Annotated in this window: 91 protein-coding genes and 5 pseudogenes; 41 read left to right on the top strand and 55 right to left on the bottom strand. The window is 69.5% G+C overall.

Annotation, left to right across the window (positions count from 1 at the left end; all coding sequences use genetic code 11):
- Nucleotides 1-61 precede the first annotated feature (61 nt).
- The 3 genes from OV207_RS07500 to OV207_RS07490 all read right to left on the bottom strand — a co-directional run bounded on the left by OV207_RS07500 (nucleotide 62) and on the right by OV207_RS07490 (nucleotide 3,040).
- Entirely contained in the window at nucleotides 62-556 is a 495-nt protein-coding gene (locus OV207_RS07500) for a serine/threonine protein kinase (RefSeq protein ID WP_267553809.1), read from the bottom strand.
- 11 nt (nucleotides 557-567) lie between these two features.
- Complete coding sequence (locus tag OV207_RS07495; protein WP_267553808.1) at nucleotides 568-1,449, bottom strand: DUF2381 family protein; 882 nt, start codon at nucleotides 1,447-1,449, stop codon at nucleotides 568-570.
- Nucleotides 1,450-1,525: 76 nt separating this feature from the next.
- A complete protein-coding gene (locus OV207_RS07490; RefSeq protein ID WP_267553807.1) occupies nucleotides 1,526-3,040 on the bottom strand; it encodes a kelch repeat-containing protein in 1,515 nt (504 codons plus the stop codon).
- Between the two features lie 136 nt (nucleotides 3,041-3,176).
- On the opposite strand from OV207_RS07490, the gene OV207_RS07485 reads away from it, so the two are divergent.
- A complete protein-coding gene (locus OV207_RS07485) occupies nucleotides 3,177-4,718 on the top strand; it encodes a sensor histidine kinase (protein ID WP_193348030.1) in 1,542 nt (513 codons plus the stop codon).
- A complete protein-coding gene (locus OV207_RS07480) occupies nucleotides 4,715-6,025 on the top strand; it encodes a M16 family metallopeptidase (protein ID WP_193348029.1) in 1,311 nt (436 codons plus the stop codon). Before OV207_RS07485 ends, OV207_RS07480 begins: the two co-directional genes overlap by 4 nt.
- Here OV207_RS07480 and OV207_RS07475 read toward each other — a convergent pair.
- Nucleotides 6,003-7,316, bottom strand: a complete 1,314-nt coding sequence (locus tag OV207_RS07475; RefSeq protein ID WP_267553805.1) for a tetratricopeptide repeat protein — start codon at nucleotides 7,314-7,316, stop codon at nucleotides 6,003-6,005. The two genes, OV207_RS07480 and OV207_RS07475, sit on opposite strands and share 23 nt — an antisense overlap.
- Nucleotides 7,317-7,371: 55 nt before the next feature.
- Here OV207_RS07475 and OV207_RS07470 point away from each other — a divergent pair, with 55 nt between their 5' ends.
- Nucleotides 7,372-7,716: a hypothetical protein gene (locus OV207_RS07470; RefSeq protein WP_193348027.1), complete on the top strand. Its 345-nt coding sequence runs from the start codon at nucleotides 7,372-7,374 to the stop codon at nucleotides 7,714-7,716.
- A 19-nt stretch (nucleotides 7,717-7,735) separates the two neighbouring features.
- On the opposite strand, the gene OV207_RS07465 is transcribed toward OV207_RS07470, so the two are convergent.
- Both OV207_RS07465 and OV207_RS07460 read right to left on the bottom strand, forming a co-directional pair.
- A complete protein-coding gene (locus OV207_RS07465; protein ID WP_267553804.1) occupies nucleotides 7,736-8,335 on the bottom strand; it encodes an RNA methyltransferase in 600 nt (199 codons plus the stop codon).
- Nucleotides 8,336-8,432: 97 nt separating this feature from the next.
- Nucleotides 8,433-9,470: an AraC family transcriptional regulator gene (locus OV207_RS07460; RefSeq protein ID WP_267553802.1), complete on the bottom strand. Its 1,038-nt coding sequence runs from the start codon at nucleotides 9,468-9,470 to the stop codon at nucleotides 8,433-8,435.
- Nucleotides 9,471-9,611: 141 nt separating this feature from the next.
- Here OV207_RS07460 and OV207_RS07455 point away from each other — a divergent pair, with 141 nt between their 5' ends.
- Nucleotides 9,612-11,000, top strand: a complete 1,389-nt coding sequence (locus tag OV207_RS07455) for a cytochrome P450 (RefSeq protein WP_267553801.1) — start codon at nucleotides 9,612-9,614, stop codon at nucleotides 10,998-11,000.
- Nucleotides 11,001-11,442: 442 nt separating this feature from the next.
- On the opposite strand, the pseudogene OV207_RS07450 reads toward OV207_RS07455, so the two are convergent.
- Both OV207_RS07450 and tnpC read right to left on the bottom strand, forming a co-directional pair.
- A pseudogene (locus OV207_RS07450) lies at nucleotides 11,443-11,925 on the bottom strand (IS66 family transposase); the annotation flags it as partial.
- Nucleotides 11,912-12,505, bottom strand: a complete 594-nt coding sequence (gene tnpC, locus OV207_RS07445) for an IS66 family transposase (RefSeq protein ID WP_420715192.1) — start codon at nucleotides 12,503-12,505, stop codon at nucleotides 11,912-11,914. The pseudogene OV207_RS07450 and the gene tnpC, both read right to left, overlap by 14 nt.
- A gap of 92 nt (nucleotides 12,506-12,597) precedes the next feature.
- On the opposite strand from tnpC, the pseudogene OV207_RS37760 reads away from it, so the two are divergent.
- Nucleotides 12,598-13,118: pseudogene (locus OV207_RS37760) on the top strand (transposase); the annotation flags it as partial.
- A 7-nt stretch (nucleotides 13,119-13,125) separates the two neighbouring features.
- Here the strand turns inward: OV207_RS37760 and OV207_RS07435 are convergent.
- Nucleotides 13,126-14,698: pseudogene (locus OV207_RS07435) on the bottom strand (IS3 family transposase).
- Between the two features lie 79 nt (nucleotides 14,699-14,777).
- Here OV207_RS07435 and OV207_RS07430 point away from each other — a divergent pair.
- Nucleotides 14,778-15,479: pseudogene (locus OV207_RS07430) on the top strand (IS3 family transposase); the annotation flags it as partial.
- Here OV207_RS07430 and OV207_RS07425 read toward each other — a convergent pair.
- The 4 genes from OV207_RS07425 to OV207_RS07410 are packed head-to-tail and all read right to left on the bottom strand — an operon-like array spanning nucleotide 15,480 to nucleotide 17,444.
- Nucleotides 15,480-15,923: a hypothetical protein gene (locus OV207_RS07425; RefSeq protein ID WP_267553795.1), complete on the bottom strand. Its 444-nt coding sequence runs from the start codon at nucleotides 15,921-15,923 to the stop codon at nucleotides 15,480-15,482.
- Between the two features lie 55 nt (nucleotides 15,924-15,978).
- Nucleotides 15,979-16,344 carry an IS66 family insertion sequence element accessory protein TnpB gene (gene tnpB / locus OV207_RS07420; RefSeq protein WP_267553793.1) on the bottom strand — a complete coding sequence of 122 codons (366 nt, stop codon included), beginning with the start codon at nucleotides 16,342-16,344 and terminating at the stop codon, nucleotides 15,979-15,981.
- A gap of 4 nt (nucleotides 16,345-16,348) precedes the next feature.
- Nucleotides 16,349-16,663, bottom strand: coding sequence for an IS66 family insertion sequence element accessory protein TnpA (gene tnpA / locus OV207_RS07415; protein WP_267553792.1), 315 nt, complete (start codon nucleotides 16,661-16,663; stop codon nucleotides 16,349-16,351).
- A 40-nt stretch (nucleotides 16,664-16,703) separates the two neighbouring features.
- Nucleotides 16,704-17,444 carry a TauD/TfdA family dioxygenase gene (locus OV207_RS07410; protein ID WP_267553790.1) on the bottom strand — a complete coding sequence of 247 codons (741 nt, stop codon included), beginning with the start codon at nucleotides 17,442-17,444 and terminating at the stop codon, nucleotides 16,704-16,706.
- 208 nt (nucleotides 17,445-17,652) lie between these two features.
- Between OV207_RS07410 and OV207_RS07405 the strand changes: the two genes are divergently transcribed.
- The 4 genes and pseudogenes from OV207_RS07405 to OV207_RS07385 all read left to right on the top strand — a co-directional run bounded on the left by OV207_RS07405 (nucleotide 17,653) and on the right by OV207_RS07385 (nucleotide 23,525).
- Nucleotides 17,653-19,419 (top strand): hypothetical protein, encoded by a 1,767-nt coding sequence (locus tag OV207_RS07405; protein WP_267553789.1) that lies wholly within the window; start codon nucleotides 17,653-17,655, stop codon nucleotides 19,417-19,419.
- Nucleotides 19,420-19,431: 12 nt separating this feature from the next.
- Nucleotides 19,432-20,177 (top strand): annotated as a pseudogene (locus tag OV207_RS37755) (IS5 family transposase).
- A 76-nt stretch (nucleotides 20,178-20,253) separates the two neighbouring features.
- A complete protein-coding gene (locus OV207_RS07390; protein ID WP_267553785.1) occupies nucleotides 20,254-20,832 on the top strand; it encodes a hypothetical protein in 579 nt (192 codons plus the stop codon).
- Nucleotides 20,829-23,525, top strand: coding sequence for a hypothetical protein (locus OV207_RS07385; protein ID WP_267553784.1), 2,697 nt, complete (start codon nucleotides 20,829-20,831; stop codon nucleotides 23,523-23,525). The genes OV207_RS07390 and OV207_RS07385 overlap by 4 nt, the downstream gene beginning before the upstream one ends.
- A 23-nt stretch (nucleotides 23,526-23,548) precedes the next feature.
- Here OV207_RS07385 and OV207_RS07380 read toward each other — a convergent pair whose 3' ends face one another.
- From OV207_RS07380 to OV207_RS07335, 10 genes are all read right to left on the bottom strand, one after another.
- Entirely contained in the window at nucleotides 23,549-24,412 is an 864-nt protein-coding gene (locus OV207_RS07380) for a CmcI family methyltransferase (RefSeq protein ID WP_267553783.1), read from the bottom strand.
- Between the two features lie 8 nt (nucleotides 24,413-24,420).
- A complete protein-coding gene (locus OV207_RS07375) occupies nucleotides 24,421-25,170 on the bottom strand; it encodes a class I SAM-dependent DNA methyltransferase (RefSeq protein ID WP_267553781.1) in 750 nt (249 codons plus the stop codon).
- Nucleotides 25,167-29,501, bottom strand: a complete 4,335-nt coding sequence (locus OV207_RS07370; RefSeq protein WP_267553779.1) for a hypothetical protein — start codon at nucleotides 29,499-29,501, stop codon at nucleotides 25,167-25,169. Before OV207_RS07370 ends, OV207_RS07375 begins: the two co-directional genes overlap by 4 nt.
- Nucleotides 29,498-30,379 carry a TauD/TfdA family dioxygenase gene (locus tag OV207_RS07365; protein ID WP_267553777.1) on the bottom strand — a complete coding sequence of 294 codons (882 nt, stop codon included), beginning with the start codon at nucleotides 30,377-30,379 and terminating at the stop codon, nucleotides 29,498-29,500. Before OV207_RS07365 ends, OV207_RS07370 begins: the two co-directional genes overlap by 4 nt.
- Nucleotides 30,376-31,059, bottom strand: coding sequence for a class I SAM-dependent methyltransferase (locus OV207_RS07360; protein ID WP_267553775.1), 684 nt, complete (start codon nucleotides 31,057-31,059; stop codon nucleotides 30,376-30,378). Before OV207_RS07360 ends, OV207_RS07365 begins: the two co-directional genes overlap by 4 nt.
- 48 nt (nucleotides 31,060-31,107) lie before the next feature.
- Complete coding sequence (locus OV207_RS07355) at nucleotides 31,108-31,593, bottom strand: glycine-rich domain-containing protein (protein WP_267553773.1); 486 nt, start codon at nucleotides 31,591-31,593, stop codon at nucleotides 31,108-31,110.
- A 307-nt stretch (nucleotides 31,594-31,900) separates the two neighbouring features.
- Nucleotides 31,901-33,400, bottom strand: a complete 1,500-nt coding sequence (locus OV207_RS07350; RefSeq protein WP_267553771.1) for a DUF4388 domain-containing protein — start codon at nucleotides 33,398-33,400, stop codon at nucleotides 31,901-31,903.
- Between the two features lie 18 nt (nucleotides 33,401-33,418).
- A complete protein-coding gene (locus OV207_RS07345; protein WP_267553770.1) occupies nucleotides 33,419-35,269 on the bottom strand; it encodes a response regulator in 1,851 nt (616 codons plus the stop codon).
- A 33-nt stretch (nucleotides 35,270-35,302) separates the two neighbouring features.
- Nucleotides 35,303-36,154 (bottom strand): diaminopimelate epimerase, encoded by an 852-nt coding sequence (gene dapF, locus OV207_RS07340; RefSeq protein WP_267553768.1) that lies wholly within the window; start codon nucleotides 36,152-36,154, stop codon nucleotides 35,303-35,305.
- Nucleotides 36,155-36,178: 24 nt separating this feature from the next.
- Nucleotides 36,179-42,622, bottom strand: coding sequence for a methyltransferase domain-containing protein (locus tag OV207_RS07335; protein ID WP_267553766.1), 6,444 nt, complete (start codon nucleotides 42,620-42,622; stop codon nucleotides 36,179-36,181).
- Nucleotides 42,623-42,730: 108 nt separating this feature from the next.
- Between OV207_RS07335 and OV207_RS07330 the strand changes: the two genes are divergently transcribed.
- The 3 genes from OV207_RS07330 (at nucleotide 42,731) to OV207_RS07320 (ending at nucleotide 47,534) form a co-directional block, all read left to right on the top strand.
- A complete protein-coding gene (locus OV207_RS07330) occupies nucleotides 42,731-43,519 on the top strand; it encodes an IF-2 protein (protein ID WP_267553764.1) in 789 nt (262 codons plus the stop codon).
- Between the two features lie 452 nt (nucleotides 43,520-43,971).
- Nucleotides 43,972-46,452: a ribonucleoside-diphosphate reductase subunit alpha gene (locus OV207_RS07325; protein WP_420715187.1), complete on the top strand. Its 2,481-nt coding sequence runs from the start codon at nucleotides 43,972-43,974 to the stop codon at nucleotides 46,450-46,452.
- Nucleotides 46,453-46,523: 71 nt separating this feature from the next.
- Nucleotides 46,524-47,534, top strand: coding sequence for a ribonucleotide-diphosphate reductase subunit beta (locus tag OV207_RS07320; protein ID WP_120532122.1), 1,011 nt, complete (start codon nucleotides 46,524-46,526; stop codon nucleotides 47,532-47,534).
- Between the two features lie 95 nt (nucleotides 47,535-47,629).
- On the opposite strand, the gene aqpZ is transcribed toward OV207_RS07320, so the two are convergent.
- The 4 genes from aqpZ to OV207_RS07300 form a co-directional block, all read right to left on the bottom strand.
- Nucleotides 47,630-48,451 (bottom strand): aquaporin Z, encoded by an 822-nt coding sequence (gene aqpZ, locus OV207_RS07315; RefSeq protein WP_267553760.1) that lies wholly within the window; start codon nucleotides 48,449-48,451, stop codon nucleotides 47,630-47,632.
- A 214-nt stretch (nucleotides 48,452-48,665) separates the two neighbouring features.
- A complete protein-coding gene (gene hpt / locus OV207_RS07310) occupies nucleotides 48,666-49,199 on the bottom strand; it encodes a hypoxanthine phosphoribosyltransferase (protein ID WP_193348016.1) in 534 nt (177 codons plus the stop codon).
- A 16-nt stretch (nucleotides 49,200-49,215) separates the two neighbouring features.
- A complete protein-coding gene (locus OV207_RS07305) occupies nucleotides 49,216-50,031 on the bottom strand; it encodes a uracil phosphoribosyltransferase (RefSeq protein WP_193348015.1) in 816 nt (271 codons plus the stop codon).
- A gap of 65 nt (nucleotides 50,032-50,096) precedes the next feature.
- Nucleotides 50,097-50,696 carry a thymidine kinase gene (locus OV207_RS07300; RefSeq protein ID WP_193348014.1) on the bottom strand — a complete coding sequence of 200 codons (600 nt, stop codon included), beginning with the start codon at nucleotides 50,694-50,696 and terminating at the stop codon, nucleotides 50,097-50,099.
- Between the two features lie 216 nt (nucleotides 50,697-50,912).
- Here OV207_RS07300 and OV207_RS07295 point away from each other — a divergent pair, with 216 nt between their 5' ends.
- From OV207_RS07295 to dnaB, 9 genes are all read left to right on the top strand, one after another.
- The gene (locus tag OV207_RS07295) at nucleotides 50,913-51,263 is read left to right on the top strand and encodes a DUF5658 family protein (RefSeq protein WP_193348233.1); all 351 of its coding nucleotides are present in this window, start codon (nucleotides 50,913-50,915) and stop codon (nucleotides 51,261-51,263) included.
- A 114-nt stretch (nucleotides 51,264-51,377) separates the two neighbouring features.
- Entirely contained in the window at nucleotides 51,378-51,677 is a 300-nt protein-coding gene (gene spoVG, locus OV207_RS07290; RefSeq protein WP_193348013.1) for a septation regulator SpoVG, read from the top strand.
- A 42-nt stretch (nucleotides 51,678-51,719) separates the two neighbouring features.
- Complete coding sequence (locus OV207_RS07285) at nucleotides 51,720-52,670, top strand: ribose-phosphate pyrophosphokinase (protein ID WP_193348012.1); 951 nt, start codon at nucleotides 51,720-51,722, stop codon at nucleotides 52,668-52,670.
- Nucleotides 52,671-52,964: 294 nt separating this feature from the next.
- Complete coding sequence (locus OV207_RS07280; RefSeq protein ID WP_193348011.1) at nucleotides 52,965-53,645, top strand: 50S ribosomal protein L25/general stress protein Ctc; 681 nt, start codon at nucleotides 52,965-52,967, stop codon at nucleotides 53,643-53,645.
- A 78-nt stretch (nucleotides 53,646-53,723) separates the two neighbouring features.
- On the top strand, nucleotides 53,724-54,299 hold the full coding sequence (gene pth, locus OV207_RS07275) for an aminoacyl-tRNA hydrolase (protein ID WP_193348010.1): 576 nt from the start codon (nucleotides 53,724-53,726) through the stop codon (nucleotides 54,297-54,299).
- 244 nt (nucleotides 54,300-54,543) lie between these two features.
- The gene (gene rpsF / locus OV207_RS07270) at nucleotides 54,544-55,029 is read left to right on the top strand and encodes a 30S ribosomal protein S6 (protein WP_120538060.1); all 486 of its coding nucleotides are present in this window, start codon (nucleotides 54,544-54,546) and stop codon (nucleotides 55,027-55,029) included.
- A 48-nt stretch (nucleotides 55,030-55,077) separates the two neighbouring features.
- The gene (gene rpsR / locus OV207_RS07265) at nucleotides 55,078-55,479 is read left to right on the top strand and encodes a 30S ribosomal protein S18 (protein WP_193348009.1); all 402 of its coding nucleotides are present in this window, start codon (nucleotides 55,078-55,080) and stop codon (nucleotides 55,477-55,479) included.
- A gap of 26 nt (nucleotides 55,480-55,505) precedes the next feature.
- Nucleotides 55,506-55,949: a 50S ribosomal protein L9 gene (rplI, locus tag OV207_RS07260; RefSeq protein WP_193348008.1), complete on the top strand. Its 444-nt coding sequence runs from the start codon at nucleotides 55,506-55,508 to the stop codon at nucleotides 55,947-55,949.
- A gap of 218 nt (nucleotides 55,950-56,167) precedes the next feature.
- The gene (gene dnaB, locus OV207_RS07255; RefSeq protein ID WP_267553751.1) at nucleotides 56,168-57,562 is read left to right on the top strand and encodes a replicative DNA helicase; all 1,395 of its coding nucleotides are present in this window, start codon (nucleotides 56,168-56,170) and stop codon (nucleotides 57,560-57,562) included.
- A 75-nt stretch (nucleotides 57,563-57,637) separates the two neighbouring features.
- On the opposite strand, the gene OV207_RS07250 is transcribed toward dnaB, so the two are convergent.
- Genes OV207_RS07250 through thiE form a run of 3 tightly spaced genes read right to left on the bottom strand, consistent with a single transcriptional unit; the run spans nucleotide 57,638 to nucleotide 59,825 of the window.
- Nucleotides 57,638-58,378 (bottom strand): bifunctional hydroxymethylpyrimidine kinase/phosphomethylpyrimidine kinase, encoded by a 741-nt coding sequence (locus OV207_RS07250; RefSeq protein ID WP_193348006.1) that lies wholly within the window; start codon nucleotides 58,376-58,378, stop codon nucleotides 57,638-57,640.
- The gene (locus OV207_RS07245; RefSeq protein WP_193348005.1) at nucleotides 58,375-59,142 is read right to left on the bottom strand and encodes a gamma-glutamyl-gamma-aminobutyrate hydrolase family protein; all 768 of its coding nucleotides are present in this window, start codon (nucleotides 59,140-59,142) and stop codon (nucleotides 58,375-58,377) included. Before OV207_RS07245 ends, OV207_RS07250 begins: the two co-directional genes overlap by 4 nt.
- Nucleotides 59,143-59,153: 11 nt before the next feature.
- Nucleotides 59,154-59,825, bottom strand: a complete 672-nt coding sequence (gene thiE, locus OV207_RS07240) for a thiamine phosphate synthase (RefSeq protein ID WP_267553748.1) — start codon at nucleotides 59,823-59,825, stop codon at nucleotides 59,154-59,156.
- 93 nt (nucleotides 59,826-59,918) lie between these two features.
- Between thiE and OV207_RS07235 the strand changes: the two genes are divergently transcribed.
- From OV207_RS07235 to OV207_RS07225, 3 genes are read left to right on the top strand one after another with little or no spacing between them, the layout of a single operon-like run.
- Nucleotides 59,919-60,209 (top strand): hypothetical protein, encoded by a 291-nt coding sequence (locus OV207_RS07235; RefSeq protein WP_267553746.1) that lies wholly within the window; start codon nucleotides 59,919-59,921, stop codon nucleotides 60,207-60,209.
- Nucleotides 60,206-60,517, top strand: a complete 312-nt coding sequence (locus tag OV207_RS07230; protein ID WP_193348002.1) for a DUF1844 domain-containing protein — start codon at nucleotides 60,206-60,208, stop codon at nucleotides 60,515-60,517. Before OV207_RS07235 ends, OV207_RS07230 begins: the two co-directional genes overlap by 4 nt.
- Nucleotides 60,514-61,176 (top strand): hypothetical protein, encoded by a 663-nt coding sequence (locus OV207_RS07225; protein ID WP_267553743.1) that lies wholly within the window; start codon nucleotides 60,514-60,516, stop codon nucleotides 61,174-61,176. The genes OV207_RS07230 and OV207_RS07225 overlap by 4 nt, the downstream gene beginning before the upstream one ends.
- Before the next feature lie 70 nt (nucleotides 61,177-61,246).
- On the opposite strand, the gene OV207_RS07220 is transcribed toward OV207_RS07225, so the two are convergent.
- Entirely contained in the window at nucleotides 61,247-61,915 is a 669-nt protein-coding gene (locus OV207_RS07220; RefSeq protein WP_267553742.1) for a hypothetical protein, read from the bottom strand.
- A 106-nt stretch (nucleotides 61,916-62,021) separates the two neighbouring features.
- Between OV207_RS07220 and clpB the strand changes: the two genes are divergently transcribed.
- A complete protein-coding gene (gene clpB, locus OV207_RS07215; protein WP_267553737.1) occupies nucleotides 62,022-64,649 on the top strand; it encodes an ATP-dependent chaperone ClpB in 2,628 nt (875 codons plus the stop codon).
- An 82-nt stretch (nucleotides 64,650-64,731) separates the two neighbouring features.
- On the opposite strand, the gene OV207_RS07210 is transcribed toward clpB, so the two are convergent.
- From OV207_RS07210 to OV207_RS07200, 3 genes are read right to left on the bottom strand one after another with little or no spacing between them, the layout of a single operon-like run.
- Nucleotides 64,732-65,469 carry a glutathione S-transferase N-terminal domain-containing protein gene (locus tag OV207_RS07210; protein WP_267553735.1) on the bottom strand — a complete coding sequence of 246 codons (738 nt, stop codon included), beginning with the start codon at nucleotides 65,467-65,469 and terminating at the stop codon, nucleotides 64,732-64,734.
- A gap of 36 nt (nucleotides 65,470-65,505) precedes the next feature.
- Nucleotides 65,506-68,643, bottom strand: coding sequence for a serine/threonine-protein kinase (locus OV207_RS07205; RefSeq protein WP_267553733.1), 3,138 nt, complete (start codon nucleotides 68,641-68,643; stop codon nucleotides 65,506-65,508).
- Nucleotides 68,644-68,652: 9 nt separating this feature from the next.
- Nucleotides 68,653-69,543: a hypothetical protein gene (locus OV207_RS07200; protein WP_267553732.1), complete on the bottom strand. Its 891-nt coding sequence runs from the start codon at nucleotides 69,541-69,543 to the stop codon at nucleotides 68,653-68,655.
- Between the two features lie 402 nt (nucleotides 69,544-69,945).
- Here OV207_RS07200 and OV207_RS07195 point away from each other — a divergent pair, with 402 nt between their 5' ends.
- On the top strand, nucleotides 69,946-70,650 hold the full coding sequence (locus OV207_RS07195) for an NADPH-dependent F420 reductase (RefSeq protein WP_267553730.1): 705 nt from the start codon (nucleotides 69,946-69,948) through the stop codon (nucleotides 70,648-70,650).
- A gap of 39 nt (nucleotides 70,651-70,689) precedes the next feature.
- A complete protein-coding gene (locus OV207_RS07190; protein WP_267553728.1) occupies nucleotides 70,690-71,214 on the top strand; it encodes a 2'-5' RNA ligase family protein in 525 nt (174 codons plus the stop codon).
- Here the strand turns inward: OV207_RS07190 and OV207_RS07185 are convergent.
- On the bottom strand, nucleotides 71,195-71,614 hold the full coding sequence (locus OV207_RS07185; protein WP_193347994.1) for an arginine repressor: 420 nt from the start codon (nucleotides 71,612-71,614) through the stop codon (nucleotides 71,195-71,197). The two genes, OV207_RS07190 and OV207_RS07185, sit on opposite strands and share 20 nt — an antisense overlap.
- A gap of 179 nt (nucleotides 71,615-71,793) precedes the next feature.
- On the opposite strand from OV207_RS07185, the gene OV207_RS07180 reads away from it, so the two are divergent.
- The 7 genes from OV207_RS07180 to argC are packed head-to-tail and all read left to right on the top strand — an operon-like array spanning nucleotide 71,794 to nucleotide 79,548.
- A complete protein-coding gene (locus OV207_RS07180) occupies nucleotides 71,794-72,798 on the top strand; it encodes an N-acetylornithine carbamoyltransferase (protein WP_193347993.1) in 1,005 nt (334 codons plus the stop codon).
- 58 nt (nucleotides 72,799-72,856) lie between these two features.
- Nucleotides 72,857-73,783, top strand: coding sequence for an acetylglutamate kinase (argB, locus tag OV207_RS07175; protein WP_193347992.1), 927 nt, complete (start codon nucleotides 72,857-72,859; stop codon nucleotides 73,781-73,783).
- Complete coding sequence (locus OV207_RS07170; RefSeq protein WP_267553725.1) at nucleotides 73,780-74,850, top strand: M20/M25/M40 family metallo-hydrolase; 1,071 nt, start codon at nucleotides 73,780-73,782, stop codon at nucleotides 74,848-74,850. The genes argB and OV207_RS07170 overlap by 4 nt, the downstream gene beginning before the upstream one ends.
- Nucleotides 74,843-76,192 carry an argininosuccinate lyase gene (gene argH / locus OV207_RS07165; RefSeq protein WP_267553723.1) on the top strand — a complete coding sequence of 450 codons (1,350 nt, stop codon included), beginning with the start codon at nucleotides 74,843-74,845 and terminating at the stop codon, nucleotides 76,190-76,192. Before OV207_RS07170 ends, argH begins: the two co-directional genes overlap by 8 nt.
- 38 nt (nucleotides 76,193-76,230) lie before the next feature.
- Nucleotides 76,231-77,418 (top strand): argininosuccinate synthase, encoded by a 1,188-nt coding sequence (argG, locus tag OV207_RS07160; RefSeq protein WP_193347989.1) that lies wholly within the window; start codon nucleotides 76,231-76,233, stop codon nucleotides 77,416-77,418.
- 1 nt (nucleotide 77,419) lies between these two features.
- On the top strand, nucleotides 77,420-78,481 hold the full coding sequence (locus tag OV207_RS07155) for a DUF1611 domain-containing protein (protein ID WP_193347988.1): 1,062 nt from the start codon (nucleotides 77,420-77,422) through the stop codon (nucleotides 78,479-78,481).
- Nucleotides 78,478-79,548, top strand: coding sequence for an N-acetyl-gamma-glutamyl-phosphate reductase (gene argC / locus OV207_RS07150; RefSeq protein ID WP_267553720.1), 1,071 nt, complete (start codon nucleotides 78,478-78,480; stop codon nucleotides 79,546-79,548). Before OV207_RS07155 ends, argC begins: the two co-directional genes overlap by 4 nt.
- A gap of 24 nt (nucleotides 79,549-79,572) precedes the next feature.
- Here argC and OV207_RS07145 read toward each other — a convergent pair whose 3' ends face one another.
- Genes OV207_RS07145 through OV207_RS07125 form a run of 5 tightly spaced genes read right to left on the bottom strand, consistent with a single transcriptional unit; the run spans nucleotide 79,573 to nucleotide 84,652 of the window.
- Nucleotides 79,573-80,223: a hypothetical protein gene (locus OV207_RS07145; RefSeq protein WP_267553718.1), complete on the bottom strand. Its 651-nt coding sequence runs from the start codon at nucleotides 80,221-80,223 to the stop codon at nucleotides 79,573-79,575.
- A gap of 22 nt (nucleotides 80,224-80,245) precedes the next feature.
- Complete coding sequence (truA, locus tag OV207_RS07140; protein WP_267553716.1) at nucleotides 80,246-81,043, bottom strand: tRNA pseudouridine(38-40) synthase TruA; 798 nt, start codon at nucleotides 81,041-81,043, stop codon at nucleotides 80,246-80,248.
- Between the two features lie 25 nt (nucleotides 81,044-81,068).
- The gene (locus OV207_RS07135; protein ID WP_193347985.1) at nucleotides 81,069-82,289 is read right to left on the bottom strand and encodes a serine/threonine protein kinase; all 1,221 of its coding nucleotides are present in this window, start codon (nucleotides 82,287-82,289) and stop codon (nucleotides 81,069-81,071) included.
- Nucleotides 82,290-82,322: 33 nt separating this feature from the next.
- Nucleotides 82,323-83,309, bottom strand: coding sequence for a class I SAM-dependent rRNA methyltransferase (locus OV207_RS07130; RefSeq protein WP_267553715.1), 987 nt, complete (start codon nucleotides 83,307-83,309; stop codon nucleotides 82,323-82,325).
- A gap of 14 nt (nucleotides 83,310-83,323) precedes the next feature.
- The gene (locus OV207_RS07125; protein WP_267553713.1) at nucleotides 83,324-84,652 is read right to left on the bottom strand and encodes an amidohydrolase family protein; all 1,329 of its coding nucleotides are present in this window, start codon (nucleotides 84,650-84,652) and stop codon (nucleotides 83,324-83,326) included.
- Between the two features lie 303 nt (nucleotides 84,653-84,955).
- On the opposite strand from OV207_RS07125, the gene OV207_RS07120 reads away from it, so the two are divergent.
- A complete protein-coding gene (locus OV207_RS07120) occupies nucleotides 84,956-86,155 on the top strand; it encodes a hypothetical protein (RefSeq protein WP_193347982.1) in 1,200 nt (399 codons plus the stop codon).
- 126 nt (nucleotides 86,156-86,281) lie between these two features.
- Here the strand turns inward: OV207_RS07120 and OV207_RS07115 are convergent, their stop codons facing one another.
- Both OV207_RS07115 and OV207_RS07110 read right to left on the bottom strand, forming a co-directional pair.
- Nucleotides 86,282-86,548 carry a hypothetical protein gene (locus OV207_RS07115; protein ID WP_193347981.1) on the bottom strand — a complete coding sequence of 89 codons (267 nt, stop codon included), beginning with the start codon at nucleotides 86,546-86,548 and terminating at the stop codon, nucleotides 86,282-86,284.
- Between the two features lie 170 nt (nucleotides 86,549-86,718).
- The gene (locus OV207_RS07110; protein WP_267553710.1) at nucleotides 86,719-89,571 is read right to left on the bottom strand and encodes a fused MFS/spermidine synthase; all 2,853 of its coding nucleotides are present in this window, start codon (nucleotides 89,569-89,571) and stop codon (nucleotides 86,719-86,721) included.
- 76 nt (nucleotides 89,572-89,647) lie between these two features.
- Between OV207_RS07110 and OV207_RS07105 the strand changes: the two genes are divergently transcribed.
- The 3 genes from OV207_RS07105 to mrpC all read left to right on the top strand — a co-directional run bounded on the left by OV207_RS07105 (nucleotide 89,648) and on the right by mrpC (nucleotide 93,098).
- Entirely contained in the window at nucleotides 89,648-90,628 is a 981-nt protein-coding gene (locus tag OV207_RS07105) for a sensor histidine kinase (protein ID WP_267553708.1), read from the top strand.
- A gap of 7 nt (nucleotides 90,629-90,635) precedes the next feature.
- Nucleotides 90,636-92,090 carry a sigma-54-dependent transcriptional regulator gene (locus tag OV207_RS07100; RefSeq protein WP_267553706.1) on the top strand — a complete coding sequence of 485 codons (1,455 nt, stop codon included), beginning with the start codon at nucleotides 90,636-90,638 and terminating at the stop codon, nucleotides 92,088-92,090.
- 261 nt (nucleotides 92,091-92,351) lie between these two features.
- Entirely contained in the window at nucleotides 92,352-93,098 is a 747-nt protein-coding gene (mrpC, locus tag OV207_RS07095; protein ID WP_014395195.1) for a Crp/Fnr family transcriptional regulator MrpC, read from the top strand.
- 96 nt (nucleotides 93,099-93,194) lie between these two features.
- On the opposite strand, the gene OV207_RS07090 is transcribed toward mrpC, so the two are convergent.
- Both OV207_RS07090 and OV207_RS07085 read right to left on the bottom strand, forming a co-directional pair.
- On the bottom strand, nucleotides 93,195-94,091 hold the full coding sequence (locus tag OV207_RS07090) for a hypothetical protein (protein WP_267553697.1): 897 nt from the start codon (nucleotides 94,089-94,091) through the stop codon (nucleotides 93,195-93,197).
- A gap of 217 nt (nucleotides 94,092-94,308) precedes the next feature.
- Nucleotides 94,309-97,209 carry a carbohydrate binding domain-containing protein gene (locus OV207_RS07085; RefSeq protein WP_267553695.1) on the bottom strand — a complete coding sequence of 967 codons (2,901 nt, stop codon included), beginning with the start codon at nucleotides 97,207-97,209 and terminating at the stop codon, nucleotides 94,309-94,311.
- A gap of 224 nt (nucleotides 97,210-97,433) precedes the next feature.
- Between OV207_RS07085 and OV207_RS07080 the strand changes: the two genes are divergently transcribed.
- Complete coding sequence (locus tag OV207_RS07080) at nucleotides 97,434-99,272, top strand: MutS family DNA mismatch repair protein (RefSeq protein WP_267553694.1); 1,839 nt, start codon at nucleotides 97,434-97,436, stop codon at nucleotides 99,270-99,272.
- Between the two features lie 53 nt (nucleotides 99,273-99,325).
- On the opposite strand, the gene OV207_RS07075 is transcribed toward OV207_RS07080, so the two are convergent.
- Both OV207_RS07075 and OV207_RS07070 read right to left on the bottom strand, forming a co-directional pair.
- Nucleotides 99,326-100,498 carry a thiolase family protein gene (locus OV207_RS07075; RefSeq protein WP_267553692.1) on the bottom strand — a complete coding sequence of 391 codons (1,173 nt, stop codon included), beginning with the start codon at nucleotides 100,496-100,498 and terminating at the stop codon, nucleotides 99,326-99,328.
- 80 nt (nucleotides 100,499-100,578) lie between these two features.
- Nucleotides 100,579-102,969, bottom strand: coding sequence for a 3-hydroxyacyl-CoA dehydrogenase/enoyl-CoA hydratase family protein (locus tag OV207_RS07070; protein ID WP_267553690.1), 2,391 nt, complete (start codon nucleotides 102,967-102,969; stop codon nucleotides 100,579-100,581).
- A 125-nt stretch (nucleotides 102,970-103,094) separates the two neighbouring features.
- Here OV207_RS07070 and OV207_RS07065 point away from each other — a divergent pair, with 125 nt between their 5' ends.
- Nucleotides 103,095-104,849 (top strand): M1 family metallopeptidase, encoded by a 1,755-nt coding sequence (locus tag OV207_RS07065; RefSeq protein WP_267553688.1) that lies wholly within the window; start codon nucleotides 103,095-103,097, stop codon nucleotides 104,847-104,849.
- A gap of 9 nt (nucleotides 104,850-104,858) precedes the next feature.
- Here OV207_RS07065 and OV207_RS07060 read toward each other — a convergent pair whose 3' ends face one another.
- The 9 genes from OV207_RS07060 to OV207_RS07020 form a co-directional block, all read right to left on the bottom strand.
- Nucleotides 104,859-105,737 (bottom strand): DNA-methyltransferase, encoded by an 879-nt coding sequence (locus OV207_RS07060; protein WP_193347972.1) that lies wholly within the window; start codon nucleotides 105,735-105,737, stop codon nucleotides 104,859-104,861.
- A gap of 208 nt (nucleotides 105,738-105,945) precedes the next feature.
- Nucleotides 105,946-106,206 carry a 50S ribosomal protein L31 gene (rpmE, locus tag OV207_RS07055; protein WP_193347971.1) on the bottom strand — a complete coding sequence of 87 codons (261 nt, stop codon included), beginning with the start codon at nucleotides 106,204-106,206 and terminating at the stop codon, nucleotides 105,946-105,948.
- Nucleotides 106,207-106,417: 211 nt separating this feature from the next.
- Nucleotides 106,418-107,332 (bottom strand): 5'-nucleotidase, encoded by a 915-nt coding sequence (locus OV207_RS07050; protein WP_324291505.1) that lies wholly within the window; start codon nucleotides 107,330-107,332, stop codon nucleotides 106,418-106,420.
- A 66-nt stretch (nucleotides 107,333-107,398) separates the two neighbouring features.
- On the bottom strand, nucleotides 107,399-107,524 hold the full coding sequence (locus tag OV207_RS07045) for a hypothetical protein (RefSeq protein WP_255424395.1): 126 nt from the start codon (nucleotides 107,522-107,524) through the stop codon (nucleotides 107,399-107,401).
- Nucleotides 107,521-108,384 carry a tetratricopeptide repeat protein gene (locus OV207_RS07040; protein WP_193347970.1) on the bottom strand — a complete coding sequence of 288 codons (864 nt, stop codon included), beginning with the start codon at nucleotides 108,382-108,384 and terminating at the stop codon, nucleotides 107,521-107,523. The genes OV207_RS07045 and OV207_RS07040 overlap by 4 nt, the downstream gene beginning before the upstream one ends.
- 89 nt (nucleotides 108,385-108,473) lie before the next feature.
- Nucleotides 108,474-110,030, bottom strand: coding sequence for a CheR family methyltransferase (locus OV207_RS07035; RefSeq protein WP_420715185.1), 1,557 nt, complete (start codon nucleotides 110,028-110,030; stop codon nucleotides 108,474-108,476).
- A gap of 9 nt (nucleotides 110,031-110,039) precedes the next feature.
- The gene (cheB, locus tag OV207_RS07030; protein WP_193347969.1) at nucleotides 110,040-111,095 is read right to left on the bottom strand and encodes a chemotaxis-specific protein-glutamate methyltransferase CheB; all 1,056 of its coding nucleotides are present in this window, start codon (nucleotides 111,093-111,095) and stop codon (nucleotides 110,040-110,042) included.
- A gap of 72 nt (nucleotides 111,096-111,167) precedes the next feature.
- The gene (locus OV207_RS07025) at nucleotides 111,168-113,807 is read right to left on the bottom strand and encodes a response regulator (RefSeq protein WP_267553680.1); all 2,640 of its coding nucleotides are present in this window, start codon (nucleotides 113,805-113,807) and stop codon (nucleotides 111,168-111,170) included.
- Nucleotides 113,804-115,343 (bottom strand): methyl-accepting chemotaxis protein (locus OV207_RS07020; protein ID WP_267553678.1); only part of this gene is annotated, 1,540 nt, incomplete at its 5' end. The genes OV207_RS07020 and OV207_RS07025, both read right to left, overlap by 4 nt.

Below are 115,343 nucleotides of genomic sequence, written 5' to 3'. Positions count from 1 at the left end.
AAGTAGAGGCTTGAAGCACCGAGGCCCCGCCTCCCTTCATGGGACGCGGGGCCTTCGTGTTTCAGCGGAAGGAATCCACGATTTCGACCGCCGCCTTCGAGAATTCAAGGATGGCCGTTCCCGGCTTGGACTCGGGCTTCTTCCGGAGCTGTCCCTTCGAAAGTCTTGCCACCGCGCAGATGGGAATCTTGTCGCCACCATCCGGCGGCTGCGCCTCGTAGTAACGAACGACCACCTGTGGGCCTCCGGTCCAGACCCGCCCGTAGAGTCGGGTGGAGGCCTCGAGCGGACGCATGTGGTCGATCAGGGTGCTCTCTACGGGTCCGTCGTAGAGCGTGATGGATCTCACGTCGTCCTGATTGATGTCGAGTTCAGCCCAGGAGCCGTCCCCTACGTTCAAGCGAAGGAGCCGCATCGCTTGGAGCGCCTCCTCCGGACAGTCCTCAGGCTTGGGAGTACCATCCGCGCGTAGGCCCACGCCCCCACGGGTCGCGGTGCAGCCCAATGACAGGGCCAGCACAAGGGCAACAGGGGACCACGGGCGCGGTGCGTTCATGTCAGATCGATCTACTCCTTGAAGAGGCGCCACTCCAGGACGAGGTAGGCCTGCGACAGGCCGTCGGACCTGAACAACTCCAGCGCCAGTTGCTCCAGGCCTTGAGGTGATTGGAAGACGCTGTTGTTCGCGATGATGGCGATGCGGCCGGTGGCCCCCGGAGCGATCTCATCATGCTGCATGCGCAAGGCGAACGGTCTCGGCTTGCTGCCCGCAACCGAGGACAGCCGGACCTCCTTCAAGCTCCACGCGGTCTTCCCATGATTGGTCACGGTGAAAAGCACCCCCACCTTTGGCACCGTCCTGCTCGTAAGCACTTGGACCAGGACGTCCGCCCCCTCCTCCTTGAGGAACCACCGCTGCCCCTGGTTGAAGGGCGTGTCCTTCACCTCACCATTGGCCAGGAGCGTCGCAAGCGCGTGATCCGGGGAACGCTCCTCCAGGCGCAGGCGCTCATTCTCCTCCACCAGGACCCGCTGCTTCTTGAGTGAATCCATCAGCGCCGAGTACATCGCCTCGTAGCGCTGTTGGTTCTCGAACACGTTCACCTGTTGATCCAACGCGGCCCGCCTGCCCTGTCCAGGAGCCTTCAGGAGGAGCGGGATCTCCCGCCCGTTCGTGAGCGTCACGAGCAGGGGCACGCCCTCGTCCTCTCCCAGGTCCCGGAGTGGCTCCACGACCACCTTGCGGCCACCGACCAACAGCGGCTCGAACCGGCCCTCCCAGGCCAGCATGCGGGTCTTGGCCGGATCCACGGGGGCCTCGAAGCGCAGGACAGTGGAGACCGCGCCCTTCACGTAGACGCTCGGCGTGAAGTCCTCGGGGTGCTCCGACAGCAGCACCGTGCGGACCGCGGGCTCCCGCGCTTCCACCGCCGCGCTCAGCAGGAGCACGGCCAGGGCAAACCGGGCAGGTAGGCAGGTCACCATAGGACCTGGACGCTAACAGTCCGCCCGGAGCGTGCCCACCTCAGTCGCGCGGAGGCGGCATCACCACCAGCGCCTCCCTGGGCGCCCGGGGCTCGCCGGTGCTGTCATCCACGCCGCCCACCACGAGCACCGAGCCATCCGGGAGCGCCGTGCACGAATGCCACACGAGCGGCTGCGGCAGGAGCGGCAGGCCCAGCACGCTGGGTTGGGCATCCTTCGCCGGGATGATCAGCTCCGCCCACGCCGTCGCGCGCGGAATGCCAGGGTCGGTCCCCCGCCCGCCCAGCACCACCACCCGGCCGTCCGGAAGCGACACCGCGCACGCGTTGCTCCGGGGCAACAACGTCGGACCATCGCTCACCCGGATCACGCTCTCCAACACCTCGGACGCCCTCACGGCCAGCGCCCCATTCAACGGATCCACGCCATCGAAGCCGCCGATCAACAACGGACGGGGGCCATCCTCCGTCCGACCGAGCATCGCCACGGTGGCGCCCACCCTGGGAACCCGGAGCCGGGGTGGCACCGCCTGCAACCACACGAAGGTGTCTCCATCGAACCCGGAGGACAGGACGCTCGCCTCCGGACGCACCCCATCCGAGCCTCCCGCGACCAGGATCGTGCGCCCGTCCCCCAGCACCGCCAGCGTCGCGTCCACGCGATGCATCTCGCCGGGCACGTCGACGAAGCGCCCCGAAGCCGCATCGAAGCCTTCCATCGTGAAGACGCCGCGCCCCTCCGCCGAACGCCCTCCCACCAGCAGCACGTGCCCTTCCACATCCACCGCCGCCGCGTGCTGGTAGCGCGCCACCTTCGGCTCCAACGCGGTCGTCTCCCCCGACGCCACGTCCATGACGCGCGCCGTGCGCTGCAGGGACAGCACGTCCAGCGTCTCCGCGCCCCCCGTCAGCAGCACCTTGCCGCCCGGCAGCAGCGACGCGGTGTGGAAGGCCCGCGCACCCACGTCCGGCCCGGGTGTGAACGTGCCCTCCTTCGGGTCGAACACTTCCGTCGTCCCCGACACCGGCCGCCTGCCGTCCGCCTCGGGCGCATAGCCCCCGGCGAAGAGCACCCGGCCATCCGGCAGGGGCGTCGCCGTGTGCCCCGCCCGGAGCTCACGCGGCAGCGCGCACGCGTCAGGACTCGCCGCCTGGTTCACCGGCGCGAACTCCCCCAATCGCCTCAGGAACACGCGCACCGACGCCGCCTGCCCTTGCGCGACGTCGAAGGGCGCCGTCCGGCCCAGCGACCGCAGCTGGCCGCCCCGGTCCGGAACCCCCGCGTACGCCCGCACCTCCAGCACCCGCCCGCTGCCCGCCGGAATGGCCGGAACATCCTGCGCCGTCCACCGCACCGTGGACACCCGCTCCCGGGGCGTGTCCAGCCCGGGCCCGGTGACGCGGAAGCGCAGGTGCGTCACCCCCGCCAGGGGCGGCGTGCCCGCGCAGGCGGTGGTGACGAGGTCCAGCGAGGGGGCGACCTCCTTCTCCCCACAGCCAGCGGAGAGGACCAGCAGGGCGGCCAGGAGCGTGGAGCAGACGGGGTGCGGGGACATGCGCCGGACGCTACCAGCCCGCTTCCGTCCTGGGCGGGACGAAGTCTGGACGCCCGGGAAGGACGGAAGCAGGCGGGCCGCCGGGGATTGCGCTGTAATGCGCCCGCCCCAGGACGTATGTCCTGTCCCCTCCCGCATGAAGCTCTCGCTCGCCACCCGCATCTTCCTGGGCTACGCGCTGGTGCTGCTGACGTTCGGGACGGTGTCCCTCTTCAGCGTGGCGGAGCTGCACCGCAACCGGCTGGAGATCCGGCTCGTCAGCCAGGGCTACCTCCAGCTCTCCCAGGACGCCGCCGCGCTGGAGACCTTCCAGACGAGCCAGGAGAAGGACACCGAGCGCGTGCTGGAGCAGAACAGCGTGGAGACGCGCCGCGCGCTCATCCGGCTGGCGAGCCTGTACTACTCGCCGCAGATGGCCCAGCGCCTGGAGGCCGCCCGCGCCAAGGCCCGCGAGGTGCTCACCTTCGCCCCCAAGGGCGAGGTGCCCTTCGTCATGGAGCTGGACGCCCGCTTCGGAGAGCTGTCGAAGAACTCCCAGGCCTACGGCCACGCGGTGGAGGCCGTGTTCGCCGCGCTCGCGTCCGAATCCCCGGAGGGCGACGAGGTGGCGCGCGCGACCGCCGAGCTGCGGCAGTTGGAGGCCGCCATCGGCCGGGAGCTGCGCGTGCTGCGCGCCACGCTGGGCAACCGCATCCGCGAGCGCGTGGACGGCGCGGAGGAGCGCGAGCGCCGCACCGGCCTCACCATCATCGCGCTGTCCATCATGGCCATTGGCGTGGGCGTGGGCGTCACCGCCTGGTCCGCCCGCACGCTGCGCCCGGTGCGCACCCTCATCGAGGGCGTGTCGCGCATCGGCAAGGGGGACTACTCCGCCCAGCTGGGCGTGCGCGGCGACGACGAGGTGGCGCTGCTCGCCCGCGAGTTCGACCAGATGGCCCGCTCGCTCCAGGCCCGCGAGGCGCAGCTCAAGTCGCAGGCCGAGGCCCTGATGCGCGCGGAGCAGCTAGCCGCCGTGGGCCGCATCTCCGCGCAGATCGTCCACGAGGTGCGCAACCCGCTGTCCTCCATCGGTCTCAACGTGGAGCTGCTCCAGGACGCGGTGGCCACCGCGCAGTTCGACTCCACCGACACCGCCGTGGAGGCGCGCGAGCTGCTCTGCGCCGTCACCTCCGAGGTGGACCGGCTCACCGACGTCACGGAGCAGTACCTGCGCATGGCCCGCCCCGCCCGGCCGGACCTGGAGCCGGAGGACATCACCGCGGTGCTGGACGGCGTGCTCGACTTCACCCGCGAGGAGCTGGTGCGCGCGGGCGTGGAGGTGGTGCGCGACTTCGCCCCCGGCACCCCCCGAGTGCTCGCGGACCAGGGGCAGCTTCGGCAGGTGTTCCTCAACCTGCTGCGCAACAGCCGCGAGGCCATGCCCTCCGGGGGCCGGCTCACCGTGGCCACCCAGCCCCGCGAGGGCGATGTGGAGGTGTCCGTCCGCGACACCGGCAACGGCATGACGGAGGAGGTCCGCCGGCACCTCTTCGAGCCCTTCTTCACCACCAAGGAGGGCGGCACGGGCCTGGGGCTCGCCGTGAGTCAGCAGATCCTCCAGGCCCACGGGGGCTCGCTCTCCTGCCAGAGTATTCCCGGCCAGGGGACGACCTTCGTGTTAAGGCTTCCCTGCGCATGAGCTTTAAACCGTTCCGGGACGTGCTGCCCTCCGGGCTGCGCGTCGTCACCGTCGAGACGCCGCACCTGCACACCGCCCTCCTGGCCGTCTACGTCCGGACCGGCAGCCGTCATGAGACGGCGCAGAACAACGGCGTCAGCCACTACCTGGAGCACCTCTTCTTCCGCGGCAGCGAAGCCTGGCCGGACACGGTGAAGATGAACGCCGCCGTGGAGGAGGTGGGCGGCAACCTCAACGGGGCCACCACCCGCGACCACGGCTACTACTACACGCCGCTGCACCCGTCGCACCTGCGCGTGGGCATGGACGTCATCGGCGACATGCTCACCCGCCCCCGCCTCACCGACATGGAGGTGGAGCGGCAGATCATCCTGGAGGAGATGCTGGATGAGGTGGACGAGAAGGGTCGCGACATCGACCTGGACAACCTCTCCAAGCGCCTGCTCTTCCCGGACCACCCGCTGTCGCTGAAGATCGCCGGCACCCGCGAGTCCGTGAAGGCCCTCACCCACGCCCAGGTGCGTGAGCACTTCGCGCGCCACTACGTGGCCGGCAACCTGGTCGTCACCGCCGCGGGCCGCGTGCGCCACTCGGAGGTGATGGCGCTGGCGGAGCGCGCCTTCGCCCACCTGCCGCGCGGCGAGGCCTCCACCGAAGCGCCGCCCCCCCTCATCGGGCCCGGGCCGCACTTCCACTTCGTCACGCACGACGAGTCGCAGACGGAGTTCAAGCTCACCTTCCGCGTCGTGCCGGAGCAGCACGAGGACTACCCCGCGCTGCAGATCCTCCGGCGCCTGCTGGACGACGGCCTGTCGTCGCGGCTGCCATTCGAAATCGTGGAGAAGCGCGGCCTGGCGTACTCGGTGAGCGCCGGGCTGGACACGTACCACGACACCGGCCTCTTCGAGATTGAAGCGGCCAGCGCGCCGGAGAAGGCGTCGCAGGTGGTGGCCGAGTCGCTGCGGGTGGTCGCCGCGCTGTGCGACGAGGAGGTGGGCGCGGAGGAGCTGAACCGCGCCAAGCGCCGCCACCGCATGCTGCTGGAGTTCTCCCAGGACTCACCGGGCGAGCTGGCCGGGTGGTTCGGCGGCACGGAGCTGTTCCGCACGCCGGAGACCTTCAGCCACCGCGCGGACCTGGTGGACCGCCAGACGGCGGCGCAGGTGCGCGACACGGCCCGGCGCTACTTCACCCGCGAGAACCTGGTCGTGGTCGCGGTAGGCCAGAAGAAGGGCCAGAAGGCGCTGGAGAAGGTGGTGGCGGAAGCCGCGCTGCCCTCCGCCGTCAGCGCCGTCCCCCGCGGATGATGATGGGGTTGGAGGAGGTCCCCTTCTTCTTCGGGGTGGCCTTCTCGATGGCCTTGCGGATGCGCAGGTACTCGGGGTTCTGCGGCTCGCGCTGCAGGGCCTCTTCAATGAGCTTCTTGCCGCGCGGCAGCTGCGTCTGGAACTGCGCGTAGAGGCCCGCGAGCGCGGCCTTCTCCTCCACCGCGGCCTCGCCCAGCCCCAACAGCCGCTCCAGCGTGAGCTGGGCGTCCGGCTTGCGGCCCGCCTTCATGTGCAGCCGCCACACGCGCGACAGCGCGGGGCCGAAGCCGGGCTCCGCCTTGAGGGCGAAGCGGTAGCTGTCCTCGGCGGCGCGCGTGTCCTCCTGCTCCTCCTGCACCCGGCCGCGCACGTACAGCGCACGCGCCAGCCGCGGACGCAGGTTGAGGGCCCGGTCCACCAGCTGCTGCGCGTCCGAAGCGCGGCCCTGGGCCCGGACGATGTCCGCCAGCCACGCGAGCGCCTCCGCGTTGTCCGGGTCGTCCTCCAGGAGCAGCTTGAGGGCGGCCTCCGCCTCCGCCGGGCGGCCCAGCGCCATCAGCACGCGCGCCTTCATGGTCACGACGTCGGTGGTCGCCGCATCCTCCGGCAGCACGGACTGGAGGTCCGCCTCCGCCAGGTCGGAGAAGCCGCTCATCAGGAAGTAGCGCGCGCGCAGCAGGCGCGCCGGCGTGAAGCTGGGGGAGCTCTGGAGCACGCGGTCCATCAGGTTCGCCGCGAGCAGCTCCTCCCCCTTCATGAGGAGGATCTCCGCCTCCACCGTCTTCGTCGCGGCGTCGTCCGGGTTCTCCCGGAGGATGCGCTCCAGCGTGGTGAAGGCCTCCTCGGCGTTCCCCTGCCGGGCCTGGAGCCGCGCCAGCGACAGGATGTCCCCGTGGGTCAGCTTCCCCTCGTCGCGCAGGGCCACGAGCGTGGAGATGGCCAGGGCCCCCTGCCCCTCCCCCAGGTACAGGTCCGACAGCTTCTTCTGGATGACCGGGTCGCTGCCGGGCAGCAGGGTCTCCGCCTGCTTGAGCGTCAGGATGGAGGCGCCCGCGTTGCCGCTCAGGCGGTGGGCCTCCGCCAGCAGCAGCAGGGGCTCCACGCTCTCCGGAGCGGCGTGGGAGGCCTTCTGGAGCGCGCCAATGGCGCGGCCGTAGTTGCCCTGCTCGAGTGCCTGGCGGCCGTCGGACAGGGCGGACTGGACCTGGGTGGCCTGCTTCTGGGCGGCTGCCGTCTCCGGGTCCTTGCAGGCAAGCGGAAGGAGCAGGACGAGCGTCCAGGTCGAGGGCAAAAATCGCTGAGGCATCACTGAGCGACAGGGTAGCGGATGTTATCCTCCTCCGTCGATGGACCCCTTCGTGCGCCGCCTCGTCGAGAGGCTTCATGACCCCGGCCGCCCGCTGTCGCGCAACCGGCACTTCCACACGTTCGACACCCCCGAGGGGCGGACGGCGCTGAAGGTGTTCCGCCGGCTGCGCAGCCTCCAACAGGACATCCTCGCCTGTCAGCAGGAGGGGCGCCGGGCGCGCATCTTCCGCCACGTCAACGCGGCCGGAGAGCACCGCATCGAAATCTGGATGGAGCGCGTGGCGGGCCGCCGCGTGTCCATGCTCCAGCCCGCGGAGTACGAGCTGCTCGCCCGGCTTCCGGGCATCCGGGACGCCCTGGAAGTGCGCGAGGAAGCCGCCTGAGCCGACGGCCGTCCGGGCCTCAGAACACCCAGGGCCCCAGGCCCGTGGGCGCCCCATCACACGCCGCGCGCAGCCGCGCCTGGGCGTCCTCGTAGGACAGCCGGGCCGCGTCCGCCTTCAGCGCCGGGGAGGCCCAGTCCCGCCACGAGCGCAGCACCGCGACGTGGTGGCCGTCCTCCTCCTGCGCTTCGGAGAAGTGGACCAGCAGGCGCTCCTCCAGCGCTTCACGCGCCTTGGTCCACGGGCCCTCCTTGTCCAGCCGCACGCGCCTGTCCCGCTCCACGGTGGAGAGCAGCGAACGGGCCTCCAGGGACAGGCCCTGGAGCGAGGGCCGGCGGCGCGCGGGCTCCATCGCGACCCGGTAGACGGACGCCCACAGCGTGGGGTCCACGAAGGCCACCTTGCCCTCCACCAGCCGCACCGCGAGCACGTCTGGCGACGCGCGCAGCTGGCGCCCCAGCCGGTACGCGAGCCGCCCCTTCGCATGTTCACGCCAGCTTCCGGCGGGGCGTCCCCCCATCACCTGCTCCACGAGGGACGTGGGCCCGTGGGTGGGCACCTCCGTGATGACGTGGCGCGTGCGCACCAGCTCCTCCGCGTCCCGCAGCGTCCTGACCATCCGTGCTCCCCTCTCCTGGGCGCGACGGGTGCCGCACCCGAGGGAAAAACATTCCGGGCACGGCGCGGATTCCACCGCGCGTCCGCCCGAGCCTCCCTCAGGCGGAGCCGTCCTTCGCGCCCTGCTCCTGCTGCCAGTGTCCCGGCGTCGTGCCGCTCCAGCGGCGGAATGCGCGGGCGAAGGCGCTGGGGTCGCTGAAGCCCAGGAGGAAGGCGATTTCAAAGTGGGGCAGCAGCCCGTCGCGGAGGAACTGGAAGGCGCGGTCACGGCGCACGGCGTCCTCCAGGCCCGCGAACGTGACACCCTCCTCCCGCAGGCGGCGCTGGAGCGTGCGCTCACTTACCGCGAGCCGCGACGCGACGTCCGCGGGCACCAGGTCCCCCGTGCGGGGCTGGGCCGCGAGCACCTCCTGGACCTGTTCGCGCCAGGAGCGGACCTCCTCGCTGCGCCACTGCGCCAGCGCGGCCTCGGCGCGCGCGTGGAGCAGGTTGCCCAGTTCGATGTCCGCGTGACGGATGGGAAGCCGGGCGGCGGCCGCGTTCCCCTCCACCAGGTAGCAACTCGCGTCGTACTCCGCGGTGATGCCCAGGAAGTCCTCCACGGCGGCGGAGGCCGCGTGGCGCGGGTGCGCGAAGCAGATGCGCGTGGGGCTCCAGTCCTCGCCGCTGAGCAGCCGGGCGCTGGACACCAGCGTCACCAGCAGCCCCTCTGGCGGGTGCTGGAGGCGCGGGGCCCAGGCATCCAGCGGATCCAGGTGCAGCTCCACGCGCATGGCGTGCTCCTGTTGGAGGACGCGCCAGCGCGTGCGCGGGTCGAGCAGCGCGTTGATGCGGCAGTAGCGCTCCAGGGACGTGCCCAGGTCGGGGCTGTTGACGAGCACGTAGCCGACGAGCCCCACGTGCGTGGGCTCCACCGCTTGCGCCAGCCGCACGGCCAGGGGCTCCTTGCCGCCCACCTGCACCAGCAGGGTCCACAAGCGCTGCAGCGCCGCGTAGGGCACCCGCACGTCCGGCCGCGCGAGCCGCGACTCCTCTTCACCCACGGTTTCGAGCAGGAGCGCGCGAGGGATCCCCAGTGTCTCACCGACATGGAACAGCGGCCGGAACAGGGAGGACAGGAGCGTCTGGGGACGCATCGGTCGCCAGCATGGCCCAGGCGCCCCGGGCTCGCAATGCGCGGTGGCGCCAGGGGACAACGCGTTGGCGCCCGGGGACCATGCGCGCGGACGGGGTGGCGCGCGATACCTCCCCCCAAGTCCAGCAGGAGGAGTCACCCGATGACGACCACCGCCGCCGCCCCCGTTGCCCGCATTCCCACCGGCCCCCCGGGCCACCTGTTGATGGGCGTGCTGCCCCAGGTGCGCCGCGACATCCTGGGCTTCCTGTCGAGCATCCATCGTGAGTACGGGGACGTGGTGCGCTACCGCCTGGGCCCCATCAGGTCGCACCTCATCGCCCACCCGGACGGGGTGCGTCACGTGCTGCAGGACCACGTGAAGAACTACACGAAGGACCACCTCTCCTACCGCATGGGGAGCTGGATCACCGGCAACGGACTCCTGACCAGCACGGGGGACTTCTGGCTCCGGCAGCGGCGGCTGGCGCAGCCCGCGTTCCACCGGCAGCGCATCGCCGGCATGGCGGCGCAGATGATCCACTCCACGGAGGCGATGCTCCAGCGCTGGGACGCCTCCGCCGCGCAGGGCACGCCCGTGGGCGTCACGGAGGAGATGATGCGGCTGTCGCTGGGCATCGTCGGGGAGGCGCTCTTCGGCACCTCCGTGGAGGACCAGACCGCGCGGGTGGGCACGGCCTTCAGCGAGCTCAGCCGGCAGATCGCCGAGCGCTTCCGGTCCTTCCGCATGCTGCCGCCCGTGCTGCCCACGCGGGACGACCGGGCCTTCCGCGCGGCGCGCACCACGCTGAAGCAGACGGTGCAGGGCATCATCGCCGCGCGCAGGCAGCGCCCGGAGGACACCGGCGACCTGCTCTCCATGTTGATGGCCGCGCGCGACGAGGACACGGGCACGGGCATGACGGACGCGCAGCTGGGGGACGAGGTGATGACGATGCTCCTCGCCGGCCACGAGACGACGGCCACGTCGCTGAGCTGGGTCTTTGGACTGCTGGCGACCCATCCGGAGGTGGAGGCCCGACTGCACGCGGAGGTGGATGCCGTCCTCGCGGGCCGTGCGCCCACGGTGGAGGACGTGCCGAAGCTCGGCTACACGCGGCAGGTGGTGGAGGAGGCGATGCGGCTGTATCCGGCGGCGGTCATCTTCAGCCGCACGGTGATGGAGGACGACGTCATCTGCGGCTTCAGGATTCCGAAGGGCAGCGCGGTGGACGTGAGCCCCTACGTGACGCACCGCCATCCTGACTTCTGGGAGCAGCCGGACGTCTTCCGCCCGGAGCGCTTCGCCCCGGAGGCCGCCGCGAAACGGCACCGCTTCGCGTGGTTCCCGTTCAGCGGCGGGCCGCGCCAGTGCATCGGCAACAGCTTCGCGATGATGGAGTCCCAGCTCGTGCTGGCCACCGTCGCGCAGCGCTACCGCCTGCGGGAGGCGCCCGGCTTCACGTTGCAGCCGGAGTCGCACCTGTCGCTGCGGCCCTTCGGAGGGCTGCCCATGCACCTGGAGCGCCGGAGCCCCGTGGCCCGCTCCTGAGCACCGAGCGGGTCATGGCCGCGCACCTCCGCGTCAGGGAGGTACGACGGCTGCGCGCTGCACCTGGGACACGCCGGGCAGCGTGGGCGCGGGGTTGAGCGCCTGGATGAGCATGGCGCGCAGCGCTTGCGTGAGGTCCGCGCGCATACCTGAAGAAGGCACTCCGCGTCAGGGACGGATACCAACAGTCGCTCGCCGTTGGAATTGCTATTGCGGATGACGCGCAGGGAAGCCTCGAAACCCTAGCAACATCCAACGCCCCCACCCATCAGAGCCCTCAGCGTGTCCTGGACTGAGCAAGGATACCGTTTAGCAGGGAGTTGAAGCGAGCTACGTCACGCACTGGAGGAAATTTCCTCGTGCAGGGTAACCGTCCGGCCAACGACGTGCCGGTTCGCTTGAAGGCGGACGGGAGGCGCGCGGTGTCGAGCGGTGCGATGGATTAAGACGCGAGGCGTTGGGATGCGTTGGCTGCGCGTAGACGCTTCCATTCGTGCGGCAGCAGTTCGCCGATGCGGGCGTTCGGGTGCGTCTGGACGCGCAGCAGCACGTCGGCGAGGTAGTCCTCGGGATTGACGCCGTTGGCCTCGCAGGTGGCAACCAGCGCGTAGAGGCCGGCGAGATTCTCGCCCGCGGCTTCGTGGCCGACGAAGAGAAAGTTCTTCCTGCCCAGGGCCGCCTTTCTCAGCGCCGCCTCGCTGCGGTTGTTGTCCAAAGGCAGGCGCGCGTCGGAGACGAAACGGGTGAGGGCGTCCCACTGTTTTCGGGCGTAGGAGAGGGCCTGGCCCAGCGGCCCCTTGGGTGGGTGGAGCGGCGTCTGTTCCTCCAGCCAGGCGCGCAGCGCGGCGAGGACGGGAGCACTCTTCTGCTGGCGCAGCTCGCGGTGGGCGTCGGTGCGCACGAGGCCCGCGTCACGCGGCCTGCGCCTCCACGCGGTAGAGGGCGAGGATGAAGTCCAACGCCTCGCGGGCTTCCGGCGCGGTGGGCAGCGCGTCGAAGAAGCGTCGGCGCACGTGCGCCCAGCAGCCGACGCGGACGCGCCCCTCGGGAAGCGTCACCGCGTTGTAGCCCGTGTACGCATCCACGACGAGGGCGCCCCGGGTGCCGCCCAGCACGTCCTTCGGCATCGTGCTGGCCCGGCCCAGGCTGAAGCGGTAGCCGATGAGCCACTCGCCCTGCTGCGTCTGGGTGAGGAAGGTCCAGAGGTAGCCTTGGCGCGTCTTCTTCACGTCCAGCACGCGCACGGGCGTCTCGTCGGCCCACACCACCTCGGCGGCGGCGATGACTTGCAAGAGGTGCGAGGAGAGCGGCAGGAGCACCTGCGCGGACTGATGGAAGAGGTCCGTCAGCGTGCTGCGGCTCATGGGCACACCGCCGCGCTCAATTCGCTGGGCCAGGCGGTGCAGGGGCATGGCGTCGGCGCACTTGGACGTCACCACGTGCGCCAGGAAGCCTGGGCCGTACTCGCCCCGGTCCACCACCCGCTGGGGCGCGGGCGCCGTCACCACGCCCTGGCCGCAGGTGCACGCGAGGACTTGCTGCACATGGGAGTAGCCCGGTTCCGTGGACACCCGAGATGTGATGGAAGGAGCACGGGATGTCCGCGACTGACGAGAAGCAGAGGAAGCCCCGCAGGCCGCGCCGGGAGTTCACGGCGGAGTTCAAGGCCGGGGCGGTGAGGCTGGTGCTGGAGGAGGGAAAAACCATCCCCCAGGCCGCCCGAGACTTGGACCTGACGGAGTCAGCGCTGCGGCTATGGGTGGAGCAGACGAAGACGGACCGGGGCGGAGGCAAACCTGGAGCGCTGACGACGGTGGAGCGCGAGGAGCTCTCGCGGCTGCGCAAGGAGAACCGGGAGCTGCGGATGGAGCGGGAGATACTAAAAAACGCGGCGGCCTTCTTCGCGAAGGAGATGAAGTGAAGTTCGCCTTCATCGACACGAAGAAGGCCCTCTACCCCGTCGCTGTCCTCTGCCGTCACCTGGGCGTCTCCCGTAGCGGCTACTACGCCTGGGAGAAGCGGCCCGAGTCCGAGCGCAAGAGGCGCGACCGGGCGCTCCACCTCGAAGTGGCAGCCGTCCACCAGGAGAGCGGTGAGCGTCAAGGTAGTTGTCGCGTGAGAAGGTTCAGCCGAGGCGCATCAGCTCCTGCGCTTCCGGTGAGGGGTTGAGGCGCACGGGGCCCGCGGGCGTCCAGTCGCGCGTGTCGCGGCTCCAGCGCTCGGGGTGACGGGCGCGAGCGCGCTGGTACACCTGGTGGCGCTGGGCGAGCAGCGCCGCTTCGTTGCCGAAGTGCCTGGCTTCCGGCGTGACGAAGCGGATGGCGGAGTGCCGGTGCTCGGTGTTGTACCAGCCGACGAAACGCGCCACCCATGCGTGCGCATCCTGCGTTGAGGTAAAGGGGCGCCGGGGGAAGGAAGGGCGGTACTTCAGCGTGCGGAAGAGGGCCTCGGAGAAGGCGTTGTCATCCGAGACGCGAGGCCGGCTGAAGGACGGGGCCACGCCCAGCCATTGCAGCGTCGCGAGCATCGTGGCGCCCTTCATGGGGCCACCATTGTCCGAGTGCAGCACCAGTCCCTCGGGGCAGCCCGCCTCGCGCCAGCTTTGGCGGATGAGGGCCGCGGCATGCGCGGAGGACTCCTCCTCGTGGACGCGCCAGCCCATGATGCGGCGGCTGAAGACGTCCACCACGAGGTAGAGGTAGAGGAAGCAGCCCTTCACCGGGCCCTTCAGGTAGGTGATGTCCCAGCTCCACACCTGGCAGGGGGCGTTGGCCGTGTGCTCGGCCTTGGGACGCGGCGTGGGCGGCTTCGCGGGGCCCCGGTGGGCCAGCTGGCCCGCTGCGCGCAGCACCCGGTAGAAGCTCGCCTCGCTGGCCACGTACTCTCCCCGGTCCGCGAGTCTCGGCACCAGCTGCTTGGGCGACACGTCGCGGAACTCCTCGCTGTTGGCCACCGCCAGCATGCGGCGCTTCTCGACTTCGGAAAGGCGGTTGGCGGCCGGGTGCGCGGACCACACCGCCCGTCCTGCGCGGTGGCCGGCTTCCTCCAGCGTTGAATGGTGCGAGGGGCCACCCCGAGCCGCTCGCAGACGGCCTCCAGCCGCACGCCCTGCTGGAGGGCCTCCTGCACGTGGGCGAGCGTCATTTCTCGCGCTTCTCGTCCGCTGCGTCGTCCTCGTCGTCCAGCTCCCGCTCGTCCCAGCCCGTCGCCTGAAGTTTTTTTTCGAGCACCAGCAGCGCCGCTGTCTCCGCCAGCGCCTTCTCCTTGCGGCGCAACTCCCGCTCCAACTCCTTCACCCGCTTCTCGGCCGCCGCCAGCCGCCTGCGCTCCTTGGCCGGCAGGGCCTGCGTGGACGCTCCCGACAGGGCCCCCGCGGCCGCCTGCTGCCATTCCGTCAGTTGCTCCTCATGCAACCCCTCGCGGCGCAGCAGTGCCCCCAACGCCTCGCCCGTGAGCCCTTGGGCTGCTACCAGCACACGCAGCTTCTCCTCGGGCGTCCACTTCTTCGGTCCAGGCGGCGCAGCAGGCTTTTCCTCGGGCGGGGGCGTCATCGCCGCCAACTTATTCGCCTCGCGCAGCCACTGCGACAACGTCGGCTGCGAGACGCCCACCTGGCGGGCCAGCGCCGCGGCACTCACCGCGCCCGGGCCCACCATCCGCTTCACCATCTCTGACTTGAATCCATCCGTGTACGGCACTGCGTCCTGCCTGCTCTCGCCCCCAAGGCGTGGTCATCCCGGCCGCTCAGCCGAGGCGACAACTTCCCTGACACAGGGGGAGAGCCGGGGCACGTACGGTGCTCCTCGGGTACATGCGGAACTCAAAGCCCGCGGCCAGCGGGTGGCTCGGAAGCGAGTGGCTCGCCTGATGCGCCAGGCGGGCCTGCGTGGACGAGCCCGGCGTCGCTTCGTGCGGACCACCGACTCGGCCCATGGCCATCCGGTGGCGCCGAACACCCTGGAACGGAACTTCCAACCCGGCCAGCCCCACCGCGCGTGGGTGGGTGACATCACCTACGTCTGGACCGACGAGGGCTGGTTGTACCTGGCGGTGCTGCTGGACCTCTTCAGCCGCAAGGTGGTGGGCTGGGCGATGGGCGAGAGAATTGACCGCGCTTTGGTGCTCAGCGCGCTCGACATGGCGTTGCTCGGCCGGCCTGCTCCGCAACTGCACCACTCCGATCGCGGCAGCCAGTACGCGAGCGAGGACTACCGCCGACTGCTGGAGAAGCGCGGCATCGGATGCAGCATGTCGCGCAAGGGCAACTGCTGGGACAACGCCGTGGCGGAAAGCTTCTTCTCCACCCTGAAGCTGGAACTCGTCTACGTCACCCGCTTCAAGACACGCGAGGCGGCGAAGCAGTCGCTGTTCGAGTACATTGAGGTGTTCTACAACCGCAAGCGGCGCCACTCCGCCCTGGGCTACGTCAGCCCCGTGGAGTACGAGAGGATGACCGCGACCAAGAGGCTGGCAGCGTAGTCAACCTGTCCACCGAACCGGAGCAGGCCCAACATGCACCTGGCGCTCGAAGAAGGCCGGCACGTACTCGTACAGCACCGTCCGGCGCCCCTCACCCAGGGGCTTCAAGTCCCCGCCGCCGCACGCGGGGCAGTGGCGTGCCTCGGGGGGCACCGCATGCTGCACCTCGCGCGTCGGAGCCTCCTGGGCCTTGCGCGCTGAGCGCTCGCGCCGCTTCTCCAGGGCCGCAGCCACCCGCGCCGCTTCGTCCTCGGGGCTCGCGGCTTGCTGCCGCAGTTGGCTGGCCACGGCGGGCATCCGCTCGGCTTTCCTGCCGAAGACGTGGCGTTGCAGCGCCGCCATCTGCCCCTGGAGGGTGGCCAGCTCTCCGCCGATTCGGCCCACCTCGGCTTTGAGTTCCTCGGCTTCTTCCCGCCAGGGGCAGAAGTGGTTCTGGGGCAGCACGCGGGGCACTCTTAAGTAACGCCCCACCCCGGGGCCCTGGTGCGCCCGACCCGTCTCAGCTGCCCGTGCGGCCGGGCGGCGTCCAGGCGGGCTGCCGCTTCACCTCGGCCACGTCGATGCCGTCCAGCAGCATCGCCAACTGCGTGGCGTCCAGCGTCACCGCCTTCGCGTCCTCCTCCACCCGGGGCAGTCGGAAGCGGCCCGTCTCCAATCGCTTGTAGAGAAGCACGAAGCCGCCCCGGCTCCACGTCAGCACCTTGATGCGGTCGCCCCGCCTGGAGACGAAGGCGAAGAGGTGCCCCGAATAGACGTCCTCGCCCCACGCCGTGCGCACCAGCGCCATGAGCCCATCAATCGACTTGCGCATGTCCACGGGCTCCGTGGCCAGCACCACGCGCACCGACGCGGGAAGCGCGAACACCACCTCACCGCCCCAGCGCCGCGACGAGCCGGGCCACGTACGCCACGTCCGTCCCGACGGCGAATCGCACCCGCGCTCCGCTTGCTGCCACCACTTCCAGCACGGATTCGGATGTCTCGGGGGCCGTCGCCACCTGCACGGGCAACAGGCGCACCGGCTCGGCTCGCGCTGTCGCGGCCCGCCGACGCCGGTACACCCAGGACTGCAACGTGCTCAACCTCACGCCCCGCACCAACGCGAACTCCCGCTGCGTCTGGCCGCTGGCCTCGAACGCTTCCGCGATGCGCGCCCACTCCGGCTTCTCCACCTGCTTCGACATGCCCACCAGCGTCCGCCGCTACCGCCACCCCGGCAATCCCTCACGGCACGTCGTTGGCCGGACGGATACCGTGCAGGGACTCAAGAAAGCAGAGCCATGAGCACCTCAGCGGTAGCAAGGAACCCGCGCTCTGCGCTTGTCGGTCGTGGAAGGCATGCCAGTTGTCAACGACCAACAATGATCCGGTCCGAGCATGAAGTGTTTTCCCTACATTGTCGGTTGCGGACTCGACAACAGAAACGGCGTGCTCGATCAACGGGGGGACTTCGCCGTAAGCGAGAAGTGCTCCTTGCCGGATGGCGCGGCCATAGAAACGCAATCCGAGCCGCCCAGAGGGAACTCCTCTCTGCTCAACGACGCGGAAGAATGTGGGCGAATCGTCGCGTGTGAAACTGAAGGGCAGCGGAGTTGCCTCAAGAAAGCGCACCGTCTCCATCCCCTCGGGGGTCCTTCGCAGCTCCGTCAGGACTTGGTCACACGAAGCGACACGCCAAGCGCCCAGGCCCAGCGGGTCCGCCCGAGCGATCCAGGCCAGACTCACGACGGGACGGCGCTTGTGGGTGGAGAAGTCGTTGTGCCAGCCGATAGCTGCGGGTTGATCAAATGGAGCGGAGTCATCCGCATCCACTGTCGGCTGCGTCTTGATGAGGGGGAAGCCAGAAGAACAGCCAGGGGGTACGTAGATTCGGCCCAGTGCCTGCGCCAGTTCAAAAACCATGTGTGCGCTCTGCGCTGTGGAGAAAAAAGGCAGATAGAACCAGCCATGGGTAAGCAGCGACACCCGAACTCTGGAGCAAAGAGAGATTCGCCGGGAACACATCGTGGGGTCATCCAGAGAGGAGCACTCTACAAGGGGGAGAAGCGACTAGCGGCATCAATCCAGCGGGCTGAATCAACTGAGCCTCCGAATTTAGTCTTGCGTCGGCAGGCGGTAAAGTAGGCTCCGAAAAGAATTGATAGACCAGAAGGAGCCACAAATGAGTGGACGCATGCTGCGCCCAGAAGCTCGACCGTTGGACCTAGAAGAACTCTCACTCTCGCAACTCAAAGTACTTGACCGCGTAGTTAGAGCAATGAAGGAAGCTCACGACCAACTTCGCTTTCAGGAACAGCAGGGCAACACCCCAGACCTCGACCGAAAAAGGTCCAGCCGCCTTTTTTTCGTTAGCGGAGAGCCAGGCATCGGAAAAACATCCATCTACACCACTCTCCGAAAACTACTCCCTGGGCAGGACAGACTACCCGGCAAAGAGAAATCCATACCCGAGTCATTCCACTACGCCCAAGCCAAGCGGAGCGAATTCAAGGAGAGAACGAGAAGAAACGCAGGCAAGATAGCAACAAGCATTAGATGGCTAGATCCATTGGACATGGAGCCGCTATCTGGATCCACCAATTTTCTTGCCGCAGTAATGGTTCGCATTGAGCGAGCACTTGAAGGTGGTAGCGATCCGGGCCGCATTGCCTCACGAAATGGATTGCTCGACCGTTCTTCAACAACCGTTGATGCGCTTGAGGAACTCCGTCGATTCCAAAATGACCTCGCAATGTCATGGGATGGAAATCTTCATGCGAGAGCAGCGCATGTCGATCCCGATCAATACGCGACAGAGGTGCTTCGTGCGGAAAGAGCTCGACTGGCCGTCAACAAGCGGCTCCAGGGAATTCTCTCAAAACTTAATACCAGCGGAGAGGGAAAGCAGAGGGAGCCGCAGCTCTTCCTGCTTGTGGTCGACGACCTCTACGTCAGCCCCGCCAGCTCTATTGAGCTGCTGAGACTGCTGCGAACGATTTCCGCGCCGCAACTCTTCGTGCTGCTACTTGGGGACTACGACCTACTTGAGTATCTCTATTGTCAGCAGACACTCGGTGACTACATCAAGCTGGCGGGCGACGCCGCATTCAAAACAGCCAGCGGCGACACAACAGACGAGCTAAGGAGTCGGGCATCTGCAGTTGCGACGGGCTCACTGCGCAAGCTTCTGCCGCCCAATCAAAACGTCGAGCTATGGCCACTCCGAGTCGAAGAGGCGCTAAGCTTCAAAGCACTGGACACACGAAAAAATAAAACGGCCTACTCATTGAGATTTCTCCTCCATCGGCTCCGATTCCGTCAACAGGGATTCCCCTCGACAGTGAAGGAGCTTGTCACTGCGGGCTGGAGAGAGAGGGGGCAGAAGCAGAAGCAGAAGCAGCCATGGGGGCGTCATGTCTACAAAGGAGCCCCCTTGCTTGAAATGCCCCCCCGTCACGCCACGGACTTGTGGATGACCTTAACCGAAACAGGAAAAACTCCATCTACCGAGCTTGTGGTAAAGCTATTGGGTGATGAATTCCAAGCCGCCCTCAACGAGCAAAACCTAATCACCGAAAAACAAAAGAGTCAATTCAATTCCATCCTAACAAGAAGCACAGTTCGAACAACACAAGAAGAGTATTTATTAGACACGAATTCACTATCAATAGCGCAGGAGACTTCCGACATAAGCATCGAAATCGCCCCGGATGCCCGCGACTCAATTCCGGGCACAACAACAATTCGCTCACCAGCACACATCGACTGGCATATCCAACTGGATGGCGAGAAACTCGATTTGCCGCCAAGGCCGCTAGGATGGCTGGTTGCCCTTCATGACGTTCTCGCGCTAGGGGCTGTCCCTGATCTCCGGCCCGAAAATCAACCTGGCGGATCAAACACCCGAGTTGGACCTGGCGTCCGAAGGCATCCGGAGGTTGCCAGCCAGCGTCGGACGTGATCAACGCTGGCTGTGCGCCGACATGAGCTGAGCGATGCCGAGTGGAGCCGCATCGAGCCCCTGCTGGGCTCGCGCAGCGGCCCTCCCTCGAAGCGAGGAGACCGCGACTTCATCAACGCCGTCATCTGGCGTGTGAAGACGGGCGTGCAGTGGCGGGACCTGCCCGAGAGATTCGGCCACTGGAAGACGGTCTACAACCGCTTCCACCGCTGGGCGAAAACCGGGCGCTGGGAAGCCATCTTCAAAGCGCTGCGGCTGGACGTGGATGAGCTCGGCTCCCTCGCTGACGCTTCCGTCGTTCGAGCGCACCAGGACGCCTCGGGCGGAAAAGGGGGGTCCGAAGAAATGCTCTGGGGCGTTCTCGAGGAGGTTTTTCAACGAAAGTTCACGCCGTCACAACGACGGGCGGTAAGCCGCTCCACCTCGTGCTGACGCCCGGCCAGCAACATGAGTCAACGATGGCCGAGGAACTGCTGGTGCACGCCGAGGGCGAGGCCTTCATCGCGGACACGGGCTATGACGCCGAGCGCATTCGCGCCAACGCCCAGAAGGTGGGGATGAAGCCCGTCATCCATCCCCATCCCAGCCGCAAGCAGCCCCCAGCGCTGGACCGAACCCTCTATCGGCTTCGCTACCGGGTGGAGTGCTTCTTCCACGACCTCAAGCGCTTTCGCGCCGCCGCGACCCGGTACGACAAGACGGCGAGCAGCTACCTCGCCGTCCTGCACGTCGCCTCCATGCTTCTCTGGCTGCGTTAATCAGGGACAGCCCCTAGGGCGCCCTGAAAGCATGCGGGGAGGGCCACTGCCAAGCAAAGAATTTGAGCCTCGCTGGGTGAGCATTTCCTGGAAATCAGCCCACCCCAAGACAGCCACCCCAAAAGAAAGCGAAGTATTCTATTGGCCGTCTCCGAAGTTCAGCACGCTCGTAGAGGTCGACTTGCTAAAATCGGCTTGGAATAGCTTGGTCGACGAAAGCAAAGGTCGCCCCCTCAATGTGGATGCACGAGCATACCGCTGGTTCGACGCCATTTGCTCAATTTTGCGCAACGACAAGGACAAGGACATCGTCCGATTCGAAAATCCTTCCGAGCCGCCCTCTGACGCACAATGGCTAGAGCTTGTTGAACGGATTGGCAAATTGACGGTCGATACCGCGAACAACACATCCAGTCCTGCGAGCAAATGGATAGTCGACGTAGGGATTGTTATTGCAATCCGAATTGGCATTTCCGAGCACATTGCCAACGTCTTCGAAAGGAACGTGCTACTAAACAAGTTCTGGCAAGAAAGCGCAGCGATACAAGAAATTCGAAACAGTCGCACAGGGAGTCGCGACTGGCATTCATATGCGTCGGAATACTTTCCTGAACACTGGCCGCCTGTTCTGGCGAGCCAACAGGAGCCAGCATGAGCGGCTCTCGAAACGCTTCCATTCCATGGCATCACACCATTTCTGAACTCGTGGCATTTCCACTTGCCTCGGAAGCTGCTCTGCGTCAGCGCGTCACCTCTCTTGATCCACGGCTCAAACAGGAAGAGACCTGGAGGCTATGGCGGGCTGCGGAGCGTGAACTGATTGCCGCATCCCCCTCGCTTTCAATCGACGAACTGGTTGGGTTGCGTGATGAACTCTGGTTCAAGGGCACCGAGAATACGGAGTCCCCCCCGAGGAACAGCATTGACCTCGCCAACTACCTGCGCGGAGTCTCGAAGACTTTTTTGAGGCATACTGGCGCCCTCGCCATCCCAGACTTTACATTAAGAAAACTGCACGAGCGAGGCCAGTCCCGATCAGCGCATGACCGAAGCATGTGGAGGTGGCTGTCATTTGCACTTCCATCAGATCTTCTCTTGGCCTCGCTAGGGCAGGACGAAGTCGGTCCTGAGCGCATTTATGTATTATCGCCACTCCTTGAGCAACAACTAAGAGATGGTGGCTTTGCTGAGCCTCACCTTCACCTCAGCGCAGCACTCGACTTTCCATTGATGTGGGTCAGCACACTCAATGCTCTAGCAGAACGCAGTCCTCGCATGCTAGTGAAGGACTTAACAAGCCCTGGGGCCATCCTTGACGAAGGAGGCATGCTTGGTGTCTGGCTCATGAGATCTGCTATAGCCAGATACCTCCTTGGCGCCTTTCTCGATCACGGCGAAAAAAAGAACCTCGCTTCGTTTCTTCAGCAAGACGTCGAGGCACGCATTCTCGAAGCAGGCCGCGGTCTAGTGATGTTGACGGGCGTCAGGGAGGCTATCTCTGGATTGATCGAAACCACTCCGCTTGAGACCAAGGATCTGGACATTCATCGAGCCATCTCCAATCTCCAATCCGTCTACATTGACTTAACCGCCATTCGGTCACAGCCTCGCCCCAGAGATCTGAAAAGCATGTGGGCTACAGATCCATTGGCCTCGTTTCTTCCGGGTTGGACTGGGCAAAGAAGTCCAGAGGTCTGGCTTATCGCGCGCGCTCTCGAATATCTAGAGACTGAAGCAGGAAGAAAAGACAGGCTTTTTGCCCTTGTATTCTGGCAAGTGGTGCGAGTGCGGTGCCTTTTTTACAGACACGTCGTGCAACGTCCTATGACTCCAGGCTTACAGTGGTTCATTCGGTTCTTCGCGCGAATGTCACCACTACGAAGCCCGATAAAAAAAGAATTGCTGATTGAGAGTGCACTTAAAAGCTCCGGCCAGGGAGCGGGGCTTCGTTCGCTTGAATTGCGCATCTCCCCAGAAGGAAAGCACACTCTTGATCTTATCAAGAAGGCAGAACAACTACTGCGCACCAACTCCTCCAATATCGAAGGAACTCCTAGGGGGAAATTTGAATTGGGCTTCGTAGTCCATTTCCAGCGGGAGCGCGGAGGTGAAGGATTGAGGGGGAAGCCGGCGGCGTTCGCTCAGGACTGTGATGCCAATCCATCCGAGAGCAAAACGGGATACCGCCACGCGCAATTCTACAGGAAGCGCCGCGAAGAGACCTTGGAACTCAGAAACTTTCTGACGGAGAACGCCTTGAGCCTTGAATGGCTGCGAGGGCTGGATCTTTGTTCGGATGAGGTGGGAGTTCCCGTGTGGGTCATGGCCCCATTGTTGCGACATGCGCGGGAGGCTGGTGCAGTCGCGTCACGCATACTCCAGCGCATGCTAAACCTGCATGTTCCTGGCTGCCGGATTGCGGTTCACGCAGGCGAGGATTTCGTCCATCTGTTAACGGGTCTTCGTCGTCTTGATGAGGCCATTGATGGACTGCGACTCCAGCCTGGTGACCGCCTTGGTCATGCACTCTCACTTGGCCTTGATGTAGAGAACTGGGCGAAGCATGCCGGAAATGTCGTCATGCCCGCAGAAGACCGACTGCTGGATCTGGCATGGGAGTGGAATTGGAGGAGCAGGAACGGTGGACAGCTAACCCGAAACCGCCATCTTCTCATCGAACGGGAGATAGCAGACCTATCCAAACACATCTTTAAAGAAGAACACTCGCCGCTTGATTTCGTCCATCTTGTGGAGGACTTATATAGCGAGTACGCACTAAAGCAGGCTGGCTTCCCCAATGGCCCCGTCCCAATGGACGAGCCCACGCCCCAGGGCAAGAGAGCCAACCTCCTGGTACAGTTTCTAACCAGAGCGGATATCTATTCGCGAGGGCGGCACTTGCGCTGGGTAGAACCCGCCCAAGATGTCGAAGCACTTGAGGAATTGCAGCAGGCACTACGCCAAAAGGTGGCGAAGAGAGAGTTGGTCGTTGAGGTCAATCCTTCTTCAAATCTGCTGATCGGTCACCTTGCGGACATCAGCAAGCATCCACTCTGGCGACTCCGTCCTCCCAAGGGGGCCGACGGTGCTCCCGCTGTGACGTTGATCATTGGTTCGGACGACCCCATCACGTTCGCAACGGAACTCCGCCAAGAATATCAGCTCGTCTATGACACACTCATCCTTGGTGGTTGCTCAACGGAACTAGCAGAAGCCTGGATTGACAGCGTTCGAAGAGCCAGCCTTACATCACGCTTCACCGTGCCCTGGAGCGGACGCAGTATAGAAGAGTTGAGAAGCAGTGACTGGAGCAACGAGCAGAGACGCAACCTTGTGGATCCGCCCTGAACCTTCCGGACGGACATTGTTGCTTACCCTGTCCGCCGGAACACCGCTCCATGTGACTTGAGCAGCGGGAATCGGGCGGCCTCCACCGCCAAGCTGAAATTCCGGCGTTCCAGAAGGAAGCGGTCCAACCCATGAGCGAACAGCTCCGGAGTCTCTCTGCAGGCAGGGCTGTCCACATCTTCTAGCACCAAATAGCCACCTGGCCGGACCAGCGCGGACCAACGTTCCAACAGCATCAGCTTACCCTCGGGTCTCGCATCCGCATCCAGCACCACGAGTCCGAAGCCATCCGGCACCAGCGCGCGAACCATCTCTAGCGTCGCAGTCGCATGAGCATCCCCATGCACGCGATCCACTTGCACGTGCGCGAGTCGTTCAAAGGGTGGCAAGTCTTCGCTGTACGGCTCCCGGTCTACCCCTATCACCCGGCCTCCGCCGCACAGGGCCAACATGGTCGCGAAGAACCATAGCCCGCCCCCCATCCCATATCCCACCTCCAGCACCGCCTTCGTCCCTGAACCCGCCAGGAGTTCCTGGTAGAAGAACAGGTCCATTGGCATCTTCACCGCGACGTGCCCCAGCCAGCGATACTCGCGCTCGGCTTCAACCTCGTGGCGCCAGTACCAGTCCTGGTACGCGCGCCCCAGCCATGCCTCTGTTCCTGGTAGAAGGCCCCCGTGCGCCTCTGGCGTATCGTTGAAGGGAGGAACCAACACTCCTGCCTCCACCCAAGGGTCCAGATGCGACTCAGGTTCAGCGAAGGACCGAAAACGAAGCAGTTCTTCGTAAACCTCACGCGTGACCCGGACCGTTGTGCCACGCACCGTGTGCTGCACCTCCACGTCTGCGCCATAGTCTACGAAGAGCACATGACTGCTCAGGCGCATCCCCCCCCTCATCCCTCCCCTCCTCCCGGCTTGCGTGCGACTAGGAAGGGACTCAGCGCATCTGAAAAGGCATCTCGCCGGAAGGAGTTAAACAACTGGACATCCTCGAAGCCAGCATTCTGCGCACATGAGACCACGGCCCTGGCGTCGGCCACGCGTAAGAGGTGTCTCTCGTGCATCATTTCGCCGAGTGACTTGCACGCATACACGTACTGCGCTTCCAACTCATCCGACCCACTTGGAAGTCGGTGGAAACGATAGAGGAAGAGGATGTCCTCGGGCTTGCCTCCGGGTCCAGGCTCGCGATCCTCCATCACTTCCACCGGAGCATGGCTCGCGTGCGCAATCTGGAGCACGACACCGCCTCCGGGCCGTAGCGCCCGATGGAATCGACGCAGGACCGCCACGAGTTCCGGGTAGCTCTCGCAATAGTTGATTGTCCATGAGAGCGAGACGATGGCGTGGTAGGTCGACTGCGCCTCCAGCTCTTGCATCCGCTGAACCGTCACAACGTCACGCCCAAGCCGTCTCTCCGCTTCCCGCACCATGCCCGGCGAAGCATCGACGCCCTGAACCCTCATTCCGCTCCGAAGAGCCTTTTCAAGGAAGGCGCCCGTCCCGCATCCGACATCCAGGACATAACAGGGCATGGCCCAGGAGCGCAGCATCTCAAGCACAAAGTCATGATCGTGTTGGTAGTGCCCAGGTGGAGTGTGCAAGTCGTATCGATGCGCGAACTCATCAAAAAGTCGCATCATGGCAACACCGCACGCATGTCGGTGAAGGCGCCTACGATTTGTTGTCCTGCGGCTCGTACCGCATCCACATCCGCCAGATGGGACATGTTCCATGCGCGCCCCTTGCCCACCAGAGGAGCGAGGCAGTCGAGAACGCGTCGTAACATACGCTCCTGGCGCGGGGTAGAAGCCCTCAGCCCTCCCAACGCATGGGAGAACTCGACAAGGGAACCGTCCCGAACCCAGTCCTGGAGCGAGCGCCCGTCCAGCATCAGCAGCCGTGCGGAAGAGGAGAGCCCAGTCCCCTCACACATGGGGCATCTGCTTGACGAGCGACTGCCCTCCACGGCCAGTCTCCACTTCGCGTTCGTGCTTCGTGCGTACTGCTGTATCAAGTGGAAGTACAGTCCATCCCAGCGCAGCCAAGCGTTGACTTCTGAAGCGTCCGCCTTGGCATCCTTGAGGAAGGTCCCAGGTCCGGGTCGTGTCCAGCATCCATACAGCACCAGATTGCGCGCGTTGGCGTCCAACCGCTGGTAGGGCACTCCTCTTTCCCACAGTCCCTCCTCGGCCATACGACGGAAGAAGGGCAGCATCTCGGCACGGCGCACGCCTTTCATCACCGCCGCTGCGGCTGGCAGTAGCACCCCTTCGTCCTCCAACGGGGCTTCTCGGTCACCGATAGCGAGTTCCTCCTTCAGCGTCAGAACTCCGCCACTGCCTTTGCAGGTGGGACAGCGGCCTCGAGGGTCATGCCGAGAGAAGTGGAAGGGCGCCGCCTCCATCGGTCCAATCAAGCCCCGATCCAAATCCATCAATCGCGTCTGGAGGACGCCGTGCAACTCGCCACGGGCGCCACGGAGCTCAACATGCCCTGCGCCCAGCGTCAGCGCGTCCGAGACCAGCCTCCGGCGCGCGGCCGGGTCCTTCTGTCGTGGCACGAAGCGCTCCCCGGTCGCGCGCACTCGCCCCCACTCCACGTCAATGCCCTTCTTCAATTCCCTGCCGTCCGGTGCCAGCAGCGTCAACCCCATGGCCTTTGCATGGCTTCGCGCATCCTGCACCGCAGCGCGCGGCAGACGCGGCCCCCACGTTTGAAGCTCCTTCAAGAACGGGTGGATGACAAGGCGTCCATCTCCCTGCATTTCCCACTGAGCCGCCAGCCTGTTGATGTCCTCGGCACGAACACCGTGCGTCTGCACATCCAACAACAGCCGTGCAAGCTCCTGGTCCAGGTCGCCGATCTCCCAAGGGCGGCGCCCCTTCCACATGCGCTCGTCCACGACCACGGCCGGCCGGTCAAGGACGACTTGGTCCGCAGAGAGATCTGGGGGCGCGATGTCGTCACCGATGAGCTGGCGAATCCTCGCGCCCATCCGCACGGCCTGTCCGCGCAGGTCCTCCGCCACCGACAGTTCCTGAGGAGCGAGAGGGGAAGTGCCGCGGTGGCCGGAACTGGCTCGCACGGTTCTTCCCGCGAGCATGCGGCCCGTTGCGGTGTTCGTTCTACGCATTTCCGCAGGCGTCCCCATCGCCATCACCCGCCCACCGTGGGGCCCGCCGCCAGGCCCGAACTCGACGAGCCAGTCCGCTGCGCCGATGATGGCGGCATTGTGCTCCACCAGCACCACCGTGTTGTGGCCCACACTCAGGATCCGGTCCAGCGCGCGCACGAGGTGCGCTACATCTTGGGGATGAAGGCCCGCTGCGGGCTCATCAAGGACAAACAGTAGTCGGCGCGAGCCATGCTCAGACAGCGTGTGAGCAATGCGCAACCGCTGCACTTCTCCTCCACTCAGCGTGTCCACGCGCCGGCCGAGACTGACGTGCCCGAGTCCCAATTCTTCCATCTCCTCCAGAACGCCCGTCTGCGTCGCAAGGAAGGAGGGAAGCTTCTTCCGCAGCGAGGACACAGGCAGAGCCAGTAGGTCCCCGATGCTCATTCCTTCAACCTGCACGGACAGCGCCTCCTGTCCGTACCGCAGTCCGCCGCATACAGGGCAGGCTGTCCACAGTTCGTGCTCCGCGACTTCACCCAGCCCCAGGCAGAACTGGCAACGCCCCTGGCCCGCGTTCAGTCCAAAGTCGCTGGCGCTCAACCCCGCTGTGTGGGCCTGCTCGGAGGATCCGAAGACAGCCCGCAGCCGTTCAGCCAGCTCAAGGAACGTCGCCACGATGCTGCGACGATTCGTGGGGGGTATCCTCTGGTCCAGCGCGACCACCCCTGCAAGATGTTCAGTACCCGTGAGAGCCTTCCAGCGTCCCGGACGAAGGTCGAAGTCAGCCAGTTGCGAGGTCTTGTCCAGCATCCCGAGCACACCGGGCAAGAGTACGCCTCGCACGAAGCTCGATTTGCCAGAGCCGGAGACTCCCGTCAGGCACGTCAGTCGTCCCAATGGAAGCTTGCAGTCAACGCCCTGGAGGTTGTGGATGGTTGCGCCCTGAATGGTAAGCCACAGCGGCAGCTCCTGCTTCAGCGGCACCGATCTCTTGATGGGAGGCAGGTGCGTCCACGCACTCTCCACGACGGGTCCCTCATAATCGATACATCCACCGGCAGCGCCGGCTCCTGGGCCGAGTTGGATGAGGTGGTCAGCGGCATGGGCGAGCGCCTGGCGGTGCTCGTTCATGATCACCGTATGATGCGGCGCAAGGCTCGCGATGGCGTCCGCAAGCCCTACGAGGTCCTCGTCATGAAGCCCTCGGGCAGGCTCATCCAGGAGCAGGCACAAACCCGCGCTGCGTGCATTCAGCACGCCAGCGAGTTGGGTCCGGCGCCCCTCGCCGCCGCTGACTTCCAACATGCCTCGGTCTCCGGACAGATGCCCGAGCCCCACCGAGACAAACGACTGGGCTTGTTGCTGGAGACGTCGTACCAGTCCCTTGGCCTCGCGCGGTATGGAGGCGTTGAATGCGTGATCCTCTTGTGTGTGCGCTGACAAGCCAGTGAAGGGCAGCGCGAGCAGATCATGAACGCCAAGGCTGCCCACCCGCAGCGCACGGGCCTGGAAGGACCAACGCGTGCCACAACAGTCATGGCACGCGCCCTCACGCACGAGAAAAGCCAAGCTCTGGGCAACCTTCGTCCCTCGCGACACACGCTCGATGATGGCCTTTCGGAACCCTTCGAACGGCCTGGGGGCGCTCATCTTCCGCCCCGTCTTGCGCTCTCGATCCGTCACCAATTCGGATCCAGCCCCGTCCAGGACCAGCCGCCGGGCATCCTCGGGTAGGTGCATCCAGGGGGCATCTGGAGAAAAGCCCCTCATGCCGCGCAGCCCCTCGACAGTCTCGTGCTGGATGTTGAGGTATTTGTAGTTCTTCTCAGTCCAGAGAACGAAGGCGCCCGCGTGCATTGAGCGCTCCGGGTGAGGGACAAGCGCCCCCTCATCGACAACGACCGCACGGCCCAGGCCACGGCACGTCGGGCAGGCGCCGCTCAGGGGGTGCTCGGGCGAATTGAAGGAGAGTAGGTGGAAATCGGGAAGGCGGAAACAGGTGGCCAGCTCTGGCTCGACGCAATGGAGAGTGGAATCCAGTCGCGGTCCAAAGGGGCCTTGCAATTCAGGCTGTATCGCGCCTGGCAATTCCACAACTACCGTCCCCCCACCTGCTTCAAAGGCCCTGGTGAGAAGTGACTTCAACTTACCCACATTCGTGCGGGGTTCGATGTCCACCGACCCCATGTTCGCCTCAATGATGTGCCGGACCGTCGACGCCAGGGGCCTGGCGCGCGCCAATCGGACAAGGCGACCTTTCTCCCAGACTGACGGACTGTCTGTCTCACTTCGTATGACGGCTTGCTCAATCCCAAGGCCATGCAACCGCGCGAAGGTACTGACGCCGTCCGTCGCTGCGAAGCGCACGGGGGCGGCCCAGATGACAGCAGGGCCGCGGCGATGCCGCACCAACCACTCGGCATAGCTCTCCGGAGATGGGGCGGGTACGTCCCGCTTCAATTCGTCTGAATAGGGGCACCCGGCGGCCAGGAAGAGCCTGCGCAGGGTTGCGAGCAGTCCGGTGCTGGTTCCAACGGTCGTCCGGGCAGAGCCCCGGAATGTCCTCTGTCCCACATGGATCGCCGCCGGTATGGGGCCAATGAACGCCCGTGGCGGCGGGCCTTCCATGTGAGGAGGATGAATGCCGAGAAACGTGCCCATGCGCCGACCCGCTTCGGCCGCGAGCGTGTCCTCCAGGAGCGAACTCTTTCCAGAGCCAGATACCCCAACGACCATCGTCACCCGATTCAAAGGGAAGTTGACGTTGATGGATCGGAGGTTGTTTGCATCCGCCCCGACAACCTCGATCTGGTCTTTGCTCTTTGTCGCAGTGGATGCCTTGCTTTTCCTCATGATGGTTCGTCCAGCATATGGAGGACGTAGACTTCACGAGACGTGAAGGCTCTAGGAAACGATTGGAAGACGACCGTGCACGCCCCTCTGTAGTGGAGGGCTCGCGTATTCGACACGAGAAGCACATCTCCGGAGCCCAGATGGATGGGCGTGGACACAGAGAGCGCGGCATCATGGATGAGCTGGAGGTGGGCTTCGAGCTCAATCGGGTTCTTGCCGAACCGGCGCTGGCCCGCCCGGAGCGTCTCGGGGTGGAACCGGATGCGCCCTTCGGCGATGCAGCATCCCATCCACCCGCCGGGCGATGTCTCATTGACCATGCTCACATCCGTCTCTTGGAGGAAAGTGAGGGCAGCCGAGGCGTTGCGTCGGTGTAACTCAGCCAGCAAATCGTACAGTCGGGCGACACGCAGCTCGCCCTGGGACGGACTGGCTGGATCAGGAACCTTGCATTGGATGGCCGTTACCACGGGCGGCAATGGAGCCGTATTGATGTCCGTGTGGAAATGCCCTTCCTTCAACGTATGCGACAGGTCCGTCGTCCATGGAGACATTCGGAAGTGCTTGACAACCTTGTCCTTCCGATAGGACTTGAAACGACGAGAGAGAGCAAGGGAGGCGAGTAACAGTGAAGCCCCCTCCCCCGCCTCCGGTACTCCACGGAGCACCACATGGTCATACTTTCGCCACAATTCGCGGACGCGGTCAGTGAAGTCCATCCAGGCTTCTGATTGGAGAAAAGCGTCGTCAAGCTCACCACGAAGCGCAGTCTGCTCCAAGTCCGCCAGCGCCAAGGAATTGGAGTACTTCGAAGAGGCGAACCAATCAGTGACTGCATCACTGACGACAATTTCTGGCAGGAGGGAACCGGGCGTCATGGGCGCATGAACCTGAAGAGCAGTTTATGTTTGAAATGGTGGTTCATCATGTCGCCCACGCTGGGAAAGGAGAAGGTCGACAATCCTGGGTCGTGGGTTATCCAACCTGATGTGCGAAGGGGTCTCACCGAGGGGAGAAGCCCTTGAGCGCCTGCGGCAGCGAGGATGTCCATGGGCCGGTGGCCGTAGACGCGGTGCCCCATGTCTTCCAGAACGGGACGCCAGAGGGGCCAGACCGGGTTTTCGGCATGGCATCCCAACACGACGTACGCCCGGCCTCCTTGCGAGAGCACTCGCTGCAAGCGAGCCATGAACCCGCTGACATCCGGCTCCAGGTAGAGCATTTCATGGCAGGTGACGAGGTCGATGCAGCCCTTTGGGATTCGCTCCCAACCGGCCGCGTCGAGCAATTCAACAGAAGGGACAAGCCCATTGAGGCGGAGGGCAGCGTGCTCACGCGCTTCCGCGATAGGCTCAATCCCGTAGAGACTGCGAAGCTGCCAGCGGCCAAGCAGGCGCAGCAGCAGCCCGCCCCTATGGCAACCTACATCCAGCGCTGAGCAAGGAGGATGCGACCAGTCATCCTCATGCATGTGCTGGAGGAGGCAATTCCAGAAAACTTCGTTGGAAGCCTCAAGGTGCTCCTCATCTTCTTGAGAATGGAAGAAGCGGCTGCGCATGAGGAATCCTTCGGCTCGCACTCCACAAGCAACGAGCGAGGGAACCCCTCACGGGCAGCGCTGTGGGCGACAGCTCCGTGCGCGAGCATCACCCGCAGTTGGATCGACACCGAAGTGGAGAACAAAAAGATCGATGGACTGCAAGAAGGTCTCTTCCAGGTTCTGGCGATCCTCCGGACCACGCATGCCGAAGTACGGGAAGTGGTGCAGCATCCGCCCGAAGAGGCGCTCACAATCATTCGCATAGGCACGGGTATCCAGGATGTGTGCGTGCCAGAACTCGTCAATGGGGCCCGTCGGGCAGATCTTCTTGTCCGGGAACCGAATGTTGAGGGCGAGGAACTTGCGATAGAGCGATTCCACTTCGTCGCAGTACTCAGACGTCCACTCCTGCTCCTCCATGAGCTTGCGCTTGAGCATGTTGAAGTCGAGTTCCGAGACGCGATTGAGGGCATGGGCAAGCTCCGTGTCCACACGAATGAATGCGTGGGCCTGCTCGAAGGTCATCGGCTGATTCAGCACCTGGGCTTCCATGGCTTCTCCTGGTGAGGTACGACTCTGAGAGCTATCCCACCACCTAGGATAGATCAAGGCGCTGCCCGGTCTCTCCCACTCAAGAGGAAGCAACGAGGGAGCAGCTGAGTACCCGGAGCGACGAGTTGCCAAGGAAAGTTGGCTCCGAGACCACCTGGTGGCCAGAAGCTGGCGACCGCGACCTTCGCGAAGGCACTCGGCTCGCAAGTCCGAGAGCACCAGGAACCTCCCGAACGCGCCGTTTCAACCGCATCGCGGTCTGCTTTGAAATGCGTTGAAATACTAGTGAGTTTATCCCACGAGCGCCTTACGTCGACGTCACGGCTGCGCGCTGCACCTGGGACACGCCGGGCAGCGTGGGCGCTGGGTTGAGCGCCTGGATGAGCATGGCGCGCAGCGCCTGCGTGAGGTCCTCGCCCGGGGCAATCGCTCCGGCCGGTGCGCCCAGCAGCGGCGAGGGCACCTCCGTGCCCACCACCACGATGGGGATGCGGACCTCCCACGCCAGGTAGTGCGCCAGCTTCACCGCCGGCTCGGAGTTGTCCATCAACAGCGCGCCAATGGCGCCCGCGCTGAACGGGCGCCACAGCGGACGCGCGGCCTCGGCGGGCGGCAGCACGCAGAAGTCCACGTTCAGCACGTCACTGAGCTCCAGCCGGCCCAGCGTCCCGAAGCCGCTCTTCACCGCGGTGGGATCCGCCGACAGCGCCTCCAGCCCCGGCACCCGCGCCAGGATGCGCCGCGCCGCGGACGAACCGCTGCCGCACACGAACACCTTCGCCGTGGCCACCCGCGCGGGGGCCCGCGTGCGCAACAGGCGGCCTCGCAGCGCGTGCACCTCCGCCGCGCCGATGAGGTCGCCCGCGCCCAGGTTCTGGCCTTCGCTCTCCGTCGGCCGCGCCACGCCCTTCTGGAGCAGCGTGGACAGCACGCCCAGCACCTCCATGTCCGTGGCGGGCGCCAGGTCCAGGACCTCGCCCAGGGCGCGCGGCTGGCGCAGCAGCTCCATCACCTGCGCCGTCACCGGATGCTGCGCTTCGGACAGGTCCACCTCCGGCGCCAGCATCAGCCGCGTGTGGCGCGGCGGCAGGTTCGGCAGCAGCCGGTTCACCTCGTCCGACTGCCGCATGCCCTCCAGCAGCGCGTCGTCCATCGCTCGGTTGATGCGCGGCCGGGCCGCGTTGGTGCCGGGCGTGAACGTGAAGTTGCCCTCCGTCCACGACAGCAGCCGGAACAGCGCCTTCTCCCCCTCCACCCTCCCCAGCCGCGCGTTCACCGTGCGCCCGTCGGAGACGGTGATCTCCCCGCGCTCCGAACCGCGCTCCAGCGACAGCCGGCCGTTGCGCTTGTTCATGCCCAATATCTGCATGAGGTCCGGGATGCTGAGCTGGCTGAGCGAACCTTCGATTTCCTGCTGCTCGCTCTTGAGGTCCTTGGCCGCTTCGTTGCGCCGGAAGATGTGCTCGATGCGGCTGAGCACCTCGTCCAGGTTGAAGGGCTTGCGCAGCATGCCGTCGCGCGGGCCCCGCGCCCGGTCCGTGTCCATGCTGGACGTGGTGAGGACCACCGGGATGTCTTCGGTGCGCGGGTTGGTGCGGAGGATCTGCACGAACGTGCGCGCGTCCAGCAGCCGGCACGCCTCGTCGAAGAGCGTCAGGTCCGGGTGCCGGAGCACCGCGACCTCCAGCGCCCGCGAACCATCCGGCGCGTAGTGCACCTGATAGCCCTTGGTCCGCAGCGCCCGCGACAGCGCGCGCACGGAGTCGAGGTCGGGGTCTGCGATGAGGATCTTCCGAACCTGGGCCACGGTCAGGGCTCCGCTTTCTCAGTAGGGCTGCAGGTCGTATTCGGCCTGCAGCTTGGAGATGAGCCCGTCCACCACCGCGGTGTCCGAGGTGTGGAACCCCCACGTCGCGCCACGCCCGCGCCGCTGGATGAGCGCGTACGACGCACTCTCCGACAGCCAGAGGATGAACTCGTGGCGTGCCACCCGCTCGTCCCCCTCCAGGAACACCGGCGTGAGCGCCGGGTGCGACTCCAGATCCACGCGCCGGCCCAGCAGGTAGATGCGCGAGGACAAATCCGGCGGCGCCTGCTCCAGGCCAATCGCCAGCGGCAGGTCCGCGCGGATCTCCGGGCCGCCCACGTAGAGCAGCCCACGCGAGCCCGGGTCGCGCACCAGCTCGCGGGCGATCTCCACCTGGAGTTCGTCGAAGAGCACGTCCGCCACCTTGCCCCGGCGGCTGGGTTCGGCCCGGTCGTCCGTGGGCAGGCGGGGGCTGTTGGGCGTGCCCAGCAGCAGGTCCACCTCGTCCCAGAACGGCAGCCCGTCCAGCATCAGCCGGCGCTGGAGCGACGCGCGGCGCTCGTCCATGCGGCGGCGGCAGCGGTGCACCAGCTCGTCGAAGTCCTCGCCGTCCTTGGGGAAGGTGCTCGCCCCGCCCACCAGCGCCAGGGGCAGGCGCTGCTCCACGTCCTGCACCTCCGGCTCGTCGCGCACCGCCGCCACGGCGCGGCGCACGAACATCATCGCGCCGAAGAAGTCCGTCTCCGGCAGCAGGAGGTAGAACTCCTGGTCGCTCGCCTTCGCGATGACGTCCGAGTCGCGGATGATCTTGCTGAGCGCCTTGATGATGCCGCGCACCGCCTTCTTCGCCTCGGAGGCCCCCAGCCGCACGCGCACCAGCGGCAGGTTGTCGATGCTGAAGGTGAGCAGCGAGAACGTGCGCCCGTACCGCCGCGCCTTGTAGATCTCCTTGGACGCATAGTCGGTGAAGTAGCTCAGGTTGTACGCGGCGGTGTCGCGGTCGCGCAGGCCCAGGCGCTGGAGCGCCAGCAGCTTGCGGCCGTTCTTCACGCCCACCGCCGCGAAGTCCGCCAGCACCTTCGCGTCGCGTGTGTGCTCCGCGCGGAAGTCGCCGGTGAGCGGATCCGACAGCTGCGCCAGGCCCATCACCTCGCCCGCGGCGACGAGCGGCACGTAGAGCACCGTGGAGCGCTCGTCGCGCGCGAGCCACGGCAGCGCTTCCCGCAGCCGCAGGGACAGCGGCCCCTCCGGGCTCATCTTCTCCGGCAGGAACTGCTTGTCGAGCAGCCCCCGGTACGAGCGCAGCCCCAGGTCTCCCCGGTCGTCCACCACCCACAGCGCGGCGCTCTGCGCGTCGCACACCGAACCCAGGTCCGCGATGACGCGCTCCTGGAGCCACTCCAGGTCCGGATGGGACAGCAGCTCCAGGCACCGCTGCTGGAGGTTGTGGAAGCGGGCGAACTCCAGATTCTCGTCCTGGAGCCGCGAACGCTCATGCCGAAGCTGGGCGCGCTCCATGGCGCGGTCCACCGCGAGCAGCAGGTCCGCCTCCTCAATCGGCTTGGTGAGGCAGTCCGCCACGCCCAGGCGCAGCGCGACCTCAGAGCCCTGCACGTCGGTGCGGTGGCTGACGAGGATGACCTCCTGCTCCGGGTCTCTTTCGCGCAGGCGGGCCGTGAGCGCGAAGCCGTCCACGCCGGGCATCACCACGTCGGTGAGGACCAGGTCGAACGTGGCCCGGCCCACCTCCTCCAGGGCGAGGGTGGCGTTCTCCACGGCCACCACGCGGTGCCCGCGCTGCGACAGCAGGTCCGTGGCGAGTTGTCGGAAGAACAGGTCGTCGTCGACGACGAGGATGGGACCAGCCACGGCGCTCGGGGGAGAAGGGAGGAAAAGCGAAGGTTATCGGGCCCTTGGAAGGGCTACAACGCCTTCGAAGACGAAGGCGACAGGACCGCGGAGGCGGATGTCGGACAGGTCGTCCGGAACGCGGATGCGCAGGTCGCCCCCGGGCAGGGTGACGCGCAGCCAGGCATTGCCGGGCAGGCGCCTGGCCAGCACCGCCGCCACCGCGGAGGCGCACGCCCCCGTGCCGCACGCCTGGGTGAGGCCGCAGCCCCGCTCCCAGACGACGACGGTGAGGCCGTCCTCCTCCACGCGCACGAACTCCACGTTGGTGCGGTCCGGGAAGGCCGGGTGCCGCTCCAGGACGGGCCCCAGGCGCTCGCTGGCCTCCAGGGGCTGATCCAGGAGCACCAGGTGCGGGTTGCCCATGTTCACGGCGGTGCCGCGCAGCTCCGGGTGCCCGGGCACCGGGGCGTCCACGAAGGGCTGCCCCGTCGTCCCCGAAGGCAGGTTCGAGGCCACCAGCCGCGCCGGCCCCATGGAGATGTCCACGCCCACCACGCCGCCATCCCCGTAGCCGGGCTCGCAGGTGAGCACGCCCGCGCCCGTCTCCACGTCGAGGAGCGCGGGGTGGTCGCCGGAGTGATCCACCAGATACTTCACCGCACAGCGCAGGCCGTTGCCGCACATCTCCGCGATGCTGCCGTCGGCGTTGTGGACGACCATGCGCGCCGTCCCCCGGGTGGAGGGGAGGAGGGCCAGCACCCCGTCCGCGCCAATGCCCCGACGCCGGTCGCACAGCCAGCGGGACTGCTCCGCGTCGATGTCCACACCCGTCCGCCGGCGGTCCAGGACGACGAAGTCGTTGCCCAGGCCGTGGTACTTGAAGATGCGTTCGCTTGCGTCCACGGGGCCAAGTCTAGACGGCCGCCTTTATTCGCGCTCGCCGACCTTCTTGGGCGGGGTCGGAACGTCCAGGGCGGGCATGGACCGGCGCGAGGCGCCGGAGGGGGTGGGCCCGCTGGCGCGTCGCAGCTCGGCCAGCTCCGCCTCCCGGGCGGCCAGCTGATCCTGCATGGTCTCGACGTGGGCCTGGAGGACCTCCATCTCCGCGGCCATCTCCAGGACGGCCTCGGGGGGCTGGCCGGACGAGGACGCCTTCGCCTCCTCCAGCGCCTGGACCAGCGTCTCGCGCTCGGTCTCCAGGGCCTCCAGCCGGGCCTGCTGCTCGCGGATCCGCGCGGTGAGTTCGGCGCGCTCGGCGTCCAGGATGCGCGCGGCGTCCACGGCCGCGGTCTCCAGGGTGGTGGCGCGCCCCTCCAGGCGGACGCGGGCGGCGCGCGCGACCGTCAGGTCGGACTGGAGGCGCTCGCGTTCGGAGGCCATCGCGGTGCGCTCGGAGTCGGCGCGGCGGGCCTGGGCCTCGGCGTCGGCGGCGGCCTGGGAGAGGGAGGCCACGCGGGACTCCAGCCCGGCCCGTTCGGCGCGTGCTTCCGCCAGCGCGGTGGAGAGCTGGGCTTCCAGGGCGGACAGGGCCTCGCGCGTCTGTTCGGAGGCCTGGGCGAGGCGGGCTTCGATGGCGGCCTTCTCCGCCTCTGCCCGAGCGGTGAGTTCAGAGAGGCGCACCTCCAGCTCCGCCTTGTCCGTGCCCGCGCTCGCGAGCGCTTCGGCGAGCCGCGCCTCCAGCCCCGCCTTGTCGGTGCCGGCTTGCGAGGTGAGCTCGGAGAGGCGCACCTCCAGCTCCGCCTTGTCGGAGCCCGCGTCCGCGATCCGGGCTTCCAGTTCGGCCTTCTCCTGCTCCGCGCGGGCGGTGAACTCCGCGAGCCGGGCCTCGAAGGAGGCCTGTTCGTCTTGAGCGCGCGATTCGAGGGCGGCCAGACGGGCCTCCACCTGGGCCTTCTCGGTGCTCGCGAGCGACAGCGCGTCCTGGGCCGCACGGGCCTGGGCCGCGACTTCGGCGAGCTGGGCCGCGCGCTCCTCGGCGGTCCGCGCGAGCTGCTGCTCCAGGATGGCCGCGCGCTCGGTCTCGCTCCGGGTTGCCTCCGTGAGCCGGGCCACGTCAGCGCGCGCGGTCTCCAATTCGGAGCGCAGGGCTTCGAGCGCGGTCCGCTCCGCTTCCAGCGAGGACTCCAGGTTCGTGGCCTTGCCCGCGAAGCGCCGCGCGGTCTCCAACTGCACCACGAGCAGCTCCGCGTGTTCGCGCGTGGCGGCGAGCCGGTCGCTCGCGTCCATCAACTCCGCTTCCAGCCGGTCGATGCGCTGTCCCCGCTCATGCAGCGCGGCGTGGGCACGTTGCAGCTCGGAGCCCAGGCGCATCAGCTCCTGGTGCGCGGCGCCCAGTTGGGCGGTGTCCGTGCGTAGGCTCGTCAGCTCCTGCTCCTTCAACCCGAGCTGCTCCCGCGCCTCGTCCAGGTCCTGCTGCTGACGTTCGGCCCGGGAGAGCGCGCCCTCCAGCTGCGCTTCCATGGACACGCGGAGGGCGCCGGCCTCGCGCAGTTCCTGCTCGCGCGTGGCCAGGGACTCCAGGAGGCGCGTCGCCCGGGCCTCGGCCTCGCGCGCGGCCTCCTGGGACTGGGCACCTTCCTCGAAGCGGGCCTCCGCGCTCCGGCGCGCGGCCTCCGCCTGCGCGAGCGAGTCCTCCAACGCGCCCAGGTTGGCGGTCTCCGCGGCCAGGCGGAACTCCACCTCTGTCAGCGAGGCCTCCAGCTCGGCGCGGCGCGCGGTCTCCGAGGCGGAGCGCTTCTCCGCCGCCGCCAGCGACTGCTCCAGCGTGGAGAGTCGCGTGGCCTCGGAGCCCAGGCGGGCCTCGGCCTCCTTCAGCGACTGCTCCAATGAAGCGACCCGCTCGGTTTCAGCGAGGTGCCGCGCCTCCGCCTCCGCGAGGGCCTGCTCCGACAAAGCGACCCGAGCCGCCTCGGAGCCAAGCCGGGCCTCCGCCTCCGCGAGGGCTTGCTGAAGCGCGGGCAGGCGCGCGGCTTCGGCGGCGTACCGGGACTCGGTGTCCGACAGGGAAGCTTCCAGCTCGGCGCGACGCGCGGACTCGGAAGCCGCACGGGCTTCGGCTTCCGCGAGCCGGCTTCGCTCGGACTCCAGGCCCGTGCGCAGGGCTTCTTCGCGAGCCTGGGCCACGGCGCGCTCCTCCGTGAGCGTCCGCTCCGCTTCGGACAAGCGCTCACGCTGAGCCGTGGACTCCGCGCGCAGTGCTTCCAGTTCGGCCTGGAGCGCGGTCAGGGCCTCGCGCTCCTGTCGCAGGCCATCGCGAGCCTCCACGAGGGCGGCTTCGTCCTTCGCGCGCGCCTCGCGTTCGCGGGCCTCCTGGGTGCGGGCCTCGTCCAGTGAGGACAGCGCCTCCACTTCGGAGCGCCGCGCCTCGGTGAGTTCGGCGCGCAGCTCCCGCAGGGCCACTTCCTGCGACGACTGCGCCTGCTTCGCTTCGGACAGCGCTGCGCGGGCCTCCGCCAGGGCCTGCGCGCGCGCCTGGGACTCCTCCTCGGCGGTCGACAGTGCGGCCGCGTGCGCCTGACGCAGCTCCAGCAGCGCGGCCTCGTTCGTGCGCTGCGACTCGGTGAAGGCGGTCTGGACCTCCGCCAGGGTCTGCCGCGTGTGCTCGAACGCGGCCTCGGTGGACAGCCGCGCGGCGCGGGTCGTCGTCAGGTCCGCTTCGAGGTTGCCCTGGGCTTCGCGCGTCGAGGCCAGCGACGCCTCGACACGGACGCGCACGGCGCGCTCCTCGTCGAGCGCGGCCTGCACCGCCGCGAGGGCGTCTCCGGCCTTCGTCCGCAGGGACTTCTCTTCCTCGAGCGCCGTCGCGGACTCCTCCTTGAACCGGGCGAGCGACTCCTCCAGGCGAACGCGTTGCGAGCGCTCCTCCTCCAGGACCGTGCGAGCGACGCCCAACGCGGCATCGAGCCGGAGCCGGTCCGCCTCCAGCGCGCTCTGCGCCTCGGTCCACGAGGACTCCGACCCCTCCAGGCGCGTGCGGAGGGCGCGCTCGGCGTCCAGCGACTCCTGCACGCTCGCGAGGGCCACCTGGGCGCGGGCCTGCTGCTCGCGATCCGTGAGCAACTGGGCCTGGGTGTCCGCGAGCGCCGCTTCCCAGCGAGCGCCCCGTTCCTGTTCGGTGGTGAGCGACGCCTGGACCTGGGCCAGGGCCTGTCGCGCCGAGCGCAGCTCGTCCTGCGTGGAGCCCAGCGCCGCCTCCACCTCCAGCCACTGGGCGCGCTCCTCCTTGAGCGTCTGTTCGACCGCGTCCAGCTTCGCCTGCGTGGCGTCGAGCGCGGCCTGCGCAGAGGCCCGGGCCTGCTGCTCGCGCGCGAGGTCCTCCTGGACGAGCTTCGTCAGGGCCTCCGCGTCGGTCAGCTCCTGGCGCACGGCGCGGAGGGTGGCCTCCAGCTCCGCGTTGCGACCCACTGCGTCTTCACGGGCCTGATTCGACTCCGCGAGCCGGGCACCGTGTTCCCACACCTCGCGCGCCAGGGCATCCCGGGCCTCGGCGAGGGCCAGTTGCAGGGTCTCGGTCTCGGAGTGCGCGGCCTGGAGCGCCTGGGAGGCACGGGCCTCCGCTTCGGCGAGCGTCTGGGCGAGGCGCGCCTCCGCCTCCGCACGCATGTCCGAAAGCACCTGTTCCGTCTGTCCGCTCGACTCGGCACGGGCCGCCGCGAGCACCTGGGCCACCCGCGCATCGGCCTCCGCGCGAGCCTCGGCCAGGGCCTGGGCCGCACGCGCCTCCGCCTCCGCGAGCGCTCGGACCTGCTCGGCTTCCGCCTCCGCGCGAGCTTCCGAAAGAGCGCAGGCCGCATGGGCTTCGGCGTCCGAGATCGCACGAGCGCGCTCGGCCTCCGCATCGGCGAGCACCTGGGCCACGCGGGCTTCAAGCGCGCGAGCCTGGTGGGCCTCCGCCTCCGCGAGCACCTGGGCCACGCGGGCTTCAAGCGCACGGGTGTGCTGCGCCTCCGCCTCCGCGAGCGCACGGGCCGCGCGCGCTTCCGCTTCTTCAAGCGCCAGGGCCTGCTGGACCTCCGCCTCGGCACGGGCTTCCGCGAGGGCGCGGGCCGCGCGGGCCTCGACCTCTTCAATCCGCAGCCCTTCCAGGATCTCCGCGTCGGCCAGCGCGCGAGCCGCCTCCGCCTCCACTTCCGCGCGAGCCTCGCTCAGCGCCTGCTTCCGCTGCGCCTCCGCCTCCGCGAGCGCCCGCGCGAGCGCCGCATCCCGCTCGGCCTCCGTCTCGGTCAGGGCCCGCGTCCGCTGGGCCTCCGCTTCCGCCAGCGCCCGGGCAAGCTTCGCCTCCGCGTCGGCCTGGGCCTCGGCGAGCACGCGCTTCCGCTCGGCCTCCGCCTCCGCCAGCGCACGCTCGACGGCCGCCGCTTCCTCCGCCCGGGCCCGCGCGAGGGCCTCCGTCAGCTCGGCCTCCGCCGCCTCCCGCGCCTCCGCCACCGCTCGCGTGAGCCGCGCCTCCTCCTGCTCGCGGGCCTCCGCCAGCGCGCGTTCCTGCCGTCCATCCGCGTCCGAGTGCGCGGCGGCCAGCGCGTTCGTCACGCGCTCATTGGCCTCGGCGCGGGCCTCCGCCAGCGCCTCCTCCAGCCGTGCCTGCGCCTGGGCCCGCTCGGCGTCGATGGCCTGCACGAGCGCGGCCTCCACCCGGACGCGCTCCGTCTCCGCCGCCGCCAGCCGCTGCCCCGCCGCGTGCTGCGCGGACTCGACGCGCTGCTGCTCCGCCTCCAGTGTCGCCAGCCGCTGCCCCGCCGCGTGGAGCGACTCCTCCAGACGGGCCGCCAGCGCCCGCGCCGCCGCCTCTCCCTGCGCCTGCCCCTCCAGGTCGCGCCGCAGCCGGGCCTCCGACTCGCGCGCGGACGTCAGCTCCGTCTCCAGCCCACGCAGCGCGGCCTCACGCTCCGCGAGCCGGGCCTCCGCGTCCTTGCGCGCCCCGTCCGCGGAGTGCATCCGCTGCTGGGCATCCGCGAGCTCACGTCGCGCCCGCGCCAGCTCCGCTTCCCGCACCGGCACCGAGTCGCCCGCCGCCCGCGCCTGGTCCTGCGCACGCGCCAGGTCGGACTTCAGGTGCTCCACCGCGGCCAGCGCCGCGGAGTACTGCTCCGCGATGCGCAGCTCCCGCTCGCGAGCCGCCTCCGCCTGCCGCCGCCGGTCCTCGGCCCCGTCCTGCGCGCGCTCCGCCGCCAGCCGGTCCCGCTCCCGGTCGATGCGCAGCGTCCCCAGCTCCTCCTGGAGCGTGCGCAGCTCCGTGTACGCCTGCGTCAGCCGCTCGCGCGCCTCATCCAGCGAGGCCGCCGTCTCCTCGCGCCGCGCCCGCTCCAGCCGCAGCGTCTCCTGCGCGGCCAGCGCCTGCACGCCCGCGTCCGCCTGCGCGCGCTGCGCGGCCTCCACCTCCAGCCGCTGCGCCGCCAGCCGCCGGTCCGCGTCCGCGATGCGCTCCGTCGCGACCTGCAACTCCAGCTCGCGCCGCCGCAGCCGGCTGCTCAGGTCGTCCCGCTCGCGCGCGGACTCCACCGTGCCCCGGGCGGTCTCCAACTGCGCGGTGAGCCGCGCCATGTCCTGACGCGCGCCCTCCAGCGCCGGCTTGAGCGCGACGACCTCCGCCTCCCGGTCGCCCACCTCCGCGCGCAGCTTGGACACCGCGTCCTTCAGCCGCCCTGCCCGCTCCTCCCACGTCTTCGCCCGGGCGGCGATCTCATCCAGCTTCCCGCGCGTGAAGGCCAGCGGCTCCGGCGGCAGCTGCACCCACGTCGGGTCCACCACCCGCGCCGGCTCCAGGCCCGCCATCACCACGAAGTAGGCCGCCTCGCTGTGCCGCACGAGCGAGCCGTCCACCTGCAACCCGTCCCCGCGCTCGAACGCGAGCTGGTAGCCCAGCACCGGCGACTGCGTGGCCACCTCCACGTGGGGGAAGTGCGCCTTGAGCGCGTCCAGGAGCTGCCCGTACATGGGCGGCACGTCCTCCTCCGGCTCCATCAACTGCGGCAGCGCCAGCCCCGCGATGTTGCGCAGGCCCCCCACCAGGAACCCCTGCCGCGCCACCAGCCGCGCCAGCTCCGCCAGCAGCTCCGGCGCGCGCACATAGGGCGCCAGGTCCGTCACCAGCACCAGGTCGAAGCTCGCCGGCTCCAGGTCGTCGTAGATGTTCGCGCGGAATCTCAGCTGCGGGTGCGCATGGGCCTTCTGCGCCGCCTCCACCGCCGCCACGTCCGCGTCGCACGCGACCACCGTGCGCGCCCCCCGCTCCACCAGGAAACGCGCGCTCTCGCCCCCGGTGGAGGCCACGGCGTCGACCTCCAGCACGCGACGGCGCGCGAACAGGCTCTCCGCGAAGATGTAGCGGGGCAGCAGCTCGCTGGGCCCCATCCGACGAAAGGTAGATTGCAAATGATGTTCCCGGGGGGCGGGAATTGTAGCGTCTGGGGAAGAGACGTCCCAATTTCAGGGCGCTTACAAGCACGGGCGAAGCGCCCGTCCGACCGGAGGGCAGGCGACATGACCACGAATTCACCCCAGGGTTTCGGTTACCGGGCACGCCGCACCTTCACCCGCCTGCTCGTCTTCCTGGTCATCCTGGGCCTGGGCGGCGGCGTCGTCTTCCTGCTGGGCCAGCTCAACTCCCGCACCTTCACCCTCGTCCAGGAGAACGGCGAGCTGGTGGTCATGAAGGGCCGCGCCATGCCCACCGGCGCCACCGCCTACCGCCCCGGCGACCCGCGCCTCGCGGACGCCTACGCCCCCCTCCCGCTGGAGGGCCAGGACGTCACCCTGCTGACGCAGCAGAAGTTCACCGACCGGGACGAGCTGGACCGGGCCCTGTTCCCCCTCATGGAGACGCTGGCCCGCCCCCGCATCGCGTCCGGCGAGCCCCCCAAGGTGGAGCGCGGCCTCTACTACCTGCGCCGCGCGGAGAAGCTCGCCGGCATCACGGAGGAGCAGCGCCGCAGCCTCCAGTCCATGCTCACCGACGTCGCCTTCTACCAGGCCCGCCAGAAGCTGGAGGACGCCCGCCGGCTCGTCTCCGAAGGCCTCGCCCAGCTCAAGCTCGCCTCCGAGACGGAGAACCGCCACGCCCGCAGCGCCAACCAGATGCTGTCCACCGTGGGCCCCCCTGCCCGCGACCTGGAGGAGGCCCTGCGCCGCGCCGTCCACACCCAGAGCGGTCAGGACAACAGCCCTGTAGCACCGGCCCCCGCGCCCCGCCCCGCCGCGCCCGCCTCCGGGGACACCTCGTTGCAGCCGTTTCCGGCCTCCCCAACCCCCGACGCCGGCTCCACGCCGTGATCTCCAGGGGTTGGGAGACCCCCTCCAGAACGCGCGGCTGAACCCCTCCGACGTGACGCGGAAATGTCCGCCGCCGAACGTCGGAATGGGCCCCGTTGAGTGATCATAGATTGCAAGCATCGATCCCACCGGCCGGGCAGGCTCCCACTGGATCTAGCGTTGACACACTGGGTCCCCCCCCATAGCTTGTGTGCGGCTGCGCGGCTGCCCCCGGTTCCGGGCGACCGCACCCAAGACCCGGAGGCAGTGTGGTTTTCTTGCGCGACACCTGCTTCTGGCCGACAAATAGCTACATGTCGGTCTGCTGTCCCCAGGTCCCCGGGTTCTGATCGCAGGACAGCACCCGTCCCCACACATCCTTGAGTCATTTCATCGGGGTCTGTTCGCCCCGAGCAGGACGGCGGTTCGCGTCCTGATGGCTGCGCTTTTGCCTTGTCCGGAGTGAGACGCCCTTGACCGTCCAGACGCCCCTGAAGCCGACCGTCGTCGCCTCGCCGCCCCCCGACTCCGCCCCCACGGCCACCGCCGCCGCGGCCCCGTCGTCCGGCGGCGACTTCGCCACCACGATGCGGGTGACGAAGCGCAACGGCACGGCGGAGCCGGTGGACCTCAACAAGATCGTCCGCGCGGTGGGCAAGTCCTGCGTGGGCCTGTCGCGCGTGGACGTGATGCGCGTGGCCACCAAGACCATCAGCGGCCTGTACGACGGCGCCACCACGCGCGAGCTGGACAGCCTGTCCATCCAGACCGCCGCGGCCCTCATCGTGGAGGAGCCCGAGTACGCCCGGCTCTCCGCGCGCCTGCTGTCCACCTTCATCCAGAAGGAGGTCAGCAACCAGGACATCCAGTCCTTCAGCCAGTCCGTCGCCGCCGGCCACAAGCACGGCCTCATCGCGGACCGCCTGCTGACCTTCGTCCAGGCCAACGCGCGCAAGCTCAACGCCGCCATCGACCCGGTCCGCAACGACCTGTTCGAGTACTTCGGCCTGCGCACCGTCTACGACCGCTACCTCTTGAAGAACCCGCAGACGCGCGAGGTCATTGAAACGCCGCAGGACTTCTTCCTGCGCGTGGCGTGCGCCATCTCCGGCGACAACGCGCGCGAGGCCATTGAGCTCTACCGCCTGTTCAGCTCGCTGGAGTACCTGCCCTCCTCCCCCACCCTGTTCAACTCCGGCACGCGCCACGAGCAGCTCTCCAGCTGCTTCCTGCTGGACTCGCCCACGGACGAGCTGGACGCCATCTACAAGAAGTATTCGGACATCGCGATGCTGTCCAAGTTCTCCGGCGGCATCGGCGTGGCGTACAGCCGCGTGCGCGCGCGGGGCTCGCTGATCAAGTCCACCAACGGCCACTCCAACGGCATCGTCCCCTGGCTCAAGACGCTGGACGCGTCCGTGGCGGCGGTGAACCAGGGCGGCAAGCGCAAGGGCGCGTGCTGCGTGTACCTGGAGACGTGGCACGCGGACATCGAGGACTTCCTCGAGCTGCGCGACAACACCGGTGACGAGGCGCGCCGCGCGCACAACCTGAACCTGGCCAACTGGGTGCCGGACCTCTTCATGCGCCGCGTGGAGGCCGACCAGGAGTGGAGCCTCTTCGACCCGAAGTTCGTCCCCCACCTCACCGACCTCTACGGCGACGCCTTCGAGAAGGCCTACGCGGAGGCCGAAGCGCAGGGCCAGGCCGTGCGCAAGGTGAAGGCGCGCGACCTGTACGCCCGGATGATGAAGGTGCTCGCCCAGACGGGCAACGGCTGGATGACCTTCAAGGACACCTCCAACCGCAAGAGCAACCAGACGGGCCAGCCGGGCAACGTCATCCACCTGTCCAACCTGTGCACCGAAATCCTGGAGGTCACGAGCCAGGGTGAGACGGCGGTGTGCAACCTGGGGTCGCTCAACCTGGGCCGCATGGTGAAGGACGGGAAGTTCGACTTCGACACGCTCCGCGCCAACGCGCAGCTGGCCATCAAGCAGCTCGACCGCGTCATCGACCTCAACTACTACCCCATCACCACCGCCGCGGACTCCAACCGCCGCTGGCGCCCGGTGGGCCTGGGCCTGATGGGCCTCCAGGACGTCTTCTTCCAGCTGCGCCTGCCCTTCGACTCCGTGGAGGCGCGCAACCTCTCCAAGAAGATCTCGGAGGAGATCTACTACGCCGCGCTCGTCACCTCGTCGGACCTGGCGGAGCAGCTGGGCGCGCACCCCTCCTTCCCGGAGACGCGCGCCGCGAAGGGCGAGCTCCAGTTCGACAGCTGGGGCGTCGTCCCGGAGGACACGCTGCGCTGGGACGCGCTGCGCTCGCGCATCATGAAGGTGGGCCTGCGCAACTCGCTGATGATCGCCATCGCGCCCACGGCCACCATCGCGTCCATCGCCGGCTGCTACGAGTGCATCGAGCCGCAGGTGTCCAACCTCTTCAAGCGCGAGACGCTGTCGGGCGACTTCCTCCAGGTGAACCGCTACCTGGTGCGCGACCTGCAGCAGCTGGGCCTGTGGAACGAGTCCACGCGCAACCGCATCAAGATGGCCGAAGGCAGCGTGCAGGACCTCACGGAGCTGCCGGAGGCGCTGCGCGCCATCTACCGCACCGCGTGGGAGGTCCCCATGCGCTCGCTCCTGGACATGGGCGCGGACCGCGGCGCCTTCATCGACCAGAGCCAGTCGCTCAACCTCTTCGTGGAGACGCCGAACATCGGGAAGCTGTCCTCGATGTACTTCTACGCGTGGCAGAAGGGGCTGAAGACCACGTATTACATGCGCTCGCGTCCGGCGACCCGCATCGCGAAGACGACCGTGAACCAGGGTGGGCCGGGCATCACCGCCGCCCCCACGCCCGCCCCCGCGCAGGCGGTGGCGCAGGCCACGGAAGCCGAAGCGGTGGCGTGCTCGCTGGAGAACCCCGAGGCCTGCGAGGCGTGCCAGTAGTCCCCGGCGCGCCCCGTCGTCCCCTGCCCCATCCGTTGCCCGTGCCGTCCTTGTAAGGGAGTGCCGAAGAAATGCTGCTCGATCCGGGAATGAACCTGACGCTGCGCCCCATGGCGTATCCCGTCTTCTTCGAGATGTACCGCAACGCCATCAAGAACACCTGGACGGTGGAGGAGATCGACTTCTCCACGGACCTGGTGGACCTGCGCTCGAAGATGACGGACGCGGAGCGTCACCTCATCCACCGGCTGGTGGCCTTCTTCGCCACGGGCGACTCCATCGTCGGCAACAACCTGGTGCTCAACCTCTACAAGCACCTGAACGCGCCCGAGGCGCGCATGTACCTGTCGCGCCAGCTCTATGAGGAGGCGCTGCACGTCCAGTTCTACCTGACGCTGCTGGACAGCTACATGCCGGACCCCGCCGAGCGCGCCAAGGCGTTCGCGGCGGTGGACAACATCCCCTCCATCCAGCGCAAGGCGCGCTTCTGCATGAAGTGGATGGACAGCATCCAGTCCATGGACCAGACGCGCTCGCGCTCGGACCGGCGCCAGTTCCTGCTGAACCTCATCTGCTTCGCGGGCTGCATCGAAGGCCTCTTCTTCTTCGCGGCCTTCGCGTACGTGTACTTCCTGCGCAGCAAGGGCCTGCTCAACGGCCTGGCCGCGGGCACCAACTGGGTGTTCCGCGACGAGAGCGCCCACATGGCGTTCGCCTTCGAAGCCATCCAGACGGTGCGCAAGGAGGAGCCGGAGCTCTTCGACGCCAGCCTGGAGCGCGACGTGGTGCAGATGCTCCGCGAGGCGGTGGAGTGCGAGACGCAGTTCGCCCAGGACCTCCTGAGCGGCGGCGTGATGGGCCTGTCGGTGCAGGAGATGCGCGGCTACCTGGAGTACGTGGCCGACCAGCGCCTCCAGATGCTCGGCATGTCCCCCATCTTCCACACCAAGAACCCGCTGCACTTCATGGACCTGCAGGACGTGCAGGAGCTCACCAACTTCTTCGAGCGCCGCGTGTCGTCCTACCAGGTGGGCGTGGGCGTGGGCGCCGCGAACGACGTCGTCTTCGACGCCGCCTTCTAGCCTCCCCTCCCCTGCTCCCACACAGAAGGAAGCCGTGCCCCGCCGCATGCGAGGCACGGCTTTCGTGCGTCCGGCGCCTTCAAGCCTTCAAACCTTCAGGCGGGGTTCTCCACGTCGCGCTCAGCCAGCCGCTGCCGCCGCTCGCCCTCCAGCGCCTGCTCCGCGCGCGCGGCGGAGATCTGCGTCACGGGCTGGTTCACCGTGCGGTACACGGCCGCGGCGAAGGCCGCCCCCAGCAGCGGGGCGATGATGAACATCCACAGCTGCCCCAGCGCGGCGCCTCCGGAGAAGAGCGCCGGGCCCAGGCTGCGCGCGGGGTTCACCGACGTGTTGGTGATGGGGATGCCCACCAGGTGGATGAGCGTCAGCACCAGGCCGATGGCCAGCCCCGCGAAGCCCACCGGCGCGCGCGAGTCCGTGGCCCCCAGCACCGTCAGCACCAGCAGGAAGGTGAGCGCCACCTCCGCGAGGAACGCCGCCCCGCCGCCGTAGCCCTCTGGCGACGCCGCGCCATAGCCATTGCTGCCCAGCCCCTCCACGCCCGCGGAGTACCCGCCCGGCGCGCCCTTCGCGATGAGCAGCACCAGCCCCGCCGCCAGGATGGCCCCCGCACACTGGGCGATGACGTAGCCGGCGACATGGCGCTTGTCGAACTTGCCCGCCAGCAGCAGGCCCACCGTCACCGCCGGGTTCACGTGACAGCCGGAGATGGGGCCCACCGTGTAGACCATGGCGAGCAGCGACAGGCCGAAGGCGAACGACACGCCCAGGAAGCCGATGCGATCGCCCGCAAGCACCGCCGCCCCGACGCCGCCGAGCACCAGCACGAAGGTGCCCACCGCTTCCGCCATGTACTTCTGCATCGCATTCCCGCCCGCGGGTGCTGGCCGGGCGTCCTTCTCGTTCGCTTCTCGCATGCGCAGCCTCCTCACGCAGTCAGGGGGCGCGCACGGCCGGAAGAGGCTTCCCGGGCAACGCAAGCCGTCCCGCGGCGTGGTGGGTGTCCCAGGAGATGCTGCGCATGCTCGCGCGCGCCACCATGCGCGCGCGCTCCACACGGCCGGACGGCGGCACGTGGGTGGGGCCCCTGGCGTCCTGAGGCCCCCACCCTCCGGGGCTGGACGCCCGGGCTCAGGGATTCTTCCAGACCCCGACGAACGGAAGGTTGCGGTACTTCTCGCCGTAGTCCAGGCCGTACCCGACGACGAACTTGTCCTCGATGACGAAGCCCTTGTAGTCGATGTTGACCTTCGCGCGCGCGCGGGCGGGCTTCTCCAAGAGCGAGCACAGCTTGAGCGACGCGGGGTGGCGTGCCTGGAGGTTCTCCAGCAGGAAGCTCATGGTGAGCCCCGTGTCGATGATGTCCTCGATGATGAGCAGGTGCTTGCCCGCCATGGGCTTGGACACGTCCGTGGTGATGCGCACCTCGCCCGTGGTCTCCGTGCCGCCGTGGTAGCTGGACACGCCCAGGAACTCGAGCGTGAGCGGCAGGTCGATGGCCCTCGCCAGGTCGATGGTGAAGAACGCGGAGCCCTTGAGCACGCAGATGAGCGTCAGCTCCTTGCCCTGGTAGTCGCGGGTAATCGCCGCGCCCAGCTCCTTCACGCGCGCCTGCACGGCCTCCTCGGAGATGAGGACGTCGACATCCTTCTCGTGGAACGTCACCGGGAACTCCCTTGGTCTACACGTAGGCGTTGTTCATGATCTCCCCGAAGCCGCCGCCACCGGGGACGATGTACTGCCGGTCATCCAGGCCCCGCTCCTTGTCCCAGAGCAGGCCCGGCTCGGTGCCGAACACCTCCGGCGGAGACAGGCCCCGGTCCAGCCGGAGCGCGTAGATGATGACGTCCGGGTGGTCCTTCGTCATCCGGCGCAGGTACTCCGGCGTGACGATGAGGTTCAACGTGATGATGCGCCGGGGCGTCCCGGGCACCTTCGTCTTGTAGAGGGAAATCGCCGTGGACAGGCTGCCGCCCGTGGCCCCCATGGGGTCCGGGAACAGCACGTACGCATCGTCGATGTCGCCGCCAATCTTCGCGCCGCCAATCTCCGAGCCCACCACCGCCTGGGCCGCGTCGATCATCCGGCTCATGATGATGTGGTCCTGACGCACGAGCGCCGGGTCCACCGTGAAGTTCAGCAAGTCGTACGTCACCTGCGACGGCAGCGTGCCCGCCCGCGCGATGTTCACCGTCACCACCCGCAGGTGGGGGTCCACCACCTCGCCCTGGTAGATGCCCAGGGGCGTGGAGTCGATCATCCGCGTGGGGATGGTCACCATCTTGCGCGGGAACTCCGCGTTGATGACCGTCTTCACCAGGTCCGCGTAGAGCTGCTCCACCAGCCGGTTGATCTGCGGCTGGAGCGTGCCCTTGGCGCACAGCGTGGCCAGCTGCGACAGGAGAAACGGATTGCCCACCAGATGGACGTGGGGCCCATAGTGGTGGGTCATCTCGTTCAACCGGAACGGCACGTTCGCGTACAGGGTGTCCCGCATCGGGGTTCAGCTCCAGGCGAAAAGAACAGCGGACCTCCCCCTCGCGGGGGTCATCCGCCAGGGGTTCAGTCGAACAGCTTCAGCGTCTGCGGGGGGCTCGCTTCGGTGGGTTCGGGCACGTGACACTTGCGGCACCGGGGCTCGTATTCGCCCGCGGCGCCCACCACCACCCGCTCCCCGCTTCCAATGATGCGCTGCGAGCGATTGGCCGGATTCCCACACACCGCGCAGATGGCCAGCTCCTTCGTGACGTACTCCGCCACCGCCATGAGCTGGGGCATCGGTTCGAAGGGGCGGCCCTGGTAGTCCTGGTCCAGTCCCGCGCAGATGACGCGCACGCCCCGCTGGGCGAGCGCCTCGCACACCTGCACCACCTCTCCGCCAAAGAACTGCACCTCGTCGATGCCCACCACCTGGATGTCGGAGGGCAGGTGTCGGAAAATTTCTTCAGCCCTCTCCACCGGGACGGACGTCAATTTCAACTGGCTGTGGCTCACCACCTGCGTCTCGTCGTACCGGGTGTCGATGCGCGGCTTGAACACGCGGACCTTCTGCCGGCCGTACAGCGCGCGCTTGACGCGGCGGATCAACTCCTCCGTCTTGCCGGAGAACATCGAGCCGCAGATGACCTCTATCCACCCGATATCTTTGGGAAACTGATGCAAGGGGCGCTCGTCGGGGAGGGTCTGGAACGGGGGCAATCTCGGGCACCCACCCCTTCCCGTCAATTTCGTTTCCGGCCTGCCAACCCCCCATCCACCCCTGCCTGCCCGGCTGCTTCCAGGAAGCCCCGGAAGACTTGGCAAGCGAATTGAATAGGGAGTCCCCCGGGCAGCATGGACGGGACCAGGGGGTAGGGCGTGGCGGCGACGGCGAATGGGATGCAGGTGGGGTCGTGGACGCAGGGTGCTTCTTTCTACATGTCGCCCGCGTCGGTGGGATTGTTGATGCTGAACCTGCTGGACGGGCTCTTCACCCTGCTCTTCCTGCAGCTGGGGGTGGCGGAGGAGCTCAACCCGGTGATGCGCGTGGCCTATGAGCAGTCACCGCTGCTGTTCATGTTCTCCAAGCTGCTCATCGTGAACGCGGGCCTGTGCCTGCTGTGCCTGCACCGCAAGCTCAAGGCCAGCCGCATCGCCATCCGCGCGGGCGCCGTGGTCTACGCCATCATCGTCGTCTACCACCTGGCGTTCCTCGCCCACCTGGTGAGTCACTGGCCCTTCGGGGCTTGAGCCGTCCGTCCAGTGAACGGTCACCCGGTGCGTCGGGTCGGGGGTGCTTGCTTTTCACCTCCCGTCTGTCCCAGGCTTCCCCATAGCTCGGGCCTTTCAGGTTCGGGGGGGACCATGAACATCACCGACGTCCGGGTGTTTCCGGTCGAAGAGGACAAGCTCAAGGCGTACGTCACCATCACCCTGGATCACTGCTTCGTCGTGCGCGACTTGAAGGTGATCCACGGCTCCACCGGGCTCTTCATCGCGATGCCCGCGAAAAAACGGAAGGACGGGACGTACAAGGATATTGCCCACCCGTTGAACGCGGACACGCGCAGCCAGATGGAGCGCGTCATCCTCATTGAGTACGAGAGACACCTTCACCAGGCGCAGACCGGGACGCTCGCTCCGGTGGCTGCGGAACTCGACTAAGCTTCTTCCCTTCGACGCTCGCACGGGTTAGTCAGCGCCACCATGCAGCAGCGTGACTTCAAGGTGTTCGCCGGGAACTCGAACCCGGCGTTGGCGCATCGCATCTGCGAATATCTCCAGCGCCCGTTGGGCAAGGCGACCGTGGACACCTTCTCCGACGGGGAGATCCACGTGGAGATCGGCGAGAACGTGCGGGGACAGGACGTCTTCATCGTCCAGTCCACCTGCCCGCCGACGAACCACCACCTGATGGAGCTGCTCATCATGTGCGACGCGCTCAAGCGGGCGAGCGCCGGCTCCATCACCGCCGTGATGCCCTACTATGGCTACGCGCGGCAGGACCGGAAGGTGGCCGCGCGCACCCCCATCACCGCCAAGCTGGTGGCGGACATGCTGGAGGTGGCGGGCGTCAACCGGGTGGTGTCCATGGACATGCACGCGGGGCAGATCCAGGGCTTCTTCAACATGCCCTCGGATCACCTGTACGGCTCGCCGGTGTTCCTGGACGACATGCGCAAGCGCTTCCCGGAGCTGAGCGACGTCGTCATCGTCAGCCCGGACGCGGGCGGCGTGGAGCGCGCGCGCGCCTACTCCAAGCGCCTGGACACGGGCCTGGCCATCATCGACAAGCGCCGGCCGCGCGCGAACGCCTCAGAGGTGATGAACCTCATTGGCGACGTGAGCGGCAAGGACGCCATCCTGGTGGACGACATGGTGGACACCGCGGGCACGCTGGCCCAGGCGGCCGCCGCGCTGAAGAACAAGGGCGCGCGCCGGGTGCTGGCCTACGCCGTCCACCCCATCCTGTCCGGTCCCGCCATCCAGCGCATCACCGACTCCGTGCTGGAAGAGGTCGTCTTCACGGACACGGTGCCGCTCTCCGCCAGCGCCAGCGCCTGCCCGAAGATCCGCGCGCTCCACACCGACGCGCTCTTCGGAGAGGCCATCGCGCGCATCCACCGCGCGGACTCGCTGAGCTCGCTGTTCGTCTGACGGCGGCGCGCCCCCCGCGGGAGCGCCCCCTTCCCTCCTGACGGGAGGCCGCGCCCCGCGCCCCTCCCCGGGCGCCTGTCAGGGCGTCCCCCCAGGAGGAGTGCCCCTCGCGGGCCGGTGGTGACGGGCGGCTTGACGCCGCCCCCCTCCGGCTGGCATGTCCGGCCCCCTCTGCCGGTTCCACGGGCCTCACGGCCCGGGCGCCGTCTTCGGGGCCCGCCATGGGGGCGGGATGCCGAGGGCGCCCTGGCGAACCGGTCGCACCCGCAGTCCCCACTGAAAAGAGCTTCCTCCATGGCCACCGACAAGAGCACCCTCGAAGCCTCCACGCGTGAAGGTTCCGGCAAGGGCGCCGCCCGCCGCCTGCGCGCGAAGGGCCAGATCCCCGCGGTCGTCTACGGCAAGCACCTGAAGACGCCGCTGCACATCTCCGTGGACCCCAAGGCCATCCGCACGGCCATCAACACCCCGCACAAGCTCAACACGCTGATCCAGATCAAGCTGGGCTCGGGCGGCGAGCAGGTGCTGCTGAAGGACTACCAGATGGACCCGCTCACCCGGGACATCCTGCACGCGGACTTCATCGCGGTGCGCGACACGGACCAGGTGAAGGTCAACCTGCCCGTCGTGCTCACGGGCAAGGCCCCGGGCGTGCTCGAGGGCGGTCTGCTCACGCAGATCCGCCGCAACCTGGAGGTCTGGGCGCTCCCCACCGCCATCCCGCTCCAGATTGAAGTGGACGTCAGCAACCTGAACATCGCCGAGGCCATTCACGTCAACGACGTGAAGCTGCCCGAGGGCGTGTCGGTGAAGACGAACGTCAACTACACCATCGCGGTCCTCTCGGCGCCGGAAGCGGCGGAAGCGGCGGCCCCGGCGGCCATCACCGCCGCGGCCCCGGCGGCGGGCAAGGCGGCGGACCCCAAGGCGGCCGACGCGAAGGCCCCCGCGGCCAAGGCGCCGGCGAAGAAGTAGTCCTTCTCCACCGTTCCTTGTTTCTTCGCGGGGCGGGCCTGTTGAAGGGCCTGCCCCGCTGTCTTTACGGAGCCTTCCATGAAGCTCATCTGCGGGCTGGGCAACCCCGGGCGCGAATACGAGCGCCACCGGCACAACATCGGCTTCATGGTGGTGGACGCGCTGCTCGCCCGCGCTCGCGCGGAACTCACCCAGGACAAGTTCCAGGCGCGGGTGGGCCAGGGGAGCCTGGGCGGCGAGCGCATCCTCTTCGTGGAGCCGCAGACCTTCATGAACCTGTCGGGCCGCTCCGTCGCGGAGGCCGCGCGCTTCTACAAGGTGGACGTGCAGGACGTGCTCGTCATCCACGACGAGCTGGACCTGCCCTTCGGGCGGCTGCAGCTCAAGGCGGGCGGCGGCGCGGGCGGCCACAATGGCCTCAAGAGCATGGTGACCTGCCTGGGCGCGGACGCCTTCATCCGCGTGCGGGTGGGCATTGGAAAGCCGGAGGGCCCCAACGCCAAGGAGCGGGTGTCCGGCTACGTGCTCTCCAACTTCGACGACGGGGAGCGCCGCCAACTGGAGGAGCTGATTGCCCGAGCGGCGGACATGACGGAGAGCTGGGTGCGCGACGGGCTGTCCACGGCGATGAACCGCCACAACCGCAAGGCCTGATCGCCGGCCGCGCCCCCGGGCAGGGAAAGCGCCCGGCCGGACGGCCCCTTCCCTGGCATTGCTTGACTTTCGCGAGGGGGGCCACTTAGAAGCCCCCTCCTCCCGTGTTGTTGGACGGGAAGAAGCGCGGTGGTGGCGGGCGCGCATGATTTCCCCGTCCCCGGTGGCGGCCTTCGAGGGCCAGCAACCGTTTCCCCGCTCCCCGGATGGTCCGGGGGGCACTCGACCCCAAGGGGAGAGAAACATGGCAGAGACGCAGGCCGCCAAGCGGCTTCGTGAGTATGAGACCATCTTCCTGGTCAAGCCGGACCTGACCGATGACGCCGTGGACAAGCTCAAGGAGCGCGTCCGGGGCATCGTCGACCGCGAGCAGGGCAAGGTGCTGCGCTTCACGGTGTGGGGGAAGAAGAAGACCCTGTTCCCCGTGGCCAAGCAGCCCCGCGCCATCTACGTCCACACGAGCTTCCTCGGCAGCGGCAAGCTGGTGGCGGAGATCGAGCGCAACCTGCGCAACCTGGACGAGGTCACCCGGTACATCTCCGTGAAGATCGCGGACGAGGTGGACCCGGAGACGCGTCCGGTCCTCGAGGACCTGAAGCTGGCCGGTGACGTGGAGGAGACCCGTCCGGGTGCCCCCGCGGAGCGCGAGGGTGGCGGCTTCCGTGGTGCGGCCGAGGCCCCCGATTTCGTTGGCCCCGACGCGGAAGAGGATGCCCCCGAAGAGGCGTAAGCCTCCTCTTGGGTCCTTCCCCAAACCTTCCAGGAAACGAGAACGTTCATGAGCAACGGCATGGATAGCAAGGGCGCTGGCGGTTCCCGCGGCCCCGGTGGTGGTGGTGGCGGTAGCTACGGCGGCGGTTCGCGCGGTGGCGACCGTGGTGGTGACCGCGGCGGCGACCGCGGCGGCGATCGTGGCGACCGCGGCGGCATGGGTGGCGACGACGACAAGCGTGGTGGTCGTGGCTTCGGCCGCAAGAAGGTCTGCCGGTTCTGCGCGGAGAAGAACGCGTCGGTGGACTTCAAGGACCAGGCGACGCTGAAGTACTTCGTCACGGAGCGCGGCAAGATCATCCCCCGCCGCATCTCCGGCAACTGCGCGAAGCACCAGCGTGAGGTGGCGATCGCCATCAAGCGCGCCCGTGGCATCGCGCTCCTCCCCTACAACGCGGTCGTCGGCTAGCCGCCGGGTCCCCCAGGAGACTGAACATGAAGCTCATTCTGCGTGAGGACATCGACAATCTCGGCAAGTCCGGCGAGCTCGTCACGGTGAAGGACGGCTTCGGCCGGAACTTCCTTCTGCCGCGCAAGAAGGCCGTGCTGGCGAGCGAGCAGAACCTGCGCCAGCTGGAGCACGAGAAGTCCGTGCAGACCGCTCGCAGCGCCAAGCTCAAGGGCGTTGCCGACGAGCAGGCCAAGAAGCTTGGCGCCGTCAAGGTCACCATCAAGCGCAAGGTCGGCGAGCAGGACAAGCTCTTCGGCTCCGTCACGGTGCTGGACATCGCCGAGGCGCTCGCTTCCCAGGGTCAGCAGGTGGACCGCCGCCAGCTGCACCTGGCCGAGCCCATCAAGTCGCTGGGCAGCTACGACGTGGAGCTGCGCCTGCACCGCGAAGTGACGGCGAAGATCAAGGTCGACGTGGTGGCCGAGTAGTCCACCGCCTCACCTGACGTCGTTTCAAGCGAAGGGGCCGTCCGGGAAGCCGGGCGGCCCTTTTGCTTTGTCCCAAGGCCCAGGGCCGCCGGGTGCGGCCTGCGGTGATTCCCCTTCACGGGGCGTCCGGGTCCCGCCCATTGCTACAGGGCTGTTGCCGGGAAACTGGACGTTCCGCCGAACGTGTCAGACGCTGGCAGTAGAGGTTCCAAGCAGCCATGCAGAACGTCCTGGACGGTAGGGAAGGTCGGCGGGTCCATGAGGATCTCGCCGCGGAGCGCGCGGTGCTCGGCGCCGTGCTGGCGGACAACGGGCTCATCACGCCCGTGGCGGAGGTCATCCACTCGGATGACTTCTCCAGTCCCTCGCACGCGCAGATCTTCGCCGCGATGATGCGGCTGGACGCGCAGAGCAAGCAGGTGGACCACCTGACGCTCGCGGAGGAGCTGAAGATCCTCGGGCAGCTCGTCGCGGTGGGCGGCCCCGCGTACCTGATGGGGTTGGACCAGGTCGTCCCGCTGGCGGCCAACGCCGTGCAGTACGCCCACATCGTCAAGGATCAGGCGCTGCGCCGGCGCCTGGCCAACGTGGGCCGGGAGATCCAGGACCTGGCCAGCCAGGAGACGGGCGAACTGGAGGTCCTGCTCGACGAGGCGGAGCGCAAGGTCTTCCTGCTCGCGGAGAAGAAGCGCGAAGGCGACCTGCGGCCCGTCAGCGAGCTGATGGAGCAGACGCTCGACCTGCTGGACAAGATGAAGGCCGCGTCCACGGGTGTGACGGGCCTGTCCACGGGCTTCATCGACCTGGACATGCAGCTGACCGGCCTGCATGCGGGTGAGCTCATCATCCTCGCGGCGCGTCCCGGCATCGGCAAGACGTCGCTCGCGATGAACATCGCGGTGCACGCGGCGCTCAAGGAGGACAAGGCGGTCGGCATCTTCAGCCTGGAAATGCCCGCGGATCAGCTCCTCATGCGTCTGCTCGCGTCCACGGCGCGCGTGGACATGAAGAAGCTGCGCGGCGGCCGGCTGTCGCCGCACGACGAGGAGAAGTTCCAGGAGATGGCGGGCGCGCTCTACAACGCGCCCATCTACATCGACGACTCCGGCGGCCTCTCCCCGTTCGACCTGCGCGCCAAGGCGCGGCGCGTGAAGCAGAAGGATCCGCGCCTGTCGCTCATCGTCATCGACTACCTCCAGCTCATGCACCAAAAGGGCAAGGTGGAGAGCCGCCAGCTGGAAGTCGCGGAGATCTCCCGTGCGCTCAAGCAGCTGGCCAAGGAGCTGTCGGTGCCCATCATCGCGCTCAGCCAGCTCAACCGGAAGGTGGAGGAGCGCAAGGGCGGCAAGCCCATGCTGTCGGACCTGCGTGAGTCCGGCTCCATCGAGCAGGACGCCGACGTGGTGATGTTCATCCACCGCGAGGATCAGGACGAGGGCGAAGGCGGCGAGGGCGGCGGCGGTGGTGGCGGTGGTGGTGGTGGTGGCGGAGGCGGCGCGGTCATCCCCGTGGAGCTCATCGTCGCCAAGCAGCGAAACGGCCCCATCGGCTCCGTGGACATGGTGTTCCTGTCGGAGTTCACCCGCTTCGAGAGCCGCGCCCGGGGCGACTGACCTCCTGGCGGTTCCGGGGCACGGCTCACCGCGCCCCGGTCGCGGGCTTCAGCCCCCTGCCCTGCCCTGCTCGCGTCAGTCGCGGCCGGTGCGCAGGTAGCGCGTGACGTGCTCGCGCGCGGCCCGCACCGCGGCCTCCGGCCCCGTGCCCCGGCCCAGCTCCGCCGCCAGCGCGGACGCCAGCCGGCAGCCCGTGCCCCGGCGCTCCGGGGGCCGCTTGAGCCGGCGTCCCCGCATCACCAGCGTGCGGCCGGAGAAGGCCAGCACGTCCGCCAGGCCCTGGCCCTGCGGCAGGTGCCCGCCCTTCACCAGCACCGCGCCAAAGCCCACCCGGCAGAGGGCCTCCGCGGCCTCCTGCGCCTCCTCCACCGTGCCCAGCGGGGGCCGGCCCAGCAGCCACGCCGCCTCCTCCAGGTTGGGCGTCACCACCACGCGCGGACCCGCCAGCGCCAGGTAGTGCCGGGGCGACAGGCGCGACAGCACCTGGCCGCGCGACGAGCGCACCACCGGATCCACCACCCACCACGCGTCGGTGCCCTTGAGCGCGGCCCGCGCGGTGGCGAGCTGCGACGGGCCGGGCACCACGCCCCACTTCACCGCGTGCAGCGGGCCCCACTCGCGCGCCGCGGTCACCTGCGCCGTCAGCATGCGGGGCGCCGCGGGCACCACGGCGAAGGTGTGCGTCCCCTGCGCCGTCTGGGCCGACGGCACCGCCACCGCGTCGCCGCCGCGCGCGCGCACCGCGGCGACGTCCGCCAGCAGCCCGGCCCTGCCCGTGGGCTCCAGGCCCGCCAGCAGCAGGACGCGCGGCCTCACCGGCGGTGCTCGCGCGCCTTCTGCACCAGCGACTTGTAGACGCCCAGGTGCACCGGGATGGTGCTCAACATCAGCTCCGGGTGCCACTGCACGCCCAGCGCGAAGGTGTGCGCGGTGGACTCGATGGCCTCCACCACGCCCTCCGGCGACACCGCGCTCACCACCACGTCCGTGCCCGGCTTGTTCACCGCCTGGTGGTGCGTGGAGTTCACCATCAGCTGCCCGTGGCCCACCGCCTCCGCCAGCAGCGTGCCGTTCTTCACCTCCACCGGGTGCTGCGGCTGGGTCCGGTCATGCTTCTGCTCGTGGTCGCGCGCGCCGGGCACCTCCCGCAGGATGTCCTGGAACAGCGTGCCGCCCAGCACCACGCACAACAGCTGCATGCCGCCGCACACGCCCAGCACCGGCAGGTTGCGCTTGAGCGCGCCCCGGATGAGCTGGGCCTCGAAGGCCGTGCGCCCCTCCTTCAGCGGCCCCATGCCCTCGCGCACCTCCTCGCCGTACGCGGACGGGGGGATGTCGAACGCGCCCCCCGTCACGACGATGCCCGACACGCGCTCCAGGTACGCGTCCACGCAGGAGGCGTCATCCGTGTAGGGCAGCACGAAGGGCAGGCCCCCCGCGCGCAGCACCGCCTCCGCGTAGGGCACCTTCAGCTCGTAGCGGGGGAAGGCGGAGTCGGCCGGCTGGGCCCAGTCAGGGCTGAGGCCGATGTTGGGACGGCGCGGGGTCGTCCCGTGGTGACGCGGAGGCGGATGGTTCATGGTGGGCGGTACTACCCTGTTTCGAGGCTAGCCCCCCGGGCGCCCCTGTCAAAGGCCTCCGCCAGCAGCCGCACCCGCTCGGCGATGTCCTGGGCAAGCAGGGCATCCGACACCACCGCCGCGCCGTGCGCCCCCGTCGCCGCCACCCGGGCGATGTTGGCGAGCCCCACCCCGCCAATGCCCACCACCGGCAGCGGGCTCTCCGCCACCACCCGCTTGAACGCCTCCAGCCCCAGCACCGGGGCCTGGACCTGCTTCGTCGTGGTGCCGAACAGGGGCCCCACGCCCACGTAGTCCGCTCCGGCCGCCAGGGCCGCCCGGGCCCCTTGCGTGCCCCGCGCGGTGACGCCCACGAGCCGGCCGGGCCCCAGCAGCTCCCGCGCCGCCTCCGGGGGCAGGTCCTCGTCCCCCACGTGCACCCCGTGCGCGTCCGCCAGGAGCGCCAGGTCCACCCGGTCGTTGAGCAGGCACAGCGCGCCCGCCTGCCGGCAACGGGCCACCACCGCCCGGGCCGCGGCCAGGGCCTCCCGGGGCGGCGTGTGCTTCATGCGAAGCTGCAGCACCCGGGCGCCACCGGCCAGCAGGCGCTCGGCCTTCTCCACCAGGGACAGCTCCGGGCGGAGGCTGTCGTCGCACAGCAGGTACGGGCCGTGGGGAAGTGGGGGACGGGGCGGGACGTTCATCGGTTCCAGGTGCCAGGGACAGCGGCGTTGACAGGCGCCCCTCCTGCTATAAGGTGGCGCGCTGTTTTCCAAGCAATTCCGAGGATTTGAATCATGGCGGATGGCATCAACCCGAAGCACCTCGACAAGCGCACCACGGAGCGCTACCAGCGCGGCGACCTGGCCGTCGAGGAAGCGGTCAAGAAGCACCTCGAGGAGCTGCCGGACGTGGCCGACAAGGCCGTTCCCATCGACACGCGGATGGACGGCGAGGTCGACGACCTGGACGACGACGAGGACGACGACCTGGACGACGAGGAGGATGACGCGGACGACGAAGAGGATGACGTCGACGACGCGGAAGACTCCGAAGGCTCCAACGACGAGGACAAGGCGGCCGAATGAGCCCTTCGGAGAAGCGGGGTGAGACCTTCGTGATGACGGGGGAAGCGAGCCCCGCCTCCGAGGAGTCCCTGTCGTTCAGCACCTTCGTCGTCGGGCTGGGTTCCGCCGTCCTCATCCACCTGGGCGGCGCGCCGAACCCGGACACGGGCCGCGTGGAGAGGGACCTGCCCTCGGCCCGGCAGAACCTGGACCTGTTGGCGATGCTCCGCGAGAAGACGCGCGGCAACCTCACCGCCGACGAGGAGAAGCTGGTGGACGGCCTCCTGTCCGACCTGCGCCTGCGCTACGTGGAGGCCAGCCGGAAGTGAAGCCTCCTGAAGTCACCCGCCCGGGCGCGCTCCCCCGGGGCGTGCGGTGGGCCGCGTCCATCTGCCTGGTCCTCTCCGCCCTGACGGGGGTGCTGTCCTGCAACGAAGCCTCCGTCCTGCTGGAGTTCGAGAAGCACCGCACGCACCAGTTGGAGAAGGCGCCCACGCTGGGCCTGCTCGGCAACAAGGACCCCGCCTTCACCCAGCGCATCGTGGAGACGCAGCTGTCCGCCATGGAGCACGTGCGCGAGCCGCGCGTGGTCGTCCTCACCGGGCTCACGCTGGTGTGCACCCTGCTCTTCTTCGCCTCCAGGCGCCTGCTGCGCGCCCCTGACGGCATTCCCCGGGACGGCTTCCGGCAGCTGATTGGCACCGCGGGCATCTTCGCCGCCGTGCTGCGCACCATCGACGGGGCCCAGTGGACCGTGGTGGCCCAGCGCACCAGCGGCGTCATGGTGGAGGGCTTCAAGGCCCTGCCCGAGTTCCAGGATCCCATCGCAGCGGACCTGCTCCCGCTGGTGCCCTACCTGCTGATGGCCACCTCCGTGGTGCCCACCGCGCTCGTGGCCGGCGGCTTCGTCCTGCTCGCCCAGTACTTCCGCAGCGAGGGCGTGCGCGACGCCATCGTCACGCTGGACGGAACCCCCGAAGACCCCTGAGACCCACCGTGCGGGTGCGACCCCGGACGGAGGCAGGCGGCTGACGCAGCGCGGCGCCGTTCGGCGGGCTTCAGCCCGCGTCCGACTCGGCGCGGGGGGGCTGGGCGGGGCCCAGCAGCAGCGACTCCAGGGCCGCCATCGCGTCCGCCTCCGCGGCGGCGTCCGTGCCCTCCAGGGGCACCACGCGGGCCAGGGGGGCCTTGGGGATGCGCAGCAGCTCATCCCGGGTGAGGCCGAACACGTACGCCAGATGCCCCATGGGCCAGCGCGACTGGAGGCGGGTGAAGACCTCGTCGTCCACCTCATCCAGGGGGCACGGCAGCTCCGCCTCCTCGTACACCACCCGCTCCCCCCCCACGCGCCGGCCGTTGCCGTAGGCGATGACCTCCTCGCCCTCGTCCGCGTCGTACACGTAGGCGTGCACGGTGGCGTTGGCGGCGGCGGACAGCAGCCGGGCGAGCGCGTGGTGGGCCGCGTACCAGTGGGCCCCCTGCCGTCCCTGGGAGAACGGCCCCAGGAAGGCCAGGCGCACCACCTTGCGGCGGCGGTTGATGGTGACGCGCAGGGCCGTGGCTCCCGGGGCGCTGTCCATCGACAGGGCCTCCCGGGCCAGACGCACCAGCGCCAGCCCGGAGAAGGTGTCGAGTCGAACGAGATAGCCGCCGTGCGCGTCCAGTGAAGCCCCCAGTGATGGGCGCCGCCTATAACCGACCCCCCCACCCGCTGGCAACTTCGTCACCACGAAAACCCGGCTGCTTCCAGCGGCTCAAAGTATTCCGTGGAAATCGGAAGCCGTACGGCGAGTGTCGTCTTGCCAAGGGGGTCCCGGCTCTTACGTTCAAGGCATGCGACTCGACAAATATACGGTGAAGGCACAGGAGGCGATCCAGGAGGGTCAGTCCCTCGCCCGCCGGGCCGACAATCCCCACTACGAACCGGAGCACCTGGCCACGGCGCTCCTGGGTCAGAAGGACGGCCTCGTCGAACCCCTGCTGCGCAAGATTGGCGTGGACGTGAAGCTGTTCGCCGGCCGGCTCGGTGACGCGCTGCAGAAACTGCCGCGCATGCAGGGCGGCGAGAGCGCCATGCTCAGCCAGCGCCTGATGAAGACGTTCGACAAGGCCGAGGACGAGGCCAAGGCGCTCAAGGACGAGTTCACCTCCTCCGAACACCTGCTCCTGGCGCTCACGCAGGACAAGGGCGCGGTGGGCGAGGCGATGAAGTCCTCGGGCGTGACGCGCGAGCGCGTGCAGGCGGGCCTCAAGGAGGTGCGGGGGTCCGGCCGCGTGACGAGCGCGGACGCGGAGTCCACCTACCAGGCGCTGGAGAAGTACGGCCGCGACCTCACGGAGGCCGCGCGCGCCGGGAAGCTGGATCCCGTCATCGGCCGCGACGAGGAGATCCGTCGCTGCATCCAGGTGCTCAGCCGCCGCACCAAGAACAACCCCGTCCTCATCGGTGAGCCGGGCGTGGGCAAGACGGCCATCGCGGAGGGTCTGGCCCGACGCATCGTGGACGGCGACGTGCCGGAGGGCCTGAAGAACAAGCGCCTCATCACCCTGGACCTGGGCGCGATGGTGGCCGGCGCGAAGTACCGCGGCGAGTTCGAGGAGCGCCTGAAGGCCGTCCTCAAGGAGGTGTCCGACGCCGCCGGGGAGATCGTCCTCTTCATCGACGAGATGCACACGCTCGTGGGCGCCGGGAAGGCCGAGGGCGCCATGGACGCGGGCAACATGCTCAAGCCGGCGCTCGCGCGCGGGGAGCTGCACTGCATTGGCGCGACGACGCTGGACGAGTACCGCAAGCACATTGAGAAGGACGCCGCGCTGGAGCGCCGCTTCCAGCCGGTGTTCGTGGGCGAGCCGTCCGTGCATGACACCATCAGCATCCTGCGCGGCCTGAAGGAGCGCTACGAGGTCCACCACGGCGTGCGCATCCAGGACAGCGCGCTCGTCGCCGCGGCCACGCTCAGCCACCGCTACATCGCGGACCGCTTCCTGCCGGACAAGGCCATCGACCTGGTGGATGAGGCCTCCAGCCGCCTGCGCATCGAAATCGACTCCATGCCCACGGAGATCGACGACATCCGCCGCAAGGTGACGCAGCTCGAAATCGAGCGCGAGGGCCTGCGCAAGGAGACGGATCCGCACTCGCGCGAGCGCCTGGCCCACATCGAGAAGGAGCTGGCGAACCTCAACGAGAAGTTCAACACGCTCAAGGCGCACTGGGACGAGGAGAAGAAGTCCATCGCCGCGCTGCGCACGCTCAAGGAGAAGCAGGAGAAGGCGCGCAACGATCAGGCCGCGGCGGAGCGTCAGGGCGACCTGAACCGCGCCGCGGAGCTGAAGTTCGGCGTCATCCCGGGCCTGGAGAAGGAGGTCGCGGCGCAGAACGCGAAGCTGGCGGAGCTGCAGAAGCACCAGAAGTTCCTCAAGGAGGAAGTGGACTCCGAGGACATCGCCTCCGTGGTGGCCAAGTGGACGGGCATCCCCGTCTCCAAGCTGCTGGAAGGCGAGATGCAGAAGCTGGTGCACATGGAGGACCGGCTCGCGCAGCGCGTGATTGGCCAGCGCAGCGCCATTGAGGCCGTGTCCAACGCCGTGCGCCGCGCGCGCAGCGGGTTGCAGGATCCGAACCGGCCCATCGGCTCGTTCATCTTCCTGGGCCCCACGGGCGTGGGCAAGACGGAGACGGCGAAGGCGCTGGCGGAGTTCCTCTTCGACGACGACACGGCGATGGTCCGCATCGACATGTCCGAGTACATGGAGAAGCACGCGGTGTCGCGGCTCGTCGGCGCGCCCCCGGGCTACGTGGGCTACGAGGAGGGCGGCCAGCTCACGGAGGCCGTGCGCCGCAGGCCGTACACGGTGGTGCTCTTCGACGAAATCGAGAAGGCGCACCACGACGTGTTCAACATCCTGCTCCAGATCCTGGATGAGGGCCGGGTGACGGACAGCCAGGGCCGCACGGTGGACTTCCGCAACACGGTGCTCATCCTCACGTCGAACATCGGCTCGCAGGCCATCCAGGACGGCATGGCGGGCACGGAGGTGCTCAACGAGAAGACGCGCGGCGAGGTGATGGACGCGCTGCGCGGGCACTTCCGTCCGGAGTTCCTCAACCGCGTGGACGAGGTCGTCATCTTCGAACCGCTGCGGCGCAAGGACATCTACCGCATCGTCGACATCCAGTTGGCGAAGCTCCAGAAGCTGCTCCAGGGCAAGCGCCTGGCGTTGGACCTCACGGACAACGCGCGGGAGCTCCTGGCCGAGCGCGGGTACGACCCGACGTACGGCGCCCGGCCGCTGAAGCGGGCCGTGCAGAAGTACCTGTTGGATCCGCTCGCGCTCAAGGTCCTGAGCGGCGAGTTCGCACCGGGAGAGACCATCCAGGCGGATGCGGGCCCCGACGGGCTCACCTTCGCCAAGGTGCTGGTGGACAACGCCAAGGGCGTGAAGCCCGCGGCGGACTGAGACGCGCCCCACGCGCGCCTGAAGCCCGGGACGGGCTGCCTTCCCCTTGCCGGGAGGCAGCCCGTCTGCTTTTGGCCTGGCGTCAGGTGCGGCGGTGCTTGTCGTAGAGCGCGTCGCGCCAGGCGATGAGGTCCGGGAAGCGCGCGGCGAGGCCCGCGTGGGTCCACACCTCGCGCGTGGCGGGGCCCAGCGGCAGGTGGCGGTCGTCCACGGGGCGCGCGAGCACGAGCATCACCGCGGCGGTGATGTCCGCGTAGGTGAAGACGCCCTCCAGGTAGGGCCGGCCGCCCAGCGCCGCGCGCAGCCGCTCGTAGGCGGGGACGACGGTGGCCTCGATGGCGTCCTCGGTGCTGACGGGCACCTGGTGCTTGCTCATGACGTAGCGCATGCCCAGGCGGGCGGTGGGCGCGGACAGCCGGCGCAGCCAGCCCGGCACGAACTTCGGCAGCGCTTCGGCCTGGGCCCCGGTGCTCGCGAGCATGCGCGGCATCGCGTAGGTGCGCGCCACGTCCAGCACCTGCTCGCTGGTGTCGTTCCAGCGGGTGATGGCCGCCAGGTGCTCCTGGGGGAAGAGCGGAGCGCCCTGCCCCAGCTCCTCCGCGCGCTTCGCGATGGCGAAGGAGCCCTGGACGGCGGCGCCGGGCGGATCGACGAGCAGCGGCACCGAGCCCTTCGTGCCGGGGGCCACCTGCTTGCGCAGCCAGCGCTCCTGGATGAGCGGGATGTAGTCGTGGAAGCGGTAGGCGACGCGGTGGTGATCCAGGGCCCACCGGGCCTTCTCCGTCCAGCCCGAGGCCGTCAGTCCGACGAGGGTTCGCATAGGGACCGCGACCCTAGCAGCCCCCGGCGGCGGTCTTCACCGCTCGCGCAGGAAGGCCTCCAGTTCGGACAGCCGCAGCACGCGGGGCTCCGGGGTGGGGAGCACGGCGTCGCGGGCGGCGGTCACCAGGGCCCGGGCCCGCTCCGGCTCGCGGTGGGCCTTGCGCAGGGCGAGCGCCAGGGTGAAGCGGATGACGGCCAGCTCCAGGGGCGGCGCCTCCGTCTTCTCCCACTGCGCCAGGGCCTCGCCCAGCCACCCGCAGGCACCGTCCGCGTCGCCGCGCTCCAGGGCCAGCTCTCCCAGCGTCTGCCCCAGTTCGGGGTACGGCGGCGCGGTCGCCCCCGCGAGCTTCTGGTGCAGGGCCAGGGCCTCCTGGGCCGCGCGCCAGCCCTCGGAGAGCTGCCCTGCCCGTGCGAGCGTACTGGCCAGGTTGCGCAGGGCGTAGCCCAGGTCGGCCTCCGCGCCCATGTCCCGGAGGATGGCCACCGCGCGCTTCGCGGACGCGACGGCCAGGTCCGGCCGGCCCATGCGCAGGTGGACCTCCGTCGCGTTCAGCGGCGGCTGGGCGAAAATGGGATCCTTGCGCCCATCCAGGGTCGCCGCCTCCCGCTCCGCCTCCAGCGCATCGAGCAGCGTGAGCGCCTCCGCCATGCGGCCCTGGTTGATGATCGCCAGGGCCAGGTTGTTGCCCGTGCGCACGCGGTAGGTGGAGCCTGGAGGGAATTGCGCCTGGGACAGGGTCAGGGCCTCGCGCAGCTGCCGCTCCGCCTCCGCGTAGAGGCCCAGGGTGAAGACCACCGCGCCCAGGTTCGCGCGCAGGCCGAGGACGTAGCGCACCGGCTGGCCCGGGCCGAACATGCGCTCGTAGCGGGCGAGGCCCTGCTGGAAGCAGTCGCGCGCCTCCGTGTAGCGGCGCAGCTCCATCAGCGTGCTGCCCCGGTTGTTGAGCACCATCGCGACCTTGGGATGGTCCGGGCCATAGGCCGCTTCGAGCAGGGCCTGCGTGCGCTGGTTGTGCACGAGCGCCTCTTCGCTCCGCCCCATCTTCCGCAGGGCCGACGACAGCAGCAGCAGCCCCCGGGCCAGCCGCGGGGAGTCCTTGCCGTACAGCCGCTCCTGGAGGGACTGGGACCGCTGGAGGAGGGGCAACGCCTCGGCGGCGCGGGCCTGCTGCACGAGCGAGCTGGCCTGGGACTCGAGCAGCCGCGCCTCCAGCTCCGCGTTGCCTCCCGCGCGCTCCAGCAGGGCCTGGGCCTGCTCGGCGTGGAGCTTCGCCTGCTCCGGACGCTGGGCGACCTCAGCGTCAACGTAGACCTGCTGCACCACGGCCTCGGTGGCGTGCAGGTCGTCGCGGCCCGCGAGCGACGCCAGCATCGCGCGGCGCAGCGTCGCGGTGGCCGCCTCGTCGCGCAGCATGGCGCGCGCCTCGCCTTCGACGAGCAGGGCCTCGCCCAGGAGCGGCTTGTAGCCGAGCGCCTCCGCCTCGGTGACGACGGGGCCCACGCGGTCCACGGCCTCCTGCCACCGGTCCGCGCGCAGGCGGGCGCGCGCCTCGTCGAGCTTCGCGTAGGCGGCCTTCACGCGCGCCGCGACTTCAGGGCGCTCCGGCGGGGGCACCGGCTGCGAGAGCGCCTCCACGTCCGCGCAGCGGGACAGGGGGCTCAGGGCCTGCACCGTCTCCGGGGCGCTCGCGACGCCGTCCCGGTTCGCGGTGAGGAGCACGTCCGTGAGCGCCCCCAGCTCGCGGCGCCGGCGCTCCAGGCAGTTCATCCGCAGGTCCATCACCGCCTCGGACTGGTTGCCGCGTCCCCGCGTGGCCTCGCAGGCCTGACGGCGGCTGTCGTGCCAGGACGCGGCATACGCATCCAGCGCGCGTGAGGCGGCCTCGTGCGCGGCCACCGCGCCCGGCGCTCCCGTGGCCTGGAAGGCCTTGAGCAGCGCGGCCTTCCTGTCCGCGTCCCAGACGCCCACTAGCCGCGGCGAATCCTCCACGCAGGGCGGCGCGCCCATCACCACGAACACGGTGGCCGCGACGGCGAGCAGGCCCGCGCCCACCCCGGCGACCGCCACCTTCTTGCTGAACGCGGGGAAGGCGGCGCGCTCCAGCGCGTCGAGCAGGGCCGGCATGGAGGGGTGCCGCGCGCCCGGCTCCGGTGACAGGCCCCGCACGAGCAGCGCGTGCACGGCGCGGGGCACGGCGCCCCGGTTCGCCAGGCCTCCCTGCTCCGGCGACGGCGGCTTCTGGCCGTGCAGCCCTTCGTACAGCGACACGCAGAAGGCGTATTGATCCGAGCGCGCGTCCGCGGGGGCTCCCGCGAGCACCTCCGGAGCGATGTAGCCGGGCGTGCCCGCGACGGTGGTGACCACCGCCGGAAGGCTCGGGGACACGATGTCACCCGTGCCGGCGTCGATGCGGGGCGTGTCTCCTGAAGGCGCTGGCGTGGCGGTCGCGGACTCCACGCGCGCCAGCCCGAAGTCCGTCACCCGGGCGCGCCCCTCCTTGTCCACGAGCACGTTGTCCGGCTTGAAGTCCCGGTGCACGACGCCCGCCGCGTGCGCCGCCGCGAGCCCCCTGCCCGCCTGGAGGTACAGCCGCACGACGTCGCGCCACGGGCGCTCGGAGGCCCGCAGGTGCTGGCGCAGCGTGCCGCCCTCCACCAGCTCCATCGCGATGAAGACCACGCTGCCGAACGTGCCCACGTCGTGCACGGTGACGACGTGCGGGTGGCGCGTGCGCGCGGCGGCCTGGGCTTCGCGCAGCAACCGCTCCGTCATGCCCCCCGTGCCGTCAGCCTCGGGCAGCGTGCGCAAGAGCTTCAGGCCGATGCGACGGTCGAGGCTTGGGTCATAGGCCGCGTGGACGACGCCCATCCCCCCCGCGCCCAGCCGCTCCAGCACCACGTAGCGGCCCAGCACAGTGCCCTGCGCGATGAGCGGCATTCCCGAGGCGGACAGGCGCGCGCCCGGAGACTCCGACACGAGCAGCACCGTGCGCGCAGCGTGCACGTCGGGCGCGGGCGCGGCACGCACGCGCAGGAACTCCGCCAGGGCGTCCCGGCAGGACGGGCACGCATCCAGGTGCGCTTCCGCGCGCGAGCGCAGGGCCGGTGAGGGGATGCCGTCCGCGAGGTCGAGCAGCTCGACCTCCTCCAGGTGGGACGCGGAATCGGACATGGACGGCCTTCAGCCTTCCTTCAAGAGGGACGCGATGCTGACCTCCAGGCTGCCGTCCAGGACGCGCAACAGGCTGTCGAGCTGCGAGGTGTTCAACGCGAGCCGCCGGGCCAGGCCCTCGCGGGTGTGTTCCAGGAGCGAGTCCCGGGCCTTCGCCATCCACCGCGACACCGTGGAGGCGTGCACCTGGTGCAGCGCCCCCAGCGACTCCACGCCCAGGCCCTGCACGAGCCCCAGGCGCAGCAGGTTGCGGTCGCGCGGGGACAGGGCCGCCAGCGCTTCGGCGAAGGCGGCGCGGAAGGCCGGACGGTAGCGGTGACGGATGAGCTCCAACTCCGGGTCCTGCGTTCCCAGCGCGACGGCGAGCGCCCCGTCGTCCAGCGGGCTGGTGCGCTCCGGCCGGCGCTTGAGCGACAGCGCCACGCCCAGCGCCACGGCCTCCGTCCACCGACGCAGCGAGCCCCGGCCCGCGTACGTCTTGAGGCGTGGCACCTGGGAGCCCTCCTCCACCAGGAGCCTCAGCCGGGTGAGCTGGAGCACCTCGTCCACGAACGCGTTCGAGTCCTCCACGCGGCGCACCGCGCGGCCGGCGGGAACCAGCGCGGTGGCCTCCAGCGCCCCCAGGGCGGCCCGGTGCCCCTCCACCGCCGCCAGCGCCAGGTACAGGTCCTCGCAGCACAGCGAGGCCAGCGCCTTCGCGGGAGGCTCCTCCTTGGACGTGTGCAGGCCCAGGTGCGCGGCGAAGTCCCCGGGCTTGAGCCAGGCACCGGACCACGCCTGCTCACAGCGCGCGATGACCTCCGTCAGCACGGACGCGAGCCCGACCTCCTCGTCGGGAGACAAGGCCCGCGCGCCCCCTACAAGGAAGGCAGCGACCAGTTCGGAAGTGTGGGTCGACATGGCCTCGCGGTCGGCCCCCAAAGACCGACCGGCGCGGAACGTTAGCGAATGGGTCGGACACGGCGGAAGCCCCCTGCCCTCCTCCGTCACGGACACTGTCCGCTCCACGCAGGGGCACCGGCCCGGGTCCATTGAGGTGGCTTCCATGAAACCCTACCTGCAAGGTCGCCATGGTTCGCGGCGCCGGGCATGCGGCCACGGCCGGCCCGGGGCCTCCCGGCGACAGGCGCCACCGGGGCGGGAAGACGCCGCGGACGCTGGGGTCGAGCCGCCCTGGTGCGTCCGGTGATGACACCCGCTCGCCGAAGTTACGAAACCCGACAGGGGGTGCGTGGCCCTGGCGATGGGCGGGGCGCGGACCGGCGAGGGCGTTAAGGGAGCGCTCCCTGGAGGAATCGCGACATGAAGATTGGAATCATTGGCGCCGGCTTCATTGGTGGAACCCTCGCCCGGCACTGGGTCAAGCTGGGGCATGAGGTGGTGATCGCGAACTCGCGCGGGCCGGAGACGCTGCGGGACTTAGCGGCGGAGACGGGCGCGAAGGCCGTCACCCTCACCGACGCGGTGAAGGGCGTGGAGGTCGTCGTCGTGTCGATCCCCGAGAAGGCGATCCGCGACCTGCCGAAGGACCTCTTCGCGAGCGTGCCGAAGGAGGTCGTCGTCATCGACACGGGCAACTACTACCCCGCCCGGGATGGCGACATCGCGGAGATCAACGGCGGCATGCTGGAGAGTGAGTGGGTCGCGAAGCAGCTCGGCCGGCCGGTCATCAAGGCCTTCAACAACATCTACTTCAAGAGCCTCCTGGAGAAGGCCGCGCCCCGGGGCACGCCGGGCCGCATCTCCCTGTCCGTCGCGGGCGATCCCCCGGAGGCGCGGGCAAAGGTGCTCCAGTTCGTGGACGAGCTCGGCTTCGACCCCGTCGACGCTGGGGGCCTCGCGGACTCCTGGCGCCAGCAGCCGGGAACGCCGTGCTACTGCCATGACTTCGATGCGGCGCGCATGAAGCAGGCGCTCGCCGAAGCCGACCGCGCCCGCATCCCGAACTACCGCGAAGCCGCCGATGACTCGGTGAAGCAGTTCTTCGCATCGCAGCAGAAGGACTGAGCGGGCCAGCAGGGCTCCGGTCGCCGTGAGTGTCCACCCATGTCCCCGTCCACCGAAGCCCCGCTGCTCATCACCGCCGAAGCGGATCCGGAGAGCTTCGCGCGCCTGGACGGGCTGCGCCGTCGGTACTTCCCGCCCGAGCGCAACCTCATCCCCGCGCACGTCTCCCTCTTCCACCACCTGCCGCCCCGCGAACACATGAGCGTGGAGGCCGCGCTCGAAGCCGCCGCCGGACGCGCCGCCCCCACGCTCCACTTCGGAAGGCTGCGCCGGCTGGGCCGGGGCATGGCGGTGGACGTGGAGGCGCCAGGCCTGGGCGCCGTCCACCAGGAGCTGTCACGCGCCTTCGCGCGGTGGCTCACGCCGCAGGACCAGCAGCCCTTCCGGCCCCACGTCACGCTGATGAACAAGGCCACGCCGGAGGAGGCCACGGCCGCCTTCGCGGAGCTCTCCACGGGCTGGGCCTCCTTCGACGGACATGCGCCCGCGCTGCTGCTGTGGCGCTACCTGGGCGGCCCGTGGGAGCGGGTGCGCCGCGTGCCCTTCACGGGCCTCGCAGGATGAGCTGCTCCACCGCCGTGCGCACCGCCTGGAGCAGCGACGGATCCCTCACCGCGATGAAGATGGTGTCGTCGCCGGCCACCGTGCCCGCCAGGCCCGCCACCTCCTCACGGTCCAACGCCACCCCGAAGATCTGCGCGTAGCCGGGCGCCGTCTTCAGCACCAGCATGTTGGGCGGCGCCTCGATGATGGCCACGCGCGGCGCGATGGCCGCGACCACCGGCGGCGCCTCCGTGCGCTGATAGCGGCCGTTCACCTTCTGCACGCTCAACTTCTTGAGCCGCCGCGACAGCGTGGACTGGCTGGGCGCGTGCCCCGCCGCCTCCAGCAGCTCCTGGAGCACGGCCTGATCGGTGATCTCCTGCCGGGAGATGAGCTGAAGGATGGCCTCGTCCAGGTTCATTCACCGCCACCTTGCATGCGCATGAATACGCACGCAAGTCGCATGAAAATCCCCAAGAATGTTCTTGCGCGCTGCGCCGTTCTGCATAATATCCGCGCCTCCTTGCTGAATATGCACGCATTTTTGTGCATATTCAGTGATCCCCACCCATCCGGCGCGGCCGGGGGAGCACGAAGCCCATGAAGCATGTCACCCGCATCCAGGACCTGGGGCCGGAAGGCGTCGAGGCGGTCCTCTCGCAGGCGGCCGCGTGGAAGCAGAAGGACCCCGGGGCGCTGTTCCCCGGGAAGATCCTGGGCATGGTGTTCTTCAATCCGTCGCTGCGCACGCGCACCTCGTTCGAGGCGGTGATGCTGCGCGCGGGTGGTCACGCCATCGTGCTCGACGTGGGCTCTGGCGTGTGGAAGCTGGAGGACCGCCCGGGCGCGGTGATGAACACGGACCGGGCGGAGCACATCAAGGAAGCCTCGCCGGTGCTGTCGCGCTTCGTGGACATGCTGGGCATCCGCACCTTCTCCCAGGGGGGCGGCGACGAGGAGGACGAGGCGGACCCCGTCATCAACGCCTTTCGCAAGTGGGCCACCGTGCCGGTGGTGAGCATGGAGTCCGCGCGCGAGCACCCCTGCCAGGGCCTGGCGGACGCGCTGACGCTGCGTGAGACGTTCGGCACGACGAAGAAGCTCCCGGTGACGCTCACCTGGGCGCCGCACATCAAGCCGCTGCCCAAGGCGGTGCCCAACTCGTTCCTGCTGTCCGCGGCGGCGGCGGGCTGCGAGGTGCGCGTGGCGCATCCTCCGGGCTTCGACCTGCACCCCGCCGTGCGCGCGGAGGCGGAGGCGTACGCGAAGGCCACCGGCGGCAGCATCACCTACACGCACGACCAGGACGAGGCGCTGGTCGGCAGCCGCGCGGTGTACGCGAAGTCCTGGGGTCCCACCGCGGCGACGGCGAACTCGCCCGCGGACGTGGCGGCGCTGCTCGCGTCGTACTCCGGGTGGATGCCCACGCGGCGGCACATGGCGAAGGCCTCCAAGGACGCCGCGTTCCTGCACTGCCTGCCGGTGCGGCGCAACGTGGAGGTCGCGGACGACGTGCTGGATCACGCGAGCAGCCGCGTCGTGGACGAGGCGGGCAACCGCTACCACGTGCAGCGCGCCCTGCTGGCCTGGATGCGCGGCGGCTGAAGTCCCACGCCCCACCGCCCTCCCCTTCCACTCCCTTCTGACTTTCCAGAGGTCCCCCGTGCCCTTGTCTCCCGACCCGTACGCCGCACTCCGCAACGCGGCGAAGTACGTGAAGCAGTTCCGCAGCAAGACGTTCGTGGTGAAGCTGGGCGGCGCCGTGCTGAGCGACCCGCGCACCCGCAAGACGGCGTGCGAACAGATCGCCCTGCTGTGGGCCTTCTCCATCCGCCCCGTGGTGGTGCACGGCGGCGGCCCGGAGCTGGACGCGCTCTGCGACGCGCTGCACCTGCCCATCGAGAAGGCGGCCGGCCGCCGCATCACCTCCGCGCCGGTGCTGGACGCGGCGAAGATGGTGCTCGCGGGCAAGCTGCACACGGACCTGCTGGCGGACCTCCAGGCCGCGGGCGTGCCCGCCGTGGGCCTGTCCGGCGTGGACGCGGGCCTCATCAAGGCGCGCCGCCGCCCGCCCGTCATGGTCACCGAGCCCGGTGAGACGCAGGGGCGCATGGTGGACTACGGCCTCGTGGGCGACATCGAGTCGGTGGACACGCGCGTCGTGGAGCACCTGCGCTCCGCGGACTACGTGCCCGTCATCGCCCCGCTGTCCGGAGGCCAGGACGGCGCCGTCTACAACACCAACGCGGACACCGTGGCGGCGGCCATCGCGGCGGCGCTGCATGCCGAAAAGCTCTTCTTCCTGGTGGAGGTGCCGGGGCTCCTGAAGGACGTCTCCGACCCGTCGTCCGTCATCTCGCTCGCCACGCTGTCGGACCTGGCCTCGCTGGAGGCCGAAGGCCGGCTCACGGGCGGCATGCGGCCCAAGGCGCACGCCATGCGCCACGCGCTCGTGGGCGGCGTGGGCAGCGTGCACCTGGTCAGCGGCAAGCAGTCCGACGCGCTCCTGGAGGAGGTCTTCACCAACGAGGGCAGCGGGACCATGGTCGTGCGCGAGCATCCGGTGAAGCACGGTGAGGCCAGGGGTTGAACCCCACCGAGCTGCTCACCGCGCTGGTCGCGACGCCCAGCGTCTCCGGTGACGAGGCCCGCATCGCGGACCTCGTGGCCGGCCAGGCCGAGTCCTGGGGTGCCCGCGTGCACCGCCAGGGCCACAACGTCTGGTTCAGCGTGGGCAGCGGCCCGAAGCGCCTGCTCGTCAACTCGCACCTGGACACGGTGAAGCCGTGCGCCGGGTGGACCACCGAGCCCCACGAGGCCGTGTGGAAGGACGACACCCTCTACGGCCTGGGCGCCAACGACGCCAAGGGCTGCGTCACCGCCATGCTCCTCACCGCGAAGGCGCTCCTGGAAGAAGGCGCGCCAGAGGGTGTGGAGCACGTCTTCGCGCTCACCGCCGAGGAGGAGACGGGCGGCAAGGGCCTGGGGCCCCTGCTCCCCACGCTGGGGCCGCTGGACGCCGCCATCGTGGGCGAGCCCACGTCGCTCAAGCCCTGCACGGCGCAGCGGGGCATGCTGCTGCTGCGCTGCATCGCGCACGGGAGGTCCGGCCACGTCGCGCACGCGCACGCGGGAGGCCTGGGCTCGGAAGCCAACGCCATCCTCAAGGCGGCCCGGGACATCCAGGCCGTGTCCGCGCTGCGCTTCCCCGCGCACCCGCTGCTGGGTGAGGCGCGGGCGCAGGTGACGCAGGTGTCGGGGGGCCTGGCGCGCAACCAGGTGCCGGACCGGTGCGAGTTCTTCGTGGACCTGCGCACCACGCCGGGCATGGACCACGCGAAGGTGGCCCAGGACGTGGGCGCGGCGCTGGAGAGCGAGGTGGTGGTGCACTCGGCGCGCTACCTGCCCAAGGGCACGCAGGACACGCACCCGCTGGTGCGCGCGGCGGTGGCGGCGGCGGGACAGGGCACGGTGGGCTCCAGCACTACGTCCGACTGGGCGTTCCTGGGCGACGTGCCGGCGGTGAAGGTGGGGCCGGGCGACACGCTGCGCAGCCACCAGGCGAACGAGTACCTCACGCGCGCGGAGCTGGAGGCGGGGCTCGCGTTCTATCGACGACTGCTGCACGGCTATGCCGAGGAGGTGGCGCGTGGCTGAGACATTGTGGGGCAAGGGCCAGCCGCTGGACGCGGCCATCCACGCCTTCACCGTGGGCGACGACCCCGTGGTGGACCTGTCGCTCGTGCCGCACGACGCGCTGGGCAGCGCCGCGCACGCGCGCATGCTCGCGCACGTGGGCCTGCTCGCGCCGGAGGCCGCCACGTCGCTCGTCGGCGCGCTGAAGGCGCTGCACGCCGAGGCGCGCGCGGGCCGCTTCGTCATCCGCCCGGAGCAGGAGGACGGCCACACCGCGCTGGAGGCCGCGCTCGTGGAGCGCACGGGTGAAGCCGGCAAGCGCATCCACCTGGCGCGCTCGCGCAACGATCAGGTGCTGCTCGCCCTGCGCCTGTACCTGCGCGAGGAGCTGCTCGCCCTGGGCGCGCGCACGGCGGAGTTGGCCGGGACGTTCCTCGACTTCGCGCAAGCGCACGCGGACCTGCCCCTGCCCGGCTACACGCACCTGCGCCGCGCGATGCCGTCCACCTTCGGGCTGTGGGGCATGGCGTTCGCCGAGGGGCTGCTGGAGGAGCTGGAGGCGCTCAAGGGCGTGTGGGGCCGGATTGATCGCTGTCCGCTGGGCGCGGCGGCGGGCTTCGGCGTGCCGCTCCCCATCGACCGTGAATATGTCGCGCGGCTCCTCGGTTTCAGTCGGGTTCAACGCAGCCCCATCGACGCGCAGGACAGTCGGGGGCGGCATGAGGCGGCGCTGCTCACCTGGGCGTGCTCGGTGGCGGGCACTCTGGAGAAGTGGCTGTGGGACGTGCAGCTCTACAGCATGGACGAGTTCGGCTTCCTGGCCCTGCCGGATGCCTTCACCACGGGCTCGTCCATCATGCCCCAGAAGAAGAACCCGGACGTCGTGGAGCTGGCGCGAGGCCGCTGCCGCGAGCTCCGGGGCCTGGCGCACCAGGTGGAGGCGGTGGCGGGCGGGCTTCCGTCCAGCTACCACCGTGACTTCCAGCTGCTGAAGCGCCCCACCTTCCAGGCGCTGGCCAGCACGAAGGCGCTCCTGGAGGTGCTGGCGAGGCTGGTGCCCGCGCTGAAGGTGAACGCGGACAAGGCCCGCGCGGCGTGCGACGACTCGCTCTACGCCGCGCACCATGCCTACGCCCTGGTGGCGCAGGGCCTGCCCTTCCGCGACGCGTACCGGGAGGTGGGCCGCCAGCTGAACGACGGCACCTTCCAGCCGGACCGCGGCGCGCTGACGGCCACCCACCTGGGTGGCGCCGGCAACCTGGGCCTCGCCACCGCGCGCGAGGAACTGGCGGACGCGCGCGAGTGGCTCACGCGCACCCACGCGCAGCAGACCCAGGCCGCCGAGCGCGTCTGGGCCGCCTGAGTCTTCCCATCCCTTTTTGAAGAAGAGGAGTCCTGAGCATGAGCAAGAAGTCCGTGGTGCTGGCGTTCTCCGGTGGACTCGATACCGCGTTCTGCACGGTGTATCTGCGCGAGCAGGGCTGGGACGTCACCACCGTCACCGTGGACACGGGCGGCTTTCCGCCCGAGCAGCTGGAGCGCATCCAGGCCCTGGCGCTGAAGCTGGGCGCGGTGGCGCACCACACGGTGGACGCGCGCGACACCCTCTTCCAGGGCTACCTGCGCTTCCTCATCGCCGGCAACGTGCTGCGCGGCCAGGTCTACCCGCTGAGCGTCTCCGCCGAGCGCGCCTGCCAGGCCGTGGAGGCCGTGCGCATGGCGGAGAAGCTGGGCGTGCAGGCCGTGGCCCACGGCAGCACCGGCGCGGGCAATGATCAGGTGCGCTTCGACGTGGCCTTCCGCACGCTCGCGCCCCAGTTGCAGCTCATCACCCCCATCCGCGACCTGGCGCTGTCCCGGAAGCAGGAGCTGGACTACCTGGCGGAGCGGGGCGTGCACCTGCCCGCGAAGCTGGGCGCGTATTCCATCAACGAGGGCATGTGGGGCACGTCCGTGGGCGGCAGCGAGACGCTGGACTCGTGGAGCACCCTGCCCGAGGCGGCCTTCCCCGGTGGCGTCATCCCCAGCGACCTGAAGCCGCTGCCCGTGGTGGTGTCGTACGAGAAGGGCGTGCCGGTGGCGCTGGACGGCCAGGCGCTGTCGGCCGTGGCGCTGGTGGAGAAGCTGAACGCGCTGGGGCGCACGTACGGCATCGGCCGGGGCGTGCACCTGGGCGACACCATCCTGGGCATCAAGGGCCGCGTGGGCTTCGAGGCGCCCGCGGCGCACCTGCTCATCGCGTCGCACCGCGAGCTGGAGAAGCTGGTGCTGTCGGGCAAGCAGCTCTTCTGGAAGGAGACGCTGGGCAACCTGTACGGGTCGCTGCTCCACGAGGGGCACTTCTTCGACCCGGTGGTGAAGGACCTGGAGGCGTTCCTCGCCTCCTCGCAGGAGCGCGTGACGGGCGAGGTGAAGCTGGTGCTCACCCCGCGCATCCACGTCGTGGAAGGCGTGCGTTCGCCGCACTCGCTGATGGACGCGAAGGTGGCGACGTACGGAGAGGCCAACGTGTTGTGGACGGGGACGGAAGCGGCGGGGTTCGCCAAACTCTACGGTGTCGCGCAGATGCTCTCGCAGAAAGCCAAGTGACATGAAGATCCAGGTCGACAAGGTGGGCAGTGTCACTCGCAACCTCCAGGTGGGCCGCACGGTGCACCTCGCGGACGAGGTGAAGTGCGAGGAGGGCGCGGTCATCGCGGTCCGCATCCACGGGGAGAAGACCGTCTACAACCAGTTGGAGGACGTGAACGGCCGGCTCGTCACGCTGCACGCGGGCGACATCGTCGTGGGCGCGCTGGGCCACCGCAACGCCCTGCACGGCTACGAGGGCGTGGTGCCCACGTCCGTCACGGTGGGCGACCGGCTCCACATCCTCAACATGGGCGGCGTCATCGGAAAGTGCACGTCGCACAACCCCGGCGTGGGCGCGCCCTTCGAGGCGGAGGTGCTGGGCCAGGTGCTGACGTTCCCGGAGTTCCAGTCCCGCGCGGGCGTGCACGCGCACGTCTCCGCGGGCGCGCTCAAGGGCACGTCCAAGGCGGTGACGTGCCCGGTGGTCTACGTGGTGGGCACCTGCATGAACGCGGGCAAGACGTACGCGGCCAGCGTCGTGGTGCGCAAGCTGTCCCAGGCGGGCTACCGCGTGGGCGGCGCGAAGCTCACCGGCGTGTCGCTGATGCGCGACACCCTGGCCATGCAGGACAGCGGCGCGGACGTGGTGATGGACTTCACCGACGCGGGCATCGTCTGCACCGGGGCGCGCACGGCGTCCAGGGTGGCGCGCATCGTGTTCTCGGAGATGGCGGCCCAGGACGTGGACGTCATCGTCGCGGAGACGGGCGACGGCATCATGGGCGAGTACGGCGTGCAGGCCATCCTGGCGGACCCGGAGCTCAAGGCCCTGGGCGGCGCGTTCATCCTCTGCGCCAATGACCCTGTTGGCGCGGCGGGCGGCGTGCGGCACCTGCGCGAGGTGTACGGCATCGAGATGGACATGGTCGCCGGGCCCGCGACGGACAACGCGGTGGGCGTGCGCTTCGTGGAGCAGGTGGTGGGCCTGCCGGCCCGCAACGCGCGCGCGGATCCAAACGCCCTGGGAAACCTCATCGTGGAGAAGCTCGCGCCGAAGCTGGGCGCGGGGAGGAAGTCATGACGACGCCTGCGCACATCTACATCCTGGGGGCCTCCGGTTTCGGCGGGGGCGAGCTGTTGCGACTCTTGTCCGGCCACCCCGGCGTGGCCGGCATCCGCGCGGTGTCCCGGCACCATGCCGGGTCGCCCATCCACAAGGTGCACCCGCACCTGCGGGGGCTGGTGGACGGCCGCTTCGAGGCGGAGCCGGACTGGCGCTGGCTCTCGGACTCGGCGCGCCCGGTGGTCTTCAGCGCGCTGGGCCACGGGGAGCTGGCGTCGCAGTTCGCCGGGCTGGAGAAGCAGTGGGCGGACGCCGGCCTCACGGACCGGATGCTGCTGGTGGACCTGTCGTCCGACTTCCGCCTGGACCACCCGGGGCGCTACGCGGGCGCCTACGGCCGGCCGCACCCCGCGCCGGAGCTGCTGGGCACGTTCACCTACGGCCTCACCGAGTGGAAGCGGGACGCCGTGAAGACGGCGAAGCGCATCGCCAACCCGGGCTGCTTCGCCACGGCGGTGCAGCTGGCGCTCCTGCCCATCGCGGCCACGCCGGGGCTGGGGCTGCTGGCCGTGTCGGGCGTGACGGGCTCGTCCGGCTCCGGCTCGCTGCCCGGTGAGGGCACGCACCACCCGACGCGCGCGCACGACTTCCGCGCGTACAAGCCGCTGGAGCACCAGCACGAGGCGGAGGTGGAGGTGATGCTGGTGGCGCACGGAGCGTCCCGGCACCGGCTGGCCTTCGTGCCGCACTCCGCGCCCATGGTGCGCGGCATCTTCGCCACCGTGCAGTTCGAGTGGCCGGAGCACGGCGGCGCGGTGGTGACGCAGTCGCTGACGGAGAAGTACCGCCGCTACTACGAGGGCTCGAAGTTCGTGCGCATCGTGGAGGGCACGCCGCGCGTCGCGGCCGTCACCGGCAGCAACTTCTGCGACATCTCCGTGGCCACCAAGGGCCGCTCCGTGGCGGTGATGGCCGCGCTGGACAACCTGGTGAAGGGCATGGCCGGGCAGGCGCTGCAGAACTTCAACGTCGCGCTCGGCTTCGACGAGGACACCGGCCTGCGTCAGGCGGCCTGCTACCCGTAGTCCCCGGCGTGCCCCGCGGCCCCCTCAGGCCGCGGGCGTCTTCGGCGCTTCGCCCGGGGGGGACTCCTGCCCCTCGGGCGCGGCCGGGGCCGTGGAGGGTGCGGCAGCGGTAGAAGCGGCCTGGTCCCGCTGCTCCAGGCGCGCACCGCCGGCCTCCGCGGCCTTGAGGAACTCGTCGTACTCCGACTGGCGCTCCACGGCCTTCACCTGCGCGGCGGAGGAGCCCCGCTCGGCGGCGGTCCGCGCGGCGCGGATACCCCAGGCGCTGAGCAGGATGCCGCCCACGAAGGTGGCCAGCCGCAGCGCCGACGCGAGCCCCCACCCGTGCGTCAACATGTCCGTCCCGTCGCTCACGAAGCCGAGCGCGACGACGAAGACGCCGCCCGTCATGGCGGCGCCCAGGGCCGTGCTCCACGGCCGCAGCGCGACGACGCGCGCGACGGCGTAGCAGAGGGCCGGCAGCACGGCCAGAATCCACAGGTTCTGCAGCACCACCGCCACGAAGAGCCGGAGGACGTCGGAGGGCAGCGCGCCCAGCGGATCCCTCAGGCGGATCATCAGCGACACGCCGAGCATCGTGCCCAGCACGAGCGACAGGAACCCCAGTCCGACGATGAACTGGAAGCGGCGGATGCGGACGCGCAACGGCTCGAGGACACCGGGCTTGGGGCTCACGGCCCGGGAGCCTAGCGCACTCTCACCCTTCGTCCTCTTCCGCGACGGCCACTTCCCCCGCCGGGCGAGGGGGCGGGCCGTCGCCGTAGAAGACCTCCTCCAGCACCAGCCCCTGGGGCGGCGCGGTGGCCCCGGCGAGCTTCCGGTTGCGCGAGGCCAGCACCTGCGCCACCCACGCCTCCGGGCGGCGGCCCTTGCCCACCTCCACCAGCGTGCCCACCAGGTTGCGCACCATGTGCTTGAGGAAGGCGGTGCCCTCCACGACGACGGCCACCGCGTCGCCGGAGGCGCCCTCCACCCGCACCTGCCGCACCTCGCGCACCGCGTGCTTCGCCTGGCAGTCCGCGGCGCGGAAGGCGGAGAAGTCGTGCCGGCCCAGCAGGGCCTGCGACGCGCGGCGCATGGCCTCCACGTCCAGCGGGGCGAAGAGCTCCCAGTGCGTCGTGCGCAAGAGCGGCGAGCGCGTGCGCCGGTTGCTCAGCCGGTAGCGGTAGCGCTTGCCGCGCGACCAGCGGCGCGGGTCGAAGTCCGGGGACACCACCTCCGCGGCCACCACGGCGATGTCCGGCGGGAGGATGCCGTTGAGGCCCATGGTGTACGCCTTGAGGGGCAGCTCCCGCCCCGCGTCGAAGCACGCCACCTGCCCCGTGGCGTGCACGCCGGAGTCGGTGCGGCCCGCGGAGGCCACGAACACGCGCTCGTCCAGGAGCTTGTGGAGCGCGTCCTGGAGCGTGGACTGGATGGACGGCCCGTTGGGCTGCACCTGCCAGCCCACGTAGCGGGTGCCGTCGTATTCGAGCGTCAACTTCAGCCGGGGCATGGGGTGGCGACCGGGGCGCGGGGCTTCAGCGCGTCTTCAGCCAGCCCTCCAGCAGGTCCGCCACCAGCTTCGCGGTGCTGACGTTCGCCTTGCGCGCCTGCGCCTCCAGCTTCTCGTACAGCACGGGCTCCAGCGGCAGCGCGAGCAGGCGCGGTTCGGTGCTGTTGCCGTCATCCAGCCGCATCGCCTCCGTGGGCGGGCCGTCCACGAACGCCGCCACCTCCGACAGCTCCAGCGCCTCCTCGGAGGTGGGGGCGGAGGACTGGCGGGTGGAGACGCGGCGCAGCTCCTGCGAGCGCTCGTCCTCGAAGAGCTGCTTGACGAAGTTGGCCAGGTGCAGCGGCGTGGGCGTGAAGTCGTACGCGTCCAGGAAGGCGTCCAGGTCGCGCTGCATGTCGGCGGCCGTCGCGTAGCGGCGCTCGCGGTCGCGGGCCAGGGCGCGCATCAGGATGGCCTCCACGCGCTCCGGCAGGTCCTCGCGGAAGTACGACGGCGCGTAGATTTTGGCTTCGGTGATGCTGCGCATGACGGCGACGTCGGACTCGCCGGTGAAGAGCTTGAAGCCGGTGAGCCACTCGTAGAGGACGGTGCCCAGCGAGAAGATGTCGCTGCGGCAGTCCAGCGGCCGGCCCAGGCACTGCTCCGGGCTCATGTAGCTGAGCTTGCCCTTGATTTCGCCGGAGCGCGTCTCCTCCACCTGGTTGGCGGCCTTGGCGATGCCGAAGTCGAGCACCTTCACCGTGCCGTCGAAGGCGACGACGATGTTCTCCGGCGTCACGTCGCGATGGACGATGTTGAGCGGGTTGCCGTGCAGGTCCTTCTTCACGTGCGCGTAGTGCAGGCCCGCGCAGACGCAGGAGGCGATCTTCAGCGCGTACACCAGGGGGAAGGGGATCCCCATGGCCTCCGCCTTGGGCACGATGCGGCGCATGTCGCGGCCGGACACGTACTCCATGGCGATGAAGTAGCTGTCGACGATCTTCCCCAGGTCGTGGATCTGCACGATGTTGGGGTGGTTGAGCTGCGACGCCAGCCGCGCCTCGTTGAGGAACATCTTCACGAAGGCGGCGTGCTTGGACAGGTGCGGACGGATGCGCTTGATGACGATGGGCGTCTCGTCACCGCGCGAGTCCACCTGGTGGGCGAGGAAGATCTCCGCCATGCCTCCCACGGCGATCCGGTCGATGAGCCGGTAGTTTCCAAAGCGGACGGCGTCGCGCGGGGGCGCGGAGGCAGCGGGAGCCATGGCGGCAATGTAGCCGCGCCCTGGCCGGTGGCGCTAACGAAGTTGGACGACATGCACCTTGAGCGCCGGCTCCTCGCCCGGAGGTGTTGGATAGTCGAGCCCCGAGGGACCGAGCGACCCCACCGTCCGCCCTGCCCTGCCGGCCCGCGTCACCCCTTCGAGCACCATGGATTCGAACCGGCGCACCGGCAGGCCCGCCAGGTTGCAGCAGGCGACCAGGCGCCCGCCCGGGGCCACCACCCGCGCGGCGGCGTCCGCCAGCCGGGCGTAGTCACGCGCGGCGGAGAAGCGGTTCGTCTTCGTGTTGGAGAAGGACGGGGGGTCCGCGACCACGACGTCGAAGGCCTCCCCCTTCTTCGAAAGCCGCTGGAGCCAGTCGAAGACGTCCCCGGCCACGTAGTCGTAGCGGTCCACGCCCTGGCCGTTGAGGCGCGCGTTCTCCTCGCCCCATTCGAGCACGCGGCGGCTGGCGTCCAGGTTGAGCACGCGCTTCGCGCCGCCCGCGGTCGCGGCGACCCCGAAGCCGCAGGTGTACGCGAAGAGGTTGAGCACGGTGAGGCCCCGCGCCTGGGCCATGAGCCACGCGCGCGTGTCGCGCATGTCCAGGTAGAGCCCCACGGAGAGGCCCTGCCCCGGGCGGATGTGGAAGCCCAGGCCGTTCTCCTTCGCGACGAGCGCATCCACGGGCTCGCCCCGGGCGGCGGCCTCCGGCGCGAGCGCGTCCTTCGCCACGTTGGCGAGCACGCGGGCCTCGCGGGGGCGGCGCTTCAAATAGACGCTCCGGGGCGTCCAGGCGGCGGTGGCGGCGTCCAGCAGCAGCGCCTCCTCCGCTTCGGACAGGTCGCGGTAGAGGCTCACGACGACGACGTCGCCAAAGGCGTCCGCGGTGACTTCCGGCACGCCGTCCGCGGCGCCGTTCAGCAGGCGGAAGGCGGTGGTGGCGGCGTCGGAGAGCAGCGCACCCCGGCGCTCGCGGGCGGCGCGCAGGGTGTCCACGAGGCGGGGAGGCAGGGCACTCACGCGCCCCTTCTACCCTACGTGCCCAGCCGCGCGCGGGACCAGACGCGGGCCAGGGCGGCGGCGGCGTCGCGGGCCAGGTCCACGAAGTCGTGGCCCAGCAGCTGGCCTTCGCGCACGCAGACCCGGCCGTTGACCAGCGTCCACGCCACCCGCGAAGGCACCAGCTGCCCCAGGAGGAAGGGCGAGTAGCCCGTCTCCGGGTCGGCGGCGGGGATGGCGTCGTAGACGACGAGGTCCGCGATGCTGCCCTCGTCCACGCCGCCAGAGGGCCGGCCATACAGGCGGGTGCACAGCTCCGCGGGGCCGCTGATGAACAGGTGCGCGAGCGAGTCGTCCAGGTCGGGCATCCGCCCGGAGCGGGCCAGGTGCAGCATCCCGGCGAGCGCCGCGGCCAGCTCCTCCTGGAGCGAGCCATGGCCACCGGTGCCCAGCCCCACGAGGTGCAGGCTGGACAGCGGTCCCTCCGCGGACTCGCCCGTGCGTTCCAGCGACCGGGTGGCGCGGGGCGTGAGGGCCACGAACGTACCGGAGGCGGCCAGCCGCTCGGCTTCGGCGCGCTCCACCGCGCGCGGATAGCCGGCGATGGCGTGGGGCCCCAGCAGGCCCAGCGCATCCAGGCGGGGCACGACGCGGCGGCCGTGCGCGGCGTAGGTGGCGGACAGGTCGTCCTCGCTCTCCGCCAGGTGGAAGACGAGCGGCGCGTCCAGCTCCGCGCGCAGGCGGGAGATGCGCGACAGCAGCGCGTCCTCGCAGGTGTACGACGCATGGAAGCCCAGCGCCCCGCGCACCCGGGGGTGGTCGCGGTGACGGCGCACGAAGTCCGCGTTGGCTTCAGCCTGGGCGTCCGCCTGGGCCGCGCCATCCAGGCTGTGCGTGGAGTGGGACGCGACCAGCCGAAGCCCCATCGCGTCGGCGGCGCGCGCCTGCGCGTCCAGCCCCCCGGCCACGTCCAGAGGACAGGACAGGTGGTCCACGACGAGGCTGACCCCGTCGAGCAGCGCGCGCGCGGCGGCGAAGCGGGTGAGGATCTCCACGTCCTCGGCGTTGAGGAGGGCGGACACCTGGCGCATGCGCTCCAGGCGCGAGCGCGGCTGGCGCAGGAGGAAGTCGCCGTTGGGCGGCAGCAGCTGCCCGTTGACCAGGTGCGAATGACAGTCCACCAGCCCGGGGGCGACGAGCCGGCCGCGACACGCGACCTCCCAGTCACCCGGGAGCACGGGGACCTCGGAGTCCGGGGCGACGCGGCGGATGAGGCCCTCCTCCACCACGACGGCCATGCCGTGGCGGACGCGACCGTCCGCACGGAACACGGCGCAGTTCTTCAGCAGCAGTCGGCCTTCCATGGACATCCCCGTTTTAGCACGGGGGCCGGGTCGGGGAAGAACCCGTCCCACCCGGGGCGTGGCGGTGGGCAGGCCCGGGCTCGCGAGGCGCGTGGATCCGCCCGGGGAGGGCCCGGCGTGAACCTCCGCCTCGGCAGGCGCCGCGCGGATCATCCCTGCCAACGGGGAGTCCGCCGGTCCCGGCACGCGGGAGGGGCGCCTCGCGTCTCCCTGGCAGCCCGGCAGGGAAGACCCGCCGCGCATCCGTCAGGCGGAGGACCCCGGGTTCTTGGGGCCACGGCGCCCCGGTATACTCCGCGTCCCATGACACCGCTCAGCCCCGGAGTCGCCACCTCCACGGAGCAGGACGCGCCGGCCGCTCCCGGCTCGCTGCGCTTCCGCCGCCTGTGGCTGTTCTCTCCCAGGGCCGACCTGGCCATCCTCGCCATCCCCCTGGCCCTCACCCTCTGCGCCGCCGGGGCCAGCGCGTTCATGGCGCCCGTGGCGGCGGATGGCGCCCACCGGCTGATGTCCTGGACCGCCCAGAACATCCTCGGCAACGCCACCCACGTGGTGCTCACGTTCCTGCTCTTCGGCGTGCACCGGGACGTGCTCACCGCCGCCCCCGGCCAGCCCCGGAACATCCTCGCGGGCACGCTCGCCATGCTCGCGGTGGGCGCGGGCTTCTTCTTCACCTTCTACGCCGACCGCTCCATCCACACCTTCGCCGTGGCCGTCATCTTCAACGTCTTCGGCATGCACCACACCCTGTCGCAGCACCGGGGCCTGTGGTCCCTGCACGGCCTGCGCGGGGGACAGGAGGGGCTCACGCCGCCCTCCCCCCTCGAGCGCCGGCTCCAGCAGCTCTACGTGCCGCTGCTGCTGTCCATCCTGCTGGTGCGCATCTTCTTCGTCGCCGAGTCCGCCGCGCCCGACGCCCCGGCCTATCTGGACGTGGGCCAGGGCACAGTGCTGCCGTGGCAGATGCTGCCCGTCCTCATCGCCCTCTGGCTGGGCTACTTCCTGCTGCTGTTCCGCGCGGTGCTGCGCTCCGGCACCGCCAGCGGCCCCAAGGTGCTCTACCTGCTGGGCATGGCGACGGCGACGGGCCTGGCGCTCGTGGCCCCGGAGTGGGGCTACGTGATGCTGCCGGGCATGCACGGGCTGGAGTACTACATGCTGAGCGCGCGCATGCTGGAGCCGCGCGAAGGTGACGCGCCCCGCCTGGGCCGCGGGTTCATCTGGCCCGCCATGGTGCTGGCCATGCTGCCGCTGCTCGCGCTGGGCGTGGTGCACGGCTTCCTGCTGGATGGCCCCGTGCGCGGCTCGCTCAGCATCGGGAGCGGCGCGCTGTCACACCCGCTGCTCCGGGGCCTGACGTCCCTGGGCTTCGCGGTGGTGCTCGCCCACTACTTCGCGGATGCGTTCATCTTCCGCTTCCGCATCCCGTCCATCCGGCAGGTGATGCTGCGCCGGCTGGGACTCGCCAGCCCCGCGCCGCTGCCCGCCTCCGCGGCGCGGTAGGACTGAGCGGCCTTCCTGGAAACGAAAATGGCAGGCCCTTCCAGTTGGAGGGACCTGCCATTCAGGAGAAGCACCGGGCGGTCGCGAGGTTGGAGCCGAAGCCCACCTCGCGAAGCCTGGCGTGGCTCACTGGTAGGTGTTGTTCTGGCCGAAGGACTTCATCGTCTTCTGCTTCAGGTCCTTCGACGCCGTCTGGCCGTCGTTCGCGACGTTGTCGTTACCGGCCAGCGCCGCGGCGGAGGCGCCGAACAGCTTGCGGATGTTGTCGCCGAACAGCGTGATGACGCCGATGGCCGCGATCGCGATCAGGGCAACGATGATGATGTACTCGGTCATGCCCTGACCACGGGACTTACGGAGCTGGATCTTCTGCTTCTTCGCGAGCGTGTTCATGGGGGTCTCCAGGGGTCTAGCAGCGGTGAAGAACTCACCCTGCGGGTGTCAGGGTCGAAACGGACAGTAGAACGATCCCACCCGCACCTCCATCCGTCATCGGGAGGATGGGGGGGTGGATCCAATGATTCCAGCCACCTGGAACCACTCAAGACGGATCCACGCGGGTTTCAGGGGCTCCCGGGCACCGCGGTGGGCACGGCGGCGGGCTTCGCGTCACAGCCCGGCGGAGGCAGCGCTTCGCAGAACTTCTCGAAGGCGTGCTCGAGCTTCGCATCCTCCGGGTGGCGCGCCAACACCTCGCGGCCCATGGCGAGCGCGGCGTCGGGGCGCTCGGGCGTCCACGGCGTGCCGGACGACCAGGCCCGGTCCGTGAGCAGCTGGAGGTACGCGGCCATCATCCCCGGTGAGCGGACGCCCTTGGCGATCTGCGGCTCCAGCACCGACGCCGCCAGCGTCACGTCGCCCTGCGCCAGCACCACCCGGCCGAACGCGAGCGCGGCCTCCGGATCCTCTGGCGCCAGCGAGTGCCACAGCCCCGCCACCCTGCGCACCAGCGGATCATTCTCCGGGTGGTAGCGCTCGACGTTGCGGTACAGCCCGGAGACCTGCTCGACGGTGGGCGGGTTTGTGCGCACGTAGTCGTGCAGCAGCAGGCCAGGGCCCATGTCCGGGGCGCGGCGCTGGTCCTTCACCCGCACGTCCACGTTGGCGAGGAAGAAGGCCACGGGCGAGGCGTACTCCAGCAGGTTGTGGTCGTCCGTGTTGATGGGCCCCTCCCCGGCGAAGTCCTGCTGGCCGGCCTCCGTGTGCACCTGCTTGAACAGCAGGCCGAACAGGTCGTGGATCTCCACCCGGGCCAGGTCCGCCTTCACGTCCGGCCGGGCCATGCGCGCGGCGACCGACGCGGCGTCGAAGGACAGCGGCTTGCGGCTTGCCACCATGATGAGGTCGGAGGGCCCCAGCCAGGTGGTGGCGTGCGGGAAGGTGTCGCGCAGCGTGCGCATCACCAGCCGGACCAGCTCCTGGTTGCTCTCATACGTGTGGATCCACTGCACCAGCACGCCGTCGTCCGCCAGATGCTTGTCCACCAGTTGGAAGAAGTCGCGCGTGAAGAGGCCGGACACGCCCGCCACCCAGGGGTTGGACGGCACGCTGACGATGAGGTCGTACTTGATGGGCGCCAGCGCCATGAACGTCTTCGCGTCGTCGATGTGGATGTGCGTGCGCGGATCATCCACCGCGTTGCGGTTGTCGTCCTTGAACAGGCGGGCCGCGTCGATGACCGCGGGGGAGATCTCCACCAGGTCCAGCCGCTCCACCGGGTGGGCCAGCACGCTGCCCGCGGTGATGGCGGCCCCGGAGCCGATGAGCAGCACGTTCTTGGGGTCGCGCGGTTGCAGGAGCGCGCCCAGGTGGCCGGCCAGCACCTGCGTCTGGATGTCGGTGCCGTTGCTGGCGTCCACCTTGCCGTTGATCTTCATGAAGCGGATGTTGTCCGCCGGCACCTCGCCCACCATCACCGTGGCGAAGGTGTCGTCCGCGTAGAAGCGGGGCCGGATGCGCTTCTCCGTGGCCTCCAGCAGCTTCGCGTAGCTCTCCGGGGGCTTGGAGTCCACGCGGATGGCCGCGATGTGGCTCAGCCGCTGCGGCCATCCATGCATCCCACCCAGCACGGCCACCGCCAGCACCGCCGCCGCGCCCACCGGCGCCAGCGCCCGCCACGCCGGCGCCGCGCGCGCGCCCGCCCCGTCCTGTCCGTGGGAGGCCGCATGGAACGCCAGGCCCGCGGCCAGCAGGTTCGCCACCGCGCCCGCGACGAAGTTGCCCTGCATGCCCCAGAAGGGCATCAGCACCAGCCCGCCCAGCACCGCGCCGGAGATGGTGCCCAGCGTGTTCCAAAGGTACACGCCGCCCAGCTGGCGCCCCACCTCGGACACCTTCGCCGTCGCCACCCGCGCGGCGGCCGGGAAGGCCGCGCCCATGATGAACGTGGGGATGAGCAGCACCGCGCAGCAGAACGCGAAGGTGATGGCCTGGAAGATGGGCCACGTCTCCAGCGAGCGCGTCAGCATCCACTCCGACCAGCGGAACAGGTGCGGCAGCCGCACGTACAGCGGCAGCGCCACGCAGAGGCTCACCACCAGCGCCACCTGCGTCCAGCCGTACAGCTTCAGCGAGTCCCCGCCCTCCTTGCGCGTCATCAGCCAGAAGCTGCCCAGGCCGATGCCCAGGATGAACGCCGTCAGGATGAGGGTGAAGGCGTAGGTGGACGCCCCCATGACGATGGACAGCAGGCGGATCCACGTCACCTGGTACAGCATGGACGTGAAGCCCGACAGCATCACGCCCAGCAGCGCCGCGCGCACCGCCCGGCGCGGATAGGCCACGTCCTCCGCGGCGGCCGCGGCCCCCACCACCAGGGCGGGCGGGTGCTGACGGGCGAGCGCCAGCGCCGCCAGCGCGAGGAACACGTTGAGCCCGGCGGCCAGCGTGGCGGACGCGGACAGGCCGATGAGCGGCACCAGCCGCGTGCCCGCGATGTAGACGCCCACCGCGGCGCCCAGGCTGTTGATGGCATACAGCCGCGCCAGCTCCCGCCGCACCCCGGCGAGGCTCGCGGCGAAGTGGCGCACCAGCGCCGGCAGCGTGCCGCCCATGAGCAGCGTGGGCACCACCAGCGACAGCGCGGACACCATCAGCCGGGGCCCCACCCGCAGGTGCTCCGGGACGTGGGGCGCCACCGCCAGCCACAGGTGCTCCAGCGCCCCCAGCACGGTGGGGAACGCCAGGGCGTACAGGCCCACGCCCAGCTCCAGTACGCCGTAGAGCGCCAGGGGGTTCTTCACCCGGTCCGCTGTCCGCCCGAAGACAAATGCCCCCAGCGCCAGCCCTCCCATGAACGTGGCCAGCACCACCGCGTGCGCCTGACCACTGTTGCCCAGGACATTTCCCAGGTACTTGGACCACACCAGTTCGTAGACGAGCGCGGTCGCGCCGGACAGGAACAGCAGCGCGGCCACAAGGTTCTTCGGAGGACGTGGTGTGTGGGTCATAGGGACAGCGCGCGACGTTAACCGGTATGTTTCAGGCCCACCAATGAATGCCCAACTCCTGCAAGTCGCACAGCTCGCCTGGTCTCCCAACCTCCGGTTGACCCGCGCGGAGGGTGACTGCGACACGGTGCTGCGCCGCGCGGCCTCCGCGCTGGTGGGCAGCCCCCTCCACACGGTCCTCGGCATCACGCAGGAGCGCGCCCGCGAGCTGGACGCCCGGGCCCGCGAGGACCGCCGCGCGGTGGAGTTCGTCTCCACGTCCTTCGGCGGTGGCCTGACGCCCCCCACCTACCTGCGGCTCGTGCTGGGGCGCGACGGCGACGAGGCCTCCGCGGGCGTCCTGGACCTGGGCGCCGTGCTGGAGGGCGCCCCCCCGGTGCAGATCTCCCGGCTGTCGTCGTCGCTCAGCCATGAGATCCGCAACCCGCTGTCGTCCGTGAAGATGGCCGTGCAGACGCTGGCCCGGAACACGGGCCTGTCGGACAGGGACAAGCGGCGGCTCACCATCGCCAACCGGGAGATCCGGACCATGGAGCGCATGCTCTGGCTGCTCTCCGAGTATGGGCGCGAGGGCGCGGCGAACCTGGACTCCCACCCGCTGCGCTCGGTCGTCCAGGAGGCGACCGCCATGGTGGCCCCCGAGCTCGCCGAGCGCCGCATCGAGGTGGACGTGAAGGAAGAGGCGGACCTGCCCCGCGTGCGGGTGGATCCCAACCGGTTGAGGCCCGTGCTCGCCCAGGTCCTGCTCAACGTCGCCATGGGCCTGCCCGAGGAGGGCCGCGTGCAGGTGACGCTGCGTCAGGCCGCCCCGGGCCAGGTCAGCCTCATCCTGGACGACCCGGCGGCTGCCCTGCCCCCCGAGGAGCGGGGCACGCTGTTCGATCCGTTCGGCTCCCGGCTGGCGCGCGGGGCGGGCCTGTCGCTGGCCGCGCTGCGGCGGGTGATGACGGGCGTGGGGGGCGAGGTGGGGGCGGAGGGAAGCGCAGAACCGGGGATGGTGTTCACGCTGACGTTCGCTGCCTGAGAGCCCCATGGAGACCCTCCTCATCGTCGACGACGACGTGTCGCTGCTCGAAACCCTCACGATGCACTTCGAGGACATCGAACAGGACGGGCAGCCGCGCTACCAGGTGGTCACCGCCACGAGCGCCGCCGCCGGGCTGAAGGCCGCCCAGGAGAACATGCCCAGCGTGGTCATCCTGGACATGATGCTCCCGGACCGCACGGGCCTGGAGATCATCGAGGAGATGAAGGGCCTGTGCGGCGACGCGCGCATCATCCTCGTCACCGCCTACCACGACATGGAGACGACCATCCGGGCCATGAAGGCCGGTGCGTTCGACTACATCCACAAGCCCTTCCCCGACCCGGCCGCCCTGGACCTCGTCGTGGAGCGCGCGCTGGAGTACCGCCAGCTGTCGCGCCGCGCGGACGAGGTCCACCGCGAGAACGCCGTCGTGCGCCTGGGCGACATCGTGGGCACCAGCGCGTCCATGCAGCAGCTGGTGAAGGAGATAGGCAAGGTGACGGGCAGCGCCGCCACCGTGCTGATTACAGGTGAGAGCGGCACGGGCAAGGAGCTCATCGCCCGCGTCATCCACAACTACTCCTACGACGAGACGCGCCCCTTCATCGGCATCAACTGCTCCGCCATCGTGGACACGCTCCTGGAGAGCGAGCTGTTCGGCCATGAGAAGGGCGCCTTCACCGGCGCCGTCGCCGGCAAGCCCGGCAAGTTCGAGCTGGCCGAGGACGGCACCGTGTTCCTGGATGAGATTGGCGACATGTCGCTGATGCTCCAGGCGAAGCTCTTGCGCGTCCTCCAGGAGCGCGAGTTCGAGCGCGTGGGCGGCGTCAAGCGCGTGAAGCTGCGCGCGCGCGTCATCGCCGCCACCCACCGCACCCTCTCCGACGAGGTGGCCCAGGGCCGCTTCCGCGAGGACCTCTACCAGCGCCTCAAGGTCATCACCCTCTTCATCCCACCCCTGCGCGAGCGCCGGGAGGACATCTCCCTGCTCGTGACGCACATGCTGGAGCGCATCAACGAGAAGGTGCACAAGCGCGTCACCCGCGTGCCCCAGGAGGTGATGGAGCGCCTCACGCTGCTGCCCTGGCGCGGCAACGTGCGCGAGTTGGAGAACGTCCTCACCCGCGCGGTGGTGCTCGCCCCCGGGGACGTGCTGCGCGGCGACGACCTGCCCGCCCTGGAGCTGCCCTCCGGCCCCGACGCCAGCCGCGCGTCCCCCCCCGGCGGCGCCATGTTCGCCCCCCCCGCCGTGGACGATGTGAGCCTCATCCCCACCCTGGAAGAGGCCGAGCGGCAGCTCATCGCGCGGGCCATGGCCGTCACCAAGGGCCACAAGGGACGCACCTGTCAGATTCTGGGAATCAGCCGTCCGACCCTTGAACGAAAGCTTCAAAAGTTCGGTCTTGCACAGGGCCATGGTCCACAGGTTCACCCTTACCCGGTGAAGGACGCTTCCTGACACTGTCCCTGGCCGGACACTCCCCCGTGTCCCTTTAACGTTTCGTTCAAATTGATCAGACTGTTTGAACGTTTTGTTTCAGGTTTCGGACACAGTGGGGGGGCTGGAACTTTGCCGTAGCGCTAAGTACCCGGCATTCCTGGAACTGTTCCCCTGGGAATACTTGAAGTGACCATGGCACGGCTCTTGGAAAGAGCAAGGTCAGCTCGCCGCAGACAAGCCAGCCAACCTTCCGCTTCCTTCGCTTCCCAGGAGAATCCCATGCACGGTTTCAATCGCCCCCTCGGCCCTATCGGTTCCAACGTCGTGGCGCCCCTGCAGGCGACCAGCTCCGGGATGATGGTGACGGCGAACAAGCTGGTGCCCGGCCAGGAGGCCATCGACTTCAAGGGGTACTTCAAGGTCGAGTCCTTCCCGCACAACTCGACCATCTACCGCCCCGGTGACACGTCGGACCGCGTGTACCTGCTGAAGTCGGGCCGCGTGCGCCTGATGCGCATTGGCAAGAACAGCACCCGTTCGGTGGTGTCCATCCTGCGCCCGGGCGACCTGTTCGGCGAGCTGTTCCGCCCCGAGGGGACGCCCATCGAGGAGATGGCGGTCGCCGCGGGCGAGGCCGAGGTGTGGAGCATCGAGGGCCGTGACTTCCGCGCCCAGCTGGAGGCCCGCCCGGCCCTGGCGGTGGACGTGGTGCGCGCCTACGCGGACCGCGTGCGCTCGCTGCGCAAGCGCGTGCTCGGCCTGACCTTCAAGGAAGTGCCGGCCCGGCTGGCGGACACCCTCCTGACGCTGGTGGAAGCCCACGGCGAGCGCTGCCCGCACGGCGGCGAGACGGACCTGCGCGGCATCACCCAGCAGGACCTGGCGGACCTGGTCGGCGCGTCGCGCTCCTTCGTGTCCACGCTGATCAACGAGATGAAGCGCGAGGGCGTGCTCGGCAACGTCGGCCGCATCCTCTGCGTGCGTGACCAGAAGGCCCTGCGCAAGCTGGCCTCCAAGGAGAAGTAGGCCGCGCGCCCCGCCAACGGGGCCATGACGTCCAACGGGCCTGACCGCGACTCACCCTCGCGGCCGGGCCCGTGGTGTTTCCGGCGGCGGCAGTGTCTAGAAGGTGAAGCCCACACCGGCCTCCGGGCCGATGAACCGGTCGCGGGTGCCGCCGCGCATGGACGGATCCAGGTAGAGGCCCCGGACGCCACCGCGCAGCATGAAGCTGCCCAGGTGCAGCGCCAGGCCCGAGCGGACATCCAGTTGCCGGTAGGGAAACGGCGTCACCTGCATGCGCGCCTCCACGTCCAGGGGGCCCAGGACGCAGGCCTCCAGGGACATGCCCAGGCTGGGTCCCACCGCGAGGCCCTGGGGGAGATCCGCGGTGGAGACGCCGACTTCGGCGCGCACGCGGACGACCTCGTTGACGACGGGCGAATAGGTGAGGTGCAGCTCCCCCAGGGTGCGCTCGCGCCGGGAGCCCGCGCTGCCCGGGAACAGGTCCAGCCGCGTGACGCGCAGGTCCGCCCCGAAGCGGCGCAGGTCCCACCCCAGTGAGAAGTCCACGCCCGGTCCGCCCTGGACGGGCGACATCAACACGCCCGTGCGGAAGGAGAACGGGGCCGCGTGCCGACCCGAGCCTGGCGGCAGCGGTGGCGCCTCCGGATCCTCCGGCGGGAGGACGCGGTGGGTGCCCGTGGTGGCGATGACATCCCCCAGGCCGCTCAGCAGCAGCTCGAACACGGCGCCCACGACGAACGCGGCGAGGTCGTCCGACGCGCTGTAGCGGCAGCAACCCTCCGAGAAGGACACCGTCTTGGGGGCAGGCGCCGGCCGGTTCTCGTCCTCGTCCGGCTTCGGGTCCTTCTCGTCCTCATCGTCCGCGCCGATGGGAGAGGCCGGGTGAACGGGCTTCGGGGCGTCCGGGCGCTTTCCGAAGCGGGCTTCGGCGGGTGGCGCGACGAGGAGGCCCGTGAGCAGCCCCCCGCACAGCATGACCTTGGGCAACGACATGGGGTGACCCTGTCCGTGAGGCGCGGCCCGGCCCGTCCACCCCTCACGCCGCGCATTCAAATCCCGGGGGCACACGGAAAGTCAATGCGCGCACCGCCAGGGCAGCGGGCATCCAGGTCCCCTCCCCTCCCTCGGGCTCCGCACCCTCCGCGAGGCCCGGGGAACGACGCGGGCCGCGGGGGCCGCCCCACCTGCGCCCCCCGGACACCCTCGTGCCTCAGGGCTTCAGGTAGGGCCCGTCCACGCCAATCTTCCCGGGCGCCGGGTTCCCCGGCAGGTCCAGCACGTACACGCGCAGGTTGCCCTTGCCGGACACCGTCGCGCTCAGCGAGCCATTGCTCACCGTGCGCACGTCCCCGGTGATGGCGTCCCGGTAGGTCCCATTGGGGATGCCGCTGAACGTGGCCCCGCCGGACACCGTCACCAGCACGAAGCTGTCCACGACCTTCGCCGTGTCGGTGAAGCGGCGCTTGAAGGCCATGCTCCCGGAGATGCCGTCGGTGGAGTACTGCCCCTTCTGGAGCGCGGGGATGCGGCGGCGGATCTGGTTGAGCCGCTGGACGTGCTTCACCAGGGGCCTGCTCAACGTCGTGGCCACCGCGCCGGAAGCGCTGCCCACCACGCCGAAGTCGCTCGCGGTGACGCTGCCCTCCAGGTTCGCGCCGTAGTAGGCGCGGCCGGTGGTGGCCAGCGCGCACGTGGGCCCGCAGTCGATGGGCTTGCCCGCCTGGAATTCAATCTCCGAGCCGTAATACAGCGTGGGGATGCCCCGGAAGGTCCACATCAGGCTCATGTTCTCCGCCCAGGCGTCCGTGCCCCCGGCGTAGCGCGTGGACGACTTGTTCGGGCCGTAGTCGTGGGAATCGACATACACGACGTTGTAGGTGGCGTCGTTGTAGCTGTCGTCGGAGTCCTTGCCGTTCCAGAAGGCGTTGCTCGCCTCCCCGAAGTTCATGTGCATGCGCATGTCGATGACGCTCATGCCGGAGAACTGGCTGGAGTCCGGCGCGTGCCACGCGTTGCCCTGGAGGAAGGCGTTGGTGGACGTGGGCTGGTTGCCCGTGCCCTGCGCCTGCTCGTAGTTGTATTGCTCCAGCGCCGCCGCCACGTCGTCACTGCTGTACGCGCGGCGCTCCTTCCAGGTGAAGAACTGCGCGGAGTGGTTGGGCGAGCCCCGGTTCCACTTGTCGTTCACGAACGAGCCCACTTCCCCAAACATGAAGAAGTCGCGGCCCTTGGCGCCGAACTTCGACTGGGCGTGGGCGTGCGCGGCGGGCAGGAGGCGGCGGTTCCACGTCACGCGCGGGATGTGCACCGCCGTGTCCACGCGGAAGCCATCCACGCCCCGGTCGATGAAGCGGTTGTACACGTCGATGAGGAACGCCTGCACCGTGGCGTTCTCCGTGTTGAAGTCCGCCAGGTCCTCGTGGATCCAGCAGCTGCGCGAGTCCTCCCCCTCCCAGTTTCCAATCCAGCATTGATGGAAGAGGCTGGCGGGGAACATGCCGGAGGTGGGGTTGGGCCACTGGCAGTTGTAGATGCGGTAGCCCTCCTGGCTCGTGGAGGACGTGGGGACGCCCCAGTTGCGGCAGGTGTTGCCCGCGGGCTCCGCTGTCGACCACAGGTCGCCGTTGTAATGGGACTTGCCGCTCGTGGGCTCCACCGTGAGGCCGTCGTAGACGAAGCCAGACGCGGGCGCGTCGTAATACCAGCTCCACTGGGTGTCCCGAACGCCATACACCTTCGCGGAGAACAGGCCCTTGGCGCCCCAGCGGCTGGAGTGGTTGTAGACGACGTCCTGGATGATCTTCAGGCCCTTCGCGTGGGCCGCGTTGATGAGGTCCTGGTAGGAGGCGCCGCTGGACTCCAGGCGCGGATCCACGCGGTAGAAATCCCAGCCATGGTAGCCGTGGTAGTCATAGTCGGAGCGGTTGAGCACCACGGGGGTGATCCAGATGGCGGAAAAGCCCAGCGCCTTGATGTAGTCGAGCTTCTGGATGAGCCCCTTGAAGTCCCCCCGGAACATCGGGTCGTTGTTCGCCGCGTTGCCAGACTTCACGTGCATGCTGCCGCCGCGGTTGTTGCTGGCGTCGCCGTCGTAGAAGCGCGCCGTCATCACGAAGTAGATGGAGTCCTCGCGGATGTCGCCGCCCAGGGGCTCGCCCGCCGGAGGAGGCGGGGGCGCGGAGCCCGTCTTCGCGGAGGACGCGCTGCTCGCGGCGGACGTGTTCCCCGCCGCGTCGGAGGCCTTCACGGTGTAGCTGTAGGTCGTCAGGGGCGTGAGGCCGCTGTCGCTCCAGGCCGTGCCGCTGGTGAAGAAGGTGGAGGCCCCCTGCGGGCCCGTGCGGGTGAGCGTGTAGCCGGTGACACCCCGGTCGTCGGTGGACGCATTCCAGGTGACGGTGATGGTCGTCCCGGAGGCAGTCGCCGTGACGCCCGAAGGCACGGAGGGGGCCGTCGTGTCCGGAGGCAACGCCACGCAGGGTGAGGCGGCGTTGGCGGTGACGACGCCGTCCTTCACCGTGATGCGCCCCGTGCCCAGGGTGTAGTCCGCGCCGTTGTTGTTGTCCCAGGTGCCGCCGTTGTTGAAGTCCGCCTTCATCCCGGTGGCGGCCCCCAGCGACACGGTCTTCCTCACCCAGTCCGTGCAGGCCGTCTCGTTCATGGCGACGCCGGGCGGGGTCGTCCACGTACCGCCCGTGGGCGCGTAGTGGAGGTTGACCGCGCTCCAGCCGCGCGTGCGCGTGTAATAGAAGACCTCCGCGCTGTTCGTGCCCGTGGAGGTGCAGGGATTGCCGGCGTTCGCCAGCACCTGGCCGTTCTTCACCTGGTGCGCGCCGGACGTCGGCAGGCTGTAGTTGCCGGTGGAGGTGGCCGCGTTGTCCCAGCGGTTCTGCCCGTCGTTGAAGACCGCCTGGAAGGTGCTCACCGTGCCGGTGGTGACGGTGGCCGTCACCCAGCCGGTGCAGGCCGCGGACATGGAAGCCCCTGGCACCGTCGTCCAGGTCCCCGCCGCGTCGTTGTGGAGGTACGCCGTGCTCCACGCCTTGTAGGGCGTGTAGTAATAGACAGTCGCCGTGCCAGCGAAGGCTGCCTGCGACCACAACAGCAGCGCCATCCACGCACCGCGTCTCCAGCCAGTCATTGCCATGTGTCCCGTCCCTCCCCACGCGTCGGGAGGACGCGCGAGACAACGAAACACCGTATCAGTCGTAGCCCCGCCAGAAACGGATTCATGGACATTCCGGCGAGGATGGATGTTGTCGGTTCGCACCGGAAGCGCGAGGGGGCGCGTTGTGCGCTTGCCCTGGGGCGGGGGGCCGCTCAGCATGCGCGGCCATCGTGCCCACACCTCCCGAGTCCTCCAGTCCCCATCGCACGTACACCGACCGCCGCGCCGCGGCCCAGGCGGACCTGACGGTGCTGGACCGCATCAGCGCCCGGTACGCCAACCTGCGCACCGTGGCCTTCGTGGTCGCCGCGGGCATCGCGTTGCTCACGCTCCTGGGCCGGCTGCCCAAGCCCTGGTGGTGGGCGGCGGCGGGCGCGCTCGTCGTCTACGGGCTGCTGGCGGTGCTGCACCACCAGGTGTTCCTCAAGGAGCAGCGGGCCCGGCACTTCGTGCTGCTCAACGAGCGGGGGCTGGCGCGGCTGGAGGGTGGCTGGCACGCCTTCAAGGACACCGGGGAGCGGTTCCTGTCCGCCACCCACCTCTACGCCACGGACCTGGATGTCTTTGGCCAGGGCAGCCTCTTCCAGCTCATCAACGAGACGGCGACCCGCGCGGGCGAGGAGCGGCTGGCTTCGTGGCTGTCCGCCCCCGCGTCCGCCGACACGGTGCTCACCCGGCAGGGCGCGGCCCGGGAGCTGGCCCCGCGCGTGGACTTCCGCCAGGAGCTCTGCGTGGACGCCCGCGTGGTGGCGAAGGAGAAGGCGGACCCGGAGCTGTTCATCCAGTGGGCGGAGTCCGGCCCGTCGCTGGACGCCGTCCGCTGGTCGCGGCCCCTGGCGCTGCTCCTGCCCCCCGTGACGCTCGCGCTGTTCATCCTGGGCACGGTGGGGGTGATTCCGGACAGCCTCGTGTGGATTGGCCTGTTCGCGCAGCTGGGGGTCGCGGTGGCCACGCGCGCCACGCTCAAGCGGATGGACGAGGCCGTGGAGCGCGGGGAGCGCGGCTTCGTGCGCTACGCGGCCCTCTTCGAGCGCGTGGAGCAGCAGTCCTTCGAACACCCCCGCCTCAAGCAGCTCCAGTCCGGCCTCAACCCGGGCAAGGGCCCGCCGGTGTCCTCCCTCTTCCAGCGCTTCAGCCGGCTGTACTCGCTCATTGAATTCAAGCGGCACCAGTTCCACCCCGTGGTGCAGTGGCTCACCCTCTGGGACATCCACGCCCTCTTCGCGCTGGAGAACTGGCGCGCCGCGCACGGCCGTGACGTGCGCCAGTGGTTCGAGGGCCTGGCGGAGCTGGAGGCCCTCTGCTGCCTGGGAGGGCTCGCCCACGACCGGCCCGCGTTCACCTGGCCGGAGCTGGAGGCCCAGGGCCCGCGCATGGAGGCCACCGCGCTGGGACACCCGCTCCTGGACGCGCCGGTGCCCAACGACGTGTCCCTGCCCGGCCCCCGGCACGCGCTGCTCATCACCGGCTCCAACATGAGCGGCAAGACGACGCTGATGCGCGCGATGGGCGCCAACGTGGTGCTGGCCCTGGCCGGAGCGCCGGTGTGCGCGGCCTCCCTGCGCCTGTCCCCCATGCAGGTGCTCACCAGCATGCGCGTGAAGGACTCGCTGGAGCGCGGCGTGTCGTACTTCTACGCGGAGGTGCAGCGGCTGAAGATGGTGCTGGACGCGGCCCAGGCCGCGCACGGCCAGGCCCTGTTCCTGCTGGATGAGATCCTGCTGGGCACCAACACCCGCGAGCGCCAGATTGCCTCAAGGGAGGTGCTGCGGCTGCTGCTCGCCGCCGGCACCTGTGGCGCGGTGACGACGCATGACCTGTCCCTGGCGGTGCTGGCGGACGAGAAGGCGTCGCACGTCGTCAACGTGCACTTCCGCGACCACCTGGAGGACGGGAAGATGGTGTTCGACTACCAGCTCCGGCAGGGGGTGGTGGACACCACCAACGCGCTGCGGGTGCTGCGCCTGGCGGGCGTCCCGGTGTACGACCCGGACGCCCCGGCCTCCTGACGACACCTTTCGCGCCCCTCGCGTTCAGCCGGGGGGCGCGAAGATGAAGCGGACTACTTCGCCAGCTCCACGAGCGCCGCGGCGCCCATGCCGCCGCCGATGCACATGCTGACGACGCCGTAGCGGCCGTCACGGCGCTTCAGCTCGCGCAGGATGGTGGCCACCATGCGCGCGCCGGAGACGCCCAGCGGGTGGCCCAGGGCGATGGCGCCGCCGTTGGGGTTCACCTTGTCCAGCGGGATGCCCAGCTCACGGATGCAGTGCAGCGCCTGCGCCGCGAAGGCCTCGTTGAGCTCGAAGACGGAGATGTCCTCCACCTTCAGCTTGTTGCGCTCCAGGAGCTTGCGGATGGCGGGCACCGGACCCACGCCCATGATCTCCGGCGGCACGCCGGCGACCACGTAGTCCACGAAGTAGCCCAGCGCCTTGACGTTGAGCTCCTTCGCCTTCTCCTCGCTCATGATGACCGCGGCGGCCGCGCCGTCCGTCAGCGGAGAGGCGTTGCCCGCCGTCACCACGCCCTTGGCGTTGAACGCCGGGCGCAGCTTGGACAGGCCCTCCACCGTCGTCTCCGGACGCAGGATGGTGTCCACGGTCACGGTCACCTGCTTCGCGACACCGTCCTCGTCGTACACCGTCGTGGTGACGGGGAAGATCTCATCCTTGAGCTTGCCCTGCTCGCGCGCGGTGGCCGCCCGACGCTGGCTCTCCGCGGCGAACTTGTCCGCGTCCTCGCGGGTGACGCTGTAGCGGGAGGCGATGTTCTCCGCCGTGGCGCCCATGGAGGTGTAGACCTCCGGCAGCTTCTCCATGATCTCCGGGTTGGCGGAGACCTTGTTGCCGCCCATGGGCACCATGGTCATGGACTCGGTGCCACCGGCGATGGCCACCTGCATCATCCCGGACTTGATGCCCTGCGCCGCCTGCGCCATGGACTGCACGCCGGAGGAGCAGAAGCGGTTGATGGTCATGCCCGGAACGGTGTCCGGCAGGCCCGCGAGCAGGCTGGCGTTGCGGGCGACGTTCATGCCCTGCTCCGCCTCCGGCATGGCGCAGCCCATGATGACGTCCTCCACGTCCGACGCCTTCAGGCCGGGGACCTGGGCGACGGCTTCCTTGATGGCAAGGGCCGCGAGCGTATCCGGACGCGTGTCCTTGAACTCACCCTTGTGCGCGCGGGTGAAGGGGGTGCGCACCGCGCTGGCAATCACGACTCGGCTGGACATGTCAGGTGTCTCCCTGCCCGGACACCGTCCGGGCGTGCTTCGGATTTCGATTCTGGCAACCCATGGGTAAACGCCTCGCGCTAGTTGCGCAGCGGCTTGCCCTTCTCGAGCATGAACATCATGCGGTCCTGGGTCTTCTCCTCACCGATGAGGCTCAGGAACGCTTCCATCTCCAGCTCCAGCAGCTTCTCCTCGCTCACCAGCACGGAGGGGCTGGTGTCGCCGCCGGACAGCACGCGCGCCAGCTTCTGGGCGATCTTCCGGTCGTGGGCGCTGATCTGGTTGTTGAGCTGCATGTCGTACAACATCATGTCGATGGTGGCCGCGCCGTTGGGGCCCGGCAGCCGGAAGCGCGTGGGGCGCGGCGGGCGGAAGCCGCCATTCGCCAGGCCCAGCACCCGCGACTTCGCGTCCGACAGCAGGAAGTCACGGTTGCCCGTGATGCCGTCCTGGGCCGACAGGAAGCCGAACTCGCGCGCCTCTTCCGCGCTCGTCGCCACCTTCGCGGTGCCGATGGCGAGGAACACCTTCTTGAGGAAGGGCAGCGAGTCGAAGTCCTTGTCCGCCGCGTACGCGCCGAACACGTTGCGCAGCAGCATCATGGTGCCGCCGCCGCCGGGGATGAGGCCGACGCCGACCTCCACGAGGCCCATGTACAGCTCCGCGCTCGCCTGCACCGCGTTGCCACCCATGGTGACCTCCGCGCCGCCGCCCAGCGTGAGGTTGAAGGGCGCCGTCACGACGGGCACGGGGCTGTAGCGCATGCGCTGGTTGGCCTGCTGGAACTTGGACGCCATCGCGCGGATGGAGTCGAAGTCCTCGCTCTTGGCCGCCATCAGCATGGCCATGATGTTCGCGCCGGCGGAGAAGTTGGACCCGTCGTTGCCGATGACGAGGCCCTTGTGGTTCTTCTCCGTCTCGTCGAGCGCGGTGTTCATCATCGCGATGATGTCATCGTCGATGGAGTTCATCTTGGAGTGGAACTCCAGCAGCGTCGCGCCGTCGCCCATGTCCCAGAGCGTGGCGCTGTCGTTGCCGGTGATCTTCTTGTTGCCGCGCTTCAGGTACTCCACGCGGAACGTGCGCGCGTTCTCGACGACGGTCTTCTCCGACCTGGACGGGATGTCCCAGTAGGTGTCGCGGCCGTCCTTCACGCCGTAGAAGGACGTGCGGCCCTTGGCCAGCATCTCCTCCACCCAGGCGGCGGGCTTGAGGCCCAGCGCCTTCATGCGCTCCACGCCCTTCTGCACGCCGTACGCGTCCCACACTTCGAAGGGACCCAGGTCCCATCCGAAGCCCCAGCGCACGCCGCGGTCCACGTTGACCACGTCGTCCGCGATCTCCGGGATGCGGCGGCTGGAGTAGGCCAGCACGTCCAGGGTGACGCGCTCGGCGAACGTGCCCGCCTTGTCCTTCGCGTTCATCACGGACGCGACGCGCTCACGGACGTCCTCGATGTCCTTCGCGGCGCCCAGCGAGTCGAAGCGCACCTTGGCCTGGGGCCGGTACTCCAGCGACTTCAGATCCAACGCGAGGATGTCCTTGCCGCCCGCGGACTTGTCCTTCTTGTAGAAGCCGCCGCCGCTCTTGTCGCCCAGCATCCCCTTCTCCACCATCTTCTGGAGGAAGTCGGGGATGGCGAAGACGTCGCGCTCCTCGTCGTGCGTGAGCGTGTCGTAACAGTTCTTCGCGACGTGGGTGAACGTGTCCAGGCCCACGATGTCCGCGGTGCGGAACACGGCGGACTTGGGGCGGCCCATCGCCGGGCCAAAGATCTTGTCCACCTCTTCGATGGTCATCTCCGTCTTGGACATCTCGGAGATGGTCCGCATCATCCCGTACACGCCAATGCGGTTCGCGATGAAGTTGGTGGTGTCCTTGCCGTAGACGATGCCCTTGCCGAGCACCTCCTCACCAAAGCGGTGGATGGTCTTCACCACCTCCGGGTCGGTGTGCTGGCCGGACACCAGCTCCAGCAGCTTCATGTAGCGCACGGGGTTGAAGAAGTGCGTGACCAGGAAGTTCTTCTTGAACTCCGCGCCACGGCCCTCCGTCATCCCGACGATGGAGAGGCCGGACGTGTTGGAGCTGATGATGGCGTCCTTGCGCGCGTGCTTCTCCACCTTGGCGAACAGGGCCTGCTTGACGGACAGGTCCTCCTTCACCACCTCGATGATCCAGTCGCACTCCGCGAGCCGGGCGAGGTCATCCTCCAGGTTCCCCACCTCGATGGCGGTGAACACCTGCTCGGACACGATGGGGCTGGGCTTCTGCTTGCGCAGGTTCGCCAGCGCGCCTTGCGCGAACTTGTTGCGGAACGCCTTGGAGGCGGTGTCCTCCCCCGGCGCGGCCTTGGGGGGAACGATGTCCAGCAACAAGGCGCGAACGCCGGAGTTGGCCAGATGCGCGGCGATGCCGCTGCCCATCACGCCAGCGCCAAGCACCGCCACTTTTCGGATCCGGGTCGTCATCGGAAATTGGCTCCCTTGAGGGAAGTAGGGGACTGCACAAATGTAGGCGATTGACCCGGAAGTCAACCGGCATTGCCGTCGGGTGTGCTCGCCAGGAGGTCGGCTCCCCGACTACAAGTCGGGGCATGGCTCGCCTCGACCCGCACTCGTACAACGACAGCACGCAGCCTGAGACGGAAACGCTGGACTGGAAGGCTCGCGTCGATTTCCGGACGCGCCGCCTGCACGCGGAGGCCACGCTGACCCTCAAGGAGGCGTCAGCCGGCCCGCTGGATCTGGACACCCGCGACCTGGACATCCGCGCCGTGGTGGACGCGCAGGGTCGCCCCTTGCCCTACATCCTCTCCCCTCCCGAGCCCATCCTCGGGAGCCGGCTGCGCATCCAGCTACCGGAGGGGCTCAAGCAGCTCACGGTGCGCTACCGCACGTCGCCGGAGGCGAGCGCGCTGCAGTGGCTTTCGCCCTCGCAGACGGCGGGCGGGCAGCACCCGTTCCTGTTCAGCCAGTGCCAGGCCATCCACGCGCGCAGCGTGGTGCCGCTGCAGGACACGCCCCGGCTGCGCATCCGCTACCGCGCGTCCCTGCGCGTGCCCAAGGTGCTCAAGGCCGTGATGGCGGCCAGCTTCGTGGACCGTGAGGAGCACGGCGTGGAGGCGGAGGAGCACTTCGAGATGCCGCAGCCGGTGCCCCCGTACCTGCTGGCGTTCGCGGTGGGCAGCCTCGCGCCGAAGGAGCTGGGGCCGCGCTCGCGGGTGTGGGCGGAGCCGGAGGCGCTGGAGGACGCGGCGGACGAGTTCGAGGGCGTGGACGACATGCTGAAGGCCGCGGAGTCGCTCTTCGGGCCGTACGACTGGGAGCGCTTCGACCTGCTGCTGATGCCGCCCTCGTTCCCGTACGGCGGCATGGAGAACCCGCGCCTCACCTTCCTCACGCCCACGCTCATCGCCGGGGACAAGAGCCTGGTGAACGTGGTGGCGCACGAGCTGGCGCACTCGTGGACGGGCAACCTGGTGACGAACGCGTCCGCGGAGCACTTCTGGCTCAACGAGGGCTTCACCGTCTTCGCCGAGCGCCGCATCCTGGAGGCGCTGGCCGGGCCGGAAGTGACGGCGCTGCACGCGGCGCTGGGGCGCAGGTCGCTGGACGAGGCGATGCACCACTTCCGCGCGCACCCGCAGCTGACGTCCCTGCGCACGCACCTGACGGGCGTGGACCCGGACGAGGCCTTCTCCCAGATTCCCTACGAGAAGGGCTACCTGCTGCTGCGCGCGCTGGAGGACGCGGTGGGCCGCCCCGCCTTCGACGGCTACCTGCGCCGCTACCTGGCGACGTACCGCTTCCAGGCGCTCACCACGGAGGACTTCGTCCGCTTCACGGAGCAGGAGCTGCCGGGCGCGCTGGCGAAGGTGGACGCGGACGCGTACCTGCACCGGCCCGGCGTCCCGACGAGCGCGCCCCGCCCGCGCTCCAAGCGGCTGGAGGCGCTGGAGGCGCTGCGCGGACAGGTGCCGTCACGGGAGGCCGTGAAGGACTGGACGCCCACCGAGTGGCAGCTCTACCTGGAGTCGATGCCGCAGGACACGTCACTGGACGTGTTCCGGGAGTTGGATGCGCGCTACGCGCTCACCCAGAGCCGCAACTCGGAGGTGCTGGTGGCGTGGCTGGTGGCGGCGCTGCGCGCGGGCTTCGCGCCGGCGCTCCCCCGTGCCGAGGAGTTCCTCGGCGAGGTGGGCCGCATGAAGTACCTGAAGCCGCTCTACAGCGTGCTGGCCTCGTCGCGCGACTACCGCAAGGTGGCGCGCGCCGCGTTCGAGAAGCATGGGGCGCGCTATCACCCCATCGCGCGGCAGGGCGTGGAGCTCATCCTCGCCCGCGCGTGAGGCCCGGGACTACTTGCGCGCGGCTTCCAGGCGCTTCTTGGACAGCGCGAGGTACTCCGGGTTCATGTCGATGCCCACGTAGCGGTGGCCGTGCTTCAGGGCGGCCACGCCGGTGGTGCCGCTGCCGTTGAAGGGGTCCAACACCAGCGAGTTCTCCGGGCAGCTGGCCTCCAGGATGCGCTCCAGCAGGGCCACCGGCTTCTGCGTGGGGTGGCTGCCGAAGGCCTTCTCCTCGCCGCGCGGGGCCGTCTGCGTCCACATGCGGCCGGCGCCGTCGGCGGTGAGCTCCTCGTCACCGTTGCGCGGCAGGGCCCACACGTCGCGCATCTGCTTGCCGCCGTTCTCCGCCTTCATGCGCTGGTAGTTGAAGACGTGCTGGAGCTTGCCGCCCGTCTTCGGCGAGGCCCAGATGAGCAGCTCCGTGGAGTGCGTGAAGTAGCGGCACGCCAGGTTGGGGCTCGCGTTGGGCTTGTACCAGGTGACGGTGTTGAGCAGCTTGTAGCCCAGCTTCTGCATGGCGAAGCCGGCGTTGAAGATGACGTGCTGGGTGCCGCTCACCCACAGCGTGCCGGAGGGGCGCAAGAGGCGCTGGCAGGCCGCGAGCCACTTCGTGGTGAAGGCGTGGTCCTCCTCCACCCCACGGGAGACATCCCACTGGCCCTTGGCCACGGAGACGCGCTTGCCGTTCTTGCAGGTGGTGCCGCCGTTGGACAGGAAGTAGGGCGGATCCGCGAAGATGAGATCGAAGGACTGCTCCGGGAGCTGCGCCATCAACTCCAGGCTGTCCCCCTGGAGGAGCGTGTAGTCCTCCCCGCGCTTCGCGTAGACGCTGTCATTGAGAGCGCGTCGAACAACCTTCAGGTTAGGGGCAGCAGCTTCCGCGAACATCTCGCCTCCGTCTTCGGACACACGTCTTCGGGACGGGGCGGACTGTGCGGTCAGTCTGCTGCTACGTCGAATTTCTGGCCTGTAGCACCCTGAAATTTGACGTAGCGACTTCTCCAGAAACACCGCGAGCAGGGCGGGAGCGCCTCTGTCTTTCGAGGCCCTCCACGACCTGCTCGTGGGCACTGCGGATGTCTGAGCGGAAGCGGCTCTACGCCTTCTTCTCGGGCTCGGCGACTTCGGTCGTCTTCGCGCCGGTCTTGATGCTGGGCGCGTTGTTCGCGTAGCGCTTCTTGAAGCGGTCGATGCGGCCCGCCGTGTCCATCAGCTTGTACTTGCCGGTGAAGAACGGGTGGCAGTTCGAGCACACTTCCACGCTGAACGAGCCGCGGGTCGACTTCGTCTCGATGACGTTGCCGCAGGCGCAGGTGACGCGGGAGGGCGGATAGACGGGGTGCAGGTCGGGCTTCATGGTGCTTCTCTCCAGTGCGCCTTGCCCCCACCCCTGACGGGTGGGAGGTCCAGCGTTGTAGTTGGGTCGGGGCTTATAACGGCCAACCCGCCCTTTCTCAAGGACGGGTGATGTCCCAGGGTCCCCTCCCCTGGGGAAACCGGGGTCGCCCGGGGGACTTTCGGGGGGACGGGCCCCCGGTCGCCCAGGGGCCGGGCCGCCGCGCCGGGGGTCAATGCCCCCCGGAGCCAGGGGGTTCCACGCGCTCCACCTGCTGCTGCACGGCCTTGTCGGAGGCCACGTCCGCGCCCAGTTGGACGTACGACAGCAGGAACGTGCGCCCGCCCTTCACCGGGGCAGCGGCGGCGTCGCGGCCCAGGGCGTCGCGCCGGGCCTCGAAGGAGGTCAGCGTCTCCTGGAGCGAGCGGCGCGTGGCGTCGTCCTGCGCCGCCTTGAGGCGCTCCTTCACCCGCGCGATGTTGGCCTCCACCATGCGCTGGCCCTCCAGGGCGCGCTGGGACTCGGACTGGTCGCTGAAGGGGCCCGCGCCCTCCACGGACAGCTCCAGCTTCGCGACCTGCCGGCCCCGCTCGCCGGGGGGAATCAGCGTGGACACGCCCTGGCGCTGCGCCATGCCCACGCCCCGGCCGTCGTGCGACTGCACCACGAAGTCCACGCCCTCGGCGCCCTGCGCCAGCTTCACGGCCTCCGCGTAGGGCACCGCCGCCAGCAGCACCACCAGGTCCACCTTCTGCGTCTCCCGCAGGCGCTTCACCTCCGCCGCCACCGCCGGCTGCACGGGCTGGCCCTGGACGCCCGGGGGCAGGACGGCCGCGCCGTCAGGAGAGGCGCCGATGATGCCCACCTTCAGGCCGCCCGCGGTCGTCACCACCGACGCGGGGAAGAGCCGCTGGCCCTTCGCGTCCACGAGGTTCACGGACACGAGCGCGGGCTTCGCACCCTTCGTCTTCTTCTTCAGGAAGTCCACGCCCAGCACCAGGTCGCGCTGGCCCACGGCCATGGCCGTGTAGCCCTGCGCGGCCATCTGCTCCAGCAGCAGGCCCGCGCGCAGCTTCGCCTTCGGGTCCTGGCCGTCCGCCAGACCCTTGAAGAGCGCATTGCCCGCATCCAGCGCGAGCACCGGCACGCCCTTGGCGCGCTCCTGCGTCAGGACCGTCTTTCGTCTGGCCAGACCGCCAGACGGGTTGTGTCGTCAACCACAGGGGGCGATTTCGCCCCCATTGTCTCCGGTGAAGAGCAGCACGAGCTTCTTCGGCGCGGCGCCCGCCACCAGGGGCAGGAGCAGCAGCGCCAGCGCGACCAGCCGACGGGGGCTCACTTCTTCGCCTTCTTCGGCGCGGGCGCGGCCTTCTTGTCCAGCTCCGCCAGCTTCGTCTTCGCCGTCTTGGCGGCGTCCGACTTGGGGTAGCTCTTCACCAGCTCCTCCAGCGCCAGCTTCGACTCCTCCTTCATCTTCAGCTTCAGGAAGCAGTCGGAGGAGCGCAGGTACGCGTCCGGCGCGGAGGCCGTCTTCGCGAAGTCCTGCACCACCTTGCCGTACTCGAAGAGGGCCTCGCGGCACTTGGACTCGGTGAAGTACGTCTCGCCCAGGCCGAAGTGCGCCTCGCCGACGAGCGCGTCCTTGGGCCACTTCTTCACGAACTCGTTGTAGAGCTGGCGCGCGATGAGCAGGTCGCCGCCCTTGGCCTTGCCCTGCGCGAGCGCGAGGAACTCCTTCTTGTCCGTGGGGCGCTGGAGCTCCTCGGCCTTCTTCTTCGCCTCGGCTTCCTTCACCGCCTCCGCGCCCTGGAGGGCCAGGAGGCGCTGGTTGGTCTCCTCGGTGTTCTTGCCGAGCGCCGCTTCCAGTTCGCCAATCTTGTAGAGGTACGTCTCCACCTGGCCGCGCAGCTGCGCCAGGTCCTCCACGGTCTTCTGGAACTGCACGCCGATGTCCGCGTCCTTGCGGCGCGCGGCGGTGTCCAGGCTCTGCAGGGCCTGGGTGACCTGGGCGACCTTCTCGTCGATCTTCGGCTGGGTGGCGGCGAGCTGGTCGCGCGCCTCCTTCAGCTCCACCGACAGGCGGGCATTGTCCGCCCCCAGCTTGTCCACCTTGGCTTCAAGGGCACGGCCCCGGTCGGCGGGGTAGAAACATCCGGGTACGGCGGCGGTCAACAAGGCGACGAGCACGAGCCTGCGCATGGGGCTGGCATCCTAGGTCCAAAGCCCTCCGCGCGCCGCTTCTGTTTCCACCCCGGAGCGCGGCCAGGCAGGCCGGCTGCCCCCTGCCCTCAGCGCGGCCCTTCCGCCTCCAGCCGCTCCACGGCCCGGGCGCAGGCCACCCGGAGCCGGGGCAGGTTCAGGAAGAAGGGCACCGGCCGCGCCCGTCCGGAGTCCACCGCGTCCCGGGCCCGGCGGTATTCGCCCACCGCGGCCTCCGGCCGGCCGCACTGCTCCAGGAGCAGGCCCAGGAGGTAGCGCGCGGCGACGTGGTCCGGATCCAGGTCCAGGCACCGGCGCAGGTCGTGCTCCGCCTGCGCGTCGGAGACGCCCGTGGAGGCGCCGTCGAGCACGCACGAGAAGAGCCAGTCCGCCTCCGCCATCGTGGACGCCAGGGCTTCGGGGGATGGGGGCCCCCGCGAGGCGCCGTCCGCTCCGGGGCCGGGATCCGCCGCCGGGCCGAGCACGCCGACAGGAGTCACGGTGGGAAAGCGACCCGAGTCGCGCTTCGGGGCGCCTGCGACGGGCACGGCCGGGAAGCGGCCCGAGTCGCGCCGGGGGGACCCTTCAACGGGCAAGGCCGGGAAGCGGTCCGAGTCGCGCTTCGGCGGGCCCGCGACAGGCACGGCCGGGAAGCGGCCCGAGTCGCGCTTCAGTGCGCCCGCGACAGGCACGGCCGGGAAGCGGTCCGAGTCGCGCTTCAGGGCGCCTGCGACAGGCACGGCCGGGAAGCGATCCGAGTCGCGCTTCGGGACGCCTGCGACGGGCACGGTCCGGAAGCGGCCGGAGTCGTGCCTGGAGGGGGGAGGCTTCTGCTCCGCCTCATCCACGCGCACGTAGAAGAACGCATGCTCACAGGGCAGCAGCCGCAGCGAGGACGGGACCTGGAGCAGGGGCTCCGCGGCGGACAGCACCAGCACGCCGCCGGGCGCGAGCCTCTCGGTCAGGTTGCGCACCGTGCGCTGGAAGGCTTCGGGGGTGAAGTAGATGAGGACGTTGCGGCAGAAGATGACGTCGAACCCGCCGCCGCCCCCGGCCTCCGGGTACGGCAGCTCCATCAGGTTGTGACGTCGGAACCCGGCCTGCGTGCGCAGCGGCTCCACCAGCACCTGCCGTCCGCCCCGGGGCTGGAAGTAGCGCGCGCGCGTGACGTCCGGCACCCGGCGCAGCGCGTCCTCCGGGAAGCTCAGCTCGCGCGCCTTGCCCAGCACCTGCTCGGAGATGTCCGTGCCCAGCACCCGGCTGGCGGGATCCGCGCCCTCCTGGGCCAGCATCACGAGCAGCGTGGCCACCTCCTCGCCCGCGGCGCACCCCGCGCTCCACACCCGCAGCGGCAGCCGGGAGCGCTGCACGCGGGGCGACAGCACGTGCTCCCGGAACGCGGCCAGCTGCACCTCGTCCCGGAACACCTCTGACGTGTGCACCGCCACCGCGCCCACCAGCCGCGCCAGGTCCGCCGCGCCCACCAGCGAACGCAGATGGGACACCACCTGCGCCGCCGACCCCTCGCGCCCCAGCCCCTCCAGGCGCGCGTCCAGCCGACGCCGCTGGGCCGCGCTCAGCGCCATGCCCGTGTGCGCCGCGATGAACGCGTGCACAGGCGCCCAGCGCTCGGAGGAGGACGTCACGGCACCGGCTCAGCGCCCCGCGGCCAGGGACTCTCCGCGCGCCAGCTTCGCCAGCGTCGCCGCGACGTCATCGCCGTGGATGAGGTGGTCCACCGCCTTGCGCTCCACCGCCGCGCCCGGCATGCCGAACACCACGCAGGACTCCTCGTTCTGCGCCAACGCCAGCCCGCCGCCCTGCTTGATGGCCAGCAGCCCGTCCGCCCCGTCCGCGCCCATGCCCGTGAGCACCACGCCCACCGCGCGCCGGCCGTACGTCTTCGCCACGCTCTCCAGCAGCATGGTGCCGCTGGGCATGTGCCCGTCGCGCTCCACGCCGGACTTGAGCGCCACGCGGCCGCGCACCGGCACCAGCGTGTGCTGATCCGGCGGCGCCACCAGCACCAGCCCGGGCGCCAGCACGTCACCGTCCTGCGCCAGCCGCACCTTGAGCTTGCTCGCGTTGGCGAGCCAGCTGGCCAGCGACTCCGAGAAGGCCGCGTTGATGTGCTGGACGATGACGATGGGCGCCGGGAAGTCCGCCGGCAGCTCCGCCAGCATCCGGTAGAGCACCTGCGGGCCGCCGGTGCTGGCCGCCACCGCCACGATGCCCATGGAGACCGCGGGCAGCACGGCCGTGGGGTGCGGCGTGCCCGCCTGCGTGCGCTTGGGGCCGCGCAGGTGGCGGATGACGCGCACCGAGGAGATGAGCTTCACCTCCTTGGTGAGGTTCCACGCGTCCGCGCCCGCGTCGATGGAGGGCTTGATCTGCAGCGCCAGCGCCCCCAGCTCCAGCGCGCGGTACGTCAGCGCGGGGGCCTGCGAGCGCGGGTCGCCCGTCAGCACCAGGATGGGCGTGGGGCACTCGGCCATGATGTGCTCCACGGCCGTCAGCCCGTCCATCACGGGCATGTCCACGTCCATGGTGATGACGTGGGGGCGAAGCTCCTTCGTGAGGGCAACGGCCTCCGCGCCGTTCGCCGCGGTGCCGACGACCTCGACATCCGGGTCGTCGCTCAACGCCGCGCTGATGAGCTGTCGGCAGATGAGCGAGTCATCGACCACCAGCACCGACACTTTCTTGCCCATGGACGTTCCATACCCCGTACGCGCGGCGGGGAGTATAGCAATGCGCGGAGATCCCCAGGAGCACCGGCGACTTCAGGCCAACAGTCGCCCGACCACATCCACCAGGTCCTGCCGGACGAGGTCCCCCTTGGTGATGTAGCCGTCCGCTCCGGCCGCCAGCCCCCTCGCCCGGTCCGCCTCCCCTCCCCGGGTGGTGAGGATGACGACGGGCAGGCCGCTCCGGTGGGGATCGGTCTTCAGGCGCCGGGTGAGCTCCACGCCGTCCATCTGGGGCATCTCCAGGTCGGTGACCACCAGCTCCACCGGGGGGCCGTCCTCCCCCAGGAGTGCGAGCGCACCCACGCCGTCCGGCGCCCGGAGCGTGTCGTACCCCACCGCCTCCAGCAGGTTGGCCACCAGCTCACGGGTGAGGGGGGAGTCGTCCACCACGAGGATGCGGCGGCGGCGCACCTGGGCCGCCCGCACCGGGGGACGCACCAGCCGCAGGGGCGCCGTCCCGTGGACGCCCGCCGCCAGGGTCGCCGCCGACAGGACCATGGCCAGCCGCCCGTCCGCCAGCGACGTGGCCCCGGTCAGGTGGGTGAAACGGGCGAGGATGCCCTTCAGCGGCAGGATGGCCTGGACGCGCTCCTCCAGCACCCGGTCCACCGCCAGTGCGGCCTCCATGCCCTGCCCCTTCACCACCAGCACCAGCTCGCCCTCCCGGGCGGGGCGCTCCGGGTCGTGGCCCAGGACCGACGCGAGCGACGCGAACGGCAGCACGCGGCCCTCGGCCCGGAGGACGGGGCGGCCGGCGACCTCGCCGATGTCGGGGGCCTCCACCTTGAGGGCTCGGGAGACGTGGACGGCGCCGAGGGCGAGCGTCTCGTCGCCCACCTGGACGAAGAGCAGGGGCGCGACGGTGAGGGAGACCGGCACGCGCAGGGTGAAGATGGTGCCCCAGCCCGGCGCGGACTCCACGCCCACGTCGCCGCCCAGCGCCTGGAGGGAGGCGCGCACGGCGTCCAGCCCCACGCCCCGACCTGACAGGTCGGTGACCACCTCGCGCGAGGAGAAGCCGGGCAGGAAGATGAGGTCGCGCGCGGCGGCGTCGGACAGGGCGTTCGCGGTGGCTTCGTCGAGCACGCCCCGGCGCACGGCCACCCGCCGCAGCAGGGCGGGATCCATGCCCATGCCGTCGTCCTCCACGCGCAGCACGATGCGGCTGCCCTCGCGCGCGGCGCGCAGGGTGAGGCAGCCCCGGGGGTGCTTGCCGGCGCCGACGCGGTCCACGCGCGTCTCCAGGCCATGGTCCAGCGCGTTGCGCACCAGGTGCATCAGGGGTTCGCGCAGGGCCTCCACCACGGAGCGGTCCGCGCGGGTGTCCTCGCCGTCCACGACGAGCTCCACCTCCTTGCCCAGTTCCCGCGCGAGGTCGCGCACCATGCGGGGATAGGGTTCGAAGAGGACGGCCAGGGGCAGCATGCGCAGCGTCTGGACCTCCTCGGACACCTGGCCCAGGTCGCGCAGCTCCGCGTTGGCGAGCAGCTTCGCTTCCCGGTGCAGGGTGGCGGCCAGCTCCTTCGCCCGGCCCAGCCGCTCCGCGATCGCGACGCCCGCGGGGCCCAGGTCCTCCGCCGCCCGGGCCAGCTCGCTCAGCTCCCGCACCAGCGCCAGCCGCCGCGCGGTCGCCAGCTCACGGCGGCGCGCCACCTGCCCCAGGTTCGTCACCGCGCTGGTGAGCAGGTCCAGGCTGGCCACGCCAATGCGCACCGCCGTGTCCACGCGGGCCTCATGGTTGCGTGGCGCGCCGCCACCGACCTTCGGTGCCGCCCCCGAAGAAGGACGGGAGGTGGCGGCGGTGTCGAGCAACCGGGTGCCCGGCAGCGGCGCCGATGCCGGGTTCACGAAGGAGGCCGCCGCCGGACCTCCGGCCCCCGGGCTCACGAGATGCGAGCCCGTCGAGGCCACCAGGGACGAAGCGCCCTGCTGTGTCCCCACCGGGGCGCCTGAAGTGAAGACCCCGGGGTGCGCACCCACCGGGGCGGCCGGCGCGGAGGCCATCGCGCCCTGTCCCCCGCCGGGCGGCTCCGAACGGATGGCCGTCATGAGCAGGTGCGACGCGGCCGAGACCGGGGACATGGCCGGGCCCGGCGCGGACTCCGGACGGAGCGCCAGCGCCGACCAGTGGGCTGGTGCGACGGGGGTGCCCGACTCCGCGCGCGTCGTCGCCAGCAGGTGGGACGCGGCCCCCTGCGGCCTCTCCCCCTTCGCGGGCGCGCCTGGCCCCCGCGACGCCTGCGCCCGGGCGCCATCCTCCAGGGGACGGGACGCCGGAAGCGGAGGACGCGCGGACTCCGTCGTGGTCCGCTCCTGCAGCGTCGCCACCAGCGTCGCCACCGCCAACGGCGGCTCCCCCGCCTGGAGCGCCCCGGACAGCGCGAGCACCGTGTCCGCCGTGGCGAGCAGCGCGTCGGTGGACTCCGACGACAGGCGATACCGGTGCGGCTCCGCGCAGCGGACCAGCTCCTCCATCTGGTGCACGAGCGTGTTGATGTCGTCGAAGCCCATCATCCGGGCCTCGCCCTTCAGCCCGTGCAGCTCGCGCAGCACCCGCTGCCCCGCCTCCAGGTTGCCCCCGGACTCCAGCTCCATCAGGGAGCGGTTGATGCGCTCCAGGCGCACCGTGACCAGGTCGCGGAACTGCTTGAGGAGCCGTTCGCTGGGGTTCACCCGCCCTCCTCCTTGCGCAGGGTCGCCTGGTGGATCTGGAAGCGCTCCACCACCCCACGCAGGTCCTGCGCCAGCCCCAACAGGTCGCCGTTGGCCGAGCTCACCTGCTTCGTGGCGTTGAGGCTCTGCTGGGTGATGCGCAGGATGTCCGCCATCGTGTCCGCGAGCTGATCCGTGCCCGCCTGCTGCTGCTGCGTGGACCGGGAGATGATCCGCACCGCGTCCGACGTGCGCCCCGCCAGGCTGACGATCTGCCGCAGCGACTCCGACACCTCCTCCGCCAGCGCGGTGCCCGTCTCCACCGCGCGCACCCCGCCGCCCGTCACCGCCACCGCCGCGGCGCTCGCCTCGCGCACCTCTTCAATGAGGCCCTCGATCTCCTTCGTGGACTCCAGCACGTTCTCCGCGAGCCTGCGCATCTCCGCGGCCACCAGCGAGAAGCCCCGGCCCACCTCGCCCGCCTTCGTGCCCTCCAGCTCCGCGTTGAGCGCCAGCAGGTCGGACTTGTCCGCCACGCCGTTGATGAACTCGACGATCTTTCCAATCTGCTGCACGCGCTTGTTCAGCCGCGCCACCGCGGAGCTGATGGCCAGGTTGTCCTGGCGCATGCGCGACATGGCGCCCAGGAACGACTCCGCGCTGCCCTGCCCGCCCTGCGCCGCCGCCAGCGTGCGCTGGGCGATCTCCGCCACCGACCCCGCGTTCTCCGCGATCTGCTTCGCCGAGCGCGCCAGCTCCTCCGTGGTGGCGCTCGTCTCATCCAGGCTGCTGGCCTGTTCGGCGGCCCCCGCCTCGTAGCGCCCGGAGGTGCCGAGCATCTCCTCCGTCGTGGCCGAAATCTGGGCGCCCGCGCGCTGCAACTGCGCGAGCACGTCCGCCAGGTGCGTGCGCATCGTGGTGAAGGCCGCGGACACCGCCCACACCTCGTCCTCCGCCGGCACGAGCCGGGGGCTCGCCAGGTCCCCCGCGGCGATGCGGCGCGCCTCCCCGGACAGCTCCCGCATCGGCCGGCCCAGCAGCGTGCCGCCCAGGTACGCCGTCGCGAGCGCCAGCCCGAACACCACCGCGCACAGCACCGCGCTGGACGTGAAGGCCTCCAGGTGCAGCGCGTCCACCATCACGCCCTGCACGTCCGGACTGCCCGCCTGCTGAAGCCGCGTGAAGACGCGCTCCGACAGCGCCATGACGACCTGGGCGCACAGCACCGCGGGCGTCACCACGCAGATGGCGGTGAACGCCACCAGCCGCGCGCGGATGCGCGAGCGCCGGGGCAGCGCGGCGATGACCTGCGCGTGCGTCAGCCCCTGGTCCGCCACCCACAGCACGCCCCGGCGCGCCCGGAGCGTGACCAGCCCGTACACGAGCAGCGACGTGAGAGGACCGAACAGCGCCCCCAGCCCCGAGACCCGCAGGGTGAGCGCCCCCGGCAGCCCCATCACCGACCAGAGCACCACGGCCACCACCCCTGTCGTCAGCACCCACAGCCCCAGCGACCGGATGAACGCCTCGCCCGGGGCGCGAGACATCTCCCCCACG

The sequence above is a fragment of the Corallococcus sp. BB11-1 genome, from assembly GCF_026626625.1.
GTDB classification, from domain to species: domain Bacteria; phylum Myxococcota; class Myxococcia; order Myxococcales; family Myxococcaceae; genus Corallococcus; species Corallococcus soli.
The sequence above is the reverse complement of the archived record's forward strand: the minus strand, read 5'-3'. Positions and strand labels throughout refer to the sequence as shown.

Bases quoted from the DNA above. Each gene is read 5' to 3' on its own strand.
- OV207_RS07460 (WP_267553802.1), bottom strand. From the start codon at position 9,470: ATGCGTCCCCAGACGCTCCTGTCCTCCCTGTTCCGGCCGCTGTTCCAT.
- OV207_RS07195 (WP_267553730.1), top strand. From the start codon at position 69,946: ATGAAGATTGGAATCATTGGCGCCGGCTTCATTGGTGGAACCCTCGCC.
- OV207_RS07185 (WP_193347994.1), bottom strand. From the start codon at position 71,614: ATGAACCTGGACGAGGCCATCCTTCAGCTCATCTCCCGGCAGGAGATC.
- OV207_RS07455 (WP_267553801.1), top strand. From the start codon at position 9,612: ATGACGACCACCGCCGCCGCCCCCGTTGCCCGCATTCCCACCGGCCCC.
- rpsF (WP_120538060.1), top strand. From the start codon at position 54,544: ATGGCAGAGACGCAGGCCGCCAAGCGGCTTCGTGAGTATGAGACCATC.
- OV207_RS07070 (WP_267553690.1), bottom strand. From the start codon at position 102,969: ATGACGACCCGGATCCGAAAAGTGGCGGTGCTTGGCGCTGGCGTGATG.
- OV207_RS07065 (WP_267553688.1), top strand. From the start codon at position 103,095: ATGGCTCGCCTCGACCCGCACTCGTACAACGACAGCACGCAGCCTGAG.
- tnpA (WP_267553792.1), bottom strand. From the start codon at position 16,663: ATGTCGAAGCAGGTGGAGAAGCCGGAGTGGGCGCGCATCGCGGAAGCG.
- thiE (WP_267553748.1), bottom strand. From the start codon at position 59,825: ATGAACGTCCCGCCCCGTCCCCCACTTCCCCACGGCCCGTACCTGCTG.
- OV207_RS07500 (WP_267553809.1), bottom strand. From the start codon at position 556: ATGAACGCACCGCGCCCGTGGTCCCCTGTTGCCCTTGTGCTGGCCCTG.
- rpmE (WP_193347971.1), bottom strand. From the start codon at position 106,206: ATGAAGCCCGACCTGCACCCCGTCTATCCGCCCTCCCGCGTCACCTGC.
- OV207_RS07480 (WP_193348029.1), top strand. From the start codon at position 4,715: ATGAGCTTTAAACCGTTCCGGGACGTGCTGCCCTCCGGGCTGCGCGTC.
- clpB (WP_267553737.1), top strand. From the start codon at position 62,022: ATGCGACTCGACAAATATACGGTGAAGGCACAGGAGGCGATCCAGGAG.
- OV207_RS07125 (WP_267553713.1), bottom strand. From the start codon at position 84,652: ATGGAAGGCCGACTGCTGCTGAAGAACTGCGCCGTGTTCCGTGCGGAC.
- OV207_RS07330 (WP_267553764.1), top strand. From the start codon at position 42,731: ATGACCACGAATTCACCCCAGGGTTTCGGTTACCGGGCACGCCGCACC.
- OV207_RS07100 (WP_267553706.1), top strand. From the start codon at position 90,636: ATGGAGACCCTCCTCATCGTCGACGACGACGTGTCGCTGCTCGAAACC.
- OV207_RS07485 (WP_193348030.1), top strand. From the start codon at position 3,177: ATGAAGCTCTCGCTCGCCACCCGCATCTTCCTGGGCTACGCGCTGGTG.
- OV207_RS07085 (WP_267553695.1), bottom strand. From the start codon at position 97,209: ATGGCGCTGCTGTTGTGGTCGCAGGCAGCCTTCGCTGGCACGGCGACT.
- pth (WP_193348010.1), top strand. From the start codon at position 53,724: ATGAAGCTCATCTGCGGGCTGGGCAACCCCGGGCGCGAATACGAGCGC.
- OV207_RS07245 (WP_193348005.1), bottom strand. From the start codon at position 59,142: ATGAACCATCCGCCTCCGCGTCACCACGGGACGACCCCGCGCCGTCCC.
- OV207_RS07355 (WP_267553773.1), bottom strand. From the start codon at position 31,593: ATGGAAGCCCAGGTGCTGAATCAGCCGATGACCTTCGAGCAGGCCCAC.
- OV207_RS07405 (WP_267553789.1), top strand. From the start codon at position 17,653: ATGCTGCGCCCAGAAGCTCGACCGTTGGACCTAGAAGAACTCTCACTC.
- OV207_RS07200 (WP_267553732.1), bottom strand. From the start codon at position 69,543: ATGTCGACCCACACTTCCGAACTGGTCGCTGCCTTCCTTGTAGGGGGC.
- OV207_RS07285 (WP_193348012.1), top strand. From the start codon at position 51,720: ATGCAGCAGCGTGACTTCAAGGTGTTCGCCGGGAACTCGAACCCGGCG.
- OV207_RS07295 (WP_193348233.1), top strand. From the start codon at position 50,913: ATGCAGGTGGGGTCGTGGACGCAGGGTGCTTCTTTCTACATGTCGCCC.
- OV207_RS07490 (WP_267553807.1), bottom strand. From the start codon at position 3,040: ATGTCCCCGCACCCCGTCTGCTCCACGCTCCTGGCCGCCCTGCTGGTC.
- OV207_RS07180 (WP_193347993.1), top strand. From the start codon at position 71,794: ATGAAGCATGTCACCCGCATCCAGGACCTGGGGCCGGAAGGCGTCGAG.
- rpsR (WP_193348009.1), top strand. From the start codon at position 55,078: ATGAGCAACGGCATGGATAGCAAGGGCGCTGGCGGTTCCCGCGGCCCC.
- rplI (WP_193348008.1), top strand. From the start codon at position 55,506: ATGAAGCTCATTCTGCGTGAGGACATCGACAATCTCGGCAAGTCCGGC.
- OV207_RS07105 (WP_267553708.1), top strand. From the start codon at position 89,648: ATGAATGCCCAACTCCTGCAAGTCGCACAGCTCGCCTGGTCTCCCAAC.
- OV207_RS07060 (WP_193347972.1), bottom strand. From the start codon at position 105,737: ATGTTCGCGGAAGCTGCTGCCCCTAACCTGAAGGTTGTTCGACGCGCT.
- OV207_RS07205 (WP_267553733.1), bottom strand. From the start codon at position 68,643: ATGTCCGATTCCGCGTCCCACCTGGAGGAGGTCGAGCTGCTCGACCTC.
- OV207_RS07370 (WP_267553779.1), bottom strand. From the start codon at position 29,501: ATGAGGAAAAGCAAGGCATCCACTGCGACAAAGAGCAAAGACCAGATC.
- OV207_RS07190 (WP_267553728.1), top strand. From the start codon at position 70,690: ATGTCCCCGTCCACCGAAGCCCCGCTGCTCATCACCGCCGAAGCGGAT.
- argC (WP_267553720.1), top strand. From the start codon at position 78,478: ATGACGACGCCTGCGCACATCTACATCCTGGGGGCCTCCGGTTTCGGC.
- OV207_RS07090 (WP_267553697.1), bottom strand. From the start codon at position 94,091: ATGTCGTTGCCCAAGGTCATGCTGTGCGGGGGGCTGCTCACGGGCCTC.
- OV207_RS07155 (WP_193347988.1), top strand. From the start codon at position 77,420: ATGAAGATCCAGGTCGACAAGGTGGGCAGTGTCACTCGCAACCTCCAG.
- OV207_RS07115 (WP_193347981.1), bottom strand. From the start codon at position 86,548: ATGAACACGCTCGCGAAGAAGCAGAAGATCCAGCTCCGTAAGTCCCGT.
- spoVG (WP_193348013.1), top strand. From the start codon at position 51,378: ATGAACATCACCGACGTCCGGGTGTTTCCGGTCGAAGAGGACAAGCTC.
- OV207_RS07075 (WP_267553692.1), bottom strand. From the start codon at position 100,498: ATGTCCAGCCGAGTCGTGATTGCCAGCGCGGTGCGCACCCCCTTCACC.
- argG (WP_193347989.1), top strand. From the start codon at position 76,231: ATGAGCAAGAAGTCCGTGGTGCTGGCGTTCTCCGGTGGACTCGATACC.
- OV207_RS07470 (WP_193348027.1), top strand. From the start codon at position 7,372: ATGGACCCCTTCGTGCGCCGCCTCGTCGAGAGGCTTCATGACCCCGGC.
- OV207_RS07375 (WP_267553781.1), bottom strand. From the start codon at position 25,170: ATGATGCGACTTTTTGATGAGTTCGCGCATCGATACGACTTGCACACT.
- OV207_RS07465 (WP_267553804.1), bottom strand. From the start codon at position 8,335: ATGGTCAGGACGCTGCGGGACGCGGAGGAGCTGGTGCGCACGCGCCAC.
- OV207_RS07280 (WP_193348011.1), top strand. From the start codon at position 52,965: ATGGCCACCGACAAGAGCACCCTCGAAGCCTCCACGCGTGAAGGTTCC.
- OV207_RS07320 (WP_120532122.1), top strand. From the start codon at position 46,524: ATGCTGCTCGATCCGGGAATGAACCTGACGCTGCGCCCCATGGCGTAT.
- OV207_RS07135 (WP_193347985.1), bottom strand. From the start codon at position 82,289: ATGGCTCCCGCTGCCTCCGCGCCCCCGCGCGACGCCGTCCGCTTTGGA.
- OV207_RS07305 (WP_193348015.1), bottom strand. From the start codon at position 50,031: ATGCGGGACACCCTGTACGCGAACGTGCCGTTCCGGTTGAACGAGATG.
- dnaB (WP_267553751.1), top strand. From the start codon at position 56,168: ATGCAGAACGTCCTGGACGGTAGGGAAGGTCGGCGGGTCCATGAGGAT.
- aqpZ (WP_267553760.1), bottom strand. From the start codon at position 48,451: ATGCGAGAAGCGAACGAGAAGGACGCCCGGCCAGCACCCGCGGGCGGG.
- mrpC (WP_014395195.1), top strand. From the start codon at position 92,352: ATGCACGGTTTCAATCGCCCCCTCGGCCCTATCGGTTCCAACGTCGTG.
- OV207_RS07120 (WP_193347982.1), top strand. From the start codon at position 84,956: ATGACACCGCTCAGCCCCGGAGTCGCCACCTCCACGGAGCAGGACGCG.
- OV207_RS07230 (WP_193348002.1), top strand. From the start codon at position 60,206: ATGAGCCCTTCGGAGAAGCGGGGTGAGACCTTCGTGATGACGGGGGAA.
- OV207_RS07365 (WP_267553777.1), bottom strand. From the start codon at position 30,379: ATGACGCCCGGTTCCCTCCTGCCAGAAATTGTCGTCAGTGATGCAGTC.
- OV207_RS07235 (WP_267553746.1), top strand. From the start codon at position 59,919: ATGGCGGATGGCATCAACCCGAAGCACCTCGACAAGCGCACCACGGAG.
- cheB (WP_193347969.1), bottom strand. From the start codon at position 111,095: ATGGGCAAGAAAGTGTCGGTGCTGGTGGTCGATGACTCGCTCATCTGC.
- OV207_RS07040 (WP_193347970.1), bottom strand. From the start codon at position 108,384: ATGCGCAGGCTCGTGCTCGTCGCCTTGTTGACCGCCGCCGTACCCGGA.
- OV207_RS07210 (WP_267553735.1), bottom strand. From the start codon at position 65,469: ATGCGAACCCTCGTCGGACTGACGGCCTCGGGCTGGACGGAGAAGGCC.
- OV207_RS07360 (WP_267553775.1), bottom strand. From the start codon at position 31,059: ATGCGCAGCCGCTTCTTCCATTCTCAAGAAGATGAGGAGCACCTTGAG.
- OV207_RS07380 (WP_267553783.1), bottom strand. From the start codon at position 24,412: ATGCGCCTGAGCAGTCATGTGCTCTTCGTAGACTATGGCGCAGACGTG.
- OV207_RS07385 (WP_267553784.1), top strand. From the start codon at position 20,829: ATGAGCGGCTCTCGAAACGCTTCCATTCCATGGCATCACACCATTTCT.
- truA (WP_267553716.1), bottom strand. From the start codon at position 81,043: ATGCCCCGGCTGAAGTTGACGCTCGAATACGACGGCACCCGCTACGTG.